Genomic DNA, 88,398 nt, shown 5'->3' on the forward strand with positions numbered 1-88,398 from the left:
AAACAGCCTAAAAACGGTCACAAGCCGAAAGATTCGAAAAGAGTTCTCAGAGCACCTAAAAGAGTATTATTGGAAACCAGTGCTCTGGAGTCGAGCTTACTGCCTGCTGACTGCAGGCGGAGTACCAGTTGAAGTGCTCAAAGAGTACATCGAGAATCAAGATAGGCCAACTTGACGTTGGCCGCGCTATCCATCTCCCACCAAAATATCTCGCCTGGGCTCGTTAGTTTTGGAAGGAGAATTACGCGCTATCCGTTAAACGATCAGATCATGCCATCCTTACCAGTGTACTTAAAGACCTTATCCTGCATCTCGAATCCTGGCAATTCGGGTTCAAGTTTCCAGTTTCCTTCCAGTTTGATCTCGGGCAAACGGCCTTCCTGAATCAGTGGCAGCAACGCACGACTGGCTTTGTCCCAGGACAGTTCGATAGGTATCACAATTTCGGTTTCGGCTTTAGCAGGAAGACGAGTAGATTTATCTGAACCAATCTGGAACGGCTTCATGCCATCCATCACCAATGCTCCACTCAGGCTTTTCAGGTTTATCGAAAAGTTATTTTTATTCTCGACGGGAAGGGTGACCATGATACGAAAGCCATAGAAGTCCATTTTATCAACACTGATCGAGGGCAGCTTAATGTTTGGGAGCTTTGGCGTTGGTACTGCAGCACTGGTACGAATCGTTTTGTCCCAACTAGTGCCTAGAGGGCCTTCCAAAGTGACATCAGCAATAAACTCGTAGTTCAGTTCATCTTTTTTAAATAGCTCAGGTACCGTCTTCAGCAACTGTTTTAGCGGTATCTGAAACGGAAGAGTGACCTCACCATTGGCGTTTGAGGCAATATTAATACTTTTACTGCTGCCAACCAAAAACTCTTCCCCATCCACATTGACCTTATAATCAAAGGGCATCAGTCGGATCGGGATAATATTAGGGTTGCTCAGTTCAATATCAGCAATCAGATAGAGGCTTTCAAAATCAATACGATCGATACGAATCTCATCCGATACCACTTCCGGTGCCTGCAAAGCTTGATCGGTGACAGACTTAATATTGCCACAGCCGGTCATAAACAGGGTGAAAAATATCAGATAGGATAACTGGTAAGCCTGTTTTTTAAACATAGTGATCTCCTTCACCGTTAGCTTACGGTTATAGGCTCCTGTTATTACCTAATTATTTCCTAACAATTAAGGCACTGGACCTCATCATGCCAGCCAAGAGGCAAAAGATAAAGTCAGACTAATCAGTCCCATAATTGCCACAACAAACAGTAAGGTATCGATAATCAAAGCCAGACCAAACATAACACTGCCAACCTCGAATAGTTCGTATCCCTTAACTGTAGGTAGAAACAGGCAAAAAAGCAGGCAAAAAAGCAGACAAATCGCCCGAACATCTGCACAAAGGTTGTCGACATTGCCCCCCTTATCCCCTCCGGCCAAAAGCCGGAGAGGATAGAAGCCATTTATGCTGGCGTACTGATGCCCTGCTAAGAGGCGCTCGCTTTTTTCTCCATACGATGCAAAAACTCCTGCATCACAAGCATATATAACTCATCTTTTAACCATGCATCTTCCACGTCAGAGTCAATACTGGGGTTATCATTGACCTCTATAACAAACGCCTGATCTCCCTTCTGTTTAATATCGACACCATAGAGGCCGTTTCCGATTAACCGGCACGCTTTCATCGCCACATCAAGTACCGCTGATGGCACTTCATAGGTTGGTAAGGTATCAAACCGACCTGATGCGGTTTCATCGCCACCATGTTGATAAATCTGCCAATGATCTTTGACCATATAGTATCGGCAGGCAAATATTGGACGATTATTTAAGACACCGATACGCCAATCATAGTCGGTGTACATAAATTCCTGAGCCAATATCAAAGCGGATTTTTTCATTAGACTATTCACCGCTGATTGCAGCGCCTGGCGATCATCCACTTTCACAACCCCCCGAGAGAAGGAGCCATCCGGTATTTTTAACACCATAGGATAGGCCAACGCCTGCTCCAGCTCATCAAGTGTCGTTTTTTTGCGATCTGATATAATACGGGTGCTTGGCGTTGGCACCTTATTCACCCTGAGTAAATCAGCCAAAAATACCTTATTGGTACAACGCAGAATCGACTCTGGGTCGTCCATCACCACCAGACCTTCCGTTTCAGCCTTACGTGCAAAACGATAAGTGTGATGATCAATCGCTGTCGTCTCGCGGATAAACAAACCATCGAACTCCGCCAGACGGGAATAATCTTTACGGGTAATCAATTCAGCTGCGATACCCAGTTTACCCGCCGAACGAATAAATAGCTCCAGCGCCTTGCTGTCACTAGGTGGCAGGGTCTCTGCAGGATCATACAAAATCGCCAGATCAAAGCGGCTTCTTTTTCTTTTCTTCCCCGTACGCCAGATGGTTTGACTAAAACGTTCCAGCGCTTCGGCAAAACATTGTTGCTGAGCATCCATCTCTAATTCAGATAAGCCAAGGCAACGTACTTTGCGCAGCTGCCAATGGCCCTGATAATTGAGCTCAACTTCCAGAATCGGTGCTGGAAAGCGTTCAAAGATCTGTCGCCCCAATGCTCGCAGTGAAGCATCTTCTGTCTGACCAAAGTATATTCTGAAGCTTAGATCCCCTGAGTCACTGGTAATCTCGTCTTTGATTTGCTGCAACGACTTTTCTTCTAACTGCATTAAATACAGTGATTTCTTACTTAGATCATTCAGCACCTGTACCGATGGAATCACCTTCTGCCCACGGGCTTCCGCTAATAAGGAGCAATAATAGCCCCGGCTTAAATAGCGATAATTCTGGCAAAGGTTAATAACCCGGGCTTTTTTTCTGATATTAGCCGGCAGGGACAAGTAATCCTCAAACTGGATCAGATCCTGACTGGAATAGTAAGGCTTCCAGTCTTTAAGACTTTCAACGACGACATAAAGGGAAGACATAGCGCTGCATTCCTGAAGCAATAAGCTATGAGAGACTGGTGCAAACGAGTGTTACCCAGTGACCAACCTCAGGGAAAACGATGCTTTAAACCACCGCCCTGAAGCAAAACGGAGTGTGCACCTATCGTTACAGTTGTGGCAAGTTTTTTTCATCAGGTCGTAAAAAAATATTGCCTGTTATAAATATTCAGACTTATGATCCAGTCGCTGACCCCCATGCTGGCTAACGCTTCCACGCGCCCCATCAGAAGGCCCCCAGCGCCTTAAACGCAATCTGCTTATTCTGTTTATCCTGTTTGCGAGGCGTGCTATGCCTGTTTTAAAAAACCCTATGGTTTCTGATCTGTTTTGCCTGCCCTATGCCAAGGCAAGGCATCACTTTATTGACCTGGCGGATACGGCTTTAGATAACCTACCTGGCCAGATACTGCATTTTACACATCCTGAACTGGGCCCCATGGGCGAAAAGCTGACATCGGACTGGGTATGGCTTGGAGAAAGAAAAGCCCCTTCAGTTTTAGTACTTATTTCTGCCACTCATGGTGTTGAGGGTGCAATGGGTTCTGGCTTACAGCGTGAAATTCTGCCGGAGCTGATCAAACTGCTATTACAACGCGGCCAACTGGCTGTTCTGCTGATCCATGCGCTCAACCCATGGGGCTACGCCTGGTCACGACGAACGGATCACCAAAACATCGATCTGAATCGTAACTTCATCGATTTCGGCCAGCCATTGCCGTATAACCACGAATACTCATTAATCGAGTCGGATCTGCTGGCTCATACTGCTGATCGGGATAGTGCTATTGAACTCTGGAAGAAAGAGCTGGGGAGTGAGCGCTTTGAAAAAGCCCTTTCGTCAGGCCAGTATCATTCATCAGCCGGACTTTTCTACGGTGGCAGAAAAATGGCCTGGAGCCATAACACCTTGATCAGCGGCTTAAGTACGTTATCACTCACTTACGCCAAACGCATCATTGCACTTGATCTCCATTCAGGCCTGGGCCCTTATGGCTATGGCGAGGTCATCAGCGATCATCCAATAAACAGCAAGGGTGATCTGCTCAGCCGGGAGTGGTTTGGCCATCAGGTTTGCCACCCAGCCAGGGGTAACTCCTGCTCTGTTAGCAAATCAGGCTTACTGGACTACTACTTTCATGACCTGATTGGCGAAAGAGGTTGCTTCCTGACTTTTGAGGCGGGCTCATACGGTAATAATGCGATGTTTAACCTTCTCTGCGAAGACCAGATACTGTGGAATCGCACAGACCTCTACGCAAATGAAGAGCAGCGCCAGCACGCCATGCTTGAGCACTTCTGCCCGGCAGATACTCACTGGCAAAATGCCGTTTATTGTCGCTACCGTCAGTTGGTCAATACTGCTGTAGAACGTTTACTGGAAAAGCCATGATCATCCGCCAGGCCACAAAAAACGATCTGTCGCAGTTACTGACTGTGGAAGAGACCTGCTTTACAGAAGACCGGCTCACCCGCCGTAGCTTTAAACACTTCCTGTCCTCTGCAACGGCCTGGGTTCAGGTGGTTGAAGAACACAACAGGATTCACGGCTATAGCATCACACTCTTCAGGAAAGGCACCTGCCTTTCCAGGCTCTACTCGTTAGCCGTATTACCGCAATACCGGGGAAAAAAACTCGCTGAGCAACTGATAGCCCAATCAGAACAATACGCTATTGATCAGGGCTGCATTTTTCTGCGCCTGGAAGTCAGAACGGACAACCAGGCTGCGATTACGCTTTATCAGCGCTTAAATTTCCGTACTTTCGGTCATATTAGCCATTATTATGCCGATGGTTGCAATGCGATCAGGATGGAGAAAACCCTGATCCGACACGTGACCAAAACGCCAAAAGCACTACCTTATTATAAACAGAGTACTGAGTTTACCTGTGGCCCATCCGCATTAATGATAGCGATGAAAAGCCTTGAACCCGCCACCACCATGGATATTCTGGAGGAACTTCAGATCTGGCGGGAAGCGACCACTGTGTTTATGCTGGCCGGTCATGGCGGTTGCTCACCTTTTGGCCTCGCCCTCAGCGCTTGGAAAAGAGGTTTCAAGGTACAGCTCTACGCCAGCAGTGATGAGGTGCCCTTTGTCGACTCAGTGCGCGATAAAGAAAAAAAAGCGATCGTCAGCCAGATCCATCATGATTTTGTTAACCAGATTGAGCAAACCGATATAGAGGTGAATTATCAGGCTTTAACCGCAGATAAGTTGCTGGAACATATTCAGGATGGCATGGTGGCGATTACGCTTATCAGTACCTGGCAGTTTAACCGCCATAAGATTCCTCATTGGATAGCCGTAACCCACGCCGATGAAGAGTATGTGTATTTAAGCGATCCAGAACCCGATGAAGAGATGATGCACACAGGAACAGATAATATTGCTGTGCCTGTTCGGGGCAGTGATTTCAGTCAGATAGCCAGTTATGGCAAGAAAAGACAGAAGTATACGTTATTAATCAGTCTTTGAGTGAAGTGTTTCCAGGCACTGAAACGTGCCTGGAAAACAACTTATGATCAGAAAATACGATTCAGACCATTCAGTGCAGCTACCCGATAGGCTTCCGCCATGGTTGGGTAGTTAAAAGTGTTATTCAGGAAATAACGCAGGGTATTGTTCTCACCGGGCTGATTCATAATCGCCTGGCCGATGTGGACAATCTCGGAAGAGGAATCACCAAAACAGTGAATGCCCAGCAACTCCAAAGTTTCACGATGGAACAGGATCTTCAGCATCCCTTGGGTTTCACCTGTGATCTGAGCCCGCGCTGTATCCTTGAAGAAGGCCTGACCCACTTCATAAGGGATCTTGGCTTCAGTCAGTTCATGCTCGGTCTTACCAACAGAGCTAATCTCTGGAATGGTGTAAATACCCGTGGGTACCTCGTTCACAAAACGGAACTCATCATCATCCAGAATATCAGCAGCGGCAGAGCGCCCCTGGTCATAGGCCGCACTGGCCAGACTAGGCCAACCGATTACATCACCTACTGCGTAGATATGATCCACAGCGGTACGATAGTGCTGATCCACTTCCAATTGACCACGTCCATTGGCTTCCAGCCCCACCAGATCCAGACCGATATCATCGGTATTACCGGTACGGCCATTACACCATAGGAAGGCATCTGCACGCAGTTTCTTGCCGGATTTCAGCGATAGTGTCACACCCTGCTCATCCGCTTCGACCTTTTCATAATCTTCATTATGACGGATCAAGACACCGTTGTTACGCAGATGGTAACTCAGGGCATCAGAGATCTCCGCATCCAGGAAGGACAATAAGCGGTCACGGTTATCAATCAGGTCAACCTTAACACCCAAACCGCTGAAGATAGACGCATATTCACAACCAATCACACCCGCTCCGTAAATAATCAGACGGCGCGGGGTATGACCCAGTGTCAGAACCGTATCACTACAGTAAACACGTGGGTGACGGAAGTTAATATCTGCCGGACGATATGGGCGTGAACCGGAGGCAATAACGATCTTCTGAGCACGTAGCTCTTCGGTCGCATTATGCGGATCACGCACCATCACGGTATGAGAATCCAGGAACTGCGCCTTACCGAAGTAAACATCCACCCGATTACGCGCGTAAAAATTGGTACGTAACTGAACCTGACGTTCAATCACCCGTTGGGAGCGTTCCAGCACTTTAGGAAAGGAGAACCAGCGCGGCTCACCAATATCACGGAACATGCGGTTCGTATTGAACTGAATGATCTGTTTCACTGCATGACGCAGTGCCTTGGACGGAATTGTGCCCTTGTGTGTACAGTTTCCCCCGACAGAGCTTTGCATCTCAACCACAGCAACGCGCTTGCCGTGTTTGGCTGCATTCATTGCAGCGCCTTCTCCTGCGGGACCCGTGCCTATCACCACTACATCGTAATTATAAACCGCCATTGTCGCTGAATAACTCCCTAACTGTCGTGTTAGACCTGATCGTGCCTGTGTCTTCTAATCTGTAATGTGGACACTTTAGTCACGGTCAGCAATTATGCTTTGGCAGCGTACCCTTGATTGATGACAGCCTTTATTCAGCATTGGTAAAACCAACGCGGCTCATTTTTCTTAGAAATCAATCAATACACGCCGATACAAAAGTGTTTTGATATTCCTCGGCCGAGGACTGGAGAATACAGCCATCGGCTAAAGAGCTACTTTTGTGTCAGTGCCTAAACTACCAAAGCTATTTGGCCTGTGTAATTATTATTGCTTCGTTATTTTGAACTTATTTCTTCTGTTGATCATTCTGCGTTGCATCATAAGCCAGATCCATATTCATCTCAGCCTTGGCTTTGCCCGCTTTTTTCTCTTGTTCCGTTTCGCAGATTTCCTTATCACCACCGCAGATATCACAGTCTCCCACCATACCGATAGCACTCATGCCACCGCAAGAGCCCGCAATCGGTTTACGACCAAAGAGTACCCCCACGGCCATACCTGTCATCAGCAAGCCTACTACGATTACAGCAAGAATCATTGTAGTCATATTTCTGCCTCACCTATCTCAAAGTTTGCAATTATTGTATCTGTGCCAGCTCAGTAAACTGCTTTGTTTGCTGCACACTGAATTCTGAACCACTTTTGACCAGCATATAGACCGCAAGTTTATTTTCTTCAGCAAACTGCAAGCCTTTGTCCGGTCCCATCACCATCAGAGTGGTCGCTAATGCATCGGCTAATGCACAGGACTCATGCAGTACAGTGACTGACGCCAACTTATGGTTGATTGGACGACCGGTTGCCGGATCAATAGTATGTGAGAAGCGCTGGCCATCCTGTTCAAAGTAGTTTCTGTAACTACCGGACGTAGCGACAGCAATATCGGTAATACCGATCACGCTCTGCACCACCTGGCCGTCGGAAATGGGCTTCTCTATAGCAATACGCCAGCGGCTGTTATCGGGTTTCAAACCACTGACACGAATCTCACCACCGACTTCAACCAGAAAGGCGTTATAACCCTGCTGTTTGAGGTAGTCTGCGACCTTATCCACGCCATAGCCCTTGGCAATAGCGGAGAGATCCAGATAGATATCTTTTGATTTATTCAGCTGGTAGTCACCATCGGCCAGCATCTTCAATGCCACAGACTGATAACCCACACGCTGGAACGCTTTTTCCAATGCCGCATCACCCGGCTGACGATCCGGTCTCAGATCTGGACCAAAACCCCAGAGGTTGACCAGCGGACCTACGGTGGGATCAAACGCACCCTGACTGTCTTTTGCCAGTTTCAGAGCTTCACTGACGACAAAACCCGTGTCAGAGGAGACACGCAGGGCTTCACCGGCAGGTAATTTATTAAAGCGGGATAATTCTGAGTCTGGCTTATAAGTGGACATCTTACGATCCACATCCACCAGCACTTGATGCATGCCGTCAGCTAACTGCTGAATACGCTCTTTTTCCGGTTTCATCACCACGGTGACATTATAGGTGGTGCCCATAATATGACCGGAAAACTTTTGCGCGACAGGCGAGGAATCACACCCGGTAAGTAACAGAGAAACAACAAGAAGGGCCAGTCCCATAAGAACCGGCCCTTCCTGACGACCCGCAGGTTTAACACGACGTGCGAAACCACGGGTAATAATGTCGAGCACAGGAACCACCCCCATAAAGGGGATGGTCCGTGCAGCAAGGTATTTGCTGCTCACTGCTTAACCACCAAAGTCATCAAGCAGGATATTTTCACGCTCTACACCCAGATTCAGCAGCATTTGAATAACCGCTGCGTTCATCATAGGTGGTCCACACATGTAGTACTCACAATCTTCAGGCGCATCGTGGTCCTTCAGATAGTTTTCACACAGTACGTTGTGAATAAAGCCAGTGTAACCGTCCCAGTTGTCCTCAGGCAGAGGATCAGACAGGGCCAGATGCCACTTGAAGTTATCATTCTCTTCCTGCAGTTGATCAAACTCTTCTACATAGAAGGCTTCACGCATAGAACGTGCGCCATACCAGAAGGAGATCTTACGCTTGGAATTCAGACGCTTCAGCTGATCGAAAATATGGGAACGCATAGGCGCCATACCCGCACCACCACCGACAAACACCATCTCGTTATCGGTATCACGGGCGAAGAACTCACCAAATGGACCCGATACAGTGATCTTGTCGCCTGGCTTCAGGCTGAATACGTAAGAAGACATCTGACCTGGAGGCAGATCATCACGACCCGGAGGTGGTGAAGCGATACGGATATTGAACTTAACAATACCTTTCTCTTCAGGGTAGTTCGCCATGGAGTATGCACGGATGATCGGCTCATCAACCTTGGATACATACTTCCAGATATCGAACTTATCCCAATCCGGGTGATACTCTTCACCGATATCGAAGTCTTTATAGTGCACTTCGTGTGGTGGTACTTCCAGCTGAACGTAACCACCGGCACGGAAGTCAACGTTTTCACCTTCAGGCAGACGCAGGGTCAGCTCTTTAATGAAGGTCGCTACGTTGTCGTTAGACTCAACCGTACACTCCCACTTCTTCACACCGAAGACGTCAGCTTCTACTTCAATTTCCATGTCCTGTTTTACAGGAACCTGGCAAGACAGACGCCAGCCTTCTTTCTTCTCACCCATAGTGAAGTGAGACTCTTCCGTTGGCAGGATAGAACCACCACCTTCGGAAACGATACATTTACACTGGGCACAAGAACCACCACCACCACATGCGGATGACAGGAAGATATTGTTTGCGGCCAGGGTCTGAAGCAGCTTACCACCCGCAGGGGTGGTGATTTTCTGCTCACCGTTAATGGTTACAGTGACATCGCCACTGTTAACCAGCTTGCTGCGTGCAGCCAGAATCACCAGTACCAGAGATACTACTACAATGGTGAACATAACTACGCCCAGCACAATAAGTTGTGAATCAACCATGTTCTGAACCTTTTTGTTCTAAGTTTCCGTCAACTGCGATTACAGCTGTACGCCTGAGAAGGACATAAAGCCCAGTGACATCAGACCTACAGTTACGAAAGTGATACCCAGACCTTCCAGACCTTTAGGCACATCACTGTACTTCAGTTTTTCACGGATACCTGCCAGCGCAACAATCGCCAGCGCCCAACCGATACCAGCACCAGCACCGTATACCACAGACTCTGCGAAGTTGTAGTCACGCTCTGCCATAAACAGAGACGCACCCAGAATCGCACAGTTCACAGTAATCAGCGGCAGGAATACACCCAACGCGTTATAGAGTGCAGGTACAAACTTATCGAGGAACATCTCCAGGATCTGTACCATCGCCGCGATTACGCCGATGTAACTCAGATAACCCAGGAAGCTCAGATCGATTGACTCAGCACCTTCCATACCCGTCCAGACCAGTGCGCCTTCACGCAGCAGGTTGTTATAGATCAGGTTGTTTACCGGCACGGTAATCACCAGTACTACAACAACCGCAATCCCCAGGCCCAGAGCCGCTTCGATCTTCTTCGAAACTGCCAGGAAGGTACACATACCCAGGAAGAAAGCCAGGGCCATGTTTTCAACAAATACCGCCTTAACCAGAAGGCTTAAGTAGTATTCAAACATTATACGGCCTCCTTAGCCTGAGTGTTTGGACAGATCTTGAACTCTGCCGATTCATTCTGCGCAGGCTGATAAGTACGGATCAGCCAGATAAAGCCCGCAATAATGAAGAATGCAGATGGAGGCAGCAGCATCATACCGTTTGGTAAATACCAGCCACCGTCATTCACTTTTTCCAGCAACTGGATGCCGAACAGGCTACCAGAACCAAACAGCTCACGAATGAAACCAACAAACAGCAGAACTACAGTGTAGCCCAGACCGTTACCGATACCATCGATGAAGCTCATGGTCGGGCCATTTTTCATAGCGTAAGCTTCAGCACGACCCATTACGATACAGTTGGTAATAATCAGACCGACAAATACCGACAGCTGCTTACTGGTTTCATAAGCAAACGCTTTCAGTAGCTGATCCACTACGATTACCAGAGAGGCAATAATAGTCATCTGTACGATAATACGGATACTGTTCGGGATATGAGCACGAATCATAGAGATAAACATGCTCGAGAACGCCGTAACCAAGGATACGGCCACCCCCATTACCACTGCAGTTGACAGGTTAGTTGTTACCGCCAGAGCAGAACAAATACCCAGAATCTGCAGTGCAATCGGGTTATTAGCGAAAATAGGGCTCGTTAGAATACCCTTTGGAGTATCAGCCATCTTTATACTCCTTCCTTACGAATTTTGCTTAGGTAAGGACCAAAGCCCTCACTACCTACCCAGTACTGAACCAGGTTGCTCACACCACGGCTGGTCAGAGTTGCACCGGACAGACCGTCAACTTTGTACTCAGCGCCGGCAGATGCAGGATCAACCGAGCCTTTAATTACATGAAGCTCTGGATTCATGCTGCCTTCAGCAAACACTTTCTTGCCAGGCCACAGTGCTTTCCACTTGGGGTTGTCTACTTCACCACCCAGACCCGGAGTTTCCGCGTGCTGGTAGAAGCCTAAACCGATCACAGTGTTAGCATCAGACTCAAGAGCCAAGAAGCCATGCAGGGTAGACCACAGGCCGTAACCACGTACAGGCAGGATGATGCGATCCAGTTTGCCTTCTTTTTCTACCAGGTAGACAGTGGCAAACTGCTCACGACGCTTAATACCGGCAATATCTTCACTGTTAGACAGTGCTTTAGACATCGCTGGATCTTTAGCCGCTTTCAGCTGATCGTAAGAGTTAGCATTAACCTCAGTAGTGTATTCGCCAGTATTCAGGTCGATTACACGGGGTTTGATCTGGGCAAACAGCTCATCAACACTCTTGCCCGGTTCTAACAGACCTGCAGCCGCCAGAATATTGGTCTTACGGTCCAGATCCTTGTTTGCAGCCTGCTGAGACTTCAGTGCAACCGCTGCGCCGGAAACAATCACGGAGCAGACGATACACAGCAGCAGAGCTACCGTTAGCGTCTTTTTGATGGAATCATTGCTACTAGACATTGCGCATCATTCTCCGTTTGATGTTGGCTTGAACCACGAAGTGGTCAATAAACGGTGAAAACAGGTTAGCAAACAGAATAGCCAGCATAATGCCTTCAGGGAATGCTGGGTTGATCACACGGATCATCACAGTCATTACACCGATCAGTGCACCAAACCAGAACTTACCGGTGTTGGTCATAGAGGCAGAGACTGGATCCGTTGCCATGAAGAACATACCGAAAGCGACACCACCCAGGGTCAGGTGCCAGTACCAAGGCATGGCAAACATTGGGTTAGTCTCAGAACCGATCATGTTCAGTAGAGTACTCATGGCGAACAAGCCAATCAGTACACCTGCAACGATACGCCAGGAAGCAATACGGGTTGCCAGCAGGAAGCCACCGCCGATCATAATCGCCAGTGTAGAGGTCTCACCCATGGAGCCCGGCATTACACCCAGGAAGGAATCCCACCAGGTCAGAGTCTCAGTCAGACCCGCCATGCCGTCAGCCGCAGCAACACCCAGTGCAGTGGCACCGGTGTAACCGTCTACCGCAGTCCATACTGCATCACCAGAGATTTGCGCTGGGTATGCGAAGTACAGGAAGGCACGACCTGCCAGAGCAGGGTTAAGGAAGTTCTTACCGGTACCGCCAAAGATCTCTTTAGCAACCACAACACCGAAGCTGATGCCCAGTGCAACTTGCCACAGAGGAATGGTTGGCGGTAGAGTCAGTGCGAACAGAATCGAGGTAACAAAGAAACCTTCGTTCACTTCGTGACCGCGCTTCATCGCGAACAGTACTTCCCAGAAACCACCCACAATAAAGGTGACCGCATAAACCGGCAGGAAGTACATCGCACCGTGGACCATATTGTCCCACAGGCTGGAAGGATCATAGCTTGAGAAAGCGGCGATAAACGCGTGACGCCAACCTTCTGCATCCACCATACCGGCTTCAGCCATTGCCATGTTCGCGTGGTAGCCCACATTCCACATACCAAAGAACATGGCAGGGAAAGTACACATCCACACAGTAATCATCATACGCTTCAGATCCGCACCGTCACGCACGTGAGCCGTGGTTTTAGCGGTGTGGTTTGGCGCATAAAAGATGGTGTCCACAGCTTCGTACAAGGCGTACCAGTTTTCGTACTTACCGCCTTTGTGGAAGTGTGGCTCCATGCTGTCAAGCATCTGACGCAGACCCATTAGTAACCCTCCTTCACGATATTGGTCAGGTTGTTACGTAGGATAGGACCGTACTCGTACTTACCTGGACATACGTAAGTACACAGAGCCAGATCTTCTTCGGCCAGCTCCAGACAACCCAGTTGCATTGCACTTTCGATATCACCCACAACCAGCGCACGCAGCAGCTGAGTTGGCAGGATATCCAGTGGCATAACACGCTCGTAAGAACCAACCGGTACCATGGCACGCTCGGAACCGTTGGTATTAGTTGTTGGCGCGTAATTGGTCAAACCCAACAGCTTGGATACGTAGATGTTCAGCATGGAGTGCTTGTTCTTACCAGGAGACATCCAACCCATGAACTCACGGTGGTTGCCTTCTTTCAGTACACTCACCTGGGTATCGTAACGACCCAGGAAGGAGAAAGCGCCTTCCGCCGTACGACCACCAAAGACTGAACCAGAGATCAGACGTACACTGGAGCGCTCGGTCACTTCACCGGAAGACAGATCTTCCAGGCTGGCACCGACACGGGTTCTCACCAGACGTGGATTTTTCGCTTCTGGACCAGCCAGAGCAACCACACGGTCAACGTTCAGTTCACCGTTCTGGAACAGAGAGCCTACGGCTACAACGTCCTGATAACCTATGGTCCAAACGGTCTTGGAGATGCTAACCGGATCCAGGTGGTGAATATGAGTGCCCGCCAGACCCGCTGGGTGTGGACCTTCAAACTCTTCTACCACAACAGAACCACCGGCCTGTGCTGGAATAGAAGCACCACCCGCTTTACAGACAAATACTTTGCCGTCAGTCAGCTTAGCCAGTACTTCCAGGCCTGCCTGAAAATCACTCTCCTGACCTTGCAGAATGACTGCAGGATCAGCCGCCAGCGGATTAGTATCCATTGCGGTTACAAAGATAGATTTAGGAGTTGAGCCCGGTGCAGGTACACGGCTAAAAGGACGTGTACGCAGTGCGGTCCACAGGCCTGATTCGATCAGGTTTTCCTGAACCTTGTCACGATCCAGTGCAGCCAGCTCGTGCTGACCGTACTTGGCAAACTGAACCTTCTCTTCCTGGTCAGCTACCTTGATCACAACAGACTGCAAAACACGACGCTCACCACGGTTAACGGCGATTACCTCACCGGCCGCTGGCGCTGTGTATTTTACACCTGGGGTCTTTTTATCGCTGAAGAGCTCTTGACCTAGTTTAACCTGGTCGCCGACACGCACTGCCATAGTAGGCTTCATACCTACATAGTCAGGGCCAACCACGGCAACCGAGCGCACAGGCTTAGCATTGTCAATGCTTTGCTTTGGCGCCCCGGCTAAAGGTAGATCAAGGCCACGTTTGATTGTAATCATACGTCTCGCCCAATCACTTAGTTATTATTTAGAAAATAAAACGAAATCCAACTCATGACGCAGTGCGCCACAAGCCAAAAAATCTTTTGCCACAGCCTTTTTGAAACTGTTTTTCGCGCATCCTGAGCCTGCCCACCCGGATCGCTCCCCAAAATCGCACATATTATAAAGACCTGATTACGGCATTGCCACTGACTACCGAGACATTTTGCCGCACTTATCAGCATGAAAAATAATCACCTGGCATTTAAGGGAATAAAATGGGGCTATCTTCTGAGAAAATCTGATATATCTCAAAAAAGTCTTAACTTTTTGCAAATAAAAAAAATTATAAAAAAAGCCCACATGACAAGCATATGGGCTTTATACAATCAGATTGCGCTCAGATCACTTACGCGAACGTCTTAGAGACAAATCGCTAATGCCTAACAGGCCTGCAAAAAATACCTGAAAGACATTAAGTAAAACGCTAAATATTCAGATTAACGCGCAGGAAAGTGCTGAAACTGAACATTAGAAATCTGTTGCAAAATACGAACAACCTGACAGCTGTAACCAAACTCGTTGTCATACCACACGTACAGAACAGCTTGCTTACCACTAACGATAGTCGCTTCACCATCGACGATACCCGCATGACGGTTACCCACGAAATCAGAAGAAACCACTTCAGGGGAACGCACGTAATCAATCTGCTTCTGCAGGCCAGAATGCAGAGATGTGTCACGCAGGTAATCGTTAATCTCTTCTACCGTCGTCTCTTTTTCCAGCGTCAGATTCAGGATCGCCATGGAAACGTTTGGCGTAGGAACACGGATCGCGTTACCCGTCAGCTTACCTTTCAGAGAAGGCAGCGCTTTAGCTGCTGCAGAAGCTGCACCCGTCTCAGTGATCACCATGTTCAGCGGCGCTGCACGACCACGACGTTTCGCTTTATGGAAGTTGTCGATCAGGTTCTGGTCGTTGGTGAACGCGTGAACGGTTTCAACGTGACCGTGTACCACACCGTACTTATCTTCAACCGCTTTCAGTACTGGTACGATAGCGTTGGTTGTACAAGATGCAGCAGACAGGATCTTGTCATCATCGCTGATGATATCACTATTGATACCGTGAACGATGTTTTTCAGATCGCCTTTACCCGGTGCTGTCAGCAGTACACGGGATGCACCATTACAAGCCAGGTGCTGACTCAGACCTGCTTCATCACGCCACATACCCGTGTTATCCACAACGATAGCGTCGTTGATACCGTAAGTAGTGTAGTCCACTTCAGCCGGGGAGTTTGCGTAGATCATCTGAACGTAGTTACCGTTGATGATCAGTGCTTTTGCATCTTCATCAACAGCAATAGTGCCCTGGAAAGAACCGTGTACAGAGTCACGACGCAGCAGGCTGGCACGCTTCTGCAGATCACCTTCTTTACCACCACGTACAACGATAGCACGCAGACGCAGCTTGTTACCGCCACCGGCTTTCTCAACCAGGATACGGGCCAGCAGACGACCAATACGACCGAAACCGTACAGCACAACGTCTTTATAACCGTCATCAGCACCGTCCTGGTGTTGATCAACAGCGCCTTCCAGCTCTTTGCGCAGGAAGGCTTCCAGATCACCACCTTCTGCTTTGAACTTAACAGCCAGCTTGCCGATATCAACGTGAGCAGGACCCAGGTTCAGACGAGCCATAGTCTCCAGAATAGGGTGAGTGTCTCGTACAGACAGCTCAGTGCCTTCTACCTGACGTACAAAGCGGTGATCCTTCATAATGCGAATCACAGACTGATTCACCATGGCACGGCCATACAATGACGTTACAACATTGTTTTTACGATACAGCTGACCAATCAGCGGAATCATTGCCTCTGCCAGAGCTTCACGCTCCTGCCAATCCTGGAAACAGTTATCAAGTACTTCTTGACTCACGGGCGGCCTCACTAAAAATAAATAATCTCAACCGAAAATGCGGGCGTATTATGAGAGCAGATGCACCAAGAGGCAAATTTTAAGCAACATTTTGCTGCCAAAGTCTATTTTATCTAACAAAATATCCGAAAAATCGCACTAATTTAGCTCTCTCTCATTCCAATAAATGCACAACAAAAGTCATGCACGCGCTATAACCCGGCTAAAGTCCATAATGCCTGACAATGATCCAAAATACCTGACCGATAACCAGGAAATAGTGTGATTGAGTGTAGATCAACTTTTGATTTACGCTTTATTTCATTAAGCCAGAGCTTTACATTAATCCTGCGCCCCTTAGACTTACGCCTGATTTTTTGTTTTTACAGGCAGCAACGGACAGGCATATGCAACTGCAGCTACAAAGCCAATCAATTCCGGTTAAACAGGGCGACATCCGCCATTGGGGCAATCTGCCCGGCAGTGCTCAGGCCCTGCTTATCAGTCAACTGACACAACAGCACTCAGGCCTGCTGTTTGTGGTGACCCACTCGCAGAATGAAGCTGAGCAACTCACGGAGCTTCTGGAATTTTTTCTGGATGCCAGCTGCCCAGTGTTGCGTATGCCAGACTGGGAAACCCTGCCCTACGACGCCTTCTCACCCCATCAGGATATTATCTCTGAGCGTCTGAAGGTGCTGTTTAAGCTGCCACAGCTAAAAAAAGGTATTCTGGTGGCCCCTGCATCCACCCTGATGCAGCGCCTGGCACCGGAAAGCTATATCAGTGGTTTTACTTTCCTACTGGAAACGGAACAAAAGTTTGATGCCCAGGCCATGAGCCGACAGTTGGAACAGGCCGGTTATCACTGCGTTGAGAATGTATACACTCACGGCGAATATGCGGTTCGCGGTTCCATTATGGACCTGTTCCCCATGGGGGCAGACAAGCCGATTCGCATCGATCTGTTTGATGATGAGATCGATACCCTGCGCACCTTTGACCCTGAAACTCAACGCTCGGAAGACAAGATCGACAATATCCGTATTCTGCCCGCTCAGGAGTATCCACTGGATAAAAACGGTATCGATCACTTCCGCATCAACTTCCAGGATCAATTTGATATCGACTTTCGCCAGTGCCCGCTTTATCAGGATGTTTCTAAAGGCATTCCCTCTCCGGGACTTGAATACTATCTGCCGCTGTTTTTTGATCAAACTGCAGACATCTTCAGCTATCTACCAGAAAACACCCTGTTAATCGCCAGCAGCGAACTGGAGATCTCAGCACAGAATTTCTGGGATGAGATTGAACGCCGTTACGAAGATCGTCGTTACGATATTCAGCGCCCGATTCTGGCACCGCGCCAGCTGTTCCTGCCCGTTGACGAGCTATTTGGTCGCCTGAAAGGCTTCCCGCGCATCCAATTGCACCAGGACATTGTTGATGAAGACAAAGCAGGCCGTATCAATCTGCCGTTTACCACGCCTGAAGCCTTACCTGTAGATGCCAAACAGAGTCAACCCCTGGCTAAATTACAGCAACATCTGAAAAATAGCAGTGATCGCATTCTATTTTGCGCAGAGTCCGCCGGTCGCCGCGAAGCACTGTTAGAACTGCTGGCGCGTATCGAAGTCCGCCCACAAACGTGTGATAGCTGGCAGGCGTTTGCTCAGTCTGATACCGAGCTGGCGATTACTGTCGCCCCTCTGCTGGAAGGCATTCACTGTCCAGATGCCAAAGTCGAGCTGATCAGTGAAAGCCAGCTGTTTGGTCAACGTGTATTCCAGAGTCGTCGCCGCCAAAAAGCCACCGATATTGGCGAATATACCGTTCGCAGCCTGACAGAACTACAGGAAGGTGCACCTGTGGTGCACATTGATCACGGCGTGGGTCGTTACCTCGGCCTGCAGGTAATCGAGGTGGATCAGCAAAAAGCGGAATTCCTGACCCTGGAATATGCCGATGGTGCGAAGCTTTATGTCCCCGTTAGCGCCCTGCACCTGATCTCCCGCTATTCCGGCGCCGGTGATGATAACGCGCCACTGCATAAACTGGGCTCTGATCAGTGGGATAAAGCCAAACGTAAAACAGCAGAGAAAATTCGCGATACCGCCGCCGAGCTGCTGGATATCTACGCCCGCCGTGCCGCCAGAAAAGGCTTTAGCCATGACATTCCAGATCAGTCCTATGAGGCCTTCGTAGCCGGTTTCCCCTTTGAGGAAACCCCTGATCAGATGGCCTCTATTAACGCTGTCATTCAGGATATGACCTCGGGCCAGCCTATGGATCGCGTGGTATGCGGCGATGTCGGTTTCGGCAAAACCGAAGTGGCAATGCGAGCCACCTTTATTGCCGTACAAAGCGGAAAACAGGTGGCTATTCTGGTGCCTACCACGCTACTGGCTCAGCAACACTTTGAAAACTTTCGTGATCGTTTTGCCGATTGGCCAGTACAAGTGGAAGTACTGTCACGTTTTAAATCCGCCAAAGAGCAGAAAGCCGTTCTGGAAAAACTGGAAAACGGTCAGGTGGATATCATTATCGGCACCCACAAGCTGCTGCAAAAGGATATGAGCTTCGATAATCTCGGTCTGTTGATTATCGATGAGGAGCACCGCTTCGGTGTCGGTCAAAAAGAGAAACTAAAATCCTTACGTTCAGAGATTGATATTCTCACCATGACCGCCACACCGATTCCCCGTACGCTCAATATGGCGATGTCCGGTATTCGTGATTTGTCGATTATCGCCACACCACCGGCCAAGCGCCTATCGGTAAAAACCTTTGTCCGACCATTTGATAAGGCCACCATTAAAGAAGCGATTCTGCGGGAGATTCTCCGTGGTGGTCAGCTCTATTTCCTACATAATGACCTAAAGACCATCGAAAACACTGCAGAAGATATACGTGTGCTGGTACCAGAAGCACGAGTCGGCGTTGCCCATGGTCAGATGCCAGAGCGCCAGCTGGAGCAGCTGATGTCTGATTTCTACCACAAACGCTTTAATGTACTGGTGTGCTCCACCATTATTGAAACCGGTATCGATATCCCCAGTGCCAATACCATTATTATTGAACGGGCCGATAAGTTTGGTCTGGCTCAGCTGCACCAGCTGCGTGGTCGTGTTGGTCGCTCACACCATCAGGCTTATGCTTATCTGCTGACACCGGAAGGTAAAAAGCTCACCAAAGACGCCGAAAAGCGTCTGGAGGCGATCTCTCAAGCGGAAGATCTGGGCGCAGGTTTTACCCTTGCCACCCACGATATGGAGATCCGTGGTGCCGGTGAACTGCTGGGTGAAGGCCAGAGCGGTCAGATGGAGCAGGTGGGTTACAGTCTCTATATGGAGATGCTGGACAAAGCGGTTCAGGCTATCAAGCAGGGCAAAACACCAGACCTGGATAAACCTCTGAATCAGGGCATTGAGGTAAACCTGCGTATACCGGCACTGATCCCTGAGGATTACCTACCCGATGTCCATAGCCGCCTGGTGATGTATAAACGTATCGCCAACGCCAAAGACGATACCGAGCTGAAAGAACTACAGGTCGAGATGATTGACCGCTTTGGCCTACTGCCGGAACCACTGAAAAACCTGTTTAATCAAACTCGTTTAAAGTTCCGCGCCGAAGAGATGGGTATTGTTCGTATCGACTGCAATGAGGAACGCGGTACACTGGAGTTTGCTCCGGAAACCCAGGTTGAACCCCTGACTATTGTAAAACTGATACAATCAGCGCCACAGCGTTATAAGCTGGACGGTGCTAACAAGCTGAAGTTTACCGATCTGATGAAAAAAGCGGATAGTCGTTTTAATGTGATTGATCGCTTATTACAACAATTAGCACCGGACAAAAGCTGATTTAGCAAAACAACAATATTGACCAGTCAAGGCTTAAGAAGCTCTAACATAATTAACTTGATAACCCTAGCGCCTGTAATGGCTGAAGAATCTTATGATAAACAAGTACTTTCGCTACATTTTGCTCTCTGGTCTGCTGGCCCTGACTCTGGCACCAAGCGCTCAGGCCAGTAATGAAGGACGACGCTACGTACTGGAAATGGTGGTTTTCTCCTATGAAACCAACTCCACAGGTGTAGCCGAAACCTGGCCGACCGACCTTCAAATCGAATTACCTGATCGCTATCTCGGCCTGCATCGTAAATCCAGCTTTAACAAGTCTCAGCTCAGTAAGATGCAGCCGGCCAATGAGAGTGATATGGGTCAATTGCCACTGAGCCGACAGCAAATTGATATGCTGCAGCAGGGCTATCTGCCAGAGTATTTCCTGCGTAGTAGCCGTCTATATACGCTGGGCAGTAAAAAACGCCGCTTAGAAAATCAGGATGATATCCGGATACTGTTCCATGAAGCCTGGCAGATGCCTGTATATGGTAAAAATAAGAATCGTACACTGCCTATCCGCATTCAAGGAGGCAAACAGGTCAATAACCGCTATGAACTGGATGGAACAATAACAGTATCTGTAGCTCGATATCTGCATATTGATACCAACTTGTTTTTATCCAAATTTCAGTCTGCTGAGGGAGAGCAGGTCCTGACTCAGGTGATCCCGATGCAGCAATCCCGTCGTATGCGCAGTAAAGAACTGCATTATATCGACCATCCGAAGTTCGGTATTCTGATCTACTTTACTCCTTTTCCTGGAGGCTAACTAAGGCTGCAGGCTAACGGAGGCTGGAGGCTGGAGGCTGGAGGCTGGAGGCTGGAGGCTGGAGGCTGGAGGCTGGAGGCTGGAGGCTGGAAAATAAGCATAAACCCCAGCCATAACAGGAAAGTCACTACTGACCATTAATAGTGGTGATTAGTTGCTGTGGACGCAGAAAGTGACGACGCGAAGTGCTTGCTGGAAGAAATCAGCGCTGCCTGACACGGAGAGAGGTGCATACTCGTCTCCGTATCTCTGGATGTCGTCTATCGACTTATAATGACAAGCAATCAGGTTTTAAACACCGACACAACCTGATTCAAACGACCGGCCTGAGCAGAGATCTCCTGACTGGCCGTTGAGTTTCTCTGAACCGATCCCGCCGCCTGATCAGTAATATCCCGAATACTGGACATATTCCGTCCCACTTCCTGAGCTACGCCACTTTGCTGCTCCACTGCGGCGGCCACTTGAGTTGCCATATTCAGTACTTCTTTGACATCGGCGGTAATGGCTAACAGTGCCTGCTCGGCTTCACCAGCCTGCTCACATCCCCGCTGACTATCGGAACACGACTCACGAATAACATGCACGATGTTCTTAGTCTGACTTTGCAGTTCAGCCACAATACTATCGATCTCCTGCGTCGCATTCTGTGTACGTCCTGCCAGCGCTCGAACCTCATCTGCGACGACAGCAAAACCACGCCCCTGCTCACCGGCTCTGGCCGCCTCAATGGCTGCATTCAAGGCCAGTAGATTGGTTTGCTCCGCAATCTCCTGAATAACAGAAAGCACTGAGCCGATCACATCACTTTGCCGGGATAGGACCTCCACCGACTCAACGGCACTTTCCAAACGTCCTGACAGCTCATGTATCTGCGTGATGGTACTCTGTACTTTTCTCTGACCAGACTCTGCAACCTGATGTGCCGTGCGCACCTTTTCCGCCGTCTGATCTGTATGCATAGCCACTTCTTCAATACTGGCGACCATCTCCGTCATGGCCGACGCCACTTGCTCGGTTTCAGATTTCTGTAACTCAATATCCTGCGCTGTCTTTCTGGCATCATCAGATAATGTTCCCGTCGTCCGGTTCATCGCCACAACCGCCTCATTGACCTGACAGATCACAGCCTGGAAACCTGATAGCATCGTATTCAGCGTTTGCGCCATCTCCGCCACTTCATCCCGTCCCTCGGCTTTCACGCGCAGATTCAGGTCTTTACTGGCATGAATATTAGCCTCCGCCTGCTGAATACTCTGAATCGGCAAAAAGATAGAACGACCGATAAACCAGGCGACGATAGAAGTGAGCAGTAACATCCCGGCGAACAAGGCACCGGACCACAGTTGAGCCCGATCCAGACGTTTCACTAAAAGAGACTCGACAGCAGCGATGCTCTTATCCAGCAGATCCTCACTGCTCTGTACCGTACTGCGCATCTGAACACGTAAACCTTCCTGGCTGTTCAATCCCAGAAACTGTGCCCCCTCCACATAGCCAGTAAATTTTGTCTGGTAAGTTTGTGCCAATGTCAGCAATGTTTGACGCTCGGTACTGGAAACAGACAACCCATTCAATTGCTGGGCTAAGCGCTGATACAGGCCATTAAACTTATCCAGGTACTTTATATCCAGTCGCAACATAAAGTCTTTTTCTGCCCGCCGCAGCTGTAACATCGTCACCAGAATGGCATCGGCGTCCAACTTTTTCAGCTCCGACTCAATACCATGCACGGCAGCACGCAGCTCACCGGTATAACCCGACTTATGATCCAACCCCATCTGTTCCGTGGCTTTGACGACTTGATGAAACAGCTCCTGATAGCGGGCAAAAGTCTGATTGAGGTCATCCAGCTCAGGCAGAGTCATATCGTAACTTTTCAACAACTGCTGGATACTGACCAAATTAGCGGTCATGCCCTGATAGGTTTGATCAAAACGCGCCTGGTACTTTAGATCTTGACGAGCCAGAAAGTCTTTTTCATGACGGCGCAGCTGCAACATATCCGCCTGTAAACGTAAGGTCAGTGCCTTTCCCTGGCTTAATTCTTTTACAGAAGATAACGTGTAAGAAAACAGAATGAACATTGCGGCCATCGCCGCAATAACCACTAACGCATTCAGCGTTAACTTATGTCTTATTAGCATGTGGGGGATTTCCTCATCATATTATGACTCTTGTGGTCATTCTCGATATAGGTCAAACATCAGCCTTTAGGAGCCTATTTTTTGAGCTGTTACTCAATACAAATTGTTACATTTTTATTACAGCACCACCACAAAAAACCGATACGGATATACTTTATATAGTCTAAAGCTAGACTATTTACTAATACGCTAAGCTCTCAACCCCCACCATCAAAAACGCAAAAAGCCTCTCAGTATCTCACCGAGAGGCTTTTCGTCAGTTTTCAGTTTTAAGAACAGTGTAATAACGAAATATTAACTGCCCTTTAGTGTATATAATCAGTCGACACTGGCTGCATTCTCTTCAACATGAATCGGCTCTTCCGGCTGAATATTTTTCTTCGCACGATACTCGATCAGGAAGTACAACACCAGACCAGTACCCAGGCCCCATGCAGCGCCGTGTACAGCCAGAACCACACCCATCAAGCCTGCTACCCCCATAGAGGTCGCGTTATCAATCTGCTCAACCGCTACCGCAATACACAGGTAACCCGTGATCAGCAGAGTGATCGACAGTGCAATCGGCAGTACCGGCTTAAACAGCGTGATCAGCGGCAGGACAAACAGTGCAATAAAACCTACGATCCAGAAGATACCTGCACCAGAATAGATGGTATCCATAGCACTACGACCATAGCGGTAGCGTTCTGCAATCGTTGCCATCGCCCCCGTAAACAGAGGACCGGCCAGACCTGGGTAAGGTGCAAAGAAAGAGTGCATCAGGTTACGCAGACCTGTCACCAGGTGTACACGGTCCACATCCACTTCGATCTTTTCATCCGGACGCAGGTGATCCACACGGCTCAGCAGACTCTGACCGACAATGATGTCACCGAAGGCGATGATATAAGCGATAATCGCCGTTGGAATCGCCGCAATCATCAGGTCAATACCCGGCATGCCGATGGTAAACGGCAGGTAATCCCAGATAGCTGTGAAGTTAGGACTGGAGATACCAAATTCCACTTCAGGCAGCTTGTACTCTCCAACACCCCAACCAATCGCCATTGCGATCAGCATGCCAGGAACCATACCATAACCGGCAATGGTCTTGGCCCAACGGTGTGTTTCAACCCAATCACGGAAAGACAGCGAGAAGAGTACAAACGCGGTAATCAGTGCCCCTAGACCCAAAGAGATCGGCGTATTGTAAGCACGGCCACCTTCACTGATCTCACCGGTAATTGCAGCAATACCCGCGCCCAGCAGAATACCCGCTTTGATCGAGTTAGGGATGGCGTTCACCAGCTTAGAGCCTAAACGGGTTACCCCCATAAACAGGAAGACCGCCGTTACCATTAGCTGCAGCGCAACCAGCGCCTTAATAGCATCCGGTCCCGGCTCAAAGCCACCAATAAACAACAACACGACAGGGATGGCTGGCGTGATCCAACCAGGCACAAAGGGCACACCTAACAGGTTAGGCAGCATAAAGCCGATACCACAGATTACTACATAAGCCAGCGCCACATCATAGGGCAGGCCCAGATATTTCTGCAGCAGAGGGATCATGGCCATACCGACCACAAACATCACCATGCCCTGAACAGTTTCAGCCAGCTCCCAGCGATAGTGAATAAAAGGAAGACGTATTTTAAATGGCCCGGCAGGCCAGTACGGATGTTCATCTCCGTGGTTGCGTTTCAATAGCACAGTCACACCTGTTAATTAAATTTATTGTTGCTAAGCGGCCAAACAAAAACACCTTGCTATAAACCGACGCCTCACTGCGACAGAACAGCAAAGGCTGAGATCACTTGTTTAGCGATGCATGACGAAGCGAATACCGGGCAACAGTGGCTGCAAGCTTTTACATCTGTTTTGCGTTTATGCCATGTTTGTCCAAGACGCACTTCACATAACCCCTGCCGTTTTATGATTATCGAGTTAGGCAGGCCGCTATGATGGCGTTGTTTTACTGCCTTTTCGCAAACGCAACATATTAGACCTTGGTCCGACAACAAAGTGACTTTAAAGTCATATATCACCAATTTAAATCAATGACTTAGAGGTCACATTTCAACCTACCAGACGGAAGGCCAGCAACTGCAAGGGCTCAGGCATTTTTGAACAAACGTTTGAATTATTTTTTTGATCTAAATTGCAGAAAAAACACCCTAATACCAATGTATAAGCATAACTCTTCAGTTTATAAGAAGTGACTAACAAGTCATTAAAAACAATCAGTTGCAGAGCTTTTACTTCATCATAGCAGCGCAATCTCGAGGTAATACCTGAGCAATATCTCCGCCATAAATCCGCCATAAACCTGTCATACAAGCAAGAGCAGAAAAGTCAGCTACATGCCCGAAAAAAACAGCGCCTGAATGACACCGCTCAGACGAATCCCTGCCCCCCTCGGATACCCAACAGCCACAAAAACACCATTCAGGCTTTTTTCTGTCGCAGCTGGTGTTATGCTTATGTCATAGACACCTATTAATATCTTAAGAAACAGAGAGTTATAAATGGACAGCTTCAGTGCTCGTGCTGACCAACTATCCGATACACTGCGCCAGATGGAACACAATGCTGGCGATGATCAACTATTTGCACTGGGATATATCATCCCCCAGTTAACTCTGGTAGCCGAATACGTTGAACCGGAAGATGATTTTGATGTGTGCTTTACCCGTTGGTTACATCAAGTCTTTGATGATGACCAGATGGCTGAGGAAGATCGCCAACAGATATTAGAGCTTTGGCAACAGGCGATCACACTAGCCGACCAGTAAATCACAACCGGTTCTCGGCTCCAGGGATAAGGAGTACAACATGACAAATACAAACCTAGGTATCGATACTGTCGTCTCCCCGGAAGGCAGTCTGGAAGTTTTATCGCAAAGCGAAGTGAACCGCTTAAAGTCCACTTCAGAAAACGGTCAGTATGAACTGTTGCGCGGTTGTGCACTCGCAGTTCTGAACTGCGGCAGCCATACCGATGACAGCAAAGCGATTCTGGAACAGAACCGAAACTTCGATATCGAAGTACTGCAGCAAGATCGTGGCGTTAAGCTGAAACTCACTCAAGCACCCGCCAGTGCCTTTGTTGAAGGCCAGATGATTCGTGGTATTCGTGAACACCTCTCCTCGGTTTTGCGGGATATTGTTTATGTCAGCAATGAAATTGAACATAACGACCGCTTTGATCTGCAGGACTCTGAAGGTATTACTAATGCCATCTTTCATATTCTGCGTAACTCGGGCACGTTAAGAGCCAATGAAAAGCCCAGTATCGTCGTCTGCTGGGGTGGACACTCTATCAGCCGGGAAGAGTACAACTACACCAAAGAAGCGGGCCATGAGATGGGACTGCGCAGACTGAATATCTGCACCGGCTGCGGTCCAGGCGCTATGAAGGGTCCAATGAAAGGCGCTAATCTGGCTCATGCCAAACAGCGCATTCTCGATGGCCGTTATCTGGGAATCTCAGAACCGGGGATTATCGCGGCTGAGTCACCCAACCCTATCGTCAATGAATTGGTCATCATGCCCGATATCGAAAAGCGTCTGGAAGCCTTTGTGCGTACCGGTCACGGTATTGTGGTCTTCCCAGGCGGCGCCGGCACTGCAGAAGAGATTCTTTACCTGTTGGGCATTCTGCTCAATCCACAGAATGATGACCAACCCTTCCCGGTGATTTTTACCGGGCCTGCCAGTAGTGCAGAATACTGGCAACAACTGGATCAGTTTATCGGCCTGACTCTGGGGGCTAAAGCTCAGAAACGCTACCGTATTATTATTGATGATCCAAAACAGGTAGCTCGTGAGATGACTGCAGGCATTCAGCGGGTTGAAGAGTTTCGCAGGGCCAATCATGACTCCTTCTATTTTAACTGGCGCTTAAAGATCAGCCCTGAATTCCAGCAACCTTTTGACCCCAGCCACGAAAATATGGCGACATTGGATATAAATTTAAATCAAGAAACTCATAAACTTGCCGCTAACTTACGCAGGGTTTTTTCTGGAATTGTTGCCGGTAATGTCAAAGCGACAGGCATTACTGCCATTGAGCAATTAGGCCCCTTCCAGATCAATGGTGCAAAAGAAATCATGCAACCACTTGACTCTCTGTTACAATCGTTTGTTCAACAGCAGAGGATGAAACTGCCTGGAAGTAAGTATAATCCCTGTTATGAGATTGCTCAGCAGTGATCAGGGCTGTATATACACCTGTTGAGTGCTAAGAATTAGAAGGATCATATGGCTACCGCGCAGTAGCCATTTGTATTGGGGTCATCAATGGCAGATATGAACAAGCTGAAGCAAGATGCGCTTCGGCGAAAACAAGAGTTTGAAGATAAACAAAGGGCAGCAGAGTTCCGTAAGCAAAGGGACAGAAGCGTCAAGTCAGGCAGGAAAAAACGTGAACAAGCTGCTGCTGCCGCAAAACAAAAACAAGGGATGCAGAAGAAAAAGCCTAAAAAGAGTCCAGCCCGTTGGATGGTCGATATTCTGCTTGTGCTGGGTGCAATGCTTGTGCTGATTATGCTGTTTAACCCCTACTGATCGTTTATCTTCTCTGCCAGACATTGTTGGATAGCAAGCGGTTATCCAACAATGCCTGACTTTTTCTGTACTCACTATGACAAGTTTAGCGCCTACACTTATTCAGTAAGGGAGCTTATTTGCGTCTAATGAAAGTCGATCGAGTAAATTCGTATATTCCTAATCCATAATCCTATATACCAATACAATGAACTGAATCAAAATAATAAGAAAGTAGCTACAGAATAGGTCCCTAAGTCCTATTAATTCACCTATTCTGATACGATGTCCGGCGTGACCAAGGGTTCAGCATGGTGCCATTTGACTTATTACTTGCCTCACTAACAGGCTTTCTGGCCTGCGGCCTGATCTTCGTTATCAAAAGCCGGTTCAAGAACACGCCGCCAACTGACAACGAGCAAGAGATCCATCTTCGGTCTATCCTCGATACAACCGTTGATGGCATCATATGTATTGACCAACAAGGCATTATTATTCGCTTTAACCCCTCAGCTGAGCGCTTGTTTGGTTATTCCAGTCAGGAAGTGATAGGCACCAACATCTCTATGCTGATGCCCGAACCCTACCGCAGCCAACATGATGGCTTTCTGAAAAATCATCTAAATAAACGCAGTGAAACAGATGCATCCAGCCGCGCTGTAGGTTTAGGTCGAGAAGTAGTGGGACTCAAAAAAACAGGGGAAACCTTTCCCTTGTATCTGGCCGTAAGTGAGGTCATCACCGAGCAGAAAATTTTCTATACCGGTATCGTCAGGGATCTGACAGAAGAAAAGCGCAACAAGCATGCCCTGCAGGAAAAAACCGATTACTTTAACGCCCTGATCAATAACTCCTCAGAGTTACTGGCAATACTCGACTTGGAAGGCAGGGTTATCGTTGCTAACCAGATTGCACTGAATATCGCCCAGCAAAGCCTGGAGAATTTGAAAGATACCTATTTCTGGCAAGGGCCTTGGTGGCAACACGACCACAAACAGCAGCTTAGGGTCAAACAGGCTCTGGATAAAGCTGCAAAAGGTATCAGCTCCCATTTTGAAGTTACCCATAAAGATCAACTGGGCCGAACGCTTTACATCGACTTCAAACTCACACCTATTTTCAATAACCAAGGCAAGGTTACTTTGCTGTTACCGGAAGGTACGGATATCACACAGCTAAAAGAAGCTGAAGGTAAACTGTTTCATGCCCTGGATGAACAAGATGCGATTCTGAACAGCCAACCCAGTGGCGTCATCAAACTCAGTGCAGGTGGCACCTTGCTGTACGCCAATCAGGGTTTTAGGGACCTCTATGACTTCCCCGCCACACTGGTTCAGGCTGGTCGTCCTATTCGGGATATTTTTCACTTTATGGCTAACAGGGGAGACTTAGGAGCAGGGGAAGAAGATCGCTTGGTCGAACAGGCACTAGCCAATCTGGAACAGCATAAGAACTCCAGCTACCAGCGCAGCCTGGCAAATGGTCGGGTATTGGAGATATTCTGCAATGAAATCTCTGATAAGGGCAGGATTTTGACTATTGTCGATATCACCCAAAAAAATCAGGCCCAGAAGCAGATGTTTTCCCTGATGGAGTCCAGTCCTGTCGGTGCCGCAGTCGTCAGAGAGAATGGTGAACTGGCCTACTGTAACCAAGCCTTACTTGATCTACTCAGTTATTCTTCAGAAGAGCTGCTAGGGCACAAAGCAGTCAACCTGTTTACTGACAGCTGCGATCTTTCTGATCTGATGCAGCGCCTGGAAGACAGTGATCAACGGCTCGATATCGATACCAAACTCAAAACCCGTGACGGCACTCAGCTTTGGGGAGAGCTATCGATTTATAAAACTGAGTATGATGATAAACCGGCCTATTTTGCCTGGCTATATGATATTACTCAGCGCAAAGAAGCCGAACAGACTCTTGCACAGGCAAAAGAAGCTGCCGATAACGCCAATCAGATGAAGAGTGATTTCCTGGCCAATATGAGCCATGAGATCCGTACGCCAATGAATGCCATCATAGGTTTAAGCCAGCTGGCCTACGAGAGCGATCCCGACTCAATCCAGGCTAACTACCTGGATACAATTCATCAGTCAGCCAAAGGCCTGTTGGGTATTATTAATGATATTCTCGATTTCTCGAAAATCGAAGCCGGTAAGTTAGATATTGAAGCATCTCCCTTTGATCTGGATGAGGTGATCGAATATCTGGCCCGTTTGCTCAGTTTAAAAGCTGACGAGAAAGGCCTGGAACTATTGTTTTCTTTCCCTACCGATATCCCACGTTTGTTGATTGGCGATTCTCTGCGCCTGAGCCAAATTCTACTCAACCTCTGTACCAATGCGATTAAGTTTACCGACTATGGCGAAGTGCTGGTCCAATCCAAAGTAGAAATGATTGATTCAGATAATATTCTTTTGCATTTTGAAGTGAAGGATACAGGCATTGGCATGTCACAAGAGCAGATTAACGGCTTGTTTAAACCCTTTACTCAAGCGGATGCCTCCACTACCCGTCGCTTTGGAGGTACAGGTCTGGGGCTGGCCATATCCAAACATTTAGTTGAACGGATGGGCGGCCAGCTCAATGTGACCAGCCAGCCAGGTCTGGGCAGCTGCTTTCATTTCAGTATTCAATGCCAGAAACAGCCCGATAGCCAACAGAAAAACATGTTGCTGAAGGATGTGAATAATCTGAGAGTACTGGTGGCCGACGACAATCAACATGCCAGAGAAATTACCGGTTCGATAATCACTAGTTTTGGTTTTCAGGTGGACTATGCCCACAATGGCAGCCAGGCTCTCTCAATGCTGACCCAGTCTGATCCCTGCTATGATCTAGCGGTGATCGACTGGCAGATGCCTGACCTGGAAGGGACTGAACTAATTCAGCGCTACCAGGAAACACCCCAGGAAAAACATACCCTTTGTATTCTGGTCACCGCCCATGGTCGCCACTCTTTTGGCTGGTTGCGCAAACAACCCGGTGTTGCAGATTTGATTCTAAAACCCATTAATGCGTCCCTACTCTTGGACAGCATGGCAAACCTTCTTGGTGCCGGTCGGATTTATCACACCAACAAGCAAAGCCATATTCAGGATTACTGCCAACAGCTGACCCAAATTGCAGGGGCCCGTGTGCTTGTTGCAGAAGATAATCTGATCAATCAGCAAGTGGCTCAGGAATTACTCGAAAAGCGAGGGATGCGGGTCACCCTGGCTAACAATGGCTGGGAAGCGATTGAGTACCTAAAGGAAGAAACCTTTGATCTGATGCTATGTGATATTCAGATGCCCATTATGGATGGCTATCAGGCTACCGCGCAGATTCGGCAGCAATTAGCCCTGACAGAGCTTCCCATAGTCGCCATGACTGCTAATGCTATGACAGGTGATAAAGAACGCTGTCTGAAAGCAGGTATGAATGAGCATATAAGCAAACCTGTAGACCCGGATATTCTAACGGAAAGCCTGATCCGCTGGATAAAACCCCGCGCCGGAGTTCATCCTGCTATTCAACAAGATACGCCACCTTCAAAAGCCAGTACAGCTATCGATTGCGAGATCAACGGAGTTGAAAAAAGCACAACCGAACGACCAGGTATACAGGGCTGGCTGGCCGATATTCCGGGCTGTAATCTGGCACAGGCATTACACAAATTAAATGATGACCCTGAGTTGATGGAGGATCTCTTACAGGACTTTCTCATCAATTATCATGATGTACTGCCAACGTTGCAAAATATTCTGGACACTATGCCAGATGCAGAACATAGCCTGCGCTTGATCCATACACTAAAGGGGCTGATGGGAACCTTTGCCTTTACCGAAGCCGAAGCTGCAGCGATTGAGTTAGAACAGGCCATGAAAGCAGATAACAGTGCTGCCAGCCAACAAGCCTATCAGGCCCTGCATAAGGCGTTGGCCCCAATACAAGAGTATCTGTTACAACATCTGTCCTAGCAGCACAGGTCTTATAACCATAATCTTCTCTTTAAGCTTTGGTTTAAGCTCTGATCTAATGCCTGTACTAAACGTCCTAGCGCCTGAGGGTTATCTGCCAGGCCAAAGCGCAGCCAGGAGCTTTGAGAAAAGTATCTCACCCAGATTCCCTGCTGCGCCAGTTGTTGTTGCAATTGATAAGCAGCAGGATGATAACAAGTGTAAAACAATGGGGTATAACCTATAGACCTGCCCTGTGGCTCAAACAACCTATCCAGTTGCAACCTCTGCTGATTCATATGCAGGCTTAGCGTTGCCCTTGCACGATAGTGCCACTCCCGGTCCAGTAACAATTGTTGTGTCAGATAAGCGCTGACACCGTTCATATGCCAGGGTCCTAATCCCTGACGAATTGTGTCCAGCAACGCTTGCTGACATAAAACAAAACCACTGCGAATACCGGCCAGACCAAAAAACTTTCCAATTGAACGTAGCACAATCAGCCCATCTAGCTGAGCCTTTACCGTTAAAGAACTCTCAGCCTGATCCTGCTCTGATAAAGCATCCATAAAGGCTTCATCCACAATTAACCAGCCATTACGGCTCGCCAATCTCTGTTGCAGTGTGAGTAGACGCGCTTGAGGATATCGCTGCCCACCAGGATTATTGGGATTAATCACAACAACGACATCATACGTCTCTGCCGCTTGCTCCAACTCATCATCACAGTAAGTCATCACCTTGTGACCGGCTTTTAACCAGCACCAGGCGTGCTCCTGATACCCGACCTCAGGCACAGCAACACAAGCGTTCTGCCTTAATTTAGGCAAGAGCTCAATAATCTGTTGGGAACCACTGACCGGCCAAAGCGATTCCTGCTGATAATACTCAGCCGCAGCGGTCAGCAGAGCAGAGTAGTCTTCAGGCAGGCGAGTGAAACAGTCTATGGGAATCTGCGGGATTGGCCAGGGTTGAGGGTTTAATCCTGCCGATAGGTCTAACCAATCATCCGGGGAAATATCGCTGTGCAGAGCTTTTGCCCGTGCCAGATCACCACCGTGTTGTGGTGGTGACTGCCAGTTAAGTGTTTTCATTCAGTTATTTCATTAAAGGATTATCACAGTGGCTTGCTTATTCAGGGCTCTATTAGGTTTTATCAGAAGCTTGATAAAAAAACTTGATGATAAAACATTATAAATAGAGCACCCAATATATGACTGCGACACCACTCAGTACACATAACCAGATCCATTGGCTTCTCAGTAGCAGCTGTACCGTACGCTGAATATCATTGGCTTCAGGGGCTCGACTGACACCTAAAGCTGGACGCTCTTTCCATTGACCATGGTAATTATCACCGCCACCTAAAATGACTTTCAGTGCACCAGCACCCGCCGCCATCACAGGGCCTGCATTAGGGCTTTCCCACTGTCCGCCCTGATACTGCCAACAGCGAATACCCCAGTGCCAACTGCCACAACAGCAATAAACCATCGCCGTTAATCGAGCAGGAATATAGTTCAGCACATCATCCAAACGTGCCGCAGCCCAACCAAAATGCAACATGCGTGGAGTCTTATAACCCCACATGGCATCCAGAGTATTAGCCAAACGATAGAGCACGACACCAGGCGCACCGGCCAGGGCAAACCAGAACAGAGGAGCAAAAATAGCATCACTGCCATTTTCCAGACCGGATTCAATGGCAGCACGGGAGACACGATGGGCATCCATATCAGAGGTATCACGACTGACAATCCAACCCACCTTCTCTCTTGCCTGCTGTAAATCACCATTCTGCAGTGGTTGATAGATCCACTGTAAGTGCTCTGCCAAACTGCGGGCGCCCAGGGCAAAATACAGACATAGAGCATTTACCGCTAATAGCACAAGAAACAGGATCAACTGCGTTAGTATCGGCCATGTTAGTATCGGCCATAAGCCCTGTGCTTGCGCCTGGCTCATCTCTGTTGCTAAATCACTCGGCAGAAACAGATCAAAAACAGCCACCGGAGCAGAGAAATAAAACAAGACGCTAGGCAGAGGCAATACCAACAGACACCAACTGATTAAGCCAAGTAAACGATTGGCCCATTTATCCTCGGCATCAGCTGCATCGCTATTCACTTCACTGCAACCAGCCTTATCGCTATGCACCTCATGACTATGTCCACTGTCGCTATCCTTGCGGGCCTTTTGAGCAGAAGCAGGATTTTGTCTTAACTCTAACCAACTGGCCAGATGACCAAACCCCACCAAAGGGTGAAGACGGGAAGGTTCACCCCATAAACGATCCAGGCACCAGCCTAGCCACAACGCCATCACAATAATTTCCGGAGAGAAAAACAACATAGCCTTGAGTATCCTTTAGGGTTTAACCCAATTCTGTCTGATCAGGGTTTTATCTTGGTTAGACGGGTCTGTCCGGCTTGCATTACGGCAAACACCGGAGCTGATAAATAAGCGATTGGCTGAGGTTGTCCCGCTACAAAGCAGGTATTATAACTTCAGTCGTAGAAACCCACTAATGAGTTGTATCTAAAGGATTTTTCAATGCATTCAGCCACACTGATGATTCAAGGCACCACCTCAGATGCCGGAAAAAGCGCTGTTGTCACTGGCCTGTGTCGCCTACTGGCCCGCAAAGGCATCAGTGTTGTTCCTTTTAAACCACAAAACATGGCACTCAACAGTGCGGTTACTGTAGATGGCGGTGAGATTGGTCGCGCCCAGGCAGCCCAGGCCCAGGCCTGTTATCTCAAGCCTCATACGGATATGAACCCTGTATTACTGAAGCCTAACTCAGACACCGGGGCTCAGGTGATTATTCAGGGCAAGGCGGTGACCAATATGAACGCCAGGGTGTACCACGACTATAAAAAAGTGGCGATGGACGCGGTACTGGATAGCTACCAGCGTCTGCAGCAGCAATATCAGGTGATTTTGGTAGAAGGTGCAGGCAGCCCGGCAGAGATCAATCTAAGAGACCGTGACATCGCCAATATGGGTTTTGCTGAAGCGGTGGATTGCCCGGTATTAATCGTGGCAGATATCGATAAAGGCGGAGTTTTTGCCCATCTGGTCGGCACTCTGGATCTGCTGTCAGCCAGCGAGCAGGAACGCACTAAGGGCTTTATTATCAATCGCTTTCGTGGCGATATCTCCCTACTGCAACCGGGTAACGATTGGCTGGAGCAGCGCACCAAAAAACCTGTGCTGTCTGTTCTGCCCTATCTCCACGGTTTATGCCTGGAAGCCGAGGACGGTGTTAATCAAGCCCCGGATCAAGCCCAGGAAAAAGACAACCTGCGCGTGGTCGTCCCTGTTTTCCCCCGCATCAGTAATCACACCGATTTTGATCCCCTGCGTCAACACCCCCAAGTGGATTTTCACTTTGTGCCCTCAGATCAAACGCCACCACCGGCAGACTTGGTAATACTTCCCGGCAGTAAAAGTGTACAGGCCGATCTAAACTGGCTACGTCAGCAAGGCTGGGAAGGTTACCTACAAAAACACCTGCGTTATGGCGGTAAGCTGTTGGGTATTTGCGGTGGCTGGCAGATGCTGGGCCAATGGTTACATGACCCGGAAGGGATCGAGGGCGAAGCGAAAAGTGTTCCAGGCTTGGGTTATCTGGAAACTGAAACCACACTGGAAAAAGAGAAGCAGCTGAAAAACACTCAGGGCAGTCTACTGCTGGATCCGGCACTGAATATTCCTGTCAGTGGTTATGAGATCCATGCCGGTGTTACCACAGGTTCAGCCTTAAGCCAACCTTTAGTCAAGCTCACCTCCGGCCCTGATGGTGCTATTTCAGAGGACAAACAGATTGCCGGTTGTTATCTGCATGGCCTGTTTGATCAGCCCGAGGCCTGCCAGGCACTGCTGCAATGGGCCGGGTTAGAGCAAGCCAAAACATTTGATATTCATGCCCTTTATGATCAATCCATTGACCGTATAGCCGATGCCATCGAACAACATATGGATATGGCTGCATTGGAGAGGTTACTGAACTTATCCAAGGGTCAGCTGCAAGCTTAGACCTTTTTTCTTTGCTTTAACGCGCTTTTTATCTTAATAAACTTATCTCTGAGCTGCCGATGAAAGCAGCTCAGCACCTAAGTCAGCCCTTATTATCAACAAAACGTTTGAAATTAGCCTGTTCCAACATTTGGCTGTAACTTACTACACAGTTCCGCCCCTGAGATTTGGCTTTATTCAGAGCCAGGTCAGCCTCCTTGGTCAAACGCTCTATACTGGCCTCATCCGCCTGGCAACTGCTAAGACCAAAACTAACAGTGACATGAAAACTCAGATCCTGCTCATTATGGTTATGCAATATCACTGCCCTTTGCTGAATACGTAGCCGTAGTGACTCGGCTTCCAGTAAAGCTTGATCCTCACTCATATCCAGTGCAAACAGAGCAAAGGATTCCCCTTCCATTCGACAAACCCAGTTTTCTTTCTGGCACCACTGCTCCAGTAACAGAGCAACATCCTTCATCACCTGATCAGCGGCAAAAAAGCCGTATTGGGCGCTGATCTGCTTAAAGCGATCTATATCCAGTAGAATCAGTGCAACAGGCTGCTCAGACAAAACCATACTCTGCACCCGATGCTGGCATTCCTTTTGAAAAGTAGCATGCCGCAGTAAGCCGGTATGCTCATCAAAGCGTTGCAGGTATCTTAATTCATCCTGAATTGTGTCAAGTTCATCCACCTTAGCTACGATCTCCTGACTGATCTGCTCCACTTTATCCTGTAACTTATCCCTCTCAGTAGCCAAGTTTTTATTAAGCCGTTCCAAATAAGCATATTGACGGGTGCGACTCACCGCCAAAAGAAAGATCTGTATGATAATAAAACAGAGCAATCCCATCGGTAGCCAATAAATACCACCGATCCACTGCTGATATAGTAAGGCATCATGAATAATGGCCAGTAAACATAAACCTATTGCCGTGATTTGAGGTAGGAGTACGCGCCAGGATTGAACACGATACTTCATCAAATAGAGCGTTGCAGTCATCAGTAATATCAGATGCCAAAACATCAACGGCGCTTCCAGCCATACGACCACAGCTTGAGGCACCAGTAGCAATAGAGGTGATAGATATAACTGCCACCACATAACACGCCGTACCCAGCCAGGTAACACAACATTCAAATAGCCTTGTAACCAGAAGATAAAACAGGGCACTAATAAACTTTGTGCCATACAATTTACTCTAAAAGCCCAACCCCATTGTTCCTGCAAGATAAACCATCTCATCACCGTATAGCTTTCGCTATAGATGTAGAGAGTAACCGCCAGGCTAAACAGGCTTAAGGCCCATACCCCTCTTTCATAGCGATGGCGCACCAGGAACTGAAGAAAGAAGAGTATCGATGCTATAGCGGTCAAAGCCCCTGCAAGCGCTTGCTGTAGCTCTCCGGTAGCAAAATATTCCTGTACAGTCTCCGTATCTCCCAGCATTAAGCTGCGGGGTGGCGCAGGTTCAGCGGTCACAAGATTTGCCAGCTGTAGAATCAATACACCCCGGCGGTGTTGCTTGGGCAGGTAAGCTAAACGATGCCCCACATAGGGTATAAACTGATCCTTATTTTGACTAACCTGCCCTCCTGAAGCGATTAACTGATGATTCCAAAACAGTTTAAAAGCCGTTGCCATTTCAGGAATAAAGATCGCCAGCGGCTGATCAGGCAGATGTCTGAGCTCCAGTACATAAGTGGCGTAACACGCATCTTTTTTCTGTAAGGCAATCTGCGAGCACTCCAGAAGTCTCTGGGGCAAAAACTGACTGGAAGGAATTGGAAGGCTGCTGAGATCTTTTAATAACAACAACTGCTGTGGGTAAAACAGCCACTCCCCCCGGATTGTAAACAGTTCATCACTATCAAAGGGCCAATACTGCAGATCCAATACGCCATTACGGGCTTTCAGCCCATTATGATCACTCCATGCAATAGGGGCTGTTAAAACACTTAGGGACAGGGATAACATCAGTACAATATTCCGCCAGGATAGGACGGTAAAAAAGAGTTTTTGTATTGATGAAGCTGAAGATAGCAGTAATGGATCAATCATCTCTATAACCCCTTACCTTACCCTTCTCTTCACTGGGGTCAGTCTTGCCATTAAAAGCAGCTTTTATATTAAAACCAGCCGTTGTCTTTAAAGAAGACTCGGCATTACCTGTTTCGATATTAAAGCCTTTTACTGGAAAAACCTGTGTTGACGCGACGATGCGTGCTTGCTGATAGCCTTGCTGGAAACGTTGTTTGTTTCTTTGATGGTGCACATCATCAGCTGCTCTCGCCAATAGAGCATCTAACGATGTTTCACCGTCACGTTCACTACTGGCAATACCGATAGAGACCGTAAATTTAAACATTGAACCAGGCTGACTAAAGATAGGTAACTGCATCCTGGCAATATCCTGCTGTATCCTTTCAGCAACTCTGCTAGCCTGCTTGAAATCACTCCCTCCCAACCATAATACAAACTCATCCCCGCCATAACGGGCAGGAACCCAATCAAAGTGCCCTTTACACTCCTTAATTAACCTTTGGGATACCCGGCGTAGCACACTTTCAGCAAACTCCCGGCCATATTCATCATTGATCTGCTTAAAGTAATCAATATCGATCATGAGTACTGCAAAATTGCTACGCTGATTACGCTTAATCCGCTCCATAATCTGCTGAACAAAAGTATGACGGTTACTGAGTCCTGTCAGTTCATCCTCATTTTTTAGTTGCTGAAGATCCCTGCGCCTTTGTTCCAATTCACGGCTTCTGAGTTGCAATTCTTGCTTTCTCTCATTGAGTTGATTTTCCAAAGTCGCAGTATCATCCTGCAGATGATGATTTAATTGGATAATCCACAACTGCTCGTGAGTACGGAAAAAAGCCAAAAAACCTACCTGTGAGATAAGGAAGAGCAGCACCCCCAGAGGCATCAGGCTGGAACCGTTCCCTTCCCCGGCTAAAAAACCCCCCCCAAAAAAGAATACCCCCAGGTCATGCAAAATACTGGCAAACAGCGCAAAACCACCAAAGGCAAGAATACGGATACCTGCACGATTTAATAAAAATAAGCGCACCACTATCATTACCGTTAGCAGGATACATATGCTCATATAAACCAAGAGGGCGTACAATAACTCGGTAAACAACACACTGGGCGTTAATATAATCAGCAACAGCAGAAAGAGTGATAACCAAGGCAAGTATTGGACTAATCGAGGCGTTGCCTCTGGCCCATAAAGAGAACCCAACCACTTGATAAACAAAGGGATAGCGCAGGAAAAACCAATATATTCAAGCCGAACAGCAATCTCCCAGGGGAAAGCTCCAAATAACGTTAAAAAAGTACCTAACCCCGTAGTGCCTGTATAACCGGCCAACAGCAGTGTGAACAAAGCGATCCATAACAACTCCTTATGTTTAGGCCCATGGGCAAACTCCACCAAGATCAAAATTCCCGCCAGCAACGCCAGGCAGATCACAACACCTTCCAACAAGATATTATTACGGTAGTAAGCCTGCCAATGCTCATATGGAGCCAATATCATCGCTTCATGGATACCGCCTCTGGCATGTCCGTAATTACTTACCTGTAGTGTGAGCTGAGCGTCAGGCCTTAACATGCCCAAATACACTACTTTGTCGCCAAAATAGCCTTCTATCTGATCAGGGTGTACTGAACTTACGCCCCCAGAGGCAACCTCTCTATCATCCAGAAACAAACGAAAGCTGTTCTTAATCTCAGGGATCAGCAAGCCCAGTTCAATCTGCTGCGGAATATCACTTAATGACAGCACATATGTCACAGCGTGACGCCTGGGACCATTGGAATGCCAAACATCCGGCACAATTACAGGGGAGGACAGCGCCATATTTTCAGCAGCGGCTTCAGGGCTTAACAACTGATCTGGGAAGCTGAACCATTCACCGGATAGTGGCTGTGGTGGACTGGTTTGAGGGTACCAGAAAGTCAGGGAAAACTTCCCCTTTTCAGCTTGTAACTGCAGAGTCTTATCTTTTTTTTGATCCAGATTAACGACTAAATAACTGGATAAAAGTAGCAACAGACTAATATAAAGAAAGCCACTTAACAGGCCGCTATCCATACGAAAATGGCGCATTGAAACTCCGGCAGATCCCATCCGAAAGGCCTAAGAATTTACCATAGAAGCCAGACCAACCAAACGACAAAATGCCTTACTGTAATCACGGCTCATACTGGATAATACCTAGATTTTTAACATCCATTGATTTTTCTACATATCTTTAACGAATAAGAGCAGTGCCATAACATGCAAATTTGTTACACTCGCGCTTTTGCGCGAAATAAAAGTTATGCAAACAAGAACATTACGCTCTGATGCAATGCTACTGGTTACAGCTGCAATCTGGGGCTTTGCCTTTGTCGCCCAGCGGGTCGGTATGGATTATGTCGGTCCCTTTACCTTCAACGCCTCCCGGTTTTTTCTGGGGGCGATCTCCCTGTTACCTCTGCTCTTGCTGATCAAACCAGAACCGCTGCAAGCAGGTCGTGATCAACAAGTGAGTGATCAGCAAGGTGGCTATAAGAAACGTATGCCGTTGTGGTTAGGGGGCTTTCTGGCAGGTCTGCTGCTGTTTATGGGCTCGACTTTCCAACAGGTGGGTTTACAGTACACCACAGCCGGTAATGCCGGGTTTATTACCGGGCTTTATATTATCCTGGTGCCTATTATCGCCCTGCTATGGGGACAAAAGACCGGGAAACATACTTGGTTTGGTGCGTTACTGGCAGTCTTAGGGCTGTATATGTTAAGTGTCACCGATGACTTTAGTTTGGCTTACGGTGATCTACTGCAGTTGATTGGTGCGGTATTCTGGGCAGGCCATGTGTTATTGATCGGATGGCTATCTCCCAGGATGGATGCTCTGCGGCTCTCTATAGTGCAGTTTTTTACCTGCGGCATTATCAGTCTGATTGCGGCCTTTACGACAGAAACTCCCGAGATTGGCTCAATTATAGAGGCCTGGCAGCCTATCGCTTATGCCGGTCTGTTGTCCGTGGGTGTTGCCTATACCTTACAGGTGTTTGCCCAAAAAGAGGCCCCAGCCTCTCATGCCGCGATTATTCTGAGCCTGGAAGCGGTCTTTGCCGTGATTGGTGGCTACCTGTTCCTGAACGAGCTATTAACCATGAAAGGCCTGATGGGCTGCGGTTTAATGCTTGCCGGTATGCTGGTCTCCCAATTTGAACCCAAGAGCAAACATCAGGTGGAAACCGCACACTAGCTTTGAACCCGCTACGAAGTGAGGCTTATGTGCCTCACTTCAAATAGGCTGTTGAGCAAATAACAGATGAGGCTTGTTGCGTATCCACGCCCTTATCGATCATAACTCAAGCACGGGCCCCTTTAGCACCTGTGGCAAACCCACCGTCACAAAGACGACCTGATCAGACAGGGCAGCAATACGCTGATGCAAACGACCTGCTTCATCGACAAAACGTCTCGCCAGAGCATTATCCGGCACGATACCTTGACCCACTTCGTTGCTGACCAGAATCAGCTCACCCTCAACCCCCTTGGCCAGAAAATCCAACAGATCCTGCTGTCTTTGTGCCAACTGCTCTTCATCATCCAGCAGTAAAACATTGGTCAGCCATAACGTTAGGCAGTCGAGCAAGACACAACCTTGTTGGGCTTGCTCAGCAATTACTGGAATAATCTCTAGCGGCTCTTCGGTAAAAGGCCATTCCTGAGGACGGCTTTGCTGATGATGCTCTACCCGCTTAGCCATCTCTTTGTCCCAAACCCGAGCCGTCGCCAGATAATGCACTGGTAGCCTGGAAGCAACTGCCAATTGTTCAGCCAGGCTACTCTTACCGGAACGGGCACCACCCAAAATAAAACGTATCACCTACTTCTCCGTACTACCCAGTGATTGAATATCTTATGAACTGACTGACCGCTACCCACGACCCATCGCTAAATTATTCAACCGTATCAATTATGGAACTGAACTTTCTAATAAAGCACTATTCTTATCATAAAACCTAACAGCCGATAAAACCGGGTAAGGAATCAAGCCGTGAAATATATCACCTATCTACTGGCCAGTATCAGTTTAATCTTTTCCATGCAGGTCAGCGCTCAACTGCCGGAGCAGCCACATCTGGTTGTACGCGCAGAAGCCAGTGAGTCAGTACTGCCTAACATGGTTACTGTCAATTTAACCATTGAGAATATTAGCCCTATATTAAATAAGGCACGTAAGAATGTTGAACAACGCAGTAAACAACTCTTAAAAGAGATTCGACGCTTTAACCTATCTTCTAAAGATATCGAAGCGGGTCAGATTCGTATTCAACCAGAGTATGAATGGCAGAAAAACAAACGGGTTCAGGTCGGTACACGGGTTAGTCGAAGCATGAGCTTTATTGTACGTGACTTAAGCGTATACCCTGACCTGCTGGATGCAATCACATCAGTCAGTGTTGATTCTCTGGCTCAAGTGACTTTTGGTCATAGTGATGAAGACAAACTGCAAGCCAAAGCACTGGATCAGGCGATTATTAATGCCAAAAGCAAAGCACAGCGTATGGCCCAACAGCTGGGACAGCGTATCAGCCGCGCCTACAGCATTGAAGAGATTGGCCAGATTCGCCCAATGCATCAGACTATGGCTAAAGGTATGATGGCTGATAGTGCTGGTGGCTCAACGGCAGATTACCAGCCAGGTGAGATCAGCTTTAGCAGTGAAGTACGTATTGTGTTTTATCTGCAGTAGGCTGGAGGCTGGAGGCTGGAGGCTGGAGGCTGGAGGCTGGAGGCTGGAGGCTGGAGGCTGGAGGCTGGAAAAGCCTGATCTATTACTGGATTTAAAACCAGCTATAAAAAACCACCTAAGTGACAGTCACTTAGGTGGTTTTTGGTCGGTGTGATTCGACCTCACTCAAATACAATTCAGATCAAGTCAGGTCAGTCCCACACGGACAAGCGGCTTAGATCTTAGCCAGACCTCGGGCCAGATCAGCTTTCAGGTCATCCAGCGTTTCCAGACCGACAGCGATACGAAGCAGGCCATCGGTTACGCCTGCCGCATCACGATCTTCCTGAGTAATACGGGCATGTGTCGTGGTGGCTGGGTGAGTAATGGTCGTTTTGACATCACCCACATTCGCCGTAATCGACATCATCTGAGTATTATCAACTACGGTCCAGGCACCCTCTTTACCGCCACGCACTTCGATAGACAGCACCGCACCAAAGGCACTTTGCTGTCTTTTCGCCAGTTCATGATCTGGGTGAGACGGCAGACCTGAGTAGTTCACCTTCTCAATCTGCGGTTGTTGTTCCAGCCATTGTGCCAATGCCAGGGCATTTTCACTTTGAGCTTTCATACGCAGATTCAGGGTTTCCAGACCTTTCAGGAATACCCAGGCGTTAAACGGGCTCAGACTAGGACCACAGGTACGTACGAAACCGAAGATCTGTTCCATATCATCGTTATTGCCCACAACCACACCGCCAACACAACGGCCCTGACCATCCAGGTATTTAGTTGCGGAGTGAATAACAATATCCGCCCCCAGCTCCAGAGGACGCTGCAGTGCCGGCGTACAGAAACAATTATCCACAACCAGTTTCGCGCCCTTGCGGTGTGCAATCTCGGCGATCTTGGCGATATCACCCAGCTCACAGACCGGGTTGGATGGTGTTTCCAGGAAGTACAGCTTGGTATTATCCGTCGCGGCTTGCTCCCAGCCCTGCAGATCACCCAGATCCACATAGCTGATCTCAAGACCAAACTTCTTCATATACTTCTCGAACAGGTTCACGGTGGAACCAAAGATATTACGAGAAGCCACAATATGGTCGCCGGATTGCAACAGAGACAGACAAGTACTCAGAATCGCAGCCATACCAGAAGCAGTACCTACCGCACGCTCACCACCTTCCAATGCTGCAATACGCTGTTCAAACATACGTACCGTTGGGTTGGTAAAACGGGAGTACACGTTACCCGGTACTTCACCGGAGAAACGCGCTGCCGCTTCCGCCGCAGAGCCAAAAACAAAACTGGAGGTCGGGTAGATGGCCTCACTGTGCCCACCTTCCTGTGAGCGGGTTTGACCGGCACGTACGCCCAAGGTCTCCAGCCCCCAGTCCTGAGCATCAATATCAAAATCAGGCATCGTTATTCCTCACTCAGTACCATCGTTATGCATATCGATAACCGCATCTACTTTTGGACTGGCATCAGATTTAGCACTGTCGTTACGTTCTGCATCAATGGCATCCAGATATTTCTGATCGATATCACCGGTGACGTATTCAGCATTAAATACGGAGCAATCAAAACCTTCCAGCTCTGGGTTACCCTCTTTACCACACGCAATCAGATCTTCAAGATCCTGATAGATCATCCAGTCTGCACCTATCTGCTTTGCCACTTCCTCATCGGTACGACCATGAGCAATCAGCTCGTCTGCAGACGGCATATCGATACCGTATACGTTAGGATAGCGTACCGCTGGTGCTGCAGAGGCAAAGTAAACATTCTTCGCACCGGCATCACGGGCCATCTGAATAATCTGCTTACTGGTAGTACCACGCACAACGGAATCATCCACCAGCAGTACGTTACGGCCTTCAAACTCCAGGTCAATCGCATTCAGCTTCTGACGTACAGACTTCTTACGCTCCTGCTGACCCGGCATGATAAAGGTACGACCGATATAGCGGTTTTTGATAAAACCTTCACGGAAAGGAACATCCAGATGCAGTGCCAGTTCCAGAGCGGAAGTACGGCTGGTATCAGGAATCGGAATCACCACATCAATACCGTGATCTGGGTTTTCACGCTTGATCTTTTCAGCCAGCTTCTGTCCCATACGCATGCGGGATTTATGGATGTGAATGCCATCCATAATGGAATCAGGACGCGCCAGGTAAACGTGCTCAAAGATACAGGGACGGGGATTTGGATTATCTGCACACTGTTGGGTAAAAATATTACCTTCCAGATCGATAAAGACCGCTTCACCCGGCGCAATATCCCGCTCCAGTTCAAAGCCCAGTACATCCAGTGCCACACTTTCGGAGGCGACCATGTACTCAACGCCTTCAGCTTCAACACGCTTACCAAATACCGCAGGGCGGATACCGTGTGGATCACGGAAAGCCACCAGGCCCAAGCCGCTGATCATAGCAATCGCCGCATAACCACCACGACAGCGACGATGTACGCGACGTACCGCATCGAAAATATCTTCTGCACGTAGCTGCATACCCTGCTTGCCCAACTCATGAGCAAAGATATTCAGCAGCACTTCAGAGTCAGACGTGGTGTTGATATGACGCAAGTCGGTTTTAAATACTTCCTCGGCTAGCTCTTTAGCGTTGGTCAGGTTACCGTTATGAGCCAGTGCGATACCATAAGGTGAGTTGACATAAAACGGCTGAGACTCCGCTTCACTGGATGAACCTGCCGTTGGGTAGCGCACATGACCAATACCTACGTTACCATGCAGACGCTGCATGTGACGGGTACGGAAAACATCGCGCACTAAGCCATTACTTTTACGCAGGAAAAAGCGACCATCCTGGCAAGTCATCATACCGGCAGCATCCTGTCCACGGTGTTGTAGGACAGTTAAGGCATCATAGATGGCCTGATTTACACTGCTATTAGCAACAATGCCGACGATTCCGCACATTGAAAATCACCTCTTGGGGGGTTAAGTCACTTCTGAAATCAAATAGTTGCTGGTTAAATTACGTTTAGCTATTCAGCTGTTGATCAAGTAGCCCTGCGGCCTGATCACGTAACTGCTCCAACATAGGAATAAACTGGGATTGGGACCACCAAGGTTCCTCAGCCAAAGGGGTCAGGCTGATCACGGCAATCAAAATAATTAAGATGGCGACACCGCGCAGGGCACCAAATATCAAACCGAGAAAACGATCAATACCGCTAAGGCCTGTGGCAGAAACCACCTTATTAGCAGCACTGGATAATACAGAACCGACCATCATTACAAGCACAGCTACCGCGACAAAAGCGATACTGCCGCGCACCATATCCTGTTCGATATAGCCTGCCAGCATTTCAGAAATCTGAGGGCCAAATAGTCTGCCCAGCATAATAGCTGAAACCCAGGTTGCCAGGGAAATCGCTTCGCGGACCATGCCACGGATAATACCCCATACAGCTGAAATCAGCGTAACGGTCACAATAACCCAGTCAATCCAAATCAGGCTGTCAACGATTTCCATCAGTTCCGCACATCCGCCATGGGGTCATATCTGACCATAATTGCTGACACTGAAAACTCTGTTTTCAATCTTTGTTTGGTCTTTGCCGCTTTCTCTGTATCGGCAAAAGGACCGGCATAGACCACATAATAGGCTTTATTTTTCCGCACATAGGAGCGAATATCCACTTTACGGAAACGGTCTCGCAATCTTAAAGCATTATCTTCTGTCTTGAAACTGGCGGCCTGTAGTGTCCACGCAGCCAAGGTATTTCTCTCTGTCAGCGCGGACTTCCCGTGGTCTTCTTCTGTAGCCTTTGCCTGACGATCTGTATCAACATCATCAGGGTCTGGGGCAGCCACTTTAATCGACGGCTTGTCCGGTGCATCAGGAATTGGGGTTGTGGTTTGAGACAGGGGCGGACGCTGGCCACCATCTAATAGAATGGGCAGGAAAATAACTGCAATAGAGACAACCAAGATAGCGCCAATAATGCGTTGTTTCAGTCCATATTTCACGGTAACAGTCGCTCTTTCTCTGCTAATACACCCGCTACGGTAAAGAAGGAGCCGAAGACCAGTACCTGATCCTCTTCACGGCTGTCCTGCAGAACCTGATCTAATGCCAGACTAACAGAGTCAAAAGCCTGACAGTGCTGACACCCCTGTTTATGAAGATAGTTTACTATACGCTCGGCAGGAGTGGCACGGGGGCCATCCAATTGAGCAACATACCATTGATCAAAGTAAGGGGCCGTTATATCTAATACTGCTTCAATATCTTTATCATCCAGCATACCCACCAGAGCAATACGCTTACCACCCTGTCGCTGGAAAAGAGGCTGAGACAATTGCTGATGTTTATGCAATTGCTGAACAACATAGTTTGCCGCATGAGGATTATGAGCCACATCCAGCAGGAAACGACCAATACGCTGCATACGCCCTGTCAGCGACGCCTGTTCAATACCTTGATAGATCGCAGCTGTCGGTACCGAATGGCGCATCAGTTTTACTGCCTGAATCACAGTAGCCGCGTTATCCACTGGCAAACCGGGACGAGGTAGATTCAGATACTGTTGTTTCAGTTCACCCTGTTCAGACAGTTGTTGCCACTGCCATTTCTCTGACAGGTTTGCTGTACCACTAGTCTTTTCTCTATCAGAAGTGCTCTCAGCATCCTGCCCGCTGCCTTCTGGCAGCCAGTTGTACTCTTTACCCAACTGATAGATACCACCACATCCTAGAGCTTCGGCAGTTTCACGCACCGAGTTAGGAATTTTACCAGCCGGTGAGCCAATCAGGGCTGGGACACCAGGACGGAAAATACCCGCTTTCTCACGACCGATCTGTTCAAGATCTGAGCCCAGCCAGCTTTCATGATCCAACGCGACAGTAGTCACAATGGAAAGATCAGGGTCGATCAGGTTAGCCGCATCCAAGCGACCACCAAGACCGATCTCCAGCACCGCGATATCCGGTTTCTGCTCCGCAAAAATCAGAAAGGCCGCCAAAGTGCCAAACTCAAAATAGGTCAGGCTGATCTCATCGCCTGCAGGGTCTTTGCGGGCTTGCTCGATACGGGCGAATGCCTGACAGATCAATTCATCACTGACCGGCTCTCCATCCAAACAGATGCGTTCGTTATAACGCAAAAAATGCGGTGAGGTATAACACCCCACCTTATATCCGGCACAACGCAGCACGGAGTCCAGCATCGCCACGGTTGAGCCCTTACCATTGGTACCGGCCACGGTTACCACTTCACAAGGCAGAGTCAACACATTCAGGCGCTGTGCCACCTGGCGCAGACGATCCAGACCTAAATCGATCTCTGAAGGATGAACCGCCTCCAGGTAGACCAACCACTGTTCCAGATTGGCCGTTGCTGTATCAATACCGGATTGCATCGTATCTTATTCCGACTCTTTAGGCGCTTCAGCTTCTGCGTCGGCCTGCTCAGGTTTATCCTGAACTTCAGGCTTAGATTCTTCTTGCTGAGGCTTAGTATCTACGGCCACAGAAGGCTGGTTGGTCAGCTTACGCAGAATCGCCGCCAGACGCTCACGCATCTGATGACGGTGCAGAATCATATCCACAGTGCCATGTTCCAACAGGAACTCACTGCGCTGGAAACCTTCCGGCAGTTTTTCACGTACGGTCTGCTCGATCACACGTGGGCCGGCAAAACCACACAAAGCAAAGGGTTCAGCCACGTTCAGGTCACCCAGCATCGCCAGACTGGCGGATACACCACCGTAAACTGGATCGGTCAGTACGGAGATATAGGGGACACCGGCTTGCTTCAGCTTCTCAAGCGCGGCACTGGTACGAGCCATCTGCATCAGGGAGAATAACGCTTCCTGCATACGGGCACCGCCACTGGCGGAGAAACAAATAAAGGGAATACCCTCTGCCAATGCCAGTTCAGCGGCTTTAACAAAACGCTGACCAACCACTGAGCCCATAGAGCCGCCCATAAAGTTAAACTCGAAGGCACAGGCGATCACTTCTACACCCTCTACCTTACCGCGCATTACGATCAGGGCATCTTTCTCATCAGTGCTCTTCTGCGCAGCAGACAGACGGTCTTTATACTTTTTGGAGTCTTTGAACTTCAGACGATCCACTGGCTCGATATCCGAAAACAGTTCGCTACGGCCATCTTCATCCAGGAAGGTGCCCAGGCGCTTACGGGCAGTCAGGCGCATATGGTGGTCGCACTTAGGGCATACGTTCTGGGTTTTCTCTAACTCAGGCAGGTAAAGTACGGATTCACACTTAGGGCATTTACGCCACAGACCTTCCGGGATATTGGTGCGGCGGTTTCGTTCGGAGCGAACGATCGAAGGAACAATCTTTTCAAGCCAACTCATATAATTACTACTTCAGCAAAGTCATAATAGCTAGGCCGCCCGAAGGCGGCCAGCAGAGATCTATTATTGCACCTGATGACAGAAGCCTCTCTCAGAGGCCTCTGTATTCAGATCAGGCGTCCATGGCTGTACGCATCTCGCTCAAAGGCTCCTGCAGGGCTGCGGCAATCTGATCCGGCTGTTCAGCCAGCTCAGCAACCTTCTTAACCAGCACACTACCGACAATCGCGCCATCAGACACACGACTGATGGCGGCAGCAGAAGCTCCATCGCGAATACCAAAGCCTACCGCTACTGGGACAGAAGTAATCTTTTTCAGTTCAGCAACTTTTTCAGCAACGGCATCAGTATCCAGTGTTGCAGAGCCCGTTACCCCTTTAATAGAAACATAATAAAGATAACCGGATGCATGACTGGCTATTTTAGCCGCTCGAGCCGCTGTTGTGGTAGGGGCAATTAAGAAAATCATGTCAATGCCGGCATCTTTTAGCAAAGGAGCCACGTTATCCGCCTCTTCCGGTGGCAAATCCACCATCAGCAGACCATCAACACCGGCCGCTTTTGCCTTATGAGCAAAATTGCCATAGCCCATATGCTCGATCGGGTTCAGATAGCCCATCAGTACCACGGGAGTGTCGGCATCTGTTTGACGGAATTCCGCTACCATCTCCAGGATTTTTTCCAGCGTAGTACCTGCAGCCAATGAACGCTCATGGGCTTTCTGGATCACTTCACCATCGGCCATAGGATCAGAGAAAGGAATACCTAACTCGATCATATCCGCTCCGGCTTCAACCAGAGCATGCATCAGACCTACGGTATATTCAGGTTTAGGGTCACCGCCAGTGATATAAGGAATCAGTGCCTTTTTGCCCTGCTCATTCAGTTGAGCAAACTTCTGTTCAATTCGGGACATCATCAACCTCACACCGTAATGCCATCAATACCTGCCACCGTGTGGATATCTTTATCGCCACGGCCAGACAAGTTGATGATGATCTGTTGATCAGGGCTCATAGTTTGAGCCAGTTTGCGGCCATAAGCCAGAGCATGACTACTTTCCAGGGCAGGCATAATACCTTCGACCTTAGTCAGCTCACGGAAGGCACTCAGCACCTCTACATCCGTGGCAGCGACATAGTTCACACGCCCCACATCTTTCAGATAAGCATGCTCAGGCCCCACCCCAGGGTAATCCAGACCAGCGGATACTGAATGGGTCTCGATAATCTGACCGTCATGATTCTGCATCAGGTAGGTACGGTTACCGTGTAATACACCCGGTGAACCTTTACACAGAGGTGCAGCATGGCGTCCGGTATCAAGGCCGTCACCTGCGGCTTCTACGCCATACATCGCAACAGACTCATCACCCAGGAATGGATAGAACAAACCCATAGCGTTTGAACCACCGCCCACGCAAGCCACCAGAGCATCTGGCAGACGGCCCGTTTGGGCCAGGCTCTGTTCTCGAGCCTCACGACCAATCACGGAGTTAAAATCACGTACCAGCTGAGGGTAAGGGTGAGGACCGGCCACAGTACCAATAATGTAGAAAGTGCTGTCGACATTGGTCACCCAGTCACGCATCGCTTCGTTCATGGCATCTTTAAGGGTACGGGAACCGGATTCAACCGCGTTCACTTTCGCCCCCAGCAGCTTCATACGATACACGTTCAGAGACTGACGCTGCACATCTTCCGCCCCCATATAGATCTCGCACTCCAGACCTAAACGAGCCGCTACAGTTGCTGTCGCAACGCCGTGCTGACCAGCACCTGTTTCAGCAATTACACGGGGTTTACCCGTATATTTTGCCAACAGCGCCTGGCCGATGGTGTTATTCACCTTGTGTGCACCAGTGTGATTCAGATCTTCGCGCTTCAGATAAATCTGCGCTCCACCCAGCATCCGTGACCATCGTTCTGCGTGGTAAAGTGGCGAAGGACGACCCACGTAGTGGGCCAGATCTTTATCAAACTCAGCCTGAAAATCAGGATCAGCCGACAACTTTTTATAAGTAGCTTCTAATTCTTCTAACGCATAGCTCAGCGTTTCTGAAACAAAACGACCGCCGTAAGGGCCAAAGTGGCCTCTATCGTCTGGCAGTTGCATCAGTTCAGCATAGGTGTTCGCCTTGGTCACGGATTTGCACCTCTAATAAATGCATGAATTTTAACGGGATCTTTGATCCCTTTACTGGCTTCAACACCGCCGGAGACATCAACAGCATAGGGTTTAACCTGTTGAACGGCTGTGCTGATATTTTCCGGAGTTAAACCCCCGGCTAATATAATCGCTTGGGCAGACTGGGCCGGGATCAACTCCCAGTTAAATGTCTCCCCGGTGCCTCCAGGCACTCCGGGACGGTAACTGTCCAGCAGAATGGCTCTGGCGGCCTGAAACTGGTTGAGATCCTGTTGCAAACTGTCGGCATCACGTACTCGCAGAGCTTTGATCCACGCACGGCCAAATTGCTGACAGTAATCTGCACTTTCATCACCATGAAACTGCAAAAGATCCACCTGCGTCAGTGCCGTTATACGAAAAACCTCCGCCTCCGGTTCATTTACAAACAGGGCAACGGTAGTCACAAAAGGCGGTAGCTGAGCAATAATCTCAGCAGCCTCTTCCGGCTCAATATAACGGGGACTGGGTGGATAAAAGACAAAACCCAAGGCATCGGCACCGGCCTCAATCGCCGTCAGGGCGTCTTCCAGCCGGGTAATACCACAGATTTTAACGCGTGTTTTCGACATAATCTTCTTCTGGATCAGGCTTGTTTAGAGCATCGTTTATCAGATGCCGGAACAAGCCGGACAACCGTACAACAACCTTAGTCACAAGCACCTATTTAATCATACTGAGAAAGTGAAAGCATACAGAGAAAACACCAACATGCTGAAAAAACTACAACATACTGAGAAAATGTGGACCTAATGGCAGTTTAGGTAATTCAAACTCATCGGGATAGATCGCCTCAACAAAATACAAACCATTGGGTTTGGCGGTTACGCCCCCCTGAGCTCGATCCCGCAGGGCTAATAGCTCACCCATCCACTCCACCGGCTTTTCACCGCTACCGATAGGCAACAAAGCACCGACGATATTACGGATCATATGATGGACAAAAGCATTGGCCCGGATCTCCATAATCACTAAAGAACCGTGGCGAAACACTTTCGCTTCTTCGATATTGCGCCAAGGTGTATTGGACTGACAACCCGCTGCACGAAAAGAGGAGAAGTCGTTCTCACCTAAGAGCAGCTGCACCGCCTGATGCATTTTATCGGCATCCAGAGGCTGATCATACCAGGTTAACTGGTCATGCATCAGCGCTGGACGGATACGCTGGTTATAGATTACATAACGGTAACGACGTGCGATAGCTGAATAACGGGCATGGAAATCATCACTGACAGGCACTGCCCAACGTACTGCTATATCATCGGGCAGATTAGTATTGGTACCGTAGACCCAAGCCTTACTGGAACGCTTAACAGTGGTATCAAAATGCACGACCTGATTAGAGCCGTGTACGCCTGTATCGGTACGACCGGAACACATCACACGGATAGACTCATTAGCCACCTTACTCAGAGCACCCTCCAGGGTTTCCTGAACACTGCGTACACCGGGTTGCTGGGCTTGCCAGCCATGGTATCCAGCACCGTTATACTCAATGCTGAGAGCGTAACGGCCCGGACGACCATTATCATCGGGAAAAATTGGAAATTCGCTCATATTAGCCTTTCAGCTTCTCCATCAGTTTTTGAGCGTCTTCCATTTGCTCAGGGTTTCCACGCTGCAAAACTTCCTGCAACGCTTCCATCGCCGAAGCTGAATTACCCATATCGATATATGCACGAGCCAGATCCAACTTAATCGATGGATCTTCATTCTCATCCAGAATACCATCGATATTAAGCAGTTCATCATCTTCATCGCCCAGAAGATCATCTTCTGTCATGGTGATCTCTGAGATATCACCCAAGTCATCAAGCTCGTCAGACCCCCCCTGATATTGAGGCCCCCCCTCAATTGCAGGCGACAACTCGTCTAAATCAGCTGAAAGCCCTTCCAGCGACGGGGACAGGTTATCCAGGTCATCTAAATCACTGAGAACATCCAGGCCATCATCAGCCAGATCCATGCTCATCAGATCTTCCAGGCTTTCCAACTCCAAATCGGAACTATTGTCGAGATTAACAAGCTCACTGGCCCCCATGGTCAGATCATCCAGATCCTCAAGGAATTCTTCTGTATCAGAACGCAAAGCGTCCTGAATACCAGTAAACTGGTAATCCAGATCATCTGCTTCAGCACTTTCATCGGTTAGCTCACCAAACTCAAAATCGTCCTGATCCAGAGGCTCAGGCTGCCCTAAATCTTGGGATTCCAAGTTCATCTGAGGTGAACTATCCTGCTCTTCGATATCATCACCAAAGTCCAGATCAACCAGCTCTATATCAAAATCTGCCAGTTCATCTTCATCACTTTCAGAGCCTTCTGTATCGGCAACAGATGCAAGCTGCTCAGAATGCTCTTCTGAGTAACGGCCAAAGTCCCGTTCGAGCGCATCCAGCTCTTTGCTAAGATCAATGGAATCTTCATCATCAAAACCAGAGATAGAGTCAGCACTCAGGTTCTCTGAAGACTCTTCGATAGACTCAAAATCATCGGTTAACACCGCCTCATCGCTGTTCCCAGGCGAACTATCCAGCTCAACAAGATCCATAGGATCAAAGCGGTCTTCCGGCTTAATCTCATCAGCTACGTTTAACTCATCAGATAGGCCCCGGGCACCTTCACCACCCATATCCAGGTCTGCTATATCGATATCAGATACATCTGTTACAGGCTGTACTTTATCATATAGACTTTGCTGTAAAGACAATGCAGATTCTAGTGCCGAGACATCACCAGAGGACTGAAGCTGACGAAGCTCATGGTCAAAGGTGGCTTCATCTTCAAGCTCCACCAGCACTTCCATAAACTTAAGGCGTAGCTCATTATTAGCCTCATCTTCGCCCAGCGCACCCTGCAGAACACCTGCTGCCTGCTCATATTGACCGGACTCCATGTACTGCTGAGCATCCTGTATCGGGTCAGCAACGGAGGCTTCCTCAGCAATATCATCTTCTGGAACAATATCATCTTCTGGAACAATATCGTCCAGACCGATCACCAAGTCGGCATTATCCTCTCCAATATCCGAAGAGACCAACTCGTTGAGCAACTCAGAATCAGAATCAAACTCTTCCTCGACCTGAGATAACTCAGCATCAATATCAACTGCGATATCTGCTTCAATGCGAGGATCAAAGGCATCTTCCAGATCTAAGTCCACTTCAATATTAGACTCGGCGCTATTATCAACCGGGGAGAGCTCTTCTGTCGGCTCAAAGTCATCCAGAGATAAATCTGACAAGTCGTCTAACTCGGCACTCATATCGATCTCTGACGTTGCCATTTCGTCCGACAGATCGTTCAAATCATCCAGCTCAGCGCCAATGTCTATTTCATTATCCTGAGTTAACGCATCTATATCAGCTTCCGGTGCAGACAAGATCTCATTTGTTAACTCAGCTGGCTGCTTTTTTACGCCCTCCTCGGATATATCACCCAGGTCACCTAAATCCAGTTCTTCATCCAGATCAAAATCACCTAAGTCCAGATCATCCAACTCCATATCACCGCCAGAGCCATCACCCAGGTCGCCAAGATCTAAATCATCCAGTTCCATCTCATCACTGGAATCACCGCCCAAATCTCTACCAATATCATCATCCAGGCTCAAATCGTCGCCCAGGCTTAAGTCATCGCTTGGGTCGTCATCCAGGCTTAAGTCATCACTCAGATCACTACCCAAATCGCCACCAAGATCGTCGTCCAAACTTAAGTCATCGCCCAGGTCATCATCCAGGTTTAAATCATCACTCAGATCACTACCCAAATCGCCACTAAGATCGTCATCCAGACTTAAGTCATCGCCCAGGTCATCATCCAGGCTTAAATCATCACTCAGATCACTACCCAAATCGCCACTAAGATCGTCATCCAGACTTAAGTCGTCGCCCAGATCATCATCCAAGCTTAAGTCATCCGGTAAATCATCGGATAATGCATCAGCTGCTGCTAAACCTGCAACACCAGCTCCCGCTCCCATAGCAAGATCACCCATGGAGCTATCGTCGTTAGAGCGACCTTTTTCCTGATTCTTGTCATTACCCCCCTTACGGCGACGCATAACAAGCACGCCCAACACCGCAGCTAATACAGCAGCAATACCGCCACCGATAGCCATCATATTATTCTCTATGAAGCTACCAGGCTCTTCAGGAGAACTCGGGCTCTCAGCCGCCTTCTGGTCTGACTCATCAATGGTGAAAGGTTTGATCTCTTTCTTTTCCTCAACCACATTGGCTGAAGAAGAGTCTGTCACACCTTCTTTTTGCATCTCCTGCTGTTTCTGAGCCTCCGCTGCCAGGTCAAGACCGATGGCCGGAGCGCTTACCGCACCGGTTACCGCTGCTGAGCTGGTTGATGCAACTGGAGGCAGAGTCAAATCAACCTTTGGCTCTGGCACCGCCTCCGATTTAGTATCAGTGTCAGGAGCTTTGCTGGATAACAACTGATTTTGTTTAGCCAGCATATTTTCCATCGCTGACAACTGCTCATCTTTCAGACGAATCAGCTTTTGTAAGGTACCTATCTGCTTCTGTAAATCATCAAGACGGCTTGATAAGTCGGCTTTTTCCCGCTCCGATTTATCCAAGCTTTCTTTACTTAAAGCCAGCTCTTTAGCTAACTCATCCGCTTTACTATTATCCTGAGTATTTTCTGTTTCTGGCTCAGCAACTAACTTCAGCTTATCCTGTTCTACATTGGGTGTAGCTGGTTTGGCTGGTACAGGGGCTGGAGCTGTTTTAGGTGTTAAAGCTGACTTCAAAGTTACCCATTCACGATTTTGCCTCGCGACTTCTCGGATTGCTGCCAAAGAGTCCCGCTTCGTCATCGCCTGGGCATTTGGAATCAGGATGGTGCTACCTGCTTCCATATCATTAATGTTACCGGATGGAAAAGCATCAGGATTGGCATCCTGAATCGCCAACATCGCCTGCTTAATGGTAATGTTATTATTCGGTCGGTTTTGGCGAGCCAGACTCCACAGAGTATCAGTTGGGCCAACTTTAATTCTGCGGGCACCCTCTTCGACTAGCTGACCGGCTGCAGGTGCAGCCAAAGGTTGGGAATCGATAGTAGCTGGCACGGATGTTTGAGCGGCATACTGCTGCCCTACCGTTGTGCTGTCATAAGCAGGAGGATCCAGAAGGAAGGTATATTCCCGTAGCAAGCGCCCCTGAGGCCACTCAACGGTGAGTAGTAAATTAAGGAAAGGTTCTTTAACGGCTGCCTGACTGGTCAGTTCAATATAAGGCCCCCTAGCCCCATCACGAACAACAAAATCAAGGTTTTGCAGGAAGAACTGACGCTGTAAACCAGCCCTTGCAAAGGCATCTTCATCCGCCAGCATCACCCTGATATCGGAAGCCGAAACTCCCTGAGTCTGTGATAACTGTATCGTTGCCTTTAACGGCTGATTTAACGATGACTGTAAATCAGCGTTACCAAGTCCAAGCCCTAACGCCAACGGGCTGCCTAATAAGCCCACCGTTGCTAGAGTACCCGCCAGCTTGCGCACCATAATTTGATTCCTTAACTCTTTGTGCTGTCCCGAACCTGTATGCAGCACGGCCCACCGAAACCTAAGCCATCATAATACTTTGTTTCAGCTGATACTTTTCTGAGTGTAACTTGTATCAATATTTCAGCAATTTGTACACATCAGCAGGGAGTTAATCCAGCTTTTTTCCGGGTTTAGGTCATTCTTTTTGCTAAGATTTTTCGCACTTACACCTATGCTAATAGCTTAACCTGCAAAGAACAGGCCAGTAAAAAAACGCTATTTAGAGCCCAAATTCCGGTAATTTAACGCCAACTGCAACAATATTATTTTGCTCAAGGATGACTTTTGCCATAAAACGGAAAAAGCCTGCCGAATGGGCAGGCTTTTCTCTGTCATAGAAAATTAATGTGAAATTAATCGTCTAACAGGATACGCAACATGCGACGTAGAGGTTCGGCAGCACCCCACAGCAGCTGATCACCAACGCTAAAGGCGTTCAGGTATTCATCGCCCAGGTTCATCTTACGCAGACGCCCCACAGGCACACTCAGAGTACCGGTGACTTTAACCGGGCTCAACTCAGAAGCGGTGATGTCACGCTCATTTGGAATCACTTTCACCCAGTCGTTTGCTTCAGCGATAATCGCCTCCACTTCATCCATCGGCACATTTTTCTTCAGCTTAATGGTAAACGCCTGGCTGTGGCAACGCATCGCACCGATACGTACACAAGTACCATCAATTGGAATCGGGCTATCGCCCAGACCCAGAATCTTGTTGGTTTCTGCAAAAGCTTTCCACTCTTCACGGCTCTGACCGTTATCAAGCTTGGTATCGATCCAAGGAATCAAAGAGCCGGCCAGAGGTACGCCAAAGTTATCAACCGGCATCTGCTCACTGCGAATAGTCTCTGCGACAAGACGATCTACTTCCAGAATGGCAGAACCCGCATCCAGCTTATCCGCTACTGCTGAGTTGATAATACCCATCTGAGCAATCAACTCTTTCATATGACGGGCACCACCACCAGAAGCCGCCTGGTAAGTCATGGAAGTCATCCACTCCACCAGATCATTCTGGAACAAACCACCCAGACCCATCAGCATCAGAGATACGGTACAGTTACCACCCACATAGGTTTTAACACCCTTGGCCAGACCATCCTTAATCACATTCATGTTAACCGGATCCAGCACTATGATGGCATCATCGTCCATACGCAGCGAAGATGCCGCATCAATCCAGTAACCATTCCAACCGCTTTCACGCAGCTTAGGATAAACCGCCTTGGTGTAATCGCCGCCCTGACAGGTGATGATGATATCCATCGCCTTCAGTTCTTCGATATCCGTTGCGTCCTTCAGTGCAGGGGCTTCTTTACCAAAGTCCGGTGCCGCCTGTCCTGCCTGAGAGGTTGTAAAAAAGATCGGTTCGATATGATTAAAATCACCTTCGTCCTGCATACGCTTCATCAATACGGAGCCTACCATGCCCCGCCAGCCAACAAGACCTACACGTTTTTGAGCCATCTTTTCACCTATATGGTCATTAAACATCACCCACCCCAGGCAATACCAAATGCCGTCAGGGGTTAGGCTAAATCAAGAGACTGCCCAGCAGCCTCTCAGAGTTTTCTAACGTTATTTATCAGGAATCTGCAACGCTTTTCAAGCAGAAAAACGCCTATCAGATATAAGTCCGGCAATGATTGCACAAGCTAAATAGCTTACAGGGCTGCAACAACCGCATCCCCCATCTCTTCAGTAGATACCAGAGTACAACCTTCAGACATGATATCGCCAGTACGCAGACCTTGATCCAGCACTTTCTGTACCGCAGCTTCGATACGATCCGCTGCCGCACTTTCATCCAGAGAGTAACGCAGCATCATAGCCACAGACAGGATAGTCGCCAGTGGGTTCGCTTTACCCTGACCTGCGATATCGGGTGCAGAACCGTGACATGGTTCGTACATACCCTTGCCATCTTTATCCAGAGAAGCAGAAGGCAGCATACCGATAGAACCGGTCAGCATCGCCGCAGCATCAGACAGGATATCACCGAACATATTGCCGGTTACTACAACATCAAACTGCTTAGGCGCACGCACCAGCTGCATCGCAGCGTTGTCGACCAGCATATGGCTCAGCTCAACATCAGGATATTCCTTTGCCAGCTCTTCCATCACTTCTTTCCACAGTACGGTGACTTCCAGTACGTTGGATTTATCAACGGAACACAGACGCTTGCCACGTTTTTGCGCGGCTTCAAACGCCTGACGACCAATACGACGAATCTCAGACTCGTTGTATACGTAAGTGTTGTAACCTTCACGCTCGCCATTTTCCAGCGTGCGGATGCCCCGTGGTTGACCGAAGTAGATACCACCGGTCAGTTCACGTACGATCAGAATATCCAGACCAGAAACTACTTCAGGCTTAAGGGTAGATGCTTCTGCCAGCTGTGGGTACAGAATCGCCGGACGGAAGTTAGCAAACAGTTCCAGCTCAGAGCGCAGACCCAGCAGACCTTTCTCTGGACGGCTTTCCATTGGGTTACCGTCCCACTTAGGACCACCTACCGCACCCAGCAGGATTGCATCGGCAGAACGAGCCTTGTTCAGCGTTTCTTCTGGCAGAGGGTTACCCGTCGCATCTACCGCAGAACCACCTACCAGCGCGCTATCGATTTCGATATCCAGATTCAGAGTGCCTAAAACTTTTACTGCTTCAGTCACAATCTCAGGACCAATACCGTCACCCGGCAGTACCAATACATTATTAGTCATTGCTTATATCCTTGTTTCTCGCAGTCGAGATACGCCCAACTACGGCTTGCATTTTTAAATGGCTCAGCGCCTGAAACACACAATCTCAGGCACTTTATAATCGTTATATTTGCGCAGTCGCTGTCGTTTAAACAACCAAATCAATTACAAACGACAGACTCTTCAAACAAGAGCCTAACAACTAGCTCTTAACTAAACCGCTCTTAGTTAAACAACCAAGGCGCCTTCTGCTTACGTTTCTCTTCATAAGCACGGATCTGATCGGCATCTTCCAGAGTCAGACCGATATCGTCCAGGCCATTTAAGAGGCAGTGGCGACGGAAATCATCCACATCAAACGCGATAGTACGACCGCCAGGAGTGCGGATCTCTTTAGCTTCCAGATCTACGACCAGACGATACCCTTCTTCCGCTTCAACCTCTTTAAACAGGCTATCTACAGTGTCTTCGTCCAGAATGATCGGCAGAATACCGTTCTTAAAACAGTTGTTGTAGAAGATATCTGCAAAGCTTGGAGCGATCACGCAACGGAAACCGTAATCCAGCAGCGCCCATGGCGCGTGCTCACGGGAAGAACCGCAACCGAAGTTCTGACGTGCCAGCAGGACAGAAGCGCCCTGGTAACGGGATTGGTTCAGTACAAAGTCTTCGTTCAGAGGACGTCCTGTGCAATCCTGATCCGGCTTACCTTCGTCCAGGTAACGCAGCTCATCAAACAGATTAGGACCAAAGCCTGAACGCTTAATGGATTTCAGGAACTGCTTTGGAATGATCATGTCGGTGTCGACATTGGCTCGATCCATAGGCGCAGTCAAGCCGTCTAATTGTGTAAACTTGTCCATTTTAACCTCCGGCTTCTTAGGCTGTTTCTACTTCACGTACGTCAACAAAATGACCTGCAATCGCGGCGGCGGCGGCCATCCCCGGACTCACCAGGTGTGTGCGACCACCAAAGCCCTGACGGCCTTCAAAATTACGGTTAGAGGTTGAGGCACAATGCTCACCGGCACCTAACTTATCCGCATTCATCGCCAGACACATGGAACAACCCGGCTCGCGCCATTCAAAACCGGCCTCAGTAAAGATCTTATCCAGACCTTCCTCTTCTGCCTGCTGCTTCACCAGACCAGAACCCGGTACAACCAACGCCTGAATAATGTTGTTTGCAACCTTCTTACCTTTTGCTACCGCAGCAGCTTCGCGCAGATCTTCGATACGGGAATTGGTACAAGAACCGATAAACACACGGTCCAGTTTAATATCAGTGATCGCCTGACCAGCGGTTAAGCCCATATATTCCAGAGCACGAGCGTAAGCCTTCTGCTGATTTTCATCAGACTGATCCGCAGGATTCGGGACTACTGCGTTGACAGGAACAACCATCTCTGGCGAGTTACCCCAGGTTACCTGTGGTGCGATCTCACTACCTTCCAGCTCAACCACGGTATCAAATACCGCATCGGCATCAGAGTGTAGTTCGCTCCAGGCCGCAACTGCTTGCTCCCACTGATCTTCTGTCGGGGCAAATGGACGACCTTTTACGTAATCGATAGTCGTTTGGTCAACAGCAACCAGACCCACACGGGCACCGGCTTCAATCGCCATATTACAGATGGTCATACGCGCTTCCATGGACAGGCTCTGAATCGCCTCACCACCAAACTCGATCGCATAACCTGTGCCGCCCGCAGTACCGATCTTACCGATAACAGCCAGTACCACGTCTTTACCGGTCACACCCGCACCCAGCTGGCCGTTTACCTTAACCAGCATGTTTTTCATTTTGCGCTGGATCAGACACTGAGTGGCCATGACATGTTCCACCTCAGAAGTACCGATACCGTGGGCCAGTGCACCAAACGCACCGTGAGTAGCGGTGTGAGAATCGCCACATACCACAGTCATACCCGGCAGAGTCGCGCCCTGCTCCGGGCCTACGACGTGCACAATACCCTGACGGATATCGTTGATCTTAAATTCGGTCACACCGAACTCATCACAGTTATCATCCAGCGTCACAACCTGGATCTTAGATACAGGATCTTCGATACCTTCGTTACCGGCCTTGCGCTCTTCAACGGTCGTCGGCACGTTGTGGTCAGGAGTCGCCAGGTTAGCATTGACACGCCACAAACCACGACCCGCCAGCTTCAGGCCTTCAAACGCCTGAGGAGAGGTTACTTCATGTAATAACTGACGGTCGATATAGATCAAAGACGTACCGTCATCGCGCTCTTGTACCAAGTGGTCATCCCACAATTTGTCGTACAGGGTTTTGCCTGCCATGGTTAACTCCTCATCATTTTTCTGATCGCCTCTATGGGCGTTGAAAACAGTTTAGGGCTTGCGTTACGATAAAACAAATTCATATTTTTTATTGATTGGATTCCAAATAGCTATAGAAAACATCAAACAAGTTTTCTCTTTTATAAAGAGAACATTAGTGAGGTAACGAACGATGGATACACAATCATTACAGGCATTTATAAGCGTTGCAGAAACCGGCTCATTTTCCCGTGCCGCTGAAATACTGCACCTGACACAACCGGCCGTATCCAAGCGTATCGCCAACCTGGAATCCCAACTGGATTGCCGCCTGTTTGATCGCATTGGTCGACAAACCCACATGACGGAAGCCGGTCAGGCGTTGATGCCAAGGGCAAGAAAGGTATTAGTAGAACTGGAAGATACCCGACGCCTGCTGAACAATATCAACGGCGCGATTGCAGGTTCACTGGTATTAGGCACCAGCCACCATATTGGACTGCACCGTCTGCCACCGGTACTTAAAGCGTTTACCTCAAGCTTCCCTCAGGTCAAACTGGATATGCGCTTTTTGGATTCTGAACAGGCTTACGAAGGTATAGTGCAGGGTGAATTAGAGTTAGCCGTGGTTACTCTATCGCCAAAACATATCGCCCTGCAGCAACATACAGCTCCGACACAGTATTCTACTAACTTAACCGTAGTCCCGATTTGGAACGATAGGCTCAGGGTTGTTGCTGCTAAAGACCACCCCATTACGCAGCTGAAAGAGATAGAGCTTAAAACCCTGACTCAGTACGATGCTGTATTACCGGGTTTTCAGACTTTTACCCGAGGTATTGTGGCCACCGCTTTTGCCAAACAGAATTTGGACCTACAGGTCGCCCTATCGACCAACTATATGGAGACATTAAAGATGATGGTATCTATTGGCCTGGGCTGGAGCGTACTACCAGAAACTTTAATTGATGACACCATGCAGGTGATCCACCTACCCGAGATCGACCTGACCCGGCCACTGGGTTATCTCTACCACCAGGAAAGAACACTATCCAATGCAAGCCAGCAACTGATCAAACTACTGGAACAACATAAAGATCTTTAAAACCAAAACGACAAAAGCCACACAAACAACACAATGGCAAAAATGAAAACTGAAGGACTAGAACTCAGCAACCTCACTCACATTTACTGCCGCCAATACCGAACGACCTTTGCCAGAGTGTTTTACCTGATACATGGCTTTATCGGCCTGATCAATCAGACTCACCTCACTCTGAGCATGATCTGGGTAGACTGCCACACCGATGCTACCCCCAACAGAAATATCGATACCATCAATAGAAATCGGATCACCAATCAGATGATTCAGACGCTCCGCTACATGCAGAGCCATCTCACCGCTTTCCACCTCACGCAGCAATACCAGGAATTCATCACCGCCGACACGAGCCACCGCATCATGCTTTTTAATTGCGCCAGATAGCTTTTTCGCCAGAGCAATCAACAACTTATCACCCAACAAGTGACCATAGGTGTCATTGACTGGTTTAAAGCCATCCAGATCAATAAACAATACCGCAAACTTTTTCTGTTCTTTCTCGAACATCGCGATAGTTTTACGAACTTCTGAGGTAAAGAGAATACGATTTGGCAGTTTAGTCAGCGGGTCATGCAGCGCCTGGAAGCGCATATTCTCCAGCTCTTTCTTCTGCTCCGTTATATCGCTCATAACACAGATAAACTGGGTAATCTCATCATGCAAGCCTCGAATTGCCGACATATGTGCACGCTGAATATAAATCTCACCATCCTTCCGACGATTGGTCATCTCTCCTTCCCACTCGCCGTCATCCAGCAACTCACTCCACATCTGCTGATAAAAATCAGCACCGTGATAGCCAGAAGATAATAGTGACGCATTACGCCCTTGCACCTCTTCCGACTCGTATCCAGTAACCTCAGTAAAGGCCGGGTTAACCAGGCTAATCATACCCTTAGCGTCAGTCACCATCATCGGCTCACGGGAGTGACGGAAAACCGCTTTAGAGATCTGTGCCTCGTAGCGGGTTTCCTGCTCAGAGGAGATATCACGGAACAACACCTGAGTCGCCGACTCACCCTCGAAATAGATCCCCGCACCGGATACCTCAGCTAAAAACGGAGTACCATCGTAACGCATCAGCTTCTCTTCGATAAACGGCATGGTGCCATCACCATAAAAGTCACGCATACGCAGCAGCACAGTCTCTTTCGATTCTTCGTGTACAAACTCCATCACATCCCGACCAATCAACAGACCAGGAGACTCAACGCCCAATAGGTTCTGTGCAGCCTGATTAACCAATAGAATCTTCCCCTTACGATGTATAATTACCGCTTCCGGAGAAAGATCAAACAGAGATTTGTAGCGAGTTTCACTTTCGGCAAATTGCTCCAGCAACCTGGATGCCATACTAATTGCGGTAAAGCGGCTATTTAGTAGTAGAAGCAGCACCAGAGTAATCAGCAAACTGATCAACCCTGAAGCCAGCATTGAACCCTCGTCATAAACACGCTCAGCGACTGCCAGTTCACTACCCGGCAGTGGTGTAATACGAATGGTCAGTACCTGTCCACCCAATGTAAGTACAGAGTTGAGCACACGATTGCCTGGCACAGACTGGTGACTCACCGTTTGTGGGCTGGAGTCAAATACAGGAGCCGTACCGGCACGACTGTCATACAACTGCAAACGCAGGCCCGCAGGAGCTTCAGCCATGACCTTCTGCGCAATACGGGTCATAGAAAAACCCAATGTTGCCCACCCCTTAAACAGGCCATCTGTCTCCGCCATCAAAGAGATATCCGGGTGCCACTCACTATCATAAACAGGCAGCAGCAATAGGTAATCTACCGAGTGCGATTCGGTAGGCAACAATGAGATAGGAGGAGTTAAGGTAGCAAGACCCGTTTCACGCGCCAATAACGCAGCAGTACGGCGGTGATTCTCTACCGAAATATCAAAGCCACGCACCTTGGCAGATACGGATTCAGGTGCCAGATAAAGCACCACCATATACTCCTCCCTGACACCCTCAGGGAAAATATGGAAACCTGGAAAACGTTGCTGGCGCTTGGCAAGATAGGGATCTAGCTGAAAATCAAAGACACTTTCAGTATAAGTTAAACCAATAATACCCAGAGCGCTGTAGTCCAGATCCAAGGAATTTACAAACTGACTCCAGCTGGCAGGAGGGAGGTCATTATGACCCAATACGACACCACGGGCAGAACGCAGCAGCATTGGAAAAGGTTTGATTTTCTCATGCAGCAGATCTGAGGCCTGCTCGGCGGTATTCTGAAACTGAGCAGTGATATCATCATTTTTTTGCCGAGCCACATCGGCACTGTATATAAAAGACACATACAGCAATAAACCGAGCACAAGCAGGGTAAAAAAAACATTTAGCCCTTTGTTAGCACCGACAAAAAACTTATCTTCCATAACCACCCGATAACATTTGATACCACTGACTTTGCCTGCACAAATTTAGGTATCAATAATACCACTTAAAACAAAAAAGCCCACTACAAGAGTGGGCTTTGAGCACGCTGATACCCATCAGCGCTCAATCGAACTGTAAAGCTTAACTGGCAACCGCTACATCTTCACGCAGTACTTCTGCAATGGTCTTTGATGCATAGCTACCCGGAGCAGGCTCAATCACAGACAGCTTGCCTTTACCTGGCTCACGTGCCACTACCATACCTTTAGCATCAGCATAACCGTTAGCTGTCACCCACTCCTGCCAGTTAGGCCACCAGGAGCCTGGATGCTTCTCTGCACCCGCGAACCACTCATCAGGTGTTGCTGGCAGCTTGTCATTCGTCCAGTAACCGTATTTCTCTTTGGTTGGTGGATTCACAACGCCCGCAATATGACCTGAGCCCGCCAGTACAAACTTAACCGGACCTGAATGCGCCTGAGCTCCGCTGTAAGTTGATGTCCACTTGGCAATATGATCCTGAATGGTTGAAACAAAGTATACAGGCGTTTCAATCTTAGTCAGATCGATCTTAGTACCGTTCAACTCAACCTTACCCTGAATCAGATTATTTTCCAGGTACATATTACGCAGGTAGAACTTATGCATCGCTGCCGGCATATTCGTACTGTCAGTATTCCAGTACAGCAGATCAAACGCCGCCGGACGCTCACCTTTCAGGTAGTTGTTGATGAAAAATGACCAGAACAGATCATTTTCACGCAGCAGGTTGAAGCTGAAGGACATCGCTCGGCCATCCAGATAACCATCGCGATCCAGCTGCTTTTCAATACCTTTATACGTCGCTTCATTCAGGAAAACACCGATCTCACCGGGATCAGTAAAGTCCTGCAAAGTCGCCATATAAGTCGCCGACTTCACACGCTTATCGTTGTTCGCAGCCATATAGGCCAGCGTAGAAGCAGTCAGCGTACCACCGATACAGTAAGAGATAATGTTCACTTCTTTCTGACCGGTCGCTTGTTCAATGGCATCAATTGCAGCCAGAGGACCTTCCAGCATGTAATCTTCGAAGCCCTTGTTACGCAGAGAAGGACCAGGGTTCACCCAAGAGATGATAAATACAGTGTGACCCTGATCAACCATCCACTTCACCATAGAATTGCTAGGACGCAGATCCAGGATGTAATACTTATTGATCCATGGTGGAACAATCAGTAGTGGAGTCTTATAGGTTTTTGGCGTCGTTGGCTTGTACTGGATCAGCTGCATCAGGTCATTTTGGAAGACCACATCACCCGGTGTGCTGCCGACGTTCTCACCCAGAGTGAATGCCTGCTTATCAGTCATACTGACACTCAAGCCGTCACGACTGGACTTCAGGTCTTCAACCAGCTGCTCCATACCCTGAATCAGGTTGCGACCTTTGGTCTCAACCGTACGGCGCAGTACTTCAGGATTGGTCGCCACAAAGTTGGTTGGACTCATTGCATTGACAAACTGACGCGCATGGAAATCAACCGTCTGACGAGCTTCATCGCTCAGACCTTCAACATTGTGCACCGTATTAAAAATGCTACGGGCAAACAGCAGGTAAGACTGTTTAATAAAATCAAACAGTGCATTTTCAGCCCACTCTGAATCATTAAAGCGGCGATCGTCTTTTGCAGGCTCTATCACGGGCTCGACAGTTTCACCTAACAGCTGGCGAGTGACGTTCTGCCACAGCTGAATCTGACTTTTCCACAGATTCATCTGTTCTTCATAAACCGCCATTGGGTTTGTAGAGATCTGCTCGGCCATTTTCTGAAAAGATTCAGAAACATCAAATAAAATAGATAGAGATGGGTCGCTCATGCCCTGACGGGACATCAGCTGCTCAATCAGCTGCTGATACTGGGTATTGGCTTTAGTGACAATATCTGTCAGCTCAGCTGGATCGTAAAAGAAATTCGTAGAATCGGTAGTCTGTTCGCTCATGAGCGTACCTCACTCGGGCCTTTTATCTGGCCTCGGATTTCCCTGGTGTCTTTCGACAAGCACTGAACAGTAAAAATAAGGCAATAAAAAAGGCCACTGTTAGTCAGCAGCCTTCTCATGTACCTGAATTAAGAAGCTTTGCTAGCAGGGCGCTTGTCAGCTTTTGCTTCTTCAGCACCGGTACGTGCCTCTTCAACGATCTTTTCAACTTCTTGTTTGAATTCCATGGACATGTCAGCCATGCTTTTCGCATCTTCCAATACTTTCTTGCTCAGAGTGCTCATCAGCTCAGCTTGTGCAGCCGTGAAGTCACGTACAGACTCAGCATCTTTAACTTCAGTCGCGTTTTTCATCTGATTAACGCCCATTTTGCTGTAAGACTTCAGAGCTTCAATCTGAAAATCCGTCATCTTTTCCATGTTCTCAACCATCAGCGCGTTCAATTTGCGCATTGGAGCGTACATGTTTTTAGTCTGATCAGCGAAAGCGTTCATGATTTTTTCTTGCATGGTGAATCCCCTAAAAATTCTTAGATTATCGACTTAAGTGATTGTATATTCTGCCAAATGTCAAAATGATTACACCAATAGGTCAATCATGTTGCACTGCATTATTCCAAAACTCTTGATACAGCTATTATTTATTGCTCAACAATGCCTGTGTTGCTCAACAGTGCCTGGCAAGCTGGTTACTTAGCTATCAATTGTATTCAACCTGATATTGCATCCTGCACACAGATAACAGGCCAGATTTCCTTGTCGCTTCCTTATCTAAATTTTGCATTCCGTTTTATCAATCATCTCATCCCGATAAAGTGAGTCATCGCACACTTCCAGCAATATCAAAGCCCTTCTGAATCCCGGGCTCTGAATATACTATGAATTATCGGGTTGCTATTACTTCTGCTGCGTATAGCTATTCAGCATCTGCATCATCAACTTCTGATAAGTTTCAACAGAATCGAAACTCTGGCTGACAAAAGGCTTCATCAACGTCAGAGGGTCATAACCTTCAACCCCTTCTTCCATCTGCTGACGAATCTTTAGCATTAGTTCTTCCTGAAACTTCTCCACATCGGGCCACCCCATCGCTTTACGAAATTCTTCAGGGGTCATATCGACTTCGATGTTCACCTTCATGGAACTCTCCTTATATGGCTCAGCCATCTCTGAAACAAATGTAACCCTTAGTAGCACTTTTTTGCAACTGCACAATGAGAGTATGCGCGACTAAAAAAGACCATCCGGTCATTTAGCTGCAACCCAAGCACTGCGCTGGGTATACAGTGATAAGAATAAAATCAGGGCAGCGATACCAGAAGTAACACTTGCTACCTGAAAGCTGACTTCGGCCGAAAAATACTGCCAAATCAAACCGCTACCCCATGCCCCCAGCGCCCCACCTATACCAAACCCGACACTCGTGTACGCGGCTTGTCCCTGCCCTGAATGACAGGCTGGAAACAGTCTTCGAACCAGGTCAATACTGGCAGCATGAAAACTGCCAAAGGTGGCCGCATGTAGACACTGTAACAGTAACATTACATAGAATGAATCAGGATACAAACCTGTAAACCACCAACGCACACTCGCTAACAGCAAACTGACCAATAAGATAATTTCGGCATTAACCCTTTTGAGCAGTTTATGCATTAGCAGAAACAGTAAAACCTCAGCAAATACCCCCAGAGCCCAAAGCAAACCAATTACGGTTCGGCTATAGCCGTATTGTTCCATAAAAATGGAAAAAAAAGTGTAATAAGGTCCATGGGAAGCCTGCATCAACAAAACAGCCAGCAAAAAGCAGACAATATGCGGCTTAATCAACCAACTGATAACACCTTGCTCAGGTTTAGTTTTTTGTGCACTGAGTTGATCTGTCTTTATAACACCAGTAACAGCAAAGCTGACAATAGCCATCGCAAGCATAATCAACAGAATCGCCGCAGGTAATGTGCTAACTGGCACATAATCCAGCCACCAGCCTAATCCGGCAACCGCCAGAATAAAGCCGACAGAGCCCCATAAGCGAATCTGACTGTAACGTTCTTCCTGCCCTTTAAGAGCTCTAAGGGTAATCACTTCGTATTGCGGTAAGATGGCATTCCAAAAAAAACTGTATAACGCCATTACAGCAACCATCAACCAGAACTGATCAGCCCAAAATACCCCCACAAAACAGACAGGCGTTAGTACAGCACCCAACTGCATCACTCGTTCATAGCGACCCGATCTGTCCGCCCAGTAACTCCAAATATTTGGCGCAATCAGCTTGGTAGCAATAAACAGCGCCATCAGGCTACCAATCTGCTCGGCATTAAAGCCTAATGACTGTAGATATAAGCCCCAGTAAGGATTTGTCGCTCCCAGAATAGCAAAATAGAAGAAGTAGACTGAAGAAAGCTGCCAATAAGGTATCGACATAAAAGACTCGTTAAAACAGAAGAGAGAAGAGATACCAGCAATACGATTGCCGCTAAATTCTTTGATAGCTCGCCTGGGTCAGATGAACACCGTCCGATACTGACCTGAATACCGGATTATTGTCGGAAGGCGCCTGCGGCTTTTCCAACCTACAGAGGCGTATCAGGATTGGTATAACAAAAATGCCCCGACAAAGCAGGGCATTTCGATACAGCTTTTTGAGCCACTTAAACAAATGGACTCATCCGTCACTGCACTATACCTCGGCAGAGGCCATATTAAGCTTGAGCGGGCACTATGGGCGTTGGCATTTCAACATCACCACACTGACCACGATGACGCAGGTAATGATCCAACAGAGTGATCGCCATCATCGCTTCAGCAATCGGCGTAGCACGAATCCCCACACAAGGGTCGTGACGACCTTTGGTCACCACCTCAACCGGCTCACCTGCCACATTAATACCACGACCCGGCAGGTGCAGACTGGAGGTCGGCTTCAGGGCAATATGGGCGATAATATCCTGCCCGGTAGAAACACCGCCTAAGATCCCCCCGGCATTATTAGACAAAAAGCCTTCTGGCGTGATCTCATCTCGATGCTCGGTACCTTTTTGCTCAATTGAGTCGAAACCGGCACCAATCTCAACACCTTTCACGGCATTAATGCTCATCAGCGCATGAGCCAGCTCCGCATCCAGACGGTCAAAGATTGGCTCACCCAGACCCGGTTGTACATGACGAGCCACCACAGTTACTTTGGCACCAACGGAGTTACCCTCTTTACGCAGAGCATCCATATAGCTTTCCATCTCAGCGATCTTATCCGCATCCGGGCAGAAGAAAGGATTGGTATCGATCAAATCCCAATCTACTTTTTCTACCTTGATAGGGCCCAGCTGAGACAGATAGCCACGAACTTCAATACCCAGACGATCTTTCAGATACTTCTTAGCAATCGCCCCCGCTGCGACACGCATTGCCGTTTCACGCGCAGAGGAGCGGCCACCACCGCGATAATCACGAAAGCCATATTTCTGATTCCAACTGTAATCCGCATGAGCAGGGCGATATTGCTGAGCAATATTGGAATAATCTTTCGAACGCTGATCGGTATTTTCGATCAGAAGGCCAATGGCCGTACCTGTGGTTTTGCCTTCAAACACACCGGACAAAATTTTAACCTGATCCGGCTCACGGCGTTGCGTAGTGTGACGGGAAGTCCCCGGCTTACGCCGATCCAGATCAATCTGCAGATCCTCTTCTGTGATCTCCAGGCCCGGAGGACACCCATCTACAATCGCGCCCAACGCAGGACCATGACTTTCACCAAATGTCGTTACGGTAAACAGCTTACCAAAGGTATTGCCAGACATAATCTCTCTCTTGCATCGCAGCCTTAAGGCCACGTCGTTATGATTCTTTGTTTCATAGGCCAATTGATCAACGACTGAGGTAAGTTAACAGCAATCAGTCGCCAACTCGAAAAAAGCTCTAACATACAAAACGGCTCATACAATAAACCGCTTGCTTAAACCCGTGCACAGTAGCACTTAACCAGAAGTCACTTCAGCTGCAAACAGCTCAGCATGCTCACGTAGCTGGTCAGCCGTCAGCATAAAGACCCCCTGACCGCCGTTTTCAAACTCCAGCCACATAAAGGGTACTTCAGGGAAGGCATCCTGCAGAGCAAACTCACTGTTACCCACTTCACAGATCAGGACACCATCATTGGTTAGGTAATTTGGTGCATCACGCAGAATTCGACGGGTAATATCCAAACCATCCAAACCTGAACCTAAACCCAGAGCCGGTTCATGGCTAAACTCCTGCGGCATCGCCGTCAGGTCTTCATCATCCACATACGGAGGATTGGTCACAATCAGATCGTAACCATCTTTTGGCAGATCATTGAACAGATCAGACTGGTAGATACTTACCTGATCCTCCAGATAATGACGCTCTACATTGCTTTGCGCAACGGATAGCGCGCCTTCGGAGATATCGGCCAGATCAACCTTGGCATAAGGAAAAGCGTACGCTGTCGCAATACCGATACAACCGCTGCCGGTGCATAGATCCAGTATGCGCATTGGCTCATCGGTCAACCAAGGTTCAAACCGGTTCTGAATCAGCTCAGCAATGGGAGAGCGAGGTACCAGTACGCGGTGATCCACATGAAAAGGCAGACCGGCAAACCAGGCCTCACCCAGCAGATATGCCAGTGGCACACGATCCAGGCAACGTTTCTCCACATGGCTTAAGACAATAACGGCCTCATCATGGGTAATACGCGCATCCAGCATGGATGGATCAAAATCCCACGGCAAGTGTAAACTGCCAAGCACCAGATGAACCGCTTCATCCCAGGCATTATCGGTGCCGTGACCAAAAAACAGCTTATGATGATTAAACTGCGAATGGGTCCAACGAATATAATCTTTAATGGTATGCAACTGCTGAGCGACTTCCGCTAACGCTTTACTCTGTGGCACAACACCGTCTCCAAACATGCAAATAGAAATAGCGATCCTTCCACCAACCTTAAGCCTCTGGAATTCCGCTCACTAAGTGTACCCCAGCTATGCTTAGCTATAAACCAGACTTGCGTCCCCCATTGCTTCTGGTAAGGTTGCCGCAGCCAAGAATAGAGCGAAACCATGAGCAAGTACGACCCACACAACGATGATGCTGATTTAGACGAACTGGAGTTATTCCGCTCCGCCATGAAAGGCGTTAAGCCACTGAAAAGTAATCAAGTTGTGCTTAAACCCAAGAAGAAAGACATCAACATCGCACTGAAACGTGAAGCGGCTTCTACGGAAGATGAACGCTTTGTGGTAGATAACCTGTCGGAAGGTTATGTCCCGGATATGAAACCCAGCGATGTAATGAGTTTTATGGTGCCCGATCTACCGATTCGTACTTTTCAAAGCCTGAAGAAAGGCGAATACACCTGGCAAGAAGGCATCGACCTGCATGGTCAAAGTGTTGAAGAGGCCAGAGGTGAGTTATTTTCCTTTATTCAGGACTGCCGCGCCCGCCGCTTCCGCTGTGTCATTGTCGTACACGGTAAATCATGGACTCAGGGCAGTGGTCGGGCCGAGCTCAAATCTTACGTCAACGTCTGGTTACGCCAGATGCCGGAAGTGATCGCCTTTCACTCCTGCCGTCCCGCCGACGGTGGCACTGGTGCAGTATATGTAATGCTGAAAACCAAGGATACGATGTACTAACACCAAAACCCCTTACCAAACTTTTTCTGTATCTTTCAGCTAAAACGTCTGGCATAAAAACAAACGGCCCGGATTTCATTAGAAATCTGAGCCGTAAAAAAGAGAACTTTCATCATTGAACCGGTGGTAGCACTCAACCTAGAGCAGCCTCAACACCGTGCCATAGATTTATTAGATGGGGCTGTGAATAAGCATTTCAAGGTTTAAAGTATGAAAAACCGCCTTTTTCTAGCGCCCCACATCAATGCGGGAGCCAAAATCCTTTTGAATCAGTTCGATACGTCCACCGTAATTGATCGAGTTTGTAGTTGGTGCCAGCGGCCCTAATGCTCGAATCGAAATTTTTTCTGCCTTTAAGCCCATTTTTTCCAACGCCTGTAACAGACGCTGACCGGATTGTTCTGATCTTTCGATCAGCTCCTGATCCGAACCCACACCGTATCTATGGGTTACCAGCCAGTACTTCTGATCAGATTCATTAAGGTCTTGCACCAGCTGTTGCAGTTGCTCAAAAGCCCCCTCTTCAAAGCTACCATCCGCTGAGACCGGCAGCGCGGTCCAACCAGAGAGGCCCAGTTGCTCAAATAGATTCCGGCTATCGCCCTGACTGACTTGATCTGATGGCAGACGATAGTGCTCTTCATAGACGTAGGTTCGGCCTGTACCTCTTTCTGTGATATAGAGGGAGATAAACTCGCTCAAACCGTTATGTTTACGCTCTACGGCCAAATAGTGCTGTTTACGGTCAATACCGTACAAGGTAGAAACATTAAAGACCTGATTGGCCCAGTGAATACTGCTACCACAGTCCCGGGCGCTGCATTCAAACAACACTTTTATACCGGGCTGCTTCAACTGCTGCTTATAGTGCTGATAAATATCATCCGTTCCCCGGCTGGAGTGAACTCGATACAGAGTGCGATTAAGCTCACCACCAGGTAGGGTTAACCAATACTCAGGCATCGATTCTGAGTTTTTCTTCTGAATACGACCTGTTGCGATACGATGTTCCACCAGCTTATCGCTCTTACTCATCTCCACATCAGCTAAGGGGAAAGGTTCCAGCCCCACACTCGCCTGTGCAATTGCTGGCAATGCCAAGAGCGCTGAAATAAGCCCTAAAGTGGTAACCTTGACTCTCTTGAGCACTGCCTTTGCAGCAAGCCTATCTGCGGCCTTACAGGCCTGTATTGTCTGATATATTTTTGTTGTTTTCTCTGGCGAAAAAAATACAGCCATTCGTCACACTCCCTTAAACCATTAGGTATTTGACCCACCAGAACGAAAAAAATTCGCATGATAGTCTTAGATAGACTTAATCTAACGCGCTTTATGCTAAACCAGATCACTGATCCACTTGCCAGAACCGAATCAGCTCAGCCTGTACAGCCAGATAGGTTTCAGGCTCTAAATGAAAATGATGATTGCCAGGTAAACACTGATGTTGAATATTTCGAACATGGGCTGCACGGGCTTCGGTATTTTCCCTATTAACCAGAAAGCCCTGCTCTGCAGTTAACAGGCGGACCGGTGCGGTAATCGCGTTACAAAAGGCATTGATCTGCTCTTCTGTCAGGCGTACAGGAGAAGGAATCCGCAAACGAGGGTCTGAGCGCCAATACCAGCCATCCTCCTGCTTGATAATACCCCGCTCAGTAAGAGGTAACGCCGCTTCATAACTGATCTCACCGACACCCCGCATACGGGCTTCTGCGGCACTGTGGATATCAGCATAACTCGGCGGCTGTTTGTAACCCATCAACTGGTACTTACTCAGTGCCTGGGTGAGTTGACCGGGAGATTCTTCTGCGGGTGTGGAGATAGGGCCTAAGCCTTCCAGTAAAGCCACACGGGCAATACGCTCCGGCACAGCACCTGCCATTAAAGTTGCAACGCCTGCTCCCATAGAGTGGCCGAGCAAGTCGACTTTTTCCCAACCCTGAGCATCCATCAATAAAGTCAGATCGATGACGTTATCCCAAATATGGTAATAGCTGCCCTGAGGGCGATGGCTGGAATGACCATGCCCCACCATATCGATAGCCCAGATATCCAGATCACACTCCAGTGCAAGCTGGGGAGCTAGTCGGGTAAAGCTGGCACAATTATCCAGCCAGCCGTGTAGTGCCAATACGGTAGTGCCGTGACCTTTGCCCCAGCGCCAGCCTGATATCGAGATGTGTTCCAGATCTATTTGGAATGGAATCGGGTCCTGCATCGTTCAGCCTTATCAGAATGTCCATGAAGTGTTTTAATCATGGCCTGTATCTGCTGCGCTGTCGACTCTGGATATTGCAATGGAAAGAGATGTCCACCGGGTACAGACTGCCAGTAAAAACCTGACTTTATGATCCCTCTGAGTCCTGCGGGATGAATCACCGAGTCCTGCTCAGGGGTAAACACGGCAACTGGCATCTGTAATTGCGGACCGCTGTTCCATAAATTGTCCGCCACATTACAAAAAATATCGTACTCAATTTTGGGCTGAAAGTTCAGCACCTGCTGACCCTGCTCTTTATGACTGGCGGACTTAATATAGTCCCAGATACAGCGTTCATCCAGGTCTGAAAACAAGCGACGCTCACGCAAATAGCGATACATTGCCTGCTCATCATCCCAGCGGTCACGACGATTACGGCTTCTGCTGGCCGGGGTAAATTTATCAATATTGCCCATACGCTTAGCCAGCTTAATCAACCAGGGGCGCAAACCACTGATATAAAGCGGTGGATCGAGCAATATCAAGCCCTTAAAGTAACCCGGCGCTTTTAATGCGGCCTGATAAAGTAACACACCACCCAAAGAGTGGCCCACGGCCCAGACCGGCTCTTCGCTTTGGTGTAATAGTGCCAGCTGCTCGTCGACCAGTGCCTGCCAATTATGATCCACCGGCCAGCGTGGATCATGACCGATATGAGAGACGCCTTGAATCTCATACGCTTGACCCAGCGCTTCCAGCAGAACCCGGTAACTTCCCAAAGGAAAACCATTGGCGTGGGCAAAATGGATCTTAGACATCACTCTCTCCACTAAACGTACGTTTGATTGGATTATGCCCGCGCAATCCAGAAACGAAAGTTTGAGATGTGAATTTAATTAATCAACTTGCAGGAAGCTGCAACTGTCAGTAGAGTGCCAGACTTTAAATCTGCTCTGCATTTGCACCTGCTAATTAATGTAGTGATCATCGTACGCTTAACTCAGGTTTAAGCCAAAGTACCGGCCACTTTTTTTTAGCCATAACCGTTATTAGTGGTAACCCTATGAGTCAACAGCCTGTAGACAAATCCAACCGCCCCAGCCGCTCACCTGAGTCCCGCAAGAAGCGTAATCTGTCTTTTTTTATTACTGTAATTGCGGCCATCGCTTTTGCAGTCTGGCAGATCAATAACGGTTAACACTCCTCTAGCTGACCGGATTATATGGATAATTTTTTTCTTTCGCTGTCTGCAACGCTGCAGGTAACGGCACCTGTTTTTATTATCGTTTTTCTAGGTGTCATTTTTCGCCGCATCAACTGGCTGGATGACCACTTTGTCAAAATAGCTTCGGCCCTGGTGTTTAGGGTTACTCTGCCCACACTGGTCTTTCTGAACATCAGCAAAACAGATCTTAGGGAAAGCCTCGATGTTGAGGTGTTGCTTTACGCCTCTGCTGTTACCCTGATTGGTTTTCTCTTTCTGCTCTGGCTGGCCCGGCAGATTATCAGGGAAAAGGCCGATCGCGGTGTCTTTATTCAAGGTGCATTTCGCGGTAATCAGGGCGTGATCGGTATGGCATTAGTCGCCAACCAGTTTGGTGAAGCCGGGATGCCGATGGCGTCGATCCTGCTAGGCTGCCTGATTATTATCTACAATATCCTGTCAGTCATCGCGTTAAGTATGTCGATGCCAGGGCGGGCAGAAGCCGGTTGGCGACCCATTCTGCTGGATATTGTCAAAAACCCCCTGATTCTGTCTGTGGTTGCTGCGATACCTGTGTCGCTTCTCAATATAGAGCTACCTCAGGTCGTGCTGAAAACCGGTGAATACTTCTCTGGCGTAACACTACCGCTGGCACTGCTGTGTATCGGTGCATCGTTAAGCTTAAAAGCGTTACGGGCTTCTTCCGTGGCTTCCTGGAGCGCTACTGTGATGAAGCTGGCAATTCTCCCCGTCATTATGACTTTTGGCGCCTGGGCACTGGGTTGGACCGGTCAAACCTTAGGCATACTGTTTCTTTACTTTGCCAGCCCCACAGCAGCGGGCAGTTTTGTGATGGTAAAAGCCATGGGAGGGAATGATAAGTTAGCTGCCAATATTGTCGCACTCACCACGGTAGGCGCGACACTAACCATCACCTTTGGGGTCTTTATTCTGCATTGGCTGCAGTTGGTTTAAGCCTTTTCTTTTTAGGCCCAGCAGTTTCAGCGCTGCCATGTGGCAACGATACTGATACCATAAGCTCTATACCATAAAAAACGGGATATCTGTGAACCAGATATCCCGTTTTTTATGGTATTACACTTAGCACTTATTCAATTACCACTTGAATCCATAAACCGCTAATCTGCTTTTACCCGATACTGTAAAAACTCACCCACTTCCTTTAGTGCCTCGTCAGCCTGGGGCAGATATTTATGCAACAGGTGCCAAACATGGGGCATTTGACTCCACTTGCTTAACTGATTGATTACACCTGCTTTTTCCAGAGTTTCACTCAGATGAACCGAGTCATCTAATAGCAGCTCCTGGCGACTCACCTGAATCAGGCAAGGCGGTAAACCGGTTAAATCACCAAACAAAGGCGACAGCCCTGATTCGGACAGAGGTGTACTACCGGCATAAACCCTGGCAAAACTCATCATCTGAGCCTTATTTAAAATCATATCCGTGGCGGTATTGGTATCCAGACTCGCCGCCTGACAGGTCAGATCGACCCAAGGCGATAGCAATACAGAGGCTGCGGGCAATGGCATCTGTTGCTGTTTTAAGCGCTGCATCAGAGCCAGTGCTAAACCACCGCCAGCGGAATCACCGGCAATAGCGATCTGATCCGCAGGCACACCGATATCCAGCAACCAACGATAAGCCTGCTCAGTATCATCCAAAGCACCGGGGTACTGAGTTTCCGGAGCCAAACGATAGTCAATCACCAGCACTCGGGCATTGGCCCTATAAGCAATCTGGGCAGCCAACTCTCTATGGGTATCCATCGACCCCAGCACATAACCGCCACCGTGTAGATAAAGCACATAACGACGCGGTGCATCATGCTGCCAATAGAGCAGTTCCGCCGTGACACCGTTGGCATTCTGCTCACTGACAATCAAGCCATGCGGCCGGTAAGGTCGACGCAAATTACCTTCCAGCTGCTCGCGCAACATACGGCAATATTGGTTTAAACCCTGTTGCTGGAAAAGATTCATCGCTTGTTGAAAAGGAGGAAATATCATGGAGTGTTATACCAGGTCATCAGCATGATTCAGGGAGGTTAACTCAGCCAACCCCTTAGCCCAGACATCCGCTTCCATCACAGCCATAGAGGCCGTAGACATAGGATAATAGCCTTGATAATCACCTTTAACCAATAAGCTGATCAGTCGGCTCACCATAGGCTGGTGACTGACCAGCAACAGTGGAAAGCTGGACTCATCCTGCTCTGATAACCATTGAATCACCGCTTCAGGTGAATCATCCGGGGTAATAATCGGCAGCGTATGCTGTTGGCTCAGCGAACAATGCTGAGCAATCTCAGTCAATGTTTGCTGCGCCCGTATATAAGGGCTGGCAAAGGCACAAGCCTGATCAAGCTCAGAATATTTTGCCTGACTCATGGCAGCCACTTGCTGATGGCCACGGGGTGTCAAACAACGTTCAAAGTCCGTTCTGGCCTGACCTGCTTCACCATGTCGAAAAATAATCAGTTTCATAGTACAGCCCCTCCTACACAGGGCTATTCATCAAGGCGATACGGATCACTATCCGGAGATTCACCTTCAGGCCAAGGTGCAAAAGGAAAAGGTTTATGTTCACTATTGAACGTCAGATAACGATAGAGCTGGTAAGCATAAGCAGTTAAGTTGGCCGCTGATTGCTGCAGGAACAAATTTTTCTCACCCGTCAGGGCAATAAAAAACAGCTGGAGTATCACACCTAATAGTATCAATAACTCTGCTATCTGATAGGCCAGGACAAAGAACAACATAAAGATGAGCCGTAACCAAAACGCTTCTGTGGCGATGCCTGCTTTTTTCTTACTCATACCAAACCTTTATTATTCACTGCGGGGCAAAACGAATTCAACATCAGAGTTTTGCTGGCCTGTCATCAGCCCATGGATCACCTGCTGTACCGGCAGTTGATTGAACAACACCTCATACAGGCCACAGGCCAGGGGCATATAGACTTCCATCTCCATGGATTTATTACGTACCAGGCGTATGGTATTCACACCTTCAGCCACTTGCCCCAGACTCGCCACAGCTTCATCCAGGCTTTTACCTTCGCCAATAGCATACCCAACCCTAAAGTTACGGCTTAAGGGTGACGTACAGGTGACAATCAGGTCGCCAACACCAGATAAACCTAAAAAAGTCATAGGATTAGCGCCCATAGCTACCGCAAAGCGGCTCATCTCTGCCAAACTACGGGTGATCAGCATACTTTTCGTATTCTCACCCACACCGAGCGCAGACGCCATGCCTGAAGCAATAGCATAAATATTTTTCAGTGCACCACCCAGTTCAACACCAAATACATCATCACTGGCATAAACCCGAAAATATTTGCAACCCAACACCTGCTGAATCGCTTCTCGGGTTACAGCATCTTTACTAGCGACAACCGTGCCTGTCATCTGCTTTTGCGCAATCTCCTTTGCCAGATTAGGGCCACTTAGAACACCAATATGCTCACTTGGAGTATGAGCTTTCAGGATCTCAGACATCAACTGGAAGCCCTCTTCCTGAATTCCCTTAGCGGTGCTGATAAGGATCTGCTCTTTACTCAGATGCTCACGCGCCTGATCCACAACATGAGCAAATGCCTTACTGGGAATCGCAACAAAAATAATATCGGCACCCGATACGGCCTCAACTACATTAGTGGTGGCATCAACGCCTGGGTTGATCTCATAATCTGGCAGATAGCGCATATTACATCGCTGTTCATTAATCTGCCGGGCCAGGGTTTCATCCCGTAACCACTGCTTAACCGGAAAACCATTGTCTGCTGCAATACTCGCCAGCGCTGTGCCAAAACTACCACCGCCTAAAACGGTCACTGCATACTTTTTTGTCATAATTTTATTTTAACTGCCAATAAGCCAGTGTGTATTTTACCTGATATATCCCTGTAAATATGATGTTTAATCACTCACTGTGACTCATCTGTACGACCTGAGTCACCAGCGCCTGATTCACTCGCATCATACTCTTGAGTTCCTGCACATACGCGTTACCCCGCTCGGAGTAGTTCTGTAAAGTCTCGGCCAAAATCAAACCATTAACGACCTGGTCATTGCGCCGTAATTTCGCTCTGAGCTGACGTAATGCTTGATAGGCCGCAAAAGTATTCAAATTGCGTAAATATGCCCGCACACTCTGCTGTACAGAAACAAATTTAGCCACTTCATGACTGGCACCCTCTGTCCTGCGAGAAGGAACTAAACCGCAACCAGGAGAAAAGCACCACTGCCCAAACAGATTATTGCCCTCACGGGCAAAACGGGAACGCCCCCAGGACGATTCATTCGCAGCTTGAGCCAGCACCAGTTCTAACGGAATAGTATCTACTCTTAGTAAGAGTTCCTGATAGCGCTCCAGATCACTGCTAACATTCACTTTATAATCAACGGCTAGCTGTTGCAGTAAAGACTGTTCTTGCGGGGTAAGATGCTCTGGCTGTAAGGCTTCTAACCAGGCTCTTTGCTGCGTAATATACTGATTTTCTACCGCAACCAACGGTTGTAAAAACGCAAAAAAACGCAGCTTTTTCTCTTTGGTTGAAGATGTGCTGGTTAATACATCCAGGCTGGCATCACTAAAACCTGGTGCAACAGGCAACATCTTTGCCGCAGAGCTTGATACGTGTTGCTGATGGCTTTCAAGCCAGAAACCTAAAATATAAAGACACGACAATACTCCAGGTAACCAGAAGCGACCTAATATTGTTTTCATTATTTAGACTCAGATAAAGAAAAGGCATAACCCCCAAAGGGTTATGCCTTGAAAAACGACAGAGGGTCTTAAACCACCTGAATATGCCAGGGTTCGTAACGAACCCCAAAGCGGTTATCATTGGTGTAACGAATATTGATATAACCCAGATCCTGCAGACGTTTATAAACATCAGACTGTGCAAAATCTTCAGTAAAGTTTTTATAGCCGTAGCCCACTTTACCTACATCGAAGTCACCGACTGCATGATAGGAATAACCAGGAGGAGCCAGGGAGCGCGATGCCTTAGACATATTACCCTCAGCCTGTACAGCTTTAGACAGGAACAGATACATCTGTTTTACCGTACTGCGGATTCCTGAGGTCAGGAAGATATCCTCCCCTACATCTTTGCGGAGTGTATCGTATAACTTCAGCGACTTACCTTTGAACAGATAGTGACCCGTTTTAGGCACCTTCACCAACTCACGGGAAGGTATCTTATCCGTTAAACCAGGCAGTACTTTTTCGCCGTAGAAACCGTATTTACCCGCATCGACAAAAAATAGCTGCTCAAGAAAATCCAGCTCAGTCTTAGTAAACTCTCCTACCTGAGAAAAGTTACGGCCATATTTTATCATTTGATCAAAGTTGATCAGATTAAAGTTACCGTGACCGATAGTTCTCTGAACACGCCCCAAATGTTTAAGAGTACTCTGGATCAGCTTAAATTCCTGTTCAGAAACAAAGAAGTCGTCTTCAAAAACACCTTCAAAGTAGCGAATTTTCTGCATGTAATCTTTTACATGGGGATCATTTTCTGCAGCTTCAATTTCTGCTTTCAGATCTGCAACCTGCTGCTCCAGCTTCTGAGGTGCTGATACCTCAAGATAATCTGATGCAGCCGCATGCTCCTCGACTATTTCAACGAGTTTTTCCGGTACCTTAGGTGCATTTGCTGCAACAGGTATTTGAGACGGATCAGCAGTGACGATTGCTTTCTGCTGTTCACCCAACAACAGCTGCCGCATTACAGAGCCACTGCCCAGCGCTACGAAACCACTGATGGAAAATGCTTTCAGAATACTTCTACGATCCACGACGGCTACCCAGAATCCGATTCATTACACAGGTAAAGCTTAAACTCTACACCCGTTTCTTACAACCAAGGCAGAGCTAAAAACTCAAAAATTCACAGCCATGGAAGTAAAGTGCTAAATATATCTTTTAAAAACAGATTAATCCATATCAAGCTAATAAAATCAGCCCGTTTTCTGGAACAGCCGGGCCTGAAAACCAGATTGTCTACAAAGACTTCATCAATATCAAAGCACTCAACTTTTCCTTTCGCACCCTGAATATTTTACACTTTGATGTTTTCATATACCTAATCTGAAAAAGGGACCACTGATGAAGTTAAAAGGTGTATTACTGGATGAGGACAGTCTGGGAGAAGGCATTGATTTTTCAGGGCTTGAACAGCAACTGGATACATTTAATGTCTACGGACAAACCTCTCCACTACAGCTGATGGCCCGAATTCAGGATGCCGACGTTATTTTAAGCAACAAAGTTGTGCTGGATGCTGCCGCGATCAAAAGCTGCACGTCACTCAAGATGATCTGTGTTCTGGCTACGGGTATGAACAATATCGATCTGGAAGCTGCAGCAGAACTGAATATTCCAGTCAAGAATGCCATCGCTTATGGCACGAATAGCGTGGCTCAACACACCTTGATGCTGATGTTAATGCTGGCTACTCAACAGGTTCGCTACAGTAAAGCGATCATTGAAGGCCAGTGGCAACGAAGTCCGTTTTTCTGCATGATGCAACACTCAGTGACAGAATTGGCGGGTAAGCATCTGGTGATTGTCGGTTCCGGTGCCCTGGGTAGTAAGGTGGCACAACTGGCCGAAGCTTTTGATATGAAGGTGACCTTCAGCGCCCGCCCAGGCAATGAAGGTGGTGATAGTCGTCCCCCGCTGATAGAGTTGCTGCCGGAAGCCGATATACTCTCCCTGCACTGCCCTCTGACGACAGAAACACATGACCTGATCAATCAGAAGACTCTGACTTTAGCCAAGCCAGGTCTGCTACTGGTGAACTGCGCCCGTGGCGGCATTGTCAATGAAAACGATGCCTTACAAGCTCTTCGATCCGGTCAGCTGGCTGGCTATGCCACCGACGTACTGAGCGAAGAACCTCCGGTCAATGGTAATATCCTGCTGGAGGCTTTGCAGGAAGACCTTAACCTGATTGTGACGCCTCACAATGCCTGGATCTCTCAGTCAGCCCGACAGAATATTGTTGATCAGGCGGTACAAGCTATTGACTCACTCAGTCAATAAATCTTATTCATATTTTGAGGGAGCAATAAAATGAATGACACTCACACAAATGCCCTTAACAAAGGCTGTTGCTCCCAACAATCCTATTCATCCCATGCAATAACAGTTAGAGAACACCATGCGCCTAGATAAATTTATCTGCCATCACAGCGGTATTTCCCGTGCCGAGGCCAAACGAGTATTACGCCAGGATCTGGTCACCTGTAACGGTGAAGCAGTGCGTAATGGTGCCTATAAAGTCACAGCGGAAACAGAGGTTGAGCTGGACGGCCAACTGCTGGGCGAAGTGAAAAAGCGCTACATCATGCTCAATAAAGTGACTGACACTATCTGCTCAACCGTGGATGAAGAGTATCCATCCGTCATCAACTTTCTGGATGAACTGCCCAACACCCGGGGCCTGCATATCGCTGGCCGTCTGGATGTAGATACGACAGGTCTGGTACCGATCACCGACGATGGCCAATGGTCACACCAGATCACCTCGCCTAAGAAACAGTGTGCCAAGCGTTACCGAGTCTGGCTGGCGGAACCGCTGTGCGCTGATGCAGAACAGCAAGTGGAACAGGGCATTCAACTGCACGGAGAAGATGAACTGACTAAACCCGGTATTCTGGAACGCATTGACGATACCGAAGTTTTACTCACCATTACCGAAGGTAAATATCATCAGGTAAAACGTATGTTTGCCGCCATGGGCAATAAAGTCGTTGGCCTGCACCGGGAACAGATCGGCGAGATTGAGCTGGATGAGACACTCTATGAAGGTGAATGGCGCGAGCTGACAGAAGAGGAAATACAGTCCGTCTGGCAGTAAGCCTATCTCTTGAAAACATGACTTTTCCCGAAACAGATACCCCGCCTGATACAACCAAAGCCCGACAAACAATCGGGCTTATCTATTCCCCTAATAGATCTCATGCCCTCCGGGGATCACTATTGCCTGAGTATTCTCCAGGCGCAGAGAACGCAAGCTCTTATCTGCTGCCAGATAGCCCAGGCTGATCATCTCAGCGGCCCGATTAAACTCCAGGGTACCACAGGCATTACGGGCGATTTCCACTTCCAGATCCGGTGGATAAGCCGCCAGTTTCTGCCGGGCAATCGTGCTTTGCATCGCATCAAAAGCCTGGTTAGCCACATCATAGGCCGACCAATCTCTTTTAGGGGCTTCTGCAGAACTCTTCTGAAGACCTTTGAAAAACTGAGTAATTTTCTCATGCAGGGCCGGAGACTCCGGCTTTTTCAATGCGACACTCTGCTGCTCTATCGCAGGCATCGCATCATTGACAGCAACAGGGCTACGAATTGCCCCGCCTAAGTTGACGGCAATCGTAATATCGGTCCGATCCCGGAAGGTTGGCGCAATCGGCACAGGATTCAGTACTCCACCATCAATCAAGGTGGTGCCATGTAATTCAAATGGCGTGAAAAACATCGGTAACGAAATGGAAGCCCGAATCGCATCAAATAAACGCCCACGACTTAACCACACTTCCCTCTCCCCCATAATGTCGGTGGCAACCGCAGTAAAAGGGATCGGCAGCTCCTCAATATGCTGCTCACCCACCAGCTCAACCAGCGTAGTAATAATTTTATCGCCCTTGATCAAACCGGAGCGGTCCCAGGCGATATCCAGCAGATTCACCATATCCGCCTTCTTGATGGCACGCACCCACTGTTCAAATTCATCCAGCTTACCGGCGGCATAAATACCACCAATTAGTGCGCCGATAGAACTGCCCGATACAGAGGCAATCTGCAGGTTATTCTCTTCCAGCCAGCGGATCACACCAATATGCGCTAACCCCTTGGCACCGCCGCTGCCTAAGACTAAAGATACGCTTTTTTTGTCCATTAAACCGTCTCTGTACCGTATGATTTTGCCTATATTAAGATAAGACCCTGCCTCTCTCCAAAGGCAAAGCGATGCAACTCAGGGAGAAGTTCATGCTGTTGTTTAAAAAAGGAATCTCTCTTCAAATGCTGATCGGCTGGGCTATTTTCAGCGCCATGATTCTATTAAGCCTACTGCTGATCGTACAAAGTTATCAAAGTAACAAACAAGCTCTATTACTGGCGACCAGTGAAACAGCCCAACAGCTGGGCCAGACCATCAACGAAAAAGCCCAACGTATCACCGGCCCTGCACAAAGTGCGCTCCAGATCTTAAGTCATGATCCTTTATTGGAGGCACAAAGCCTCCCCCAACGCTTAAAGCGCCTACCTGTGCTGGCAGAAACGTTAACCTCCAACAGCGTACTGAGTGCCATCTATGCCGGTTACGATAATGGTGAATTTTTCCTGCTCAGAACATTGAATGATGCCTTACAACAGAAGTACCAGGTACCGGATAACGCACAATATCTGCTGCAAACCATCACCCTGGAAAATGGCAAAAAAGTTGGAGAATGGCGTTTTTACGACCGCTCACTGACACTTATCAGTTACGAAGCTAAAAGTGATTACCGCTATGACCCCAGAAGCCGCAACTGGTATGTGGATGCCCGACAGCACTCAGGACAGATATTGACCGCTCCCTATCTGTTTTTTACCACTAAAGAGATCGGTATCACTCTGGCGACCCGCAGCAGCCTTGGTGGAAATGCCGTGATCGGCATGGATGCCTCGATTACTGACCTGTCTGCCCAATTAACCAGCCTACGTTTGACGCCTAACAGTGAACTAGCCATTGTCGATAAATCAGAAAAGGTATTGGCCTATAGCGATACTCAACGCATGCTGGTGCAGGAAGGCGATAGTTATCGACTGAGTTCACTGGATCATTTAGGCGTAGGGATTTTTCAACAACTTATGGCCGCAAATCCTCCGGCAGGTAAGATTCACCCCATTAACCAGGACGACAAAGACTGGTACACCTTATGGATCCCCGTCAGTACTTTTCTGGAAGCAGGGATAAAAGTATTGATTGCCGTACCTGAAGCCGAGTTATTAGCCCGTGCCAAAAAGGAGATATTCAATCAGCTCAGCTGGGCAACTCTCTTGACCAGCATCATGTTGCTTCTGGGCCTGTATACCGGCTCCCGTATTGGTCGTTCATTTAAACGGCTTACACTGCAGGTGAGGGATCTGGCGAATTTTAATTTCCATCAAGTCTCTGGTGTTGATTCCCAGATCAAAGAGGTAAGAGAGCTGAGCCGGGTAGTGGATAAGATGTCTCTCACCATCAATCACTTTCAGTCGATCAGTAGTCTGCTCAACCGGGAGAGCGATCTGGAAAAGATGCTCAAAGGTGTTCTGGATCATATGGTGCAGGCTACGGGCTTACAGCAAGGTGCCATCTATCTATTCGATGCCGATCATCAGCGTTTTTATCAAACCTGTCAGACCTCACCTGATGCCTTCCCCAAACAATTGTCGTATCAGGAACACCACCTAAGCCTGTCAGCTCATGTTTTGGAACAGCTGACACGGGCAGAACAATGTCTGGTTACACCGTTGCGCAAACGCAATCAGGAGTTGGAGGGCTTACTGATTATTCGCGCCAAACAGGATGTGCAGCATCATGATCATCTGAATCACTTTATAGAACACCTGTCCGGCTCAGCCGCTGTAGCTATAGAAACACGCCGCTTGATTGATGGTCAAAAGGAGATGATCGAAGGTATTCTGCGTCTACTCGCGGATGCTATTGATGCTAAATCACCCTATACCAGCCGCCATTGTGAACGGGTTCCCCAGCTGGCCAATGATCTGATTCAAAATTTGATGGCACAAAAAACCGGCCCACTGGCTGACTTCACCATGGATGAGCAGCAACAGGAAGCCTTCCGGGTCGCCGCCTGGTTACATGACTGTGGCAAGATTCTCAGCCAGGAACATGTCATCGATAAAGCGACTAAACTGGAAACACTCTACAACCGAATCCATGAAGTGCGCGCCCGTTTTGAGATTCTCTGGCGTGATGCTGAGCTACATTACTGGCAGCAGCGGGCCGAAGGTCAGAATATCGATATGCTCAAGCAACAACTGATAGAGACACAAAAGACACTTCAACAGGAATTTGCCTTTATTGCCCATATTAATCAGGGCCAGAATCCCATCAAACCCGGCGAGTTGGCACGTCTCAATGAGATCGGTAACCGTACCTGGTTGAGACACTTCGATAATCGCCTGGGACTTTCCCACGAAGAACTGAGTCAACTGGCCAATCAGCCAAGACAATCGTTACCGGTTCAGGAACAGCTACTATCTGACCGCCCTGAACATCTCGTGTTATGGCAGGAAGGGCATACACCGCCAGTCACGCCAGATGATCCTAATAATCACTGGCAGTTTAATATGGCTCTACCCAAATACGCTTTTAACTTTGGCGAACGTTATAACCTGAGTATTCCTTACGGCACGCTAACAGAAGAAGAACGCTTTAAGATCAATGAACATATTGTGCACACCATCGTGATGCTAAGCAGTCTTCCGCTACCGGAGCATCTGAAGGATGTACCGAGAATAGCCGGTAATCACCATGAAAGAATGGATGGTCAGGGTTACCCCAGAGGATTAAGCGGTGATCAGATGTCGGTTCCAGAAAAAGTAATGGCGATTGCCGATATTTTTGAAGCCTTAACGGCCAGAGACCGTCCCTATAAACAAGCGAATACCTTATCTGAAGCACTACAGATTATGGTGAATATGACCCTCAATGGTCATATTGATCATCAGGTCTTCACACTACTATTACAGAACCAGGCCTTTGAGCATTTTAGCCAGCAATATCTGTCACCAGAGCAGATTGATGAGGTTGATCTGAAGGGGTTATTGGATCAGTTAAAACCAATGAGCACTATAGCTTAACCAAAAGATTGACATCCTCCCTCCGCTAAATCAGGCCAGCTGATTATAGCGGGGGATTCCTACAGCTAGACGGCCATGTCCGACCGCAAGAATGTTCCTGGCCGCATTCACATCGCGGTCGTGCGTGACACCACACGCACTGCAGATCCACTCTCTTATTCCAAGTCCTGCGATACCTTTCGGCCTCGAATCAGGCAAACTGCCACAACTCGAACAGGTTTGGGTGGTGTACGACTCATCAACTTCTTTGAAAACAATACCTGCGTGAGCGCATTTATAATCCAGCATCGTTTTCAGCATGGCCCAACCTGCATCCAGCACAGACTT

Annotated in this window: 71 protein-coding genes; 19 read left to right on the forward strand and 52 right to left on the reverse strand. The window is 48.3% G+C overall.

The window, feature by feature from the left end; genetic code table 11:
* The coding region (locus tag H579_RS30080; protein WP_028300354.1) for a transposase at window positions 1-175 on the forward strand (175 nt) is incomplete at its 5' end.
* A gap of 88 nt (window positions 176-263) precedes the next feature.
* On the opposite strand, the gene H579_RS0108730 is transcribed toward H579_RS30080, so the two are convergent.
* A complete protein-coding gene (locus H579_RS0108730) occupies window positions 264-1,127 on the reverse strand; it encodes an LEA/WHy family protein (protein ID WP_028300355.1) in 864 nt (287 codons plus the stop codon).
* 368 nt (window positions 1,128-1,495) lie between these two features.
* Window positions 1,496-2,965 carry a RimK family protein gene (locus H579_RS0108740; RefSeq protein WP_028300356.1) on the reverse strand — a complete coding sequence of 490 codons (1,470 nt, stop codon included), beginning with the start codon at window positions 2,963-2,965 and terminating at the stop codon, window positions 1,496-1,498.
* A 310-nt stretch (window positions 2,966-3,275) separates the two neighbouring features.
* On the opposite strand from H579_RS0108740, the gene H579_RS24945 reads away from it, so the two are divergent.
* Window positions 3,276-4,376, forward strand: a complete 1,101-nt coding sequence (locus H579_RS24945; RefSeq protein WP_051227468.1) for a DUF2817 domain-containing protein — start codon at window positions 3,276-3,278, stop codon at window positions 4,374-4,376.
* On the forward strand, window positions 4,373-5,464 hold the full coding sequence (locus H579_RS0108750) for a GNAT family N-acetyltransferase/peptidase C39 family protein (RefSeq protein WP_028300357.1): 1,092 nt from the start codon (window positions 4,373-4,375) through the stop codon (window positions 5,462-5,464). Before H579_RS24945 ends, H579_RS0108750 begins: the two co-directional genes overlap by 4 nt.
* Window positions 5,465-5,511: 47 nt before the next feature.
* On the opposite strand, the gene sthA is transcribed toward H579_RS0108750, so the two are convergent.
* From sthA to H579_RS0108800, 10 genes are all read right to left on the reverse strand, one after another.
* Window positions 5,512-6,906, reverse strand: coding sequence for a Si-specific NAD(P)(+) transhydrogenase (sthA, locus tag H579_RS0108755; protein ID WP_028300358.1), 1,395 nt, complete (start codon window positions 6,904-6,906; stop codon window positions 5,512-5,514).
* A 328-nt stretch (window positions 6,907-7,234) separates the two neighbouring features.
* Window positions 7,235-7,495: a (Na+)-NQR maturation NqrM gene (nqrM, locus tag H579_RS0108760; protein ID WP_028300359.1), complete on the reverse strand. Its 261-nt coding sequence runs from the start codon at window positions 7,493-7,495 to the stop codon at window positions 7,235-7,237.
* Between the two features lie 31 nt (window positions 7,496-7,526).
* Window positions 7,527-8,666, reverse strand: coding sequence for an FAD:protein FMN transferase (locus H579_RS24950; RefSeq protein WP_245583238.1), 1,140 nt, complete (start codon window positions 8,664-8,666; stop codon window positions 7,527-7,529).
* Between the two features lie 3 nt (window positions 8,667-8,669).
* Window positions 8,670-9,899 (reverse strand): NADH:ubiquinone reductase (Na(+)-transporting) subunit F, encoded by a 1,230-nt coding sequence (gene nqrF / locus H579_RS0108770; protein ID WP_028300360.1) that lies wholly within the window; start codon window positions 9,897-9,899, stop codon window positions 8,670-8,672.
* A 39-nt stretch (window positions 9,900-9,938) separates the two neighbouring features.
* Window positions 9,939-10,559: an NADH:ubiquinone reductase (Na(+)-transporting) subunit E gene (nqrE, locus tag H579_RS0108775; RefSeq protein ID WP_028300361.1), complete on the reverse strand. Its 621-nt coding sequence runs from the start codon at window positions 10,557-10,559 to the stop codon at window positions 9,939-9,941.
* Entirely contained in the window at window positions 10,559-11,224 is a 666-nt protein-coding gene (locus tag H579_RS0108780) for an NADH:ubiquinone reductase (Na(+)-transporting) subunit D (RefSeq protein ID WP_028300362.1), read from the reverse strand. The genes nqrE and H579_RS0108780 overlap by 1 nt, the downstream gene beginning before the upstream one ends.
* Window positions 11,225-11,226: 2 nt before the next feature.
* Entirely contained in the window at window positions 11,227-12,006 is a 780-nt protein-coding gene (locus H579_RS0108785) for a Na(+)-translocating NADH-quinone reductase subunit C (RefSeq protein WP_028300363.1), read from the reverse strand.
* Window positions 11,999-13,201, reverse strand: a complete 1,203-nt coding sequence (locus H579_RS0108790; RefSeq protein ID WP_028300364.1) for an NADH:ubiquinone reductase (Na(+)-transporting) subunit B — start codon at window positions 13,199-13,201, stop codon at window positions 11,999-12,001. Before H579_RS0108790 ends, H579_RS0108785 begins: the two co-directional genes overlap by 8 nt.
* A complete protein-coding gene (locus H579_RS0108795; RefSeq protein WP_028300365.1) occupies window positions 13,201-14,553 on the reverse strand; it encodes a Na(+)-translocating NADH-quinone reductase subunit A in 1,353 nt (450 codons plus the stop codon). Before H579_RS0108795 ends, H579_RS0108790 begins: the two co-directional genes overlap by 1 nt.
* Before the next feature lie 482 nt (window positions 14,554-15,035).
* Window positions 15,036-16,481, reverse strand: coding sequence for a glyceraldehyde-3-phosphate dehydrogenase (locus H579_RS0108800; RefSeq protein WP_028300366.1), 1,446 nt, complete (start codon window positions 16,479-16,481; stop codon window positions 15,036-15,038).
* Window positions 16,482-16,867: 386 nt separating this feature from the next.
* On the opposite strand from H579_RS0108800, the gene mfd reads away from it, so the two are divergent.
* Window positions 16,868-20,326, forward strand: a complete 3,459-nt coding sequence (mfd, locus tag H579_RS0108805) for a transcription-repair coupling factor (RefSeq protein ID WP_028300367.1) — start codon at window positions 16,868-16,870, stop codon at window positions 20,324-20,326.
* Between the two features lie 94 nt (window positions 20,327-20,420).
* Window positions 20,421-21,140, forward strand: a complete 720-nt coding sequence (locus tag H579_RS0108810) for a CsiV family protein (protein ID WP_028300368.1) — start codon at window positions 20,421-20,423, stop codon at window positions 21,138-21,140.
* Window positions 21,141-21,424: 284 nt separating this feature from the next.
* Here the strand turns inward: H579_RS0108810 and H579_RS0108820 are convergent, their stop codons facing one another.
* Complete coding sequence (locus H579_RS0108820) at window positions 21,425-23,287, reverse strand: methyl-accepting chemotaxis protein (RefSeq protein ID WP_028300369.1); 1,863 nt, start codon at window positions 23,285-23,287, stop codon at window positions 21,425-21,427.
* A gap of 318 nt (window positions 23,288-23,605) precedes the next feature.
* Complete coding sequence (locus H579_RS24960; RefSeq protein WP_036565853.1) at window positions 23,606-24,982, reverse strand: solute carrier family 23 protein; 1,377 nt, start codon at window positions 24,980-24,982, stop codon at window positions 23,606-23,608.
* 815 nt (window positions 24,983-25,797) lie between these two features.
* Here H579_RS24960 and H579_RS0108835 point away from each other — a divergent pair.
* From H579_RS0108835 to H579_RS27800, 4 genes are all read left to right on the forward strand, one after another.
* Window positions 25,798-26,064, forward strand: a complete 267-nt coding sequence (locus tag H579_RS0108835) for a YfcL family protein (protein WP_028300371.1) — start codon at window positions 25,798-25,800, stop codon at window positions 26,062-26,064.
* Between the two features lie 40 nt (window positions 26,065-26,104).
* Window positions 26,105-27,484 carry a nucleotide 5'-monophosphate nucleosidase PpnN gene (ppnN, locus tag H579_RS0108840; RefSeq protein WP_028300372.1) on the forward strand — a complete coding sequence of 460 codons (1,380 nt, stop codon included), beginning with the start codon at window positions 26,105-26,107 and terminating at the stop codon, window positions 27,482-27,484.
* A 96-nt stretch (window positions 27,485-27,580) separates the two neighbouring features.
* Window positions 27,581-27,838, forward strand: a complete 258-nt coding sequence (locus H579_RS0108845) for a hypothetical protein (protein WP_157834584.1) — start codon at window positions 27,581-27,583, stop codon at window positions 27,836-27,838.
* A 290-nt stretch (window positions 27,839-28,128) separates the two neighbouring features.
* On the forward strand, window positions 28,129-31,782 hold the full coding sequence (locus H579_RS27800) for a PAS domain-containing hybrid sensor histidine kinase/response regulator (RefSeq protein WP_051227469.1): 3,654 nt from the start codon (window positions 28,129-28,131) through the stop codon (window positions 31,780-31,782).
* Window positions 31,783-31,793: 11 nt separating this feature from the next.
* On the opposite strand, the gene cobD is transcribed toward H579_RS27800, so the two are convergent.
* Together cobD and cbiB are read right to left on the reverse strand one after the other, a co-directional pair.
* The gene (cobD, locus tag H579_RS0108855) at window positions 31,794-32,855 is read right to left on the reverse strand and encodes a threonine-phosphate decarboxylase CobD (RefSeq protein ID WP_028300374.1); all 1,062 of its coding nucleotides are present in this window, start codon (window positions 32,853-32,855) and stop codon (window positions 31,794-31,796) included.
* 97 nt (window positions 32,856-32,952) lie between these two features.
* Window positions 32,953-34,113, reverse strand: coding sequence for an adenosylcobinamide-phosphate synthase CbiB (cbiB, locus tag H579_RS0108860; RefSeq protein ID WP_051227470.1), 1,161 nt, complete (start codon window positions 34,111-34,113; stop codon window positions 32,953-32,955).
* Window positions 34,114-34,314: 201 nt separating this feature from the next.
* Here cbiB and H579_RS0108865 point away from each other — a divergent pair, with 201 nt between their 5' ends.
* The gene (locus H579_RS0108865) at window positions 34,315-35,802 is read left to right on the forward strand and encodes a cobyric acid synthase (RefSeq protein WP_028300376.1); all 1,488 of its coding nucleotides are present in this window, start codon (window positions 34,315-34,317) and stop codon (window positions 35,800-35,802) included.
* A gap of 82 nt (window positions 35,803-35,884) precedes the next feature.
* Here H579_RS0108865 and H579_RS0108870 read toward each other — a convergent pair whose 3' ends face one another.
* Both H579_RS0108870 and H579_RS0108875 read right to left on the reverse strand, forming a co-directional pair.
* Window positions 35,885-37,849: a GGDEF domain-containing protein gene (locus H579_RS0108870; protein ID WP_028300377.1), complete on the reverse strand. Its 1,965-nt coding sequence runs from the start codon at window positions 37,847-37,849 to the stop codon at window positions 35,885-35,887.
* Window positions 37,842-39,911, reverse strand: a complete 2,070-nt coding sequence (locus tag H579_RS0108875; protein WP_028300378.1) for a GGDEF domain-containing protein — start codon at window positions 39,909-39,911, stop codon at window positions 37,842-37,844. The genes H579_RS0108870 and H579_RS0108875 overlap by 8 nt, the downstream gene beginning before the upstream one ends.
* Window positions 39,912-40,125: 214 nt before the next feature.
* Between H579_RS0108875 and H579_RS0108880 the strand changes: the two genes are divergently transcribed.
* Window positions 40,126-41,058, forward strand: coding sequence for a DMT family transporter (locus H579_RS0108880; protein ID WP_028300379.1), 933 nt, complete (start codon window positions 40,126-40,128; stop codon window positions 41,056-41,058).
* Between the two features lie 99 nt (window positions 41,059-41,157).
* Here H579_RS0108880 and cobU read toward each other — a convergent pair whose 3' ends face one another.
* Complete coding sequence (cobU, locus tag H579_RS0108885; protein ID WP_028300380.1) at window positions 41,158-41,685, reverse strand: bifunctional adenosylcobinamide kinase/adenosylcobinamide-phosphate guanylyltransferase; 528 nt, start codon at window positions 41,683-41,685, stop codon at window positions 41,158-41,160.
* Between the two features lie 171 nt (window positions 41,686-41,856).
* On the opposite strand from cobU, the gene H579_RS0108890 reads away from it, so the two are divergent.
* Window positions 41,857-42,555 carry an SIMPL domain-containing protein gene (locus H579_RS0108890; RefSeq protein ID WP_028300381.1) on the forward strand — a complete coding sequence of 233 codons (699 nt, stop codon included), beginning with the start codon at window positions 41,857-41,859 and terminating at the stop codon, window positions 42,553-42,555.
* Between the two features lie 214 nt (window positions 42,556-42,769).
* Here the strand turns inward: H579_RS0108890 and H579_RS0108895 are convergent, their stop codons facing one another.
* From H579_RS0108895 to leuC, 15 genes are all read right to left on the reverse strand, one after another.
* On the reverse strand, window positions 42,770-43,963 hold the full coding sequence (locus H579_RS0108895) for an O-succinylhomoserine sulfhydrylase (RefSeq protein WP_051227471.1): 1,194 nt from the start codon (window positions 43,961-43,963) through the stop codon (window positions 42,770-42,772).
* A gap of 9 nt (window positions 43,964-43,972) precedes the next feature.
* Window positions 43,973-45,487 (reverse strand): amidophosphoribosyltransferase, encoded by a 1,515-nt coding sequence (gene purF, locus H579_RS0108900; protein WP_028300383.1) that lies wholly within the window; start codon window positions 45,485-45,487, stop codon window positions 43,973-43,975.
* Window positions 45,488-45,551: 64 nt separating this feature from the next.
* Window positions 45,552-46,046 (reverse strand): CvpA family protein, encoded by a 495-nt coding sequence (locus H579_RS24970; protein WP_051227472.1) that lies wholly within the window; start codon window positions 46,044-46,046, stop codon window positions 45,552-45,554.
* Entirely contained in the window at window positions 46,046-46,543 is a 498-nt protein-coding gene (locus tag H579_RS0108910) for an SPOR domain-containing protein (protein WP_028300384.1), read from the reverse strand. Before H579_RS0108910 ends, H579_RS24970 begins: the two co-directional genes overlap by 1 nt.
* Complete coding sequence (gene folC, locus H579_RS0108915; RefSeq protein ID WP_028300385.1) at window positions 46,540-47,934, reverse strand: bifunctional tetrahydrofolate synthase/dihydrofolate synthase; 1,395 nt, start codon at window positions 47,932-47,934, stop codon at window positions 46,540-46,542. Before folC ends, H579_RS0108910 begins: the two co-directional genes overlap by 4 nt.
* Before the next feature lie 6 nt (window positions 47,935-47,940).
* Complete coding sequence (gene accD, locus H579_RS0108920; protein WP_028300386.1) at window positions 47,941-48,900, reverse strand: acetyl-CoA carboxylase, carboxyltransferase subunit beta; 960 nt, start codon at window positions 48,898-48,900, stop codon at window positions 47,941-47,943.
* Window positions 48,901-49,012: 112 nt separating this feature from the next.
* The gene (gene trpA / locus H579_RS0108925) at window positions 49,013-49,816 is read right to left on the reverse strand and encodes a tryptophan synthase subunit alpha (RefSeq protein ID WP_028300387.1); all 804 of its coding nucleotides are present in this window, start codon (window positions 49,814-49,816) and stop codon (window positions 49,013-49,015) included.
* A gap of 8 nt (window positions 49,817-49,824) precedes the next feature.
* Entirely contained in the window at window positions 49,825-51,015 is a 1,191-nt protein-coding gene (gene trpB / locus H579_RS0108930) for a tryptophan synthase subunit beta (RefSeq protein ID WP_051227483.1), read from the reverse strand.
* Between the two features lie 26 nt (window positions 51,016-51,041).
* The gene (locus H579_RS0108935; protein ID WP_028300389.1) at window positions 51,042-51,659 is read right to left on the reverse strand and encodes a phosphoribosylanthranilate isomerase; all 618 of its coding nucleotides are present in this window, start codon (window positions 51,657-51,659) and stop codon (window positions 51,042-51,044) included.
* Window positions 51,660-51,810: 151 nt separating this feature from the next.
* Entirely contained in the window at window positions 51,811-52,644 is an 834-nt protein-coding gene (gene truA / locus H579_RS0108940) for a tRNA pseudouridine(38-40) synthase TruA (protein ID WP_051227473.1), read from the reverse strand.
* Between the two features lies 1 nt (window position 52,645).
* Window positions 52,646-56,608: a motility hub landmark protein FimV gene (locus tag H579_RS0108945; protein WP_028300391.1), complete on the reverse strand. Its 3,963-nt coding sequence runs from the start codon at window positions 56,606-56,608 to the stop codon at window positions 52,646-52,648.
* Window positions 56,609-57,003: 395 nt separating this feature from the next.
* Window positions 57,004-58,119, reverse strand: a complete 1,116-nt coding sequence (gene asd / locus H579_RS0108950; RefSeq protein ID WP_028300392.1) for an aspartate-semialdehyde dehydrogenase — start codon at window positions 58,117-58,119, stop codon at window positions 57,004-57,006.
* Between the two features lie 197 nt (window positions 58,120-58,316).
* Complete coding sequence (gene leuB / locus H579_RS0108955) at window positions 58,317-59,378, reverse strand: 3-isopropylmalate dehydrogenase (RefSeq protein ID WP_028300393.1); 1,062 nt, start codon at window positions 59,376-59,378, stop codon at window positions 58,317-58,319.
* 203 nt (window positions 59,379-59,581) lie between these two features.
* Window positions 59,582-60,220: a 3-isopropylmalate dehydratase small subunit gene (leuD, locus tag H579_RS0108960; protein WP_028300394.1), complete on the reverse strand. Its 639-nt coding sequence runs from the start codon at window positions 60,218-60,220 to the stop codon at window positions 59,582-59,584.
* Window positions 60,221-60,236: 16 nt separating this feature from the next.
* The gene (leuC, locus tag H579_RS0108965) at window positions 60,237-61,664 is read right to left on the reverse strand and encodes a 3-isopropylmalate dehydratase large subunit (RefSeq protein WP_028300395.1); all 1,428 of its coding nucleotides are present in this window, start codon (window positions 61,662-61,664) and stop codon (window positions 60,237-60,239) included.
* Between the two features lie 172 nt (window positions 61,665-61,836).
* Here leuC and H579_RS0108970 point away from each other — a divergent pair, with 172 nt between their 5' ends.
* Entirely contained in the window at window positions 61,837-62,748 is a 912-nt protein-coding gene (locus H579_RS0108970; RefSeq protein ID WP_028300396.1) for a LysR family transcriptional regulator, read from the forward strand.
* A 57-nt stretch (window positions 62,749-62,805) separates the two neighbouring features.
* Here the strand turns inward: H579_RS0108970 and H579_RS0108975 are convergent, their stop codons facing one another.
* The 7 genes from H579_RS0108975 to prmB form a co-directional block, all read right to left on the reverse strand.
* The gene (locus H579_RS0108975; RefSeq protein ID WP_028300397.1) at window positions 62,806-65,130 is read right to left on the reverse strand and encodes a sensor domain-containing diguanylate cyclase; all 2,325 of its coding nucleotides are present in this window, start codon (window positions 65,128-65,130) and stop codon (window positions 62,806-62,808) included.
* Window positions 65,131-65,272: 142 nt separating this feature from the next.
* Window positions 65,273-67,111: a class I poly(R)-hydroxyalkanoic acid synthase gene (gene phaC, locus H579_RS24975; protein WP_051227474.1), complete on the reverse strand. Its 1,839-nt coding sequence runs from the start codon at window positions 67,109-67,111 to the stop codon at window positions 65,273-65,275.
* Between the two features lie 128 nt (window positions 67,112-67,239).
* Window positions 67,240-67,620: a phasin family protein gene (locus tag H579_RS24980; RefSeq protein WP_036565856.1), complete on the reverse strand. Its 381-nt coding sequence runs from the start codon at window positions 67,618-67,620 to the stop codon at window positions 67,240-67,242.
* 387 nt (window positions 67,621-68,007) lie between these two features.
* Entirely contained in the window at window positions 68,008-68,250 is a 243-nt protein-coding gene (locus H579_RS24985; RefSeq protein WP_036565858.1) for a DUF6489 family protein, read from the reverse strand.
* A 108-nt stretch (window positions 68,251-68,358) separates the two neighbouring features.
* Window positions 68,359-69,534, reverse strand: coding sequence for an MFS transporter (locus tag H579_RS0108995; protein WP_028300398.1), 1,176 nt, complete (start codon window positions 69,532-69,534; stop codon window positions 68,359-68,361).
* Window positions 69,535-69,812: 278 nt separating this feature from the next.
* Window positions 69,813-70,910: a chorismate synthase gene (aroC, locus tag H579_RS0109000; RefSeq protein ID WP_028300399.1), complete on the reverse strand. Its 1,098-nt coding sequence runs from the start codon at window positions 70,908-70,910 to the stop codon at window positions 69,813-69,815.
* A gap of 177 nt (window positions 70,911-71,087) precedes the next feature.
* Window positions 71,088-72,029, reverse strand: coding sequence for a 50S ribosomal protein L3 N(5)-glutamine methyltransferase (gene prmB, locus H579_RS0109005; RefSeq protein ID WP_036565879.1), 942 nt, complete (start codon window positions 72,027-72,029; stop codon window positions 71,088-71,090).
* A 165-nt stretch (window positions 72,030-72,194) separates the two neighbouring features.
* On the opposite strand from prmB, the gene H579_RS0109010 reads away from it, so the two are divergent.
* Window positions 72,195-72,770 carry a Smr/MutS family protein gene (locus tag H579_RS0109010; RefSeq protein ID WP_028300401.1) on the forward strand — a complete coding sequence of 192 codons (576 nt, stop codon included), beginning with the start codon at window positions 72,195-72,197 and terminating at the stop codon, window positions 72,768-72,770.
* Between the two features lie 228 nt (window positions 72,771-72,998).
* Here H579_RS0109010 and H579_RS27805 read toward each other — a convergent pair whose 3' ends face one another.
* The 3 genes from H579_RS27805 to H579_RS25000 all read right to left on the reverse strand — a co-directional run bounded on the left by H579_RS27805 (window position 72,999) and on the right by H579_RS25000 (window position 75,788).
* The gene (locus tag H579_RS27805; protein ID WP_169449699.1) at window positions 72,999-73,805 is read right to left on the reverse strand and encodes a DUF4892 domain-containing protein; all 807 of its coding nucleotides are present in this window, start codon (window positions 73,803-73,805) and stop codon (window positions 72,999-73,001) included.
* A 310-nt stretch (window positions 73,806-74,115) separates the two neighbouring features.
* Window positions 74,116-74,988 (reverse strand): alpha/beta fold hydrolase, encoded by an 873-nt coding sequence (locus tag H579_RS24995; RefSeq protein WP_051227476.1) that lies wholly within the window; start codon window positions 74,986-74,988, stop codon window positions 74,116-74,118.
* Entirely contained in the window at window positions 74,961-75,788 is an 828-nt protein-coding gene (locus tag H579_RS25000; protein ID WP_051227477.1) for an alpha/beta fold hydrolase, read from the reverse strand. The genes H579_RS24995 and H579_RS25000 overlap by 28 nt, the downstream gene beginning before the upstream one ends.
* A 245-nt stretch (window positions 75,789-76,033) precedes the next feature.
* Here H579_RS25000 and H579_RS29640 point away from each other — a divergent pair, with 245 nt between their 5' ends.
* Entirely contained in the window at window positions 76,034-76,168 is a 135-nt protein-coding gene (locus H579_RS29640) for an accessory gene regulator B family protein (RefSeq protein ID WP_245583239.1), read from the forward strand.
* A 24-nt stretch (window positions 76,169-76,192) separates the two neighbouring features.
* Window positions 76,193-77,149, forward strand: a complete 957-nt coding sequence (locus H579_RS0109035) for an AEC family transporter (RefSeq protein ID WP_028300403.1) — start codon at window positions 76,193-76,195, stop codon at window positions 77,147-77,149.
* 164 nt (window positions 77,150-77,313) lie between these two features.
* Here the strand turns inward: H579_RS0109035 and H579_RS25005 are convergent, their stop codons facing one another.
* The 6 genes from H579_RS25005 to H579_RS25015 form a co-directional block, all read right to left on the reverse strand.
* Complete coding sequence (locus H579_RS25005) at window positions 77,314-78,204, reverse strand: alpha/beta hydrolase (RefSeq protein WP_051227478.1); 891 nt, start codon at window positions 78,202-78,204, stop codon at window positions 77,314-77,316.
* Between the two features lie 6 nt (window positions 78,205-78,210).
* Complete coding sequence (locus H579_RS0109045; RefSeq protein ID WP_028300404.1) at window positions 78,211-78,681, reverse strand: SixA phosphatase family protein; 471 nt, start codon at window positions 78,679-78,681, stop codon at window positions 78,211-78,213.
* Between the two features lie 23 nt (window positions 78,682-78,704).
* Window positions 78,705-79,013 (reverse strand): DUF4389 domain-containing protein, encoded by a 309-nt coding sequence (locus tag H579_RS0109050; protein WP_028300405.1) that lies wholly within the window; start codon window positions 79,011-79,013, stop codon window positions 78,705-78,707.
* 12 nt (window positions 79,014-79,025) lie between these two features.
* Complete coding sequence (locus H579_RS0109055) at window positions 79,026-80,051, reverse strand: NAD(P)H-dependent glycerol-3-phosphate dehydrogenase (protein WP_028300406.1); 1,026 nt, start codon at window positions 80,049-80,051, stop codon at window positions 79,026-79,028.
* A 70-nt stretch (window positions 80,052-80,121) separates the two neighbouring features.
* Window positions 80,122-80,928 (reverse strand): glucosaminidase domain-containing protein, encoded by an 807-nt coding sequence (locus H579_RS25010; protein WP_036565861.1) that lies wholly within the window; start codon window positions 80,926-80,928, stop codon window positions 80,122-80,124.
* Between the two features lie 68 nt (window positions 80,929-80,996).
* The gene (locus tag H579_RS25015; protein ID WP_051227480.1) at window positions 80,997-82,007 is read right to left on the reverse strand and encodes a D-alanyl-D-alanine carboxypeptidase family protein; all 1,011 of its coding nucleotides are present in this window, start codon (window positions 82,005-82,007) and stop codon (window positions 80,997-80,999) included.
* A 310-nt stretch (window positions 82,008-82,317) separates the two neighbouring features.
* On the opposite strand from H579_RS25015, the gene H579_RS0109070 reads away from it, so the two are divergent.
* Window positions 82,318-83,256, forward strand: a complete 939-nt coding sequence (locus H579_RS0109070) for a D-2-hydroxyacid dehydrogenase (protein WP_036565863.1) — start codon at window positions 82,318-82,320, stop codon at window positions 83,254-83,256.
* Window positions 83,257-83,374: 118 nt separating this feature from the next.
* The gene (gene rsuA / locus H579_RS0109075) at window positions 83,375-84,073 is read left to right on the forward strand and encodes a 16S rRNA pseudouridine(516) synthase RsuA (RefSeq protein ID WP_028300408.1); all 699 of its coding nucleotides are present in this window, start codon (window positions 83,375-83,377) and stop codon (window positions 84,071-84,073) included.
* Window positions 84,074-84,163: 90 nt separating this feature from the next.
* On the opposite strand, the gene H579_RS25020 is transcribed toward rsuA, so the two are convergent.
* The gene (locus H579_RS25020; protein WP_051227481.1) at window positions 84,164-85,114 is read right to left on the reverse strand and encodes a patatin-like phospholipase family protein; all 951 of its coding nucleotides are present in this window, start codon (window positions 85,112-85,114) and stop codon (window positions 84,164-84,166) included.
* A gap of 92 nt (window positions 85,115-85,206) precedes the next feature.
* Between H579_RS25020 and H579_RS0109085 the strand changes: the two genes are divergently transcribed.
* The gene (locus H579_RS0109085; RefSeq protein WP_028300409.1) at window positions 85,207-88,071 is read left to right on the forward strand and encodes an HD domain-containing phosphohydrolase; all 2,865 of its coding nucleotides are present in this window, start codon (window positions 85,207-85,209) and stop codon (window positions 88,069-88,071) included.
* Between the two features lie 30 nt (window positions 88,072-88,101).
* On the opposite strand, the gene H579_RS0109090 is transcribed toward H579_RS0109085, so the two are convergent.
* The coding region (locus H579_RS0109090; RefSeq protein WP_028300410.1) for an RNA-guided endonuclease InsQ/TnpB family protein at window positions 88,102-88,398 on the reverse strand (297 nt) is incomplete at its 5' end.

Source organism: Oceanospirillum beijerinckii DSM 7166 (assembly GCF_000422425.1).
In the GTDB taxonomy this organism is placed as follows: domain Bacteria; phylum Pseudomonadota; class Gammaproteobacteria; order Pseudomonadales; family Halomonadaceae; genus Oceanospirillum; species Oceanospirillum beijerinckii.

What these genes read in the sequence shown, in the direction of transcription:
- H579_RS24945 (WP_051227468.1), top strand. Translation starts at nt 3,276, where the DNA reads ATGCCTGTTTTAAAAAACCCTATGGTTTCTGATCTGTTTTGCCTGCCC.
- H579_RS0108795 (WP_028300365.1), bottom strand. Translation starts at nt 14,553, where the DNA reads ATGATTACAATCAAACGTGGCCTTGATCTACCTTTAGCCGGGGCGCCA.
- nqrM (WP_028300359.1), bottom strand. Translation starts at nt 7,495, where the DNA reads ATGACTACAATGATTCTTGCTGTAATCGTAGTAGGCTTGCTGATGACA.
- H579_RS0108995 (WP_028300398.1), bottom strand. Translation starts at nt 69,534, where the DNA reads ATGTCGATACCTTATTGGCAGCTTTCTTCAGTCTACTTCTTCTATTTT.
- H579_RS0109055 (WP_028300406.1), bottom strand. Translation starts at nt 80,051, where the DNA reads ATGACAAAAAAGTATGCAGTGACCGTTTTAGGCGGTGGTAGTTTTGGC.
- H579_RS25000 (WP_051227477.1), bottom strand. Translation starts at nt 75,788, where the DNA reads ATGTCTAAGATCCATTTTGCCCACGCCAATGGTTTTCCTTTGGGAAGT.
- mfd (WP_028300367.1), top strand. Translation starts at nt 16,868, where the DNA reads ATGCAACTGCAGCTACAAAGCCAATCAATTCCGGTTAAACAGGGCGAC.
- H579_RS0108835 (WP_028300371.1), top strand. Translation starts at nt 25,798, where the DNA reads ATGGACAGCTTCAGTGCTCGTGCTGACCAACTATCCGATACACTGCGC.
- H579_RS0108895 (WP_051227471.1), bottom strand. Translation starts at nt 43,963, where the DNA reads ATGCCTGATTTTGATATTGATGCTCAGGACTGGGGGCTGGAGACCTTG.
- cbiB (WP_051227470.1), bottom strand. Translation starts at nt 34,113, where the DNA reads ATGTTGTTTTTCTCTCCGGAAATTATTGTGATGGCGTTGTGGCTAGGC.
- aroC (WP_028300399.1), bottom strand. Translation starts at nt 70,910, where the DNA reads ATGTCTGGCAATACCTTTGGTAAGCTGTTTACCGTAACGACATTTGGT.
- leuC (WP_028300395.1), bottom strand. Translation starts at nt 61,664, where the DNA reads ATGGCAGGCAAAACCCTGTACGACAAATTGTGGGATGACCACTTGGTA.
- H579_RS0108970 (WP_028300396.1), top strand. Translation starts at nt 61,837, where the DNA reads ATGGATACACAATCATTACAGGCATTTATAAGCGTTGCAGAAACCGGC.
- H579_RS0108750 (WP_028300357.1), top strand. Translation starts at nt 4,373, where the DNA reads ATGATCATCCGCCAGGCCACAAAAAACGATCTGTCGCAGTTACTGACT.
- accD (WP_028300386.1), bottom strand. Translation starts at nt 48,900, where the DNA reads ATGAGTTGGCTTGAAAAGATTGTTCCTTCGATCGTTCGCTCCGAACGA.
- trpA (WP_028300387.1), bottom strand. Translation starts at nt 49,816, where the DNA reads ATGTCCCGAATTGAACAGAAGTTTGCTCAACTGAATGAGCAGGGCAAA.
- asd (WP_028300392.1), bottom strand. Translation starts at nt 58,119, where the DNA reads ATGGCTCAAAAACGTGTAGGTCTTGTTGGCTGGCGGGGCATGGTAGGC.
- H579_RS0109050 (WP_028300405.1), bottom strand. Translation starts at nt 79,013, where the DNA reads ATGAGTAAGAAAAAAGCAGGCATCGCCACAGAAGCGTTTTGGTTACGG.
- leuD (WP_028300394.1), bottom strand. Translation starts at nt 60,220, where the DNA reads ATGGACAAGTTTACACAATTAGACGGCTTGACTGCGCCTATGGATCGA.
- H579_RS25020 (WP_051227481.1), bottom strand. Translation starts at nt 85,114, where the DNA reads ATGGACAAAAAAAGCGTATCTTTAGTCTTAGGCAGCGGCGGTGCCAAG.
- phaC (WP_051227474.1), bottom strand. Translation starts at nt 67,111, where the DNA reads ATGAGCGAACAGACTACCGATTCTACGAATTTCTTTTACGATCCAGCT.
- purF (WP_028300383.1), bottom strand. Translation starts at nt 45,487, where the DNA reads ATGTGCGGAATCGTCGGCATTGTTGCTAATAGCAGTGTAAATCAGGCC.
- H579_RS0108780 (WP_028300362.1), bottom strand. Translation starts at nt 11,224, where the DNA reads ATGGCTGATACTCCAAAGGGTATTCTAACGAGCCCTATTTTCGCTAAT.
- rsuA (WP_028300408.1), top strand. Translation starts at nt 83,375, where the DNA reads ATGCGCCTAGATAAATTTATCTGCCATCACAGCGGTATTTCCCGTGCC.
- sthA (WP_028300358.1), bottom strand. Translation starts at nt 6,906, where the DNA reads ATGGCGGTTTATAATTACGATGTAGTGGTGATAGGCACGGGTCCCGCA.
- truA (WP_051227473.1), bottom strand. Translation starts at nt 52,644, where the DNA reads ATGAGCGAATTTCCAATTTTTCCCGATGATAATGGTCGTCCGGGCCGT.
- H579_RS0109045 (WP_028300404.1), bottom strand. Translation starts at nt 78,681, where the DNA reads ATGAAACTGATTATTTTTCGACATGGTGAAGCAGGTCAGGCCAGAACG.
- H579_RS0109010 (WP_028300401.1), top strand. Translation starts at nt 72,195, where the DNA reads ATGAGCAAGTACGACCCACACAACGATGATGCTGATTTAGACGAACTG.
- H579_RS24995 (WP_051227476.1), bottom strand. Translation starts at nt 74,988, where the DNA reads ATGCAGGACCCGATTCCATTCCAAATAGATCTGGAACACATCTCGATA.
- H579_RS0109085 (WP_028300409.1), top strand. Translation starts at nt 85,207, where the DNA reads ATGCTGTTGTTTAAAAAAGGAATCTCTCTTCAAATGCTGATCGGCTGG.
- H579_RS0108870 (WP_028300377.1), bottom strand. Translation starts at nt 37,849, where the DNA reads ATGATTGATCCATTACTGCTATCTTCAGCTTCATCAATACAAAAACTC.
- ppnN (WP_028300372.1), top strand. Translation starts at nt 26,105, where the DNA reads ATGACAAATACAAACCTAGGTATCGATACTGTCGTCTCCCCGGAAGGC.
- cobD (WP_028300374.1), bottom strand. Translation starts at nt 32,855, where the DNA reads ATGAAAACACTTAACTGGCAGTCACCACCACAACACGGTGGTGATCTG.
- H579_RS24980 (WP_036565856.1), bottom strand. Translation starts at nt 67,620, where the DNA reads ATGCAAGAAAAAATCATGAACGCTTTCGCTGATCAGACTAAAAACATG.
- trpB (WP_051227483.1), bottom strand. Translation starts at nt 51,015, where the DNA reads ATGCAACTGCCAGACGATAGAGGCCACTTTGGCCCTTACGGCGGTCGT.
- H579_RS0108935 (WP_028300389.1), bottom strand. Translation starts at nt 51,659, where the DNA reads ATGTCGAAAACACGCGTTAAAATCTGTGGTATTACCCGGCTGGAAGAC.
- H579_RS0108875 (WP_028300378.1), bottom strand. Translation starts at nt 39,911, where the DNA reads ATGCGCCATTTTCGTATGGATAGCGGCCTGTTAAGTGGCTTTCTTTAT.
- H579_RS0108975 (WP_028300397.1), bottom strand. Translation starts at nt 65,130, where the DNA reads ATGGAAGATAAGTTTTTTGTCGGTGCTAACAAAGGGCTAAATGTTTTT.
- nqrE (WP_028300361.1), bottom strand. Translation starts at nt 10,559, where the DNA reads ATGTTTGAATACTACTTAAGCCTTCTGGTTAAGGCGGTATTTGTTGAA.
- H579_RS24985 (WP_036565858.1), bottom strand. Translation starts at nt 68,250, where the DNA reads ATGAAGGTGAACATCGAAGTCGATATGACCCCTGAAGAATTTCGTAAA.
- nqrF (WP_028300360.1), bottom strand. Translation starts at nt 9,899, where the DNA reads ATGGTTGATTCACAACTTATTGTGCTGGGCGTAGTTATGTTCACCATT.
- H579_RS0109070 (WP_036565863.1), top strand. Translation starts at nt 82,318, where the DNA reads ATGAAGTTAAAAGGTGTATTACTGGATGAGGACAGTCTGGGAGAAGGC.
- H579_RS0109035 (WP_028300403.1), top strand. Translation starts at nt 76,193, where the DNA reads ATGGATAATTTTTTTCTTTCGCTGTCTGCAACGCTGCAGGTAACGGCA.
- H579_RS0108820 (WP_028300369.1), bottom strand. Translation starts at nt 23,287, where the DNA reads ATGCTAATAAGACATAAGTTAACGCTGAATGCGTTAGTGGTTATTGCG.
- H579_RS0108810 (WP_028300368.1), top strand. Translation starts at nt 20,421, where the DNA reads ATGATAAACAAGTACTTTCGCTACATTTTGCTCTCTGGTCTGCTGGCC.
- folC (WP_028300385.1), bottom strand. Translation starts at nt 47,934, where the DNA reads ATGCAATCCGGTATTGATACAGCAACGGCCAATCTGGAACAGTGGTTG.
- H579_RS0108945 (WP_028300391.1), bottom strand. Translation starts at nt 56,608, where the DNA reads ATGGTGCGCAAGCTGGCGGGTACTCTAGCAACGGTGGGCTTATTAGGC.
- leuB (WP_028300393.1), bottom strand. Translation starts at nt 59,378, where the DNA reads ATGACTAATAATGTATTGGTACTGCCGGGTGACGGTATTGGTCCTGAG.
- H579_RS25010 (WP_036565861.1), bottom strand. Translation starts at nt 80,928, where the DNA reads ATGAAAACAATATTAGGTCGCTTCTGGTTACCTGGAGTATTGTCGTGT.
- H579_RS25005 (WP_051227478.1), bottom strand. Translation starts at nt 78,204, where the DNA reads ATGATATTTCCTCCTTTTCAACAAGCGATGAATCTTTTCCAGCAACAG.
- H579_RS0108880 (WP_028300379.1), top strand. Translation starts at nt 40,126, where the DNA reads ATGCAAACAAGAACATTACGCTCTGATGCAATGCTACTGGTTACAGCT.
- H579_RS29640 (WP_245583239.1), top strand. Translation starts at nt 76,034, where the DNA reads ATGAGTCAACAGCCTGTAGACAAATCCAACCGCCCCAGCCGCTCACCT.
- H579_RS27800 (WP_051227469.1), top strand. Translation starts at nt 28,129, where the DNA reads ATGGTGCCATTTGACTTATTACTTGCCTCACTAACAGGCTTTCTGGCC.
- H579_RS27805 (WP_169449699.1), bottom strand. Translation starts at nt 73,805, where the DNA reads ATGAGTAAGAGCGATAAGCTGGTGGAACATCGTATCGCAACAGGTCGT.
- H579_RS0108845 (WP_157834584.1), top strand. Translation starts at nt 27,581, where the DNA reads ATGAACAAGCTGAAGCAAGATGCGCTTCGGCGAAAACAAGAGTTTGAA.
- H579_RS0108785 (WP_028300363.1), bottom strand. Translation starts at nt 12,006, where the DNA reads ATGTCTAGTAGCAATGATTCCATCAAAAAGACGCTAACGGTAGCTCTG.
- H579_RS0108730 (WP_028300355.1), bottom strand. Translation starts at nt 1,127, where the DNA reads ATGTTTAAAAAACAGGCTTACCAGTTATCCTATCTGATATTTTTCACC.
- H579_RS0108740 (WP_028300356.1), bottom strand. Translation starts at nt 2,965, where the DNA reads ATGTCTTCCCTTTATGTCGTCGTTGAAAGTCTTAAAGACTGGAAGCCT.
- H579_RS0108865 (WP_028300376.1), top strand. Translation starts at nt 34,315, where the DNA reads ATGCATTCAGCCACACTGATGATTCAAGGCACCACCTCAGATGCCGGA.
- H579_RS24970 (WP_051227472.1), bottom strand. Translation starts at nt 46,046, where the DNA reads ATGGAAATCGTTGACAGCCTGATTTGGATTGACTGGGTTATTGTGACC.
- H579_RS0108790 (WP_028300364.1), bottom strand. Translation starts at nt 13,201, where the DNA reads ATGGGTCTGCGTCAGATGCTTGACAGCATGGAGCCACACTTCCACAAA.